Annotated in this window: 84 protein-coding genes, 3 tRNA genes, 3 rRNA genes and 1 pseudogene (2 of these 91 cut by a window edge); 53 read left to right on the top strand and 38 right to left on the bottom strand. The window is 42.6% G+C overall.

What is annotated here, in order from left to right:
* The 3 genes from HUX74_RS20100 to HUX74_RS20090 all read left to right on the top strand — a co-directional run.
* Positions 1–712, top strand: partial view of a DUF5040 domain-containing protein gene (locus HUX74_RS20100; protein WP_005824118.1) — the 3' portion only. 95 nt of this gene lie to the left of the window's left edge; the window shows 712 of its 807 coding nt (coding positions 96–807); its start codon lies off the left edge, out of view; it ends in the stop codon at positions 710–712.
* 4 nt (positions 713–716) lie between these two features.
* Positions 717–2,972: a GH92 family glycosyl hydrolase gene (locus HUX74_RS20095; RefSeq protein WP_005824115.1), complete on the top strand. Its 2,256-nt coding sequence runs from the start codon at positions 717–719 to the stop codon at positions 2,970–2,972.
* 1,685 nt (positions 2,973–4,657) lie between these two features.
* A complete protein-coding gene (locus HUX74_RS20090; protein WP_174647299.1) occupies positions 4,658–4,936 on the top strand; it encodes a hypothetical protein in 279 nt (92 codons plus the stop codon).
* A 373-nt stretch (positions 4,937–5,309) separates the two neighbouring features.
* Here the strand turns inward: HUX74_RS20090 and HUX74_RS20085 are convergent, their stop codons facing one another.
* The 3 genes from HUX74_RS20085 to HUX74_RS20075 all read right to left on the bottom strand — a co-directional run bounded on the left by HUX74_RS20085 (position 5,310) and on the right by HUX74_RS20075 (position 9,767).
* Entirely contained in the window at positions 5,310–5,513 is a 204-nt protein-coding gene (locus HUX74_RS20085; protein WP_174647298.1) for a hypothetical protein, read from the bottom strand.
* A gap of 184 nt (positions 5,514–5,697) precedes the next feature.
* Positions 5,698–6,720, bottom strand: coding sequence for a BT4734/BF3469 family protein (locus HUX74_RS20080; protein ID WP_174647297.1), 1,023 nt, complete (start codon positions 6,718–6,720; stop codon positions 5,698–5,700).
* A 2,291-nt stretch (positions 6,721–9,011) separates the two neighbouring features.
* Positions 9,012–9,767, bottom strand: coding sequence for a response regulator transcription factor (locus HUX74_RS20075; RefSeq protein WP_117879189.1), 756 nt, complete (start codon positions 9,765–9,767; stop codon positions 9,012–9,014).
* A 125-nt stretch (positions 9,768–9,892) separates the two neighbouring features.
* On the opposite strand from HUX74_RS20075, the gene HUX74_RS21125 reads away from it, so the two are divergent.
* From HUX74_RS21125 to HUX74_RS20060, 3 genes and pseudogenes are all read left to right on the top strand, one after another.
* Complete coding sequence (locus HUX74_RS21125) at positions 9,893–10,144, top strand: maltose acetyltransferase domain-containing protein (RefSeq protein ID WP_174647362.1); 252 nt, start codon at positions 9,893–9,895, stop codon at positions 10,142–10,144.
* 135 nt (positions 10,145–10,279) lie between these two features.
* A pseudogene (locus tag HUX74_RS21120) lies at positions 10,280–10,411 on the top strand (sugar O-acetyltransferase); the annotation flags it as partial.
* A 19-nt stretch (positions 10,412–10,430) separates the two neighbouring features.
* Positions 10,431–11,090: a DUF1349 domain-containing protein gene (locus tag HUX74_RS20060; RefSeq protein ID WP_117879191.1), complete on the top strand. Its 660-nt coding sequence runs from the start codon at positions 10,431–10,433 to the stop codon at positions 11,088–11,090.
* Positions 11,091–11,501: 411 nt separating this feature from the next.
* On the opposite strand, the gene HUX74_RS20055 is transcribed toward HUX74_RS20060, so the two are convergent.
* On the bottom strand, positions 11,502–12,746 hold the full coding sequence (locus HUX74_RS20055) for a BT4734/BF3469 family protein (protein ID WP_254592905.1): 1,245 nt from the start codon (positions 12,744–12,746) through the stop codon (positions 11,502–11,504).
* Between the two features lie 758 nt (positions 12,747–13,504).
* Complete coding sequence (locus HUX74_RS20050; RefSeq protein WP_174647296.1) at positions 13,505–14,737, bottom strand: AAA family ATPase; 1,233 nt, start codon at positions 14,735–14,737, stop codon at positions 13,505–13,507.
* Between the two features lie 464 nt (positions 14,738–15,201).
* On the opposite strand from HUX74_RS20050, the gene HUX74_RS20045 reads away from it, so the two are divergent.
* The 7 genes from HUX74_RS20045 to HUX74_RS20015 all read left to right on the top strand — a co-directional run bounded on the left by HUX74_RS20045 (position 15,202) and on the right by HUX74_RS20015 (position 21,050).
* Positions 15,202–15,540 carry a hypothetical protein gene (locus HUX74_RS20045; RefSeq protein ID WP_120387451.1) on the top strand — a complete coding sequence of 113 codons (339 nt, stop codon included), beginning with the start codon at positions 15,202–15,204 and terminating at the stop codon, positions 15,538–15,540.
* Positions 15,537–15,971, top strand: a complete 435-nt coding sequence (locus tag HUX74_RS20040) for a hypothetical protein (protein WP_174647295.1) — start codon at positions 15,537–15,539, stop codon at positions 15,969–15,971. Before HUX74_RS20045 ends, HUX74_RS20040 begins: the two co-directional genes overlap by 4 nt.
* A 5-nt stretch (positions 15,972–15,976) precedes the next feature.
* Positions 15,977–16,690, top strand: coding sequence for a hypothetical protein (locus HUX74_RS20035; RefSeq protein WP_174647294.1), 714 nt, complete (start codon positions 15,977–15,979; stop codon positions 16,688–16,690).
* A 42-nt stretch (positions 16,691–16,732) separates the two neighbouring features.
* A complete protein-coding gene (locus tag HUX74_RS21115) occupies positions 16,733–19,306 on the top strand; it encodes a BACON domain-containing protein (RefSeq protein WP_174647293.1) in 2,574 nt (857 codons plus the stop codon).
* Between the two features lie 125 nt (positions 19,307–19,431).
* Entirely contained in the window at positions 19,432–19,848 is a 417-nt protein-coding gene (locus tag HUX74_RS20025; RefSeq protein ID WP_254592903.1) for a hypothetical protein, read from the top strand.
* A gap of 279 nt (positions 19,849–20,127) precedes the next feature.
* Positions 20,128–20,604, top strand: a complete 477-nt coding sequence (locus HUX74_RS20020) for a hypothetical protein (RefSeq protein WP_174647292.1) — start codon at positions 20,128–20,130, stop codon at positions 20,602–20,604.
* Between the two features lie 266 nt (positions 20,605–20,870).
* Positions 20,871–21,050: a hypothetical protein gene (locus HUX74_RS20015; RefSeq protein ID WP_174647291.1), complete on the top strand. Its 180-nt coding sequence runs from the start codon at positions 20,871–20,873 to the stop codon at positions 21,048–21,050.
* Positions 21,051–21,727: 677 nt separating this feature from the next.
* Here the strand turns inward: HUX74_RS20015 and HUX74_RS20010 are convergent.
* From HUX74_RS20010 to HUX74_RS19990, 5 genes are all read right to left on the bottom strand, one after another.
* Positions 21,728–22,129, bottom strand: coding sequence for a reverse transcriptase N-terminal domain-containing protein (locus tag HUX74_RS20010; RefSeq protein WP_217451035.1), 402 nt, complete (start codon positions 22,127–22,129; stop codon positions 21,728–21,730).
* 675 nt (positions 22,130–22,804) lie between these two features.
* On the bottom strand, positions 22,805–26,278 hold the full coding sequence (locus tag HUX74_RS20005; protein WP_174647290.1) for a glycosyl hydrolase: 3,474 nt from the start codon (positions 26,276–26,278) through the stop codon (positions 22,805–22,807).
* A 21-nt stretch (positions 26,279–26,299) separates the two neighbouring features.
* The gene (locus tag HUX74_RS20000) at positions 26,300–28,990 is read right to left on the bottom strand and encodes a family 78 glycoside hydrolase catalytic domain (RefSeq protein WP_174647289.1); all 2,691 of its coding nucleotides are present in this window, start codon (positions 28,988–28,990) and stop codon (positions 26,300–26,302) included.
* A 253-nt stretch (positions 28,991–29,243) separates the two neighbouring features.
* The gene (locus tag HUX74_RS19995; protein ID WP_174647288.1) at positions 29,244–30,764 is read right to left on the bottom strand and encodes a RagB/SusD family nutrient uptake outer membrane protein; all 1,521 of its coding nucleotides are present in this window, start codon (positions 30,762–30,764) and stop codon (positions 29,244–29,246) included.
* Positions 30,765–30,783: 19 nt separating this feature from the next.
* Entirely contained in the window at positions 30,784–34,113 is a 3,330-nt protein-coding gene (locus tag HUX74_RS19990; protein ID WP_174647287.1) for a TonB-dependent receptor, read from the bottom strand.
* 243 nt (positions 34,114–34,356) lie between these two features.
* On the opposite strand from HUX74_RS19990, the gene HUX74_RS19985 reads away from it, so the two are divergent.
* Complete coding sequence (locus HUX74_RS19985) at positions 34,357–35,418, top strand: IS5-like element IS1169 family transposase (RefSeq protein ID WP_008657074.1); 1,062 nt, start codon at positions 34,357–34,359, stop codon at positions 35,416–35,418.
* Positions 35,419–35,587: 169 nt separating this feature from the next.
* Here HUX74_RS19985 and HUX74_RS19980 read toward each other — a convergent pair whose 3' ends face one another.
* From HUX74_RS19980 to HUX74_RS19945, 8 genes are all read right to left on the bottom strand, one after another.
* The gene (locus HUX74_RS19980; protein WP_174647286.1) at positions 35,588–36,523 is read right to left on the bottom strand and encodes a FecR family protein; all 936 of its coding nucleotides are present in this window, start codon (positions 36,521–36,523) and stop codon (positions 35,588–35,590) included.
* Positions 36,524–36,664: 141 nt separating this feature from the next.
* A complete protein-coding gene (locus HUX74_RS19975) occupies positions 36,665–37,213 on the bottom strand; it encodes an RNA polymerase sigma factor (RefSeq protein ID WP_174647285.1) in 549 nt (182 codons plus the stop codon).
* Positions 37,214–38,029: 816 nt separating this feature from the next.
* On the bottom strand, positions 38,030–38,218 hold the full coding sequence (locus tag HUX74_RS19970) for a hypothetical protein (RefSeq protein WP_174647284.1): 189 nt from the start codon (positions 38,216–38,218) through the stop codon (positions 38,030–38,032).
* A gap of 341 nt (positions 38,219–38,559) precedes the next feature.
* Complete coding sequence (locus tag HUX74_RS19965; protein ID WP_174647283.1) at positions 38,560–41,187, bottom strand: alpha-L-rhamnosidase; 2,628 nt, start codon at positions 41,185–41,187, stop codon at positions 38,560–38,562.
* Between the two features lie 176 nt (positions 41,188–41,363).
* Entirely contained in the window at positions 41,364–42,827 is a 1,464-nt protein-coding gene (locus HUX74_RS19960) for a glycoside hydrolase family 125 protein (RefSeq protein WP_174647282.1), read from the bottom strand.
* A 19-nt stretch (positions 42,828–42,846) separates the two neighbouring features.
* Complete coding sequence (locus tag HUX74_RS19955) at positions 42,847–44,076, bottom strand: glycoside hydrolase family 76 protein (RefSeq protein WP_174647281.1); 1,230 nt, start codon at positions 44,074–44,076, stop codon at positions 42,847–42,849.
* Between the two features lie 1,350 nt (positions 44,077–45,426).
* On the bottom strand, positions 45,427–46,032 hold the full coding sequence (locus HUX74_RS19950) for a hypothetical protein (RefSeq protein ID WP_254592902.1): 606 nt from the start codon (positions 46,030–46,032) through the stop codon (positions 45,427–45,429).
* A complete protein-coding gene (locus tag HUX74_RS19945) occupies positions 45,989–46,333 on the bottom strand; it encodes a hypothetical protein (protein ID WP_174647280.1) in 345 nt (114 codons plus the stop codon). The genes HUX74_RS19950 and HUX74_RS19945 overlap by 44 nt, the downstream gene beginning before the upstream one ends.
* Positions 46,334–48,530: 2,197 nt before the next feature.
* Between HUX74_RS19945 and HUX74_RS20885 the strand changes: the two genes are divergently transcribed.
* The 6 genes from HUX74_RS20885 (at position 48,531) to HUX74_RS19910 (ending at position 54,250) form a co-directional block, all read left to right on the top strand.
* The gene (locus tag HUX74_RS20885; protein WP_254592901.1) at positions 48,531–50,006 is read left to right on the top strand and encodes an energy transducer TonB; all 1,476 of its coding nucleotides are present in this window, start codon (positions 48,531–48,533) and stop codon (positions 50,004–50,006) included.
* A 23-nt stretch (positions 50,007–50,029) separates the two neighbouring features.
* Positions 50,030–50,479, top strand: coding sequence for an immunoglobulin-like domain-containing protein (locus HUX74_RS19930; protein ID WP_174647279.1), 450 nt, complete (start codon positions 50,030–50,032; stop codon positions 50,477–50,479).
* Positions 50,480–50,676: 197 nt separating this feature from the next.
* Positions 50,677–51,633: a hypothetical protein gene (locus HUX74_RS19925; protein WP_174647278.1), complete on the top strand. Its 957-nt coding sequence runs from the start codon at positions 50,677–50,679 to the stop codon at positions 51,631–51,633.
* A gap of 165 nt (positions 51,634–51,798) precedes the next feature.
* Positions 51,799–52,233, top strand: a complete 435-nt coding sequence (locus HUX74_RS19920; RefSeq protein WP_174647277.1) for an IS66 family insertion sequence element accessory protein TnpB — start codon at positions 51,799–51,801, stop codon at positions 52,231–52,233.
* A 4-nt stretch (positions 52,234–52,237) separates the two neighbouring features.
* Entirely contained in the window at positions 52,238–52,582 is a 345-nt protein-coding gene (gene tnpB / locus HUX74_RS19915; RefSeq protein WP_254592900.1) for an IS66 family insertion sequence element accessory protein TnpB, read from the top strand.
* A gap of 81 nt (positions 52,583–52,663) precedes the next feature.
* The gene (locus tag HUX74_RS19910; RefSeq protein WP_174647275.1) at positions 52,664–54,250 is read left to right on the top strand and encodes an IS66 family transposase; all 1,587 of its coding nucleotides are present in this window, start codon (positions 52,664–52,666) and stop codon (positions 54,248–54,250) included.
* Positions 54,251–54,848: 598 nt separating this feature from the next.
* Here HUX74_RS19910 and HUX74_RS19905 read toward each other — a convergent pair.
* The 8 genes from HUX74_RS19905 to HUX74_RS19870 form a co-directional block, all read right to left on the bottom strand.
* Positions 54,849–55,082, bottom strand: coding sequence for a hypothetical protein (locus HUX74_RS19905; protein WP_174647274.1), 234 nt, complete (start codon positions 55,080–55,082; stop codon positions 54,849–54,851).
* Positions 55,083–55,086: 4 nt separating this feature from the next.
* Positions 55,087–55,770 (bottom strand): recombinase family protein, encoded by a 684-nt coding sequence (locus tag HUX74_RS19900; protein ID WP_174647273.1) that lies wholly within the window; start codon positions 55,768–55,770, stop codon positions 55,087–55,089.
* 160 nt (positions 55,771–55,930) lie between these two features.
* Positions 55,931–56,284, bottom strand: coding sequence for a hypothetical protein (locus HUX74_RS19895; RefSeq protein WP_174647272.1), 354 nt, complete (start codon positions 56,282–56,284; stop codon positions 55,931–55,933).
* Positions 56,269–57,261: a hypothetical protein gene (locus tag HUX74_RS19890; RefSeq protein ID WP_174647271.1), complete on the bottom strand. Its 993-nt coding sequence runs from the start codon at positions 57,259–57,261 to the stop codon at positions 56,269–56,271. Before HUX74_RS19890 ends, HUX74_RS19895 begins: the two co-directional genes overlap by 16 nt.
* A complete protein-coding gene (locus HUX74_RS19885) occupies positions 57,230–58,837 on the bottom strand; it encodes a hypothetical protein (RefSeq protein WP_174647270.1) in 1,608 nt (535 codons plus the stop codon). The genes HUX74_RS19890 and HUX74_RS19885 overlap by 32 nt, the downstream gene beginning before the upstream one ends.
* A gap of 104 nt (positions 58,838–58,941) precedes the next feature.
* A complete protein-coding gene (locus HUX74_RS19880; RefSeq protein ID WP_136011463.1) occupies positions 58,942–59,223 on the bottom strand; it encodes a hypothetical protein in 282 nt (93 codons plus the stop codon).
* Positions 59,224–59,501: 278 nt separating this feature from the next.
* Positions 59,502–60,539: a DUF3871 family protein gene (locus HUX74_RS19875; RefSeq protein ID WP_174647269.1), complete on the bottom strand. Its 1,038-nt coding sequence runs from the start codon at positions 60,537–60,539 to the stop codon at positions 59,502–59,504.
* Between the two features lie 187 nt (positions 60,540–60,726).
* Entirely contained in the window at positions 60,727–60,891 is a 165-nt protein-coding gene (locus HUX74_RS19870) for a hypothetical protein (RefSeq protein WP_004292428.1), read from the bottom strand.
* Positions 60,892–61,420: 529 nt separating this feature from the next.
* Between HUX74_RS19870 and HUX74_RS19865 the strand changes: the two genes are divergently transcribed.
* From HUX74_RS19865 to HUX74_RS19855, 3 genes are all read left to right on the top strand, one after another.
* Complete coding sequence (locus tag HUX74_RS19865; protein WP_025074900.1) at positions 61,421–61,765, top strand: type II toxin-antitoxin system RelE/ParE family toxin; 345 nt, start codon at positions 61,421–61,423, stop codon at positions 61,763–61,765.
* A gap of 4 nt (positions 61,766–61,769) precedes the next feature.
* Positions 61,770–62,087, top strand: coding sequence for a helix-turn-helix domain-containing protein (locus tag HUX74_RS19860; RefSeq protein WP_025074899.1), 318 nt, complete (start codon positions 61,770–61,772; stop codon positions 62,085–62,087).
* An 81-nt stretch (positions 62,088–62,168) separates the two neighbouring features.
* The gene (locus HUX74_RS19855; protein ID WP_025074898.1) at positions 62,169–63,047 is read left to right on the top strand and encodes an Rpn family recombination-promoting nuclease/putative transposase; all 879 of its coding nucleotides are present in this window, start codon (positions 62,169–62,171) and stop codon (positions 63,045–63,047) included.
* A 387-nt stretch (positions 63,048–63,434) separates the two neighbouring features.
* On the opposite strand, the gene HUX74_RS19850 is transcribed toward HUX74_RS19855, so the two are convergent.
* Positions 63,435–63,508 (bottom strand) — tRNA-Met (locus tag HUX74_RS19850).
* Positions 63,509–63,764: 256 nt separating this feature from the next.
* On the opposite strand from HUX74_RS19850, the gene HUX74_RS19845 reads away from it, so the two are divergent.
* The 4 genes from HUX74_RS19845 (at position 63,765) to HUX74_RS19830 (ending at position 68,633) form a co-directional block, all read left to right on the top strand.
* Positions 63,765–64,151: an START-like domain-containing protein gene (locus tag HUX74_RS19845; protein WP_005824726.1), complete on the top strand. Its 387-nt coding sequence runs from the start codon at positions 63,765–63,767 to the stop codon at positions 64,149–64,151.
* Between the two features lie 76 nt (positions 64,152–64,227).
* The gene (locus HUX74_RS19840) at positions 64,228–66,129 is read left to right on the top strand and encodes an LptF/LptG family permease (protein ID WP_117967013.1); all 1,902 of its coding nucleotides are present in this window, start codon (positions 64,228–64,230) and stop codon (positions 66,127–66,129) included.
* A gap of 14 nt (positions 66,130–66,143) precedes the next feature.
* Complete coding sequence (locus tag HUX74_RS19835; protein WP_117967010.1) at positions 66,144–67,358, top strand: bifunctional 3,4-dihydroxy-2-butanone-4-phosphate synthase/GTP cyclohydrolase II; 1,215 nt, start codon at positions 66,144–66,146, stop codon at positions 67,356–67,358.
* An 81-nt stretch (positions 67,359–67,439) separates the two neighbouring features.
* Positions 67,440–68,633: a pyridoxal phosphate-dependent aminotransferase gene (locus HUX74_RS19830; protein WP_119962287.1), complete on the top strand. Its 1,194-nt coding sequence runs from the start codon at positions 67,440–67,442 to the stop codon at positions 68,631–68,633.
* Between the two features lie 383 nt (positions 68,634–69,016).
* Here HUX74_RS19830 and HUX74_RS19825 read toward each other — a convergent pair whose 3' ends face one another.
* The 4 genes from HUX74_RS19825 to HUX74_RS19810 all read right to left on the bottom strand — a co-directional run bounded on the left by HUX74_RS19825 (position 69,017) and on the right by HUX74_RS19810 (position 75,210).
* The gene (locus HUX74_RS19825) at positions 69,017–69,187 is read right to left on the bottom strand and encodes a DUF362 domain-containing protein (protein ID WP_005834872.1); all 171 of its coding nucleotides are present in this window, start codon (positions 69,185–69,187) and stop codon (positions 69,017–69,019) included.
* 236 nt (positions 69,188–69,423) lie between these two features.
* Positions 69,424–71,385, bottom strand: a complete 1,962-nt coding sequence (locus HUX74_RS19820) for a HAMP domain-containing sensor histidine kinase (protein ID WP_138346504.1) — start codon at positions 71,383–71,385, stop codon at positions 69,424–69,426.
* Positions 71,382–73,253 (bottom strand): sensor histidine kinase, encoded by a 1,872-nt coding sequence (locus tag HUX74_RS19815; RefSeq protein ID WP_138346501.1) that lies wholly within the window; start codon positions 73,251–73,253, stop codon positions 71,382–71,384. The genes HUX74_RS19820 and HUX74_RS19815 overlap by 4 nt, the downstream gene beginning before the upstream one ends.
* A gap of 142 nt (positions 73,254–73,395) precedes the next feature.
* Entirely contained in the window at positions 73,396–75,210 is a 1,815-nt protein-coding gene (locus HUX74_RS19810) for a DNA polymerase III subunit gamma/tau (protein WP_138346498.1), read from the bottom strand.
* A 142-nt stretch (positions 75,211–75,352) separates the two neighbouring features.
* Between HUX74_RS19810 and HUX74_RS19805 the strand changes: the two genes are divergently transcribed.
* Complete coding sequence (locus tag HUX74_RS19805) at positions 75,353–75,661, top strand: septum formation initiator family protein (protein ID WP_005824736.1); 309 nt, start codon at positions 75,353–75,355, stop codon at positions 75,659–75,661.
* On the top strand, positions 75,658–76,002 hold the full coding sequence (locus HUX74_RS19800) for a hypothetical protein (protein ID WP_117601294.1): 345 nt from the start codon (positions 75,658–75,660) through the stop codon (positions 76,000–76,002). Before HUX74_RS19805 ends, HUX74_RS19800 begins: the two co-directional genes overlap by 4 nt.
* A gap of 93 nt (positions 76,003–76,095) precedes the next feature.
* Here HUX74_RS19800 and HUX74_RS19795 read toward each other — a convergent pair whose 3' ends face one another.
* The 4 genes from HUX74_RS19795 to HUX74_RS19780 are packed head-to-tail and all read right to left on the bottom strand — an operon-like array spanning position 76,096 to position 83,447.
* Positions 76,096–77,427, bottom strand: a complete 1,332-nt coding sequence (locus tag HUX74_RS19795) for a DUF5125 domain-containing protein (RefSeq protein ID WP_138346495.1) — start codon at positions 77,425–77,427, stop codon at positions 76,096–76,098.
* 27 nt (positions 77,428–77,454) lie between these two features.
* On the bottom strand, positions 77,455–78,954 hold the full coding sequence (locus HUX74_RS19790) for a glycoside hydrolase family 30 beta sandwich domain-containing protein (protein ID WP_117601292.1): 1,500 nt from the start codon (positions 78,952–78,954) through the stop codon (positions 77,455–77,457).
* A gap of 31 nt (positions 78,955–78,985) precedes the next feature.
* A complete protein-coding gene (locus HUX74_RS19785; RefSeq protein ID WP_117601291.1) occupies positions 78,986–80,512 on the bottom strand; it encodes a RagB/SusD family nutrient uptake outer membrane protein in 1,527 nt (508 codons plus the stop codon).
* Positions 80,513–80,531: 19 nt separating this feature from the next.
* Positions 80,532–83,447: a SusC/RagA family TonB-linked outer membrane protein gene (locus HUX74_RS19780; RefSeq protein WP_370293446.1), complete on the bottom strand. Its 2,916-nt coding sequence runs from the start codon at positions 83,445–83,447 to the stop codon at positions 80,532–80,534.
* Positions 83,448–83,886: 439 nt separating this feature from the next.
* On the opposite strand from HUX74_RS19780, the gene HUX74_RS19775 reads away from it, so the two are divergent.
* From HUX74_RS19775 to der, 11 genes are all read left to right on the top strand, one after another.
* Complete coding sequence (locus HUX74_RS19775) at positions 83,887–85,602, top strand: DUF6377 domain-containing protein (protein WP_117601289.1); 1,716 nt, start codon at positions 83,887–83,889, stop codon at positions 85,600–85,602.
* Positions 85,603–86,720: 1,118 nt separating this feature from the next.
* Positions 86,721–88,247, top strand: a 16S ribosomal RNA gene (locus tag HUX74_RS19770).
* 135 nt (positions 88,248–88,382) lie between these two features.
* Positions 88,383–88,456: transfer RNA gene (locus HUX74_RS19765), tRNA-Ile, on the top strand.
* 56 nt (positions 88,457–88,512) lie between these two features.
* Positions 88,513–88,586 (top strand) — tRNA-Ala (locus HUX74_RS19760).
* Between the two features lie 122 nt (positions 88,587–88,708).
* Positions 88,709–91,586, top strand: a 23S ribosomal RNA gene (locus tag HUX74_RS19755).
* Between the two features lie 73 nt (positions 91,587–91,659).
* Positions 91,660–91,770: ribosomal RNA gene (rrf, locus tag HUX74_RS19750) — 5S ribosomal RNA — on the top strand.
* The 16S, 23S and 5S rRNA genes sit together here with 2 tRNA genes alongside, the layout of an rRNA operon.
* Positions 91,771–92,134: 364 nt before the next feature.
* Positions 92,135–92,713, top strand: a complete 579-nt coding sequence (locus HUX74_RS19745) for a DUF177 domain-containing protein (RefSeq protein ID WP_005829530.1) — start codon at positions 92,135–92,137, stop codon at positions 92,711–92,713.
* A 12-nt stretch (positions 92,714–92,725) separates the two neighbouring features.
* A complete protein-coding gene (gene rpmF, locus HUX74_RS19740) occupies positions 92,726–92,911 on the top strand; it encodes a 50S ribosomal protein L32 (RefSeq protein ID WP_072546213.1) in 186 nt (61 codons plus the stop codon).
* Positions 92,912–93,034: 123 nt separating this feature from the next.
* Entirely contained in the window at positions 93,035–94,039 is a 1,005-nt protein-coding gene (locus tag HUX74_RS19735) for a beta-ketoacyl-ACP synthase III (protein WP_005829534.1), read from the top strand.
* Between the two features lie 85 nt (positions 94,040–94,124).
* Entirely contained in the window at positions 94,125–95,006 is an 882-nt protein-coding gene (gene era / locus HUX74_RS19730) for a GTPase Era (protein ID WP_117600764.1), read from the top strand.
* A gap of 49 nt (positions 95,007–95,055) precedes the next feature.
* Positions 95,056–96,369, top strand: coding sequence for a ribosome biogenesis GTPase Der (der, locus tag HUX74_RS19725; protein WP_117600765.1), 1,314 nt, complete (start codon positions 95,056–95,058; stop codon positions 96,367–96,369).
* Positions 96,370–96,484: 115 nt separating this feature from the next.
* On the opposite strand, the gene HUX74_RS19720 is transcribed toward der, so the two are convergent.
* Positions 96,485–97,255, bottom strand: coding sequence for an ABC transporter ATP-binding protein (locus HUX74_RS19720; RefSeq protein WP_005829539.1), 771 nt, complete (start codon positions 97,253–97,255; stop codon positions 96,485–96,487).
* A complete protein-coding gene (locus tag HUX74_RS19715; protein ID WP_117600766.1) occupies positions 97,252–97,995 on the bottom strand; it encodes an ABC transporter permease in 744 nt (247 codons plus the stop codon). Before HUX74_RS19715 ends, HUX74_RS19720 begins: the two co-directional genes overlap by 4 nt.
* 182 nt (positions 97,996–98,177) lie before the next feature.
* On the opposite strand from HUX74_RS19715, the gene lptB reads away from it, so the two are divergent.
* On the top strand, positions 98,178–98,918 hold the full coding sequence (lptB, locus tag HUX74_RS19710; protein WP_034523256.1) for an LPS export ABC transporter ATP-binding protein: 741 nt from the start codon (positions 98,178–98,180) through the stop codon (positions 98,916–98,918).
* A gap of 79 nt (positions 98,919–98,997) precedes the next feature.
* Here the strand turns inward: lptB and HUX74_RS19705 are convergent, their stop codons facing one another.
* The gene (locus tag HUX74_RS19705) at positions 98,998–99,246 is read right to left on the bottom strand and encodes an RNA-binding protein (RefSeq protein WP_117600767.1); all 249 of its coding nucleotides are present in this window, start codon (positions 99,244–99,246) and stop codon (positions 98,998–99,000) included.
* 474 nt (positions 99,247–99,720) lie between these two features.
* Here HUX74_RS19705 and tig point away from each other — a divergent pair, with 474 nt between their 5' ends.
* From tig to HUX74_RS19645, 12 genes are all read left to right on the top strand, one after another.
* Positions 99,721–101,076 (top strand): trigger factor, encoded by a 1,356-nt coding sequence (gene tig, locus HUX74_RS19700; protein WP_117600768.1) that lies wholly within the window; start codon positions 99,721–99,723, stop codon positions 101,074–101,076.
* Positions 101,077–101,208: 132 nt separating this feature from the next.
* Positions 101,209–101,871, top strand: coding sequence for an ATP-dependent Clp endopeptidase proteolytic subunit ClpP (gene clpP, locus HUX74_RS19695; protein WP_117600769.1), 663 nt, complete (start codon positions 101,209–101,211; stop codon positions 101,869–101,871).
* 1 nt (position 101,872) lies between these two features.
* Positions 101,873–103,117, top strand: coding sequence for an ATP-dependent Clp protease ATP-binding subunit ClpX (gene clpX / locus HUX74_RS19690; RefSeq protein ID WP_117600770.1), 1,245 nt, complete (start codon positions 101,873–101,875; stop codon positions 103,115–103,117).
* 174 nt (positions 103,118–103,291) lie between these two features.
* A complete protein-coding gene (gene recQ / locus HUX74_RS19685; RefSeq protein ID WP_117600771.1) occupies positions 103,292–105,475 on the top strand; it encodes a DNA helicase RecQ in 2,184 nt (727 codons plus the stop codon).
* 102 nt (positions 105,476–105,577) lie between these two features.
* Positions 105,578–107,053 (top strand): IMP dehydrogenase, encoded by a 1,476-nt coding sequence (gene guaB, locus HUX74_RS19680; RefSeq protein WP_117600772.1) that lies wholly within the window; start codon positions 105,578–105,580, stop codon positions 107,051–107,053.
* Positions 107,054–107,142: 89 nt separating this feature from the next.
* Positions 107,143–108,705 (top strand): peptidylprolyl isomerase, encoded by a 1,563-nt coding sequence (locus tag HUX74_RS19675; protein WP_174647268.1) that lies wholly within the window; start codon positions 107,143–107,145, stop codon positions 108,703–108,705.
* A gap of 57 nt (positions 108,706–108,762) precedes the next feature.
* Entirely contained in the window at positions 108,763–109,611 is an 849-nt protein-coding gene (locus HUX74_RS19670) for a peptidylprolyl isomerase (RefSeq protein ID WP_117600774.1), read from the top strand.
* A 10-nt stretch (positions 109,612–109,621) separates the two neighbouring features.
* A complete protein-coding gene (locus HUX74_RS19665) occupies positions 109,622–110,989 on the top strand; it encodes a peptidylprolyl isomerase (protein ID WP_117600775.1) in 1,368 nt (455 codons plus the stop codon).
* 25 nt (positions 110,990–111,014) lie between these two features.
* Complete coding sequence (locus HUX74_RS19660; RefSeq protein ID WP_117600776.1) at positions 111,015–112,736, top strand: OstA-like protein; 1,722 nt, start codon at positions 111,015–111,017, stop codon at positions 112,734–112,736.
* Positions 112,737–112,740: 4 nt separating this feature from the next.
* The gene (locus HUX74_RS19655; RefSeq protein ID WP_005829571.1) at positions 112,741–113,031 is read left to right on the top strand and encodes a hypothetical protein; all 291 of its coding nucleotides are present in this window, start codon (positions 112,741–112,743) and stop codon (positions 113,029–113,031) included.
* A 39-nt stretch (positions 113,032–113,070) separates the two neighbouring features.
* Positions 113,071–114,987 carry a DNA mismatch repair endonuclease MutL gene (gene mutL / locus HUX74_RS19650; protein ID WP_174647267.1) on the top strand — a complete coding sequence of 639 codons (1,917 nt, stop codon included), beginning with the start codon at positions 113,071–113,073 and terminating at the stop codon, positions 114,985–114,987.
* A gap of 129 nt (positions 114,988–115,116) precedes the next feature.
* Positions 115,117–115,343 carry the 5' portion of an OmpA family protein gene (locus tag HUX74_RS19645; RefSeq protein ID WP_035458168.1) on the top strand. Its footprint extends 967 nt past the window's final position, so only the first 227 of its 1,194 coding nucleotides appear in the window; its start codon is at positions 115,117–115,119; its stop codon lies off the right edge, out of view.

Raw genomic sequence — 115,343 nt, 5'->3', positions numbered from 1 at the left:
TTTATCAATGTCTGATGAGAAGAAGAAGCTGACCGTTCTCTTGTCAGGCGCTTCTTTTGCATCCGTGGATAACGGTTGGTTTGAGTTGGGGTGTGAGGCGTTGCGTGCGAAGGGAATCAACCGGGCCATCGGAGGAGAAGCCATTGCGGATGTGGCGAACCGAATGTCACGTGGCGATTTGTATTCCCGTGAGGAATTGGACGAGGTGGATGTCTTCGTGATTATGCAGGTACACAACCGGGATGTGTATGCCCCGAATGAGCTGAAAAAGGACTATCACGAATATGCCTTGCCTTTTACCCGTGGCAACTATGCGGCCGCTTTTGATTATGTAATCAAGAAATACATATCCGATTGTTATCAACTTCAATTTGACAAAGGTTCGAAGTATTACGGTGTGAAAGGGGGGAAGCCGGCTGTGATTCTGCTTTGTACCCATTGGCACGATGCACGCGTGGTGTATAATGAATCTATCAGGAAACTCTCCGACAAATGGGGCTTTCCACTGGTAAAATTTGATGAACAGATTGGCTTTTCAAAGACCGTTGAGCATCCAGAAACACACCGACAAACGAGCACTCTCTTTGCCGATGACACAGAGTGTATTGATGGGGTTGAGTATGGATGGCATCCCAACCGGGGTAAAGACTGTTATATTCAAAACCGTATGGCTGCTGTTTTTGTAGCCCAAATACAATCCTTAGTTCTGTAAGAAAATGAAACATTTATACTTTTTGTGTGTTGTGTTTGTTTTTTTATTCGCAGGGTACGCCCTCTCTCAGGGATCAAATAAAGAACATAACTTGACTCCCGTTGACTATGTCAACCCTTATATGGGCAACATCAGCCATTTACTAGTACCCACTTATCCTACGATTCATTTGCCCAACAGCATGTTGCGTGTATATCCCGAACGGAGTGATTATACAGGTAGTCAATTACATGGATTGCCGCTCATCATTACCAGCCATCGGGGCACTTCGGCCTTTAACCTTAGTCCTTGCCAAGGAGAGCCGTTACAGCCGGTCGTAAACTATAGCTATGACCATGAGAACGTCAAGCCCTACTATTACGAAGTGTTTTTGGATGAAGAACAAATTGAGGTCAAGTATGCGCCTTCACGTCAATCGGCTTTATACCAACTCCGCTTTACCCAAACGGACAAACCGGCTTATCTCATTGTGAATTCCCGGCACGGAAAAGTTCAGGTAGCGGAAAACCATATCAGTGGTTACCAGCATTTGGATAACAACACTCGAGTCTATCTGTATTTGGAAACTGAGCAGATGCCAGTACAATCAGACATGCTGGTGGATGGGAAATTGAGCCGTACGACGACTGCAGAAGGTCACAATGCGTGTGCGGTGTTGGCCTTTGCAAAACAAACTGAGTATGTGCGTGTAAGATACGGTATTTCATTTATCAGTGAAGAACAAGCTCGCAAAAACATGGAACGTGAATTGTCCGGTTATGATGTGGTGGCACTGGCTGATAAAGGGCGGAATATCTGGAATGCTTCCTTGGGCAAGATAGACGTTAAGGGAGGAGATACTGACAGTAAGCGGGTATTTTATACTTCTTTGTACAGGGTATTTGAACGCCCAGTCTGTATCAGCGAAGACGGGCGCTATTTCAGCGCGTTCGATCATCGGGTACATAATGATTATGGTTTGCCTTTCTATACAGATGATTGGATATGGGACACATATCGTGCAGCCCATCCATTACGTGTACTTATCGATCAAAATACGGAGTTGGACATCATTCGGTCCTATTTGCGTATGGCAGAACAGATGGGAACGATGTGGATGCCTACTTTCCCGGAAATTACAGGAGATTCTCGACGAATGAATTCTAATCATGGAGTGGCTACGATTGCAGATGCGGCTGCCAAAGGAATCAAGTTTGATTTAACCAAAGCATACAATGTGTGCAAACGTGCTATTGAAGAGAAGACATTGGCTCCTTGGTCAGCAGCAACCTGTGGCTGGATTGATCTGTTTTATAAAGAAAAGGGGTATATCCCTGCTTTGCAGCCTGATGAAAAGGAAACTGATCCGAATGTACATTCCTTCGAAAAACGTCAATCTGTAGCCGTGACACTCGGAACGGCGTATGACGAATGGTGTCTGTCACGCATCGCTGAAATGCTAAATAAGGATGAAGAAGCTGCCTACTATCGTTGTCGTTCGTTTAATTATCGCCATATTTACAACAAGGAAACGTGCTTTTTCCATCCAAAGGATAAAAATGGCAAGTGGATTAGCCCATTTGATTACCGCTTTTCTGGTGGTCAGGGTGCCCGTGAGTATTATGGAGAAAATAATGGTTGGGTGTATCGTTGGGATGTGCCGCATAATATTGCCGACCTTATTGAACTGATGAATGGCAAGGAACAGTTTGTTGCCAATTTGGATCAGATGTTCAATGAGTCTTTGGGAAAAAGTAAATTTGATTTCTATTCTCAATTACCCGATCATACTGGCAATGTGGGACAATTCTCCATGGCGAATGAGCCGTCTCTGCATATTCCTTATCTTTATTGTTATGCTGGTCAGCCTTGGAAAACTCAGAAGCGTATCCGCCAGTTGTTAAAGATGTGGTTTCGCAATGATTTGATGGGCATTCCTGGGGATGAAGATGGAGGGGGCATGTCAGCCTTTGTTGTCTTTTCTTCTCTCGGTTTTTATCCTGTCACTCCGGGACTGCCTATTTATACCATTGGCAGTCCGATGTTCAGTGAGGTCCGTATCAAGTTACATAACAACAAGTTTTTCACAATTATAGCAGAGGGGGTGTCAGATGAAAATAAATACATCCAGTCGGCCACTCTCAATGGCAAAGAATTGAATCATGCCTGGTTTGCACATGAGGATTTGATAAATGAAGGTGTATTGATCTTGAAAATGGGAAACAGACAAAATAAGATGTGGGGTATCGATTGTCCACCACCCTCTCATGGGCTGAAATAAAGAAGTTGTAAATTATATCAACGACTATCCCAGTTCTGATTTTAATTTTACTATTGGTCAAGGTTGGGTTTATGTTTATTTATGACTGATTCCAATCAAGATTTATACATAGTGGTATGAGTTTGGGTTAAGAATATATGGGTATAAGCCAATAAAATTTTGGTAGCCATGTCATAGTCTCTAATTTTCAATATCTTGCTGAATTAATTCCATAAAATTGGCTGTCCATCTGCTGGATTGAAATTTAAATCGAAGTTGACCTCAGACTTGACTGCAAAAGTATAATAAGCACTCATCGCAGGAATAGGCTCATCAGAAAGTTATGAATATTATGGTGGCTGGTCTGGACAAGTTATGCAACTATTTTCTGTATATTATTGAGAATTTCAATGGTACTTTGTTCCGCAATATCGGTTTATCATAAAGTAGAATCAAACGTTGCTTCATGTTTGAATAAAGGCTTGTAACAATATAAACTTCATCATTGAAAAGTTTTCCAAGAAGTAATTGTGAGCTATATTCTTACACTTTGGCAAAAATACAGATAATACACATGACTCTCAAGGACAAACCGATAAAAATATATATCCTGCCGCCGTTTCCTCTCCCCCCACACACAACTTGAATATCTTCACTCCGTTTTCTATTATGTAGCCAAAGGAGGTATTAGTGGGGAAAATGTACGGCGGCGGTGGATATATCCTGATTTAGTATTATCTTTGTGCCATCGAAATGCTCTCTCTTTATACAATAGAACTACTGTCGATATGCCTTGTCCGGTGATGGATGGGGCATATTGTTTCTTGTACCGTGCCATGATGGAAATTCAAACAATAATTATTAACTTTACGCTCAACATGTAACTACACATAACATAGTAAATTCATCTCCCGTCTGGTCAGTTATGATAGGACGGGAGCTTTTTGTATGATTTCATTTGTATATCTCATCTGAATATCCTAACTTTCAGACATAGATTTAGAAGTTGTATCCAAGGGCAGTCAGAGCCGGTATTTGTTTTTTCAAGAGGATAAATCATCATGATAAGCTGTTTCATTTTTGCTGACTGTCCTTATGTATTGTACGTATCCATTAGTTTTTCATCTCAATATATGGATACAATGTGTTTGAGTAGTATTTCATGCCCGTTCTGCCAGTGATGACAGGACGGGTACTTGCTTATCTCATCCGGCTGCCTTATCTTTGAGGAAATTTGATCAATAAACGTTTTGATTTTTAGCTAACGATGAAACACAGCCCGGAATATTATTGGTCCGTAAGGATATTCGCTAGTTTCAAATCGGACTGTCTTTCTCGCTCTATAAAAAACAAAAAGCCTTCCAGAATATGACGGCACTACCGGGAAGAGATGTAACCGTAACCATTATGCACCATTATCAGGAAGGCTTGAATGGATAGAACGGAAAACGAGGGGTGAATGTTCTTCTGATATCAAAGGGCAGTGAATTAAAAGTGTCTTGGGTTATCGGGAAGAGAGTCTGTAATATCATTCCCGTAGACTCAAGGCACATCCCTAAATTGCCCTAGAAAAAAGAAGAGAAGTTACTTTTTTTACTCTTATTGTAACGATGGCTCTTCCCGGCTTCCTCAGGTCTTTTTATTGTGGAGAGTTGTTCTGTAGAATAATTTGTTATCTTTGTAACTTTCATTTTCAATATTGTATCATGGATGACAGACAACATTTTATTGACTATACATCCTTTATTCCTGCTATAGGCGTTTTCGTATTGATAAGAATGGCCAACGACCAGCTTGTTACCATGGTGGCTTCCCATGTGCTTTGTGGAGTACTTTTTTGTACACTGGTCAGCCGGATACTGCGGGTGGACCATATTGATGTGGTTTTGCTTTGGCTGGGCGGGATTTTGCTCTGGCTATGGTATTGGTTCCGGTTGGAGTCAGGCCGGGCTGTGATGGAGGCTGTAGAAATGGTGGTCGGATAAGCCTTTTTACATCCTTGGGTAAATTATGCGGAAAGTCATACGGGAATCGTTTTATCCCGGGTTATGACTATATACGAAAATACATTGTCAAGAGAGACCCTATTATATGACCAGTGAAGGCAAATGCCACTTTTTAGCAAATGCCTCATGGTTTACAGACATACCGGAGCAGGACAAGGGGTATGCTACGGTCTCGAGAGTTTTTCCGCGCTCTTCATATTGGCTAACCGGATATCGGAAAACTCCCGAAAAAGATTGGGATATTAACTGTATTATACCATCTTTCCGGTTGTCATGCCTGCTTCTCTTCTTCTCTGGTTCGTGCAGGGACTATATGAAAGTCGGCTCAGTGATGACAGGATTTCCTTCCTTGCTACAGCAATAGTTCCCATAATTTCCTTTTCATTGTTTCCGCACTCTCAGATATGGTATAGTACAGCATTATCGAATTTTTACCACCTCCGACAAGCAGTACTCTTGAGGTGTCATCCGTCAGGCTTTCAATACTGACTATATGGTTGACATTGACAAGGACGTTCCCTTTCTCAATGGTCTTGAGCTCTACGAATTTCTTCATGTCTTTGTGTTTTGAAGTATAGATCCAATTTCAACAGTTATGGCAATAATACGTTACAAAAATACAAAATATCCTGGAAACATGTTGATTCTTATAGTATATTTCTTATACTCTCGAGAATAAAAAATAAGAGATAAGCCATCATAGACTTATCTCTTGTACACTACATACACTACCTTGCCTTTTACTGAAACGGCGTATTCTCCCTCAGTTTCTGATTCCTGTACACCACTCCCTGTTCCTTCCTTGAATACAGTTCCATCCTTGAGACACCAAAATTCTTCCGGTTCGCATTATAGTTGTTGATTACCATTCCCGTTATATCATCCTCAGAGATACCATGCCTGCCGAACGTACCGATAAGATAGTCAAGTGCTGCATCATACAAGACACCGTACCGACACAACCATCTTGCCCGTGAGAGGATGGATTTATGTCTGTTACCGTCCTCATAACTGTCCGGATACTCTCTTCTCCATTTCCTGTCCACGTAGTTAATAAGCGTACTATCCTTCCATAACCTCTGAAAGCAAGTGCTCTCCTCTATCTCTTCCGGCGTATGGATAAAACAACCGTCTGAACCACTATGATTATAACTCTTCGCAGCAGGTTCAGGAATGGATGGGTCATATTCAAAGTGGTAAGGAAGCAACGTATCTTTCCCCGGTTTTACATAGACATTAGGATCATAACTCAGGAAGAACGTGCGGCTTAGATTATGACAACTCTTATCGAATTCATCAGTCCTCGGATATAACCTTTGCTTCACCTGCCGGAAAAGATTGTAATGATGCTCCGGGTTGGTGTTGTCGTGAACCATAGCCGCCTTCACGCTTTTATTACCCGGGGAGAACCATACTGCGTAAAGATGGAGAGGATTGGCATATTGAATGAGTCTTTCCTTGAATTCTCCTGCCGCCTCATGTGACCCGAAATCGTCAAAGTCAAGCACAAGGATATTGGAATACTGGCGCAGGCTGGTCGGGTCATCGTTCCTATAGTCGAATATTCCGGAAGGTGCTATCATGGGGAGTCTGTGTTTCTCTTCCTTGTAAGCCTTCTCTGTCGTCTGCGCCCTCACCATATCCGTTTGTATAGAGAGTTTGGGATTGGATGCTATAAGTTCAAGGATGTGGTCGAAGTTATAATAAATTTTACTCCTTGAATCACCCGAATTAAAGTAGTAGCTTATGTTTTTGTTTATCATATTATTGGATTTTAGATTGTTATTTGCTTTATTGTATCGTGAACCTTCCAGAGAGACCGGACCCGGCTTTTCTTTGGGAGAAAGCCGGTCCTCTCAGTATCTTCGTCTCTCAGGAAGAACCACTATTTTTCAGTAAAGGAGCTATGGAAACGGTTGATGAAAGATTGAAGAAGAGAGGCTACTTCGTACCCTGCCAGAGTGGAGAGAGAAGAATTTATTTTATTTTTCTTCTTCTCACTTTTGTAGACTGCAAAGCCGGTCTACTCTTCTATATCCTCATTTAGTCATTATTTCACCTGTATTTTTCTACTTCTCTCTATATATTTAGTATGTACATCAAAAAAGTCCGGGTAACAATTTTTTCTTATTAGCCATCTTCCATAAATCAAAAAATAAAAAGAAGAGCTTCCCATCCTATTACAGACAGAAAGCCCTCCAACACAACAACTAAAATCTTGTTAATCAAAAGTACTGTGTCTAAAGAATCTCACAATTCCATGGCAAAAATAACGATAATGCACATGATTTTCAAAAATAAACTGATAATATATATCACTCCGCCGGTTTTATTCCCCCACAACTTGAATATCCATCACTCCGTTTTCTATTATGGAGCTAAAGGAGAGATATCAGTGGGGGAAAATGTACGGCGGCGGTGGATATGTCCGGATTTCATATTATCTTTGTGCCATCAAAATACTCTTTCTACATAACAATAGAACTACTGCCGATATGCCTTGTCCGTTGATGGATGGGGCATATTGTTTTTTGTACCGTAGCATAATGGAAATTCCGACAATAATCATTACTTTTGTCTGTATGATCCATATCCGTTTTTATAAAGGAGGTGGATAGTCATATTGTTTCACCATGAGCGTATGGAAATTATACACACAAATCTCTTTCTCTCGTCTGGTCAGTGATGATGGGATGATTTTGTATGATTTCACTTGCATATCTCATCTGAATGTTCTAATTTTATAGGCAACAGTCATTGATAGAATTTATATCCAAGGGTGGTCCGGGTTGGTGTTTTTCCGTGAGGATGAATGTTCAATGTGTATGTTTTATATTAACAGACTGCCCTTATGTATTGTATCCATTAGTTTTTCATCTCAATATATGGATACGACGTTTTGTTTTAGTAATGTCTCACGCCCGTTCTGCCAGTGATGGTCGGACGGGTATTTGTATGTTTTATCCGGTTGCCTTATCTTTGCGGATATTGTAAGGTAATTAGACTGAAGACAGCCTGAAGAATCTTATTGTCTGTGAAGATAGCGTCTATATTGGGGTTAGGCTGTCTTTCTCACTCTACAAAAAATAAGAGTCTTCCGGAAAACATGAACACTATTGATAAAAGATGTAACCATAGCCATTATACACCATTATCCGGAAGGCTTGGATGAATAGCACAGAAACCATGTGGTGAATGTTCCGAAAAGTTCTCCATTGCCGATATCAATCCACATTTGACGTACCATTCCATGAACCAGACTTGTCTTTTTTGTATGTTATAACCTTAAATAATTTTTGCAATAGCTCAGTCTATTTAATATATGGATTTGAATAATTATACTATTTTGCAAAAATAATAGATATAGATCGGATAAATGCGTGGGGTGTTGCCATTCGATTAGGAAACACTGCATCACTCATTTTGAAGACATGGCCGCTTCTCTTTTCTGTGAAGAACGGAGGAGTTTGTTTGTTTTGTTTGATTCCCATTTCCCAAGCCAAGAGAGGTAGGGAATGGGATTTTTAATTTGCATATTTCACCATAATCCCAGATTGAGCCCGTTTTTCTCACTCTACAAAAAATAAAAAGCCTTCCGGAATACAGCGAACACTACCGATAAGAGATATATAACCGGAACTAGACTCTACAGATTAACACCATTATCCGGAAGGCTTGGATGGATAGAACAGAAAACGAGAGTAAATGTTCCGGGCAATGAATCAAGTGCCTCTGATTATCGGGAAGTGAGTATAGATTTTATTCCCGGAAATTAAAGGCACATCTCTGAATTGCCTATAAAGATGTCGCAAATTGAACTGTGTCAGCGAAAGAAACGAATGAATTATCAACTTCGCCAACATATTTTAGACTTTCATCAGTTTGAATTAACCGATTGAAGAATAACTTTTAGCGAATTATTTGAGAAGTAGTGGTAACGAGTTAGCAACCGTGCGAATTTCAGCAATTTGCAGTACTATACCGTCCAATTACTCATTTTCGACACAAAAAATGATTTCTTTTAAAACACAAATTCTGTTCGTTGAATCTTTCCTTATATTAACTTTAAACCTTTTGCTACCCGGCAGGCTTCAATGGAGTTTTTCACTTGGAGTTTGCCTAAAATTTCCTGTCTATGCCGACTAACTGTATTTATGCTGATAGAAAGTGTCTCGGCTATTTTCTTACTTGCCATCCCTTTGTCTATGAGGTTCAATACCTGCTTTTCTCTGACAGACAGAATTCTTGTGCTGTCCTGTTTGCCAATTTCTGTCATTTGACCGTTGGTAGAATTGATTATCAGACATCTGGCTGGAATATCAAACAGTAAAGGAGTGTAAAGGCATAAAGCCAGCCACAGCGTATCGTTAGAAGGGGCAGAAACATAGAACATTCGATGCAATACTGGCATATAATTATTTGTGCCGTTCTTCATGCGAAGTTTGCTTATCAAATAATAATCGGTGCGTTTCCTCTTGGGCTGGCGTTTGACGAAATGGAAAAAACACAATTCTTGTAAGTGCTTCCCTGCCAAATCGTCGGGATGAATGAGCTTGAATATCTCTTTTTCCCAAATGGAAGACACCTTATCCTCGTCCCCACATTTGTCTATTTCCAGCATTCGGGAAAAACTACCATAATAAATGTAACTTATATTGGTACGCATATCACTCAATACGGCTACCGCACTTTCCATCCGTGCATAGTTGCGGGCTATACCCTTATACTTGTCCAGCAACTCGGAGTATGGTTGCTCTTCCGCAAAATTTTGTGTGAAAAACTCTTTGTTCAATATGTCAATAGTATCCATGACCAGAAATAAAAATGGTTATTTATAATCATTGTGCAATATATAACAATACCTTACCTTTGCAAAAGTAAATAAAACAAATGGTTATTTATGATAAGTGAGAGGAAAAGTGCCGGCAAGGAAAACTGTACGATGCCAATAATGATGCGGAATTAATAGCCGAAAGGCAGGCATGCAAGGCACTGTGCCATGAATATAATCATCTACTGCCATCGGAAAGGAAACGCAGGGAAAGGATTATCGTCAGTTTATTCGGAAAAACGGGGTATAGTTTCCTGATAGAACAGCCGTTCTTCTGTGATTATGGTTATAATATAGAGATTGGCGAAAATTTTTATGCCAATGTGATGTGTCATTCTGGACGGGGTAAAGGTTAAGTTTGGTGATAATGTGTTCATTGCTCCAGGTTGCGGGTTTTATGCCGCCGGACATCCTTTTGATGTGGAGCAAAGAAATCGTGGACTTGAATATGCACGACCGATTAGCATAGGTAATAATGTACAGATAGAAGCGTATGTCTCATCTTGCCGGGAGTTACGATAGGCGACAACTGTGTCATCGGTGCAGGAAGTGTGGTAAATAGAGATATTCCGACAGGAACATTGGCAGTCGGGAATCCTTGCCGTGTTATTCGAAATTTATAACATTAACAATATATTGAAAATGAAAAAATTACTATTGAGTGGAATGATGATTGCCATTTCATTTACTTGCATGGCGCAATCATTGGAGAAGATGCAGTGGTTCAATGAACCTGAGCAATGGAAAATTGAGGATAATTCGCTTTCGATGCATGTTACTTCCCAAACAGATTATTGGCGTATATCCCACTATGGATTTACCGTGGATGATGCCCCGTTCCTATACACACTGCGTGGAGGGGAATTTGAAGTAAAGGTAAAAATATCGGGTGATTACAAAACCCGTTTCGACCAGTCGGGACTGATGTTGCGTATTGACCATGAGAATTACATCAAAACCGGAATTGAGTTCGTGGATGGGAAATATAATCTCAGCACTGTCGTAACCCATCACACGAGCGACTGGAGTATTATACCGTTGGACAAGCCCGTGCCGTTTGTATGGATTAAGGCGGTACGTCGGTTGGACGCCGTGGAAATTTTTTATTCTTTCGATGATAGGGAATACACGATGATGCGCAATGCTTGGCTACAAGACAATCATCCCGTCATGGTAGGGGTAATGGGAGCTTGCCCTGACGGTAACGGCTTCAAAGCAAAATTTGAAAATTTCTCAATTAGGCATTTACCGGATTTGAGAAGAGTACAATGGTTGGAGAAAAATAAGTCTGAAAATAATTGATTTTTTCATATAAAGAACGGTTTGTAATATTTTTACGGGCCGTTCTTCTTTTGGAAAAACGATGAGATGTGATATTTCCAGCTTGTCCCCTTTGCTGGTGCATGGGTTGTCACATGTTCTGTATCTTGTCTTGCAGAACCTCGACAGCTTCCTCATGCATAGCTACTTCCCGATGCAGAGTGGCGTTCTTACCCTCCAATAGATTGATCCTATTACCGGCAGAAAGGGAACTGGTACTCTCGGCTATGTTAGTGGGGTGTCGTGGCTGCTGCCAATTTCCATATCTCTGATTATCGGGAAGTGGGTTTTGGTTTTATTCCCGAAACTTAAAGGCGCATCTCCGAATTGCTCATAAAAAAATAAAAAAGAAGAGACAAGCCTTAATCCGGCTCATCCCTTCCATTATTCTGTCTACCTTCCGCATATCACATCATACACGGAGTAGCCTTTCGCATAATCATCTATCCCAGGCTCGAACTCCTTCCACCATTCCCAGACATACAGACCATAACCTTTCCATTGCAGCGTCTCTATCTCTTCTTTCCACTGATAAGACCATTGATTCCTAAGACGCGGACAGACCAGGATACGTAAATACCCCGGAATACCTGTCATCAAATCTCCCGACAATACCTTTCCGCCCGTTGAGAACCATTGGAAACCCGGAAAAAGCCCCGTCATCCCTTCAGCCACGCCATCATCATCCACTATCACAATCCTCATGTCCGGGCGGTATTCCATTGTCGGATTTGGAAGATGATAAAATGAAGGGATATTTTTTACCTTGGAGAACAACGCCTTCAGTCTTTCATCCGCCCCTTCTCTTCTCAGCGTCTTACTCCCGAACCTTTTATTCCTGTATGCATTGCCGACCGTATACCTGATCTCACCGGGCGTAAAGTCGGAGGAGGCGTAAGGGAGAAGGATGTCAAGTGCCTCGTCTCTCCCGATACCGTATTCACAGAGATTGCAGGCCGTATCATAGACATACCCGTTACGGTTGCCTCTCCTGAATCCCCCTTCCGTCCATGAGAGTATGATCCTGAGCCTCTCGTCCATATCGGTTATCGGGGCTGTGTAGTTGGCTGTATCCGGATTTATGGCCATCTCCTCTTTTACCTCAACCGGTTTGTCCCATACAAGTGCTCCAGGGTTGAGATGGAGGTCAGGATCGTAGGTGACGTTCGTATATCTTGCCACATCCTGGGCTCTTCTATCCTCATCCACGCCAAAATCCTCCGCTATGGCCTTGTAATAGAGTTTATGGCTTTCAGCGTCAAGACTGTCCGGAACCTTGACCAGCACTTTGAGCCCTTTTCCAGATATTGAGAGGAAGACCGAGTATACATAAGGGTTCTTCGTCAGCCGTTCCTTCTCCGAAAATACGTCCCCGTCCAGATGGTCTATGTCGATGGCCATGATACCGCTATGCCTTATCAGCCTCTCTTTCCCGCGTCTCTCGAATATGCCTGAGAATGAAAATCCGGGAGCGTCGAATTTAGCCCGGTCCATTTCCTCCCCGGTCCTGGCGTTCCTGACCTTGTCCGCATATTCCCTGTATTTCCCTTCCTTAATCAGACGGAGGGCATAATCCACACTCATCCTTTTTGCCGGAAGTGTATTGCTCTTGCTTGTATAAAAATCTATATCGTTCATTGCTACTCGTTTTTAAGTTGTTGATGTGTGGAGGCGTTCGCTGTTTGGGAAGCGAACACCCCACCAAGATGTATATTAATTAACTGATTGATGTTTACCACTGATTACGGGTGTTTACCAGTGTTTAGGGGTGTTTACGGGTGTTCACGGTGTTTATGAGTGTTCACGGTGTTTACTGGTGATCACTAGTGTTTAGGGTGTTTACTAGTGTTTAGGGTGTAAATAAATGAACACCACTATATATTTTTTCTTCTTTTGGGTCATTCTCCAGTCTTACTTATGTGATATTATCCTTTATAATAGTAGTCAGCAATAGGGTATGAAAAGGAATAACCCAAAGAAAAGAGAGAGAATGATGTTTTTTCTTTCTTTTGGGTCATTTCCTATTGATATACCATATATATAGGCTATATATGGGATAATAATAATGAATAACCCAAAAAAAGAAGGAAAAATGAATATAAGTGTTCATTCATTTATATAGTGAACATAGGTAAACAGTGTAAACAGCAGTGAACACCTTAAACACTCCTAAACACCTTAAACAGTAGTAAACAGTGTAAACGGTAGTAAACACCTTAAACAGTAGTAAACAGTGTAAACAGTAGTGAACACCTTAAACACTCCTAAACACCTTAAACACTCCTAAACACCTTAAACAGTAGTAAACATCAGAAATCAACAGCAGATAATATACAATGTGAAGGATTGGCCCTCAAAAGCCAATCCCTTCACTTCACTTTTAACTATTCTTACATTCATTCCTTCCCGTCAACATCCATCCCTTTCAGCCTTTTTCCGATAGTGGCAGGTGAGAGGTTCAGTTTCTCAGCTATCTTCCTGTTCGACATACCCTGCTCATGTAATTTCCTGATCTGCTCAAGCTGCATATTGTCCGCATCCCTCAACAGGTCACACTCCCTGGCTGTCTGGATAGGGGTTGAGGTTTCCATTCCGGTCTGGTGAAGCTGTGCGGGCTGTATGAAACGGAGCATGGTAGGGTCGAGCGTCTTGTCAATCACATAAGGTATCACATGGTTCCCGTCCCATACTATCCTGCCGTTCCTGCTCTTGAGCTGCTTCACGTATCTGCCCGTCGAGGGATTGCTGCTGTCCGTTCCTATGGCGAAGACCGACTGAACGAAGTTGGTGAGCATGCTTGAGCCCAGGCAGTGGTTTATGTCAAGGGGTGTGGACGGCTGGATCTTCGGGGTATGGTTGACTACAAGGATAGAGTAACCCTCCTTCGCCCAGTTACAGAACTCCTGGCAGATCGGTTTCACATCCTCGGCCTTCATCCCCCCGTTGTTGACAAGAAAGGTGAGGTTGTCAAGGAGCAGCACCCTCGCGTTCACCTTTGCCATCATCCTCCTTATCAACGGCAGGAACCTGCCCGAATCATAGAGGCCGTCTCCGATCATGCTTAAATCCGGGCGGTGGAGATTATCGGGCCAAACATGCAGTTCACCGTCCCTTGAGGTATATCTCTCCTGGAACTGCTTCATGGAGAGTTCAAGGTCGAGATAGAGCACCGTTTTTCCCAGCTCCCCACTTATATGTTCCGCTATCTGGACCGCATAAAGGCTCTTGCCCGTATTTGTCCGCCCGAAAAGGATGCCAAACTCGTTCTCGAACCACAGGGCGTTACCATTCCCGTCACCTCCCCATAATATCTCCGGTACGGGTTTCCGTTGCTCTTCCATCATCATACTGTTTAAGGATTGTCCCATTATAAAGTCAAGTTCGTCCGCTCCGTCTGCCTGTTGTGTATCCCTGGGTGTGGATGCAGGTGTTGCAGGTGCCGTGTATCCATCCTCCCTCTCCGTATGCCATTCTTTTCCATTGCCGAAGGGGTTGAATTCCGGCACTTCTATGGGTGGCACGACAAGAGGTATGTACGGCAATGGATTTTCCGCATCATTCCAGCATTTCTCAAGACTGGCATTGACGGAAGCGATAGTTTTTTCATCAGGTTCTAATTTTTCAGTCATTATTTTATTACAGTTTTTAGTTGTACATTAATTTAACATTCACACGTATAAGAATCTCCAGCTTTCAGACCGCCATTCTGATACCAATGAAGAAAGGATGACAAAACCGGCCACTGTCCCGCCATCCCTCCATGACTGAAAACTGAAAATAACTTGTACACAGATTAGGGCATGACTGGAAATGGCGCGCGTTTTTCATATTTGGAGCGCTATTATATATATAAGGTATAATTGCCCAACGTCCAGCATCCTCCCAAAGCCTTATTACCGAAGAAACAAATACTCACAATGAAGGGCGCCGAAACAAATACCTGAATATAAATTGCCATAGCCGGGAAAAGGCAAAGGGAATTACCGGGGAAATAGACGGCGCTCTTCTTATTTTTTTTCTCTTCCAAATCGCTAAAACACCATTCACAGCCTGCCAGAACCTAATAACTGAATAATAAAATAGCATAAACCCTATGTTTAAAGAGTTCATAAATCAGCTATTGGGACTTGAGCGGGAGCCTATTCCCAATCGTCAGGATACTTTTACCGCACCTGATGTCACCGAAAAAGCGGTATCATCCGAACCTATCTCTGAAAAATACCAAAGAGACATAGAAGCGCTCCGACAGAAATATGGAGACGCTTTTAAAACCGGTCTCTGTATTAATCTTACACTTCAAGAGGCTTTATCAATCATGCATAGAGAAAGGAGACGTATTGACTCCTATTCCGGTCTTGTCTCTTATCTGAAAAAGGAATGGAATATCACACTAACAATCACATCACAAAAAACTAAATCTAAATCATTATGAAAAACTATTTTATAGCAAACGGAGAGGTGCTCAATACAAATATGGGCATTGAAGAAATGGAATCACGGGTACAGGAATCATTAGACGAGAACACTTCCGGAATGGCACAGTTCCGGGTCAAGAAGCTGAGTGAGAAGGAAGTCCGTTTCTTCTTTGTCAGGGATTTCCTCTGCGACCCCGATAAACGTATTATCTACGATGCGGATATGGCGCTCATCACAGGCCTGGGAATAGGCGCCTTCCAACTACAGGCTGTAGGAGGATACCCGATGATACATCCCTTGAATTTTGCTGGGAAGAATTTCTACACGGATATAACGGCGTTCATCAGGTTCTATAAATTCCAACTGTTTGAAGAGATGGGGCAGCTGGTGGAGCATATCGGCCTGAGAACTTATTCGGACAGGATTTTAATGCAGATAATCTTCTAATCCTTATGAATGTCTTGGTAGCATGTGAGGAAAGTCAGGCCGTATGTCTGGCTTTCAGAAGATTGGGTCATAATGCTTTTAGTTGTGACCTTCAAGAGTGTAGCGGTGGACATCCGGAGTATCATTTCAAGGGGGATATGTTTGATGTAATCGCCAATCGTGGCGGAACTTTGGAGAACGGTACCAAACACTTCCTTGACGGTAACTGGGATCTGGTCATAGCCCATCCTCCCTGTACTTTTCTTGCTGTCTCGGGTGCAAGATGGTATTATCACCCCGACGATAAGAACCTTCCAACAGAACAGAGAAGACCCCATCCGAAGTTCCCCGACAGAGCCAAAGACCGTGAAGATGCAGTCCAGTTCTTTATGGATGTTTCAATGGTTGGAGTGAGTAGACTGGCTATAGAAAATCCGGTGGGCATTATGAGCAGTCGGTGGAGAAAACCTGACCAGATTATAGAGCCTTGGATGTTCGGTCATGAAGCAAGCAAGAAGACCTGTCTATGGTTGAAAAACCTACCTCTCTTGGTACCGACAAATATAGTCGGGAAAGGTGAGATCTATACTGCAAAGAGTGGTAACAAATCTCCTAAATGGTTCACTGACATATTCTTCTCGGGCGTGTCGGCTGAGGAGAGGAGAAAACTGAGAAGCAAGACCTTTCCCGGAATAGCGGATGCGATGGCTCTCCAGTGGGGAGGAAAAATGGCGGTATAATTACACTATAATGTATGGATCAAAACAAGAACAAATAACAAGATGGCACAATATTTCAGAATAGCGACAAAGGACTTCTGCAACACACTCAAACCCGGCTCTTTCACGGGAGATACGATGATGTGTCCTACAAGAAGTCAGATTGAATCGGCCGGGTTGCATATAAAGAAGGGTTACACCTATGCGGCCGACCAGCTTGTTCCCGAAGACCATATCGAGCGTCTTGACTGGGAATATACTTTCTCCGTGACTCCTGCGGCAGCTACCATATCTGCGGCGGGAGGTTCACGGAAATTCACAGTGACCTCGTATAAGAGACAGTACAGTTACAGTAATGCGGGAAACCGTATCTATGTGGAAGGTTCACAGACAAATGTGGCCTACACTTCAACAAATACAGGCTCCGGAACATGGACTGCCGGGACTGATACGATTTCTTATAGTTCCAACCCTGGAGGGGCTACAAAAACAGGTACTATAACCTGGACACAATCAGAATCTTTCAATGGAGCTCCCAAGAAGACAGCGACAGCAACCCACAGACAAAATGCAGATACTATCAGTGGTTATGACAATCCGACTGTCAGCCTGTCTTATCCTGTTATTCCCGCTGCCGGTGGAACTGTCTCTCCAAGTTATAGTTACAGTCAAGTAGCCCATTGGGTATCTGGAAGAACTACAAATATTACATCGGGCGGATTTTTATCATTTAATAGAGTATCCGGAACAGCAACAATTAATGCTTCTAATGGACAGGCTAACGTAGGTTCTAAAGGTACAACATCCAGTAATCAGACAACGGTAGCGACAGCAGCATTGACAGTCAGTATAAATGGTAAATCCGGTACCTCCGGACAAGCTGACGTGTATCAAGCTGCGAATAGAATTGAAAATACGTCATGGAATTCCTGGAGTGTTACCGTTAGTGCCGATAAAACAAGTTTCCCCAAAGAAGGAGGATCAACTACTGTAAGAGGCAGTGCAGACAGGTCGGGAACACACTATTGGACTTCCGGCGCTACATCGGGGGCATCAGATACGGGAGTTCCCAGTTACACTCTTAGCAATACCTCAGGATTCTCAATATCACCGTCTTCAGGATATACAGCTACCTTGACTGTCAGCACTAATAATGGTTCAGCCAGGGAAACCAGAATAACAGCCTCTTATGGTGGAGCGTCCGATTATGTTGATGTATCTCAAGAAGTTGGCATACTTACAGATAGGGAATATGAATACAGGTATGATAATATATGCAGTATCAATATATCAAATACCGGTTGGTCCTGGAATGATACAGGTAAAAGGATTTTCTCCGTGGACTCCAGAAGAGGTACAGGCAGTAGATATCGCGATGGTACCAGTGATGATGGAGGTCAATCATGGACGTGGGGAAGTTGGAGCAGTTGGTCTGGCTATAGTTATACAAACATATCAGCTTCTACCAGTGTGACCGGTTCATTCTCAATCTCCGGATCAACCGTAGGACCTACTTCTAGTAATACTGGGGAATCTTCTAGAAGTGGTACCTTGAGTGCAAGTAATGCATATACCAGTGATTCTGTAACACTTACACAAGGTGCCAATGTAGATTATGACTATAGAATTTCAATATCTCCAGCTTCTTATAATTTCGGAGCTTCAGGAGGTTCCACGTCATTTACAGTAACTCCCCAGATAAGAGAGGGGTCTGGGAGTCCGATATCCTGGGGTGACTGGTATGATAGTTCTGAAGGAAGTTATTGTTTAAGTACAAGCCTACCATCAGGAATTACCGCGTCAAAGTCCGGTAATACAGTGTCTGTAAGTGCTACAGCCAATTCCAGTACAAGTAGCGGAAGGAAGGGTTCCTTCACTGTAACTCATAGTGGCGATGGTTCAAAATCTGCCGGTGCTACAGTGACTCAAGACAAAAAGGATGATATAACTACAAAAACTGAATATCAGTATGAATTTTCCGTAAGTCCTGCCTCATTAAGTTTTAGCGCAGACGGTGGAACGCAGTCTGTAACAGTTACTTCCAGGAGACGACCGGTTACATTGACTTATACCGATGGGAGTCTGACTGATGAAAGTGCAGGTTCCTGGTCTACCTGGTCAAGTTATTCCGGAAGAATAAGTAGTGGAGCAGGATTTTCTGTTTCAGGAACTTCTGTAACAGCAGGTGCAAATAGCAGTACGTCAAGTCGAGAGGGTAATTTGGAATTGACTCAAACACAGACATCTGATTATAATGGCTCTACTAGTAGTTATAAGTCAGATTCCTCCAGTTTAAACGTCCCCTTGGATCAGACGGGTGCAGATATCAAGTCCGTCAACTTCATACACCTGAGTTACAGCTGGCAAAGCAGGGATGGTGCCTATGACATTTACAGCGTATATGCCTCCGCCAGTTATAAAGTCACCTCCACTGTCATCGTGGAATGCAGGCTCACCTACGGTTCCTCCCTCGGGGCGGGTGCGGAGAACTACGCTTTCACGATATCCTCCGGAAGCACGACATCGTCAGCCCGGAAGTGCTATACCTTCACCGGGGATTATCCGGGAGTCATGCCGGGAACCGGCAGTGTCAGACCTTCAGAGGATGAAACCTACCGCTACTCCTTCCTGGAGTAGACTCTGTAGGAATCCGGCAGTAATACCGTCTCCTTATGTCGGTTAATAGCGGAGACGATGGCTGAACAATGGGGAGGTAAAATTATAGCAGCGTAGATAATAACAACAAACACAATGGGTTAACTATGAAAAGTACAATATATACCACTATCGGAGCGTCCAACCACTCTGATACAACAAGGGAAGAACATGATTTTTATGCTACATACCCCGAAGCCATAGACAGGTTATTCGAGGTTGAGAAGTTTCCTAATACCATATGGGAGCCGGCTTGTGGGATGGGGCACCTGTCTAAAAGGATGATAGAACTTGGCAAGGAGGTTTATTCCACTGACCTGATAAACCGGGGTTATGGTACCGGTGGCGTTGATTTCCTGAAAGCCACCGAAAACCCTTATGGAGCTGTCATTACCAACCCTCCTTATAAGATAGCCCTGGAATTTATAGAGAAAGCCCTGGATATATCGGATGAAGGAACCAAAGTAGCCATGTTCCTGAAGCTGACATTCCTGGAGGGAAAAAAACGTAAACCGTTCTTTTAGACCAATCCCCCGCTGAAAATCCACGTCTTTTCCTCCCGTGCCGTTGTAGCCAAAGGTGGAGATTTTACAGTAGCCCAGGCAAACGGGAATGCTATCGCCTATGCCTGGTTTGTCTGGGAAAAAGGTTATAAGGGAGATACTGTAGTGGATTGGATCAACTGAAATACGGCGTAGGGAAACGATACATTCCGGAACTGGCAAATATAACGGTTTTATGACGGAATGGTGTGTTCCCGCCGGATAATATAAATTTATTAATTCATTAAATAATAGAATTTTATGACAAAGAAAAGTGTAAATACCACTCAATATTTGGGTAAGAAAGTATTTATAGCAGGCAAGGTGTATGACCTGCAAGTAATGGACAAGGATGAGGTCGAGGCATCGGTGCAGGAGTATCTGGACAGTGCAATCGGTAAGGGCAGGGTCAGGTTCGAGCTGTGCACAATCGGAAATATGACCGCCATGTCCTTCCACCGGGGACTTGACTACAGTGCCTATAATGCTGACCCGGTGGAGGATATCATGGATGCCGATGCCTTCATGATGACTGCCCACGAATATGACGGTTTTATGATGCCCCATCCTTTCCCTGCACTTCCCGTTCCAGGATTCGGCTATCCCTATCATATAAGCCAGACCGATTTTCTGGACGCATACCGGAAGAGTGCCAGGATTTTAGGGGCAAGCAGAATAAAGAACGTTTCCCTGGATATAGATCCTCAGTCCATTGTACTGAGGGTGCAGGTTGGATAGGTAATGAAGGTATAAACGGATAATAAAACGAGGGTGAAATTGAGTGTTAGCCCCGATTAATATTAGAGTTTTTTCTTATAATTAAAGGAAGCCGCTGTACAGAAGTATGGCGACTCCTTTTATTTTTGTTTACAGAAGAGTTGGATAAATGTTTTTTGTCATCCATATGTCTGCCCTGCCACACTATGAAAAACAATGAAATCTTTTATTTGTTTGATAAACGCTTGAAAGGAATTATTCTTCTCGGGAAAAATAAAAGTAATACTATGGCTTCTACCGTTATTATAGAATATAGATTTGTTTATGGTTCTTCTGCCGAAACCGAGCACTATACATTCACCATATTCTCCGGAGGCATAGGCGCTCCGGCAAAAATGCTGTTACTTTTTTGGCAACTATCCGGAAACCATACCGGGCGTCAGCTGTGCCAGAACTTTAGGGAATGATGCCTACTGCTATTCCTTCTCAGCTGGGTTCTGTTATAATTTGGAGTTGATACAGCTGTTTTTTTGATGATAGGCAGGTTCGATGCTTAGGAGTGAAAATGAAAGACTGAATGACGTTTCCAGCCCTTTTTAATGAGCATAGAAGTCGTAGTACAAAGAATGTATTACGATTTCTTTTTTGCAGCATTCATGATCAGCCATACACTCACTACAATGCTATCGGAGTGGACTCAAAAAGTGGATATTCCATTTTCTCAACCGCATACATGAATATGACAATGAGCAACCTCACAACTTGAAAAAGCTGGGATTTCTTTAAAAATATAGAAGACATGCCAGAATATCATTGATAATGCCACCTTGAGGTGTTCCTTCAAGTGTCGGTTGTGGCAATCTGTTAAATACCACTCCGCTTTTTCAACCATTTCCTTAATACCAGCCTGCCAATTTGTACATTGTTGAGAAGCTATTCATGATTAATATGATCAAAACAGCCCTTAATGCCACTTTCCAGTATCCATTGTGGTGAACAGTCTCTACTCAACCATCTATGAAGTGCATCTATTGTGCATCCGCAGTACTTCTAAACTTTCTGACCCCATATGAGTTCGCATCCGCTTCACTTTCAGTTATAGGTTCTAAAGCCATAAAATATAGCACCTGCATGGCTTCGTCCTTCATGGTTGATATTTCCAAAGGTCTTGTCTTGCCGTTTCTTTGGTTATGTTGGCCCTTTTCAGCGAGAGGGCTTTGTATCCTCTCCTTTTCAATGAACATATAGCTTCTATTTTCTTGGCATCAGTGTTCCACTTTATATGCTCAGCCCCTGCCGTACGTTTACCTTTATTGAAAGTAAGTTTCTTTACCGCCAATGCTTTGGCTTCATAGGAAGTGACAAGTAGGTGCTGCAAAGCCTTTACCTTGTTGTATCTCTTTTCTTTGTGAGGCTTTGCTATTCGGACTTGCAGCTTTCTCACCCTACGCTCGTATTTGGGAAAGTAAATATCTTTCCATGTCGTGTTTCGCACGGTTGAAGATGCACACTCGGCTTTTGCCTTGCTCATTTGCAGTTTCTTCATTTCATTAAAGTTCTACAATCGTTTCACAAAGAATTACCCTGCGGAAGTCTGCCTGCTTTCGCATGAGGTGACGTTTAAGCCTCTATCCTCCGCATTACACGGAAGCTTTCGCTTTCTCCACACCCCTTTACCCGCAACACATTCGACTTTTCTTGCGATTGGCTCACCTGCCTGACATAGACAGGAGAAATACGAGCTTACCAAGTTCCGTACAAGCAACTAACGACCAATTTAGAGTCCCCCCTCCACCAACAGTATGATGTCCATGTAGCCTTACATTCCCCAAATACTATCCTGACTACTCACCTTTGGGCTATAGCTTATAAATATCCGTAAGCTATTTCTTTATTACGATGGTGTAGCTATTCACATATGTTACTCATATCAGTTAGCCTAACAGCCTATACATTGGATATGGCATGAATTAGTGGGCTAATTTTATATGATTTACTGAATGCACCTAAATAAATAAGAACGGAATCATTTTACCAAAGTTGAACTTTTAATCTAAAACTTGAGCCCCAAAAAGAAAAAAGAGAGCTGTATTATTACTCGAAACAGAGTTTAATACAGCTCTCTTAGGTTCAGCAGTTACAATACATAACTTTTCAGAGTAGTCATTTTAGTTTTGACTCCTCTTATTCTCATAGGTTTATTTTATCAGAGAGAGCAGGTCTATTCTATTTTAACACATTGGTAGGGACGTACCAATACAGGCCCTAAAAGTCCAGAGGGTAATAAAGGGGAGTTTTTATCCCAGATTTTACGAGTGGTAAACGTCTTCCGCTTGGAATTGCGTGATGAAGGTGTATCAAGCCACTCAGGCCATACTTGAATATTGCCATTCTGCCATTTTATGTCAGCAGCATATTGTTCATCTCCTATCAAGGCATTAGGCCATAGATTAGTGATACGAAGTTCTAATTCATTAACCCCGGGACGTACAGTGTCACCTAAGTCTATTCTAAAGGGAGCTTTCCACAATACACCCAACGGCTTGCCATTGATTATCACTTCGGCCATAACACGTACGTCACCTAAATCTAATTCCAAGAGATAATTGTTTTTAACCCATTTTGGGGGTATAGTGATTTTTTTTCTATAAGTCGCCGTACCAGAGAAATAGCGAATCTGCTCATCTGTGGAGTTGGTCCATGAGGTTAGCACATCAAATGTAGCATGCCTTTTCTCTTCCTTGGAAAGCAGTGGAAATGTTACATCCCATTTACCTGTCAATACAAGGGAAGAAGCAACAGCTTTGGCTGTTACGCTTTTCTTTTCACCCGCAGAAGTGATATAATGCAATTTTCCTGCATAAGGGGTAAGCCAAATGTACTTACCATGATTGACAACCACCCTTGTTTCGGGGGATACTTCACTAAAAAAGAGAGTTTCACCATCATAAGCAGTCGTAGTAAATTGTTCACCATCTACTGAGTAAGTAACTCGTAACGCACCTTTCAACGGCTTGCTGCTATTATTGGAAGCGAGTGTCTTGTCAACATGAATGGAAAAGGTACCTGCAGCAATTTGTGCCTGAATCTTCTCGGTTACATTCTCTGCCGAATAATAGGGAGGAATACCATGTAGTCCCTTATCGAACTTGCCATACACTGCGCTGATAATCTCTAATCCATCGTTACTACTAGCTTGCAGTGGTAGTAGTTCGTTTTCTGAAAGGTAAGCTTCAGTGTACTTGCCGTTCAGTTTATATGCTATACGCAGTTCCTTTATGTATCCGGGTGCCGCATCAGTAAAACTAGCACGAACATCCACTTTTCCATCGCGTATTTGTCTGGATAATTCTTGTGTCACATCGACCAAACCTGCAGGTAGGAAAGTCCCATATTCAGCTTTAATGATTTTCAGCCCTGGAAGTTGCTTGGCACTTCCCTTCTCCACTTCGACATGGGTGTCAATAGGTCTGTTTTCAGAAATGGCCGGCTTGCGAAAAAGGACAAAGAGTGCCTCGTCAGATTCGAACTGAAGAGGGATGGTTATTGTTCCGTTTCCATTCTCTTTCCAAATAGCGATATCGCGTATTTCACCAGTTTCAGGATTCCATAATTCAGGCCGTTTACCCGTAACACGAAAATTGCATCGCTCTTCTAAATAAGACTTGCGCATATTATCTACCAAGTAAATATCCGTATCCTTGTCACGTCGATGTGTATAACCGATGTCAGCCGTAAGCATACGTTCGGTCGTAAAGTCGGGAATAAAAGAGTCTTCTTTCAATACTTCCTCTACTGAAGAATCTTGAATGAGACCTTTCCCCCATAATTTTTCAGCTATTTGCTCTACAATATCGTCACAAGCAGGATAGTTATTCAGACTTGGGGATTTTTTGGGACGGGGACCAATGACACGTACACCGTTCCGTACCAATTCTTCAATTTTTGCTAGGATTTCCGGAGTCATCCAGTCTGTCTGAGGCAATACAAGAAGACGATACGTACCACCAGTTTGTGTATGAATCACACCGGCTTTGGCTGTAAGAGTCATCATTTTAGAAGGTCCAATCAAGTCATAATCGAATCCAGATGAGGTTATTTCAGGCATTGTCGTGGCATCGTTGGGTGAAGACTCTCCTATAAAAACCAAGACATCAGCTATGGTACGTCCCTGTTGGAGCAAGAATTGGGAACGAGCAATGTAATCCAAGAATGCCTTTCCTGGCTTCCACCATGTATTTAGTCGATTGAACTCTAAGCCACATCCTCCCATTGGTAATCCCGGTCCCATATTCCATGGTTGGTGAGCATAAGTATGGAAGATCAAACGAGTGATACCATTAGTCCATGCCCTATCTCCCAAGCCTTTGATGGTAGCAGGATGTTCTAGCCAATTCACATTGCCTGTAAAAGATTCAGATCCGACTATTGATTTACCATTCAAGTGAGCAGCAGACGAAGCGATGCGAGGCGAGTCGTTAAAAAAGAGATTTCCTGACCAAAATTCACACATCACTATATCCCCAGTATCACCTACTTCAAGACTATTGAAAGGCCCCCAATAAGGCTCTAACGAAAACATCATCCCATATTTATGACAGAGGTCACGGAAACGACCGTAGTAGTTCTTGGTTATCAAATCGCCAATAGTCCGGCGTAAATCCCATAAAAAGCGTTCAGATACTTCACCACTATCTACATAATAGCCGGCTAAGACAGGAAGATATTTTCTGAAATTGTAACCGCGAAGACGATAAAATTCTTTATCAAAACCTTCCGTATAGTTGGTACAGCCCACTTCATAACTATCTATTATACAGTTTTTCACAGTTTTTCCCACCAAATGACCTAACCTATTCAAGATGGGAACGATACCTTTTTGCCAATATTGATCCACTGCAGTCTGATTCATTTTGTCAATTTCCAATCCGCATCCCCCTTTAGGTGCCGGACGGTTCATTGCTCCGGTTGGTGTATGCCCCATACGCAAGATTACCCACTCTCCAGCAGGAGCTTTCCATTGTAAGATGCCTTCTGGTGACATCTGCGTTGTCAAGTCAACAATATCCACTTGTTTGATAATGGCAGTTTGCGGTACAAGTCTACTGGTAGGTTCAAGTTTATTGCGCAATCTGCCCGCTAAACTCTTGCTATCCAAATCACTGATGCGCATATCATTTTGAGGTTTCGGGAAAGCTACCACCGCAATGTCCCGATAATAATTAAATCGTGTGGTCGGTTGATGCAAATGCAGATTCAGTTTTTTACCTCCAATACAAACTGTATCGCTATAAACGATAGTTTGCATAGATAATTCAGGAGTTACCCATGGGCCTCCACTTGAAGACCACCCAGCACTGTTATGAAATCCTAGTTCAATACCTAACCTATCAGCCTCATTGGCAGCAAAGTAGAACATATCCAACCATTCATTTGTCATATAGGTTGCATTACCATCAGGAATGCCTCCCTCTACATTAAACAGTTGCGCCTCTTGTATTCCAGCTTCCTTCATTGCTTCCAAATCAGCCGTAATGCCTTCTTTTGAAACATTTCCATTGACCCAATGCCACCAAGTTCGCGCCTTGGCGGGAGCAGGTGGATTTTTAAATCCCTTCTCTAACGAAATTTGTCCAAATACATTCATACTCAGCAAAAGTGTAACTACAATCACTGAAATTATTTGTCTTTTCATGGTTTGTTACATTTGTTTTTGTTAAAAAATTGCATCAAAATAGTAGTTCCCGTGCGAAAGTTTTATTTCAACACCCTCATCGGTATGCTTTATGTCCTTGATACTTGAAATTTCACTAAGAGACTGTCCGTTCTCTGTTATTTGGCTCACAGGTAGGCAAAGTTTAGCATGACTACCAACTGGAATCTGTACAGCAATAGTCAATGCACTGTCCTTCTTTTCCCATTCTACAGCCAACTCACCATAAGGGGTATCCTTTTTAGCCTTTACCCATGAGATTCCCTCTACAAATTGAGGACGAATCGTACATACCTCATAAGCGGGATGTTCTTCATTGAGTTGAATGCCAGCCAATGCTTGATAGAACCAGGAACCGATGGCATTATAACAGTTGTGAATATGACTGCGTTCACCATTCCAATGTTCCCATGTTGTAGTAGCACCGTTGTCAATCATATAAAGATAACTAGGATAGTCCCGTTTTTTCAACATACTATAAATGAACTCAGCTTGATTATTTTTCACAGCCCACTCAGTGATGACAGGAATACCCACTAATCCCGTAGCCAAGTGTCCTTTAAAACGTTCATTGGTCACTCTTTTCAGCGTTTCTTCTACTATTGGACATATATCGGCCGGAGTAGCACCCACCAACATCGGATAAATCATATCAATCTGAGTTTGGGTAGAATAACCATCTTGTTTCTTATCATAAAAGGTCTTATGAATCAAATCATTCAAGCATTTGGCTTGCGATGTATAACTCTCACTTTCGTTCTCCTTACCTAATACATTAGCGATTTTGGCCATGGTTTGTAAGCAATAGGATAAATAACAGTTATCCACCAAGTCTATCGAAAGCGGATCTGTCTGATTAATACCTGAAGGAGTAGCCCAATCGCCCAAATACCAACCGCGATAATCTGTATCAGGCCAAGGCCTTATCAGTCCATCACAGGTATATTTAGCTACGTAACCCAACCATTTTTGCATATAGGGATAGTACTGCTCCAAAAAACGTATGTCACCATAGTTCATATAAGTCATCCATGAGGCGGTAATGATAAATCCGCACCAATAGGGACCTCCACCAGCCGTATAAGGATTGGGAGCTGTATGAGGCATACCTCCATCCTCTCGCATACAATCTGCCCAGGATTTCATCCAGTTTACATAGGTTGGAGCCATATTGAAAATCGTTTGCACTGTTTGAGTCGAAGCATTGCCATCACCGCCATAGCCCAAACGTTCCACTTGGGGACAATCTACCATATACCCCCCCAAAGTCAGACAACGTAATGTGTAATGTACCATTTCATAGATGGCATTCATATCCTTATCAGAACAAGAGAAAGAGGCATTTCCGTCATAATCTGTATGAATCAAATAAGCCGTAATATCAGACAAATTAGGAGCAGTTTCCAAGTCACTCACTTTCAAATATCGATATGCCTTATAGTTGAATTTATTGATGAAAAATTCATCAGGTTTACCCGAAGCGATGTAATAATCTTCGTAAAGGCTATCACGAAAACTGCCGTCCGAATTTAAAAAGTCACAATAACTAATGCGAACTTTTTGATTAGGACGTAACTGCGGAAATGCAATATGTGTCCAACCTGTAAAGTTTGTACCCATATCGAAAATCCAACTATTTTTTTGGGATGCCCGAACTGCTATAGGATGAAATTTTTCTTTTATACGATTCAATTCGACCATTTGTGGAGTAGCTACGCCTTTCTCTCCTTTAACTGTTTTTACTGCAGACCATTGTAACTTGTCAAGAGTTTCTTTAGTATAATCAGATGGCATTTTAGAAGCTGTGACAATTTCGCCTCCAAAGCGATGAGGGCGCCAATCTCCAAAAGATTCATAACCACTTTCGCAAACAGACCACGAGGAGTCCGTTACAAGCAGTGTTTCCCAAGTATTATTCTCGAGCTTTTCCAACTGTGCACGTACGTAAGGGCCATTGGGCATCACGCCCGGCAATCCCTCCTGATACCATCCTTTGCCTGCTAAAATCACAATATTATTTTTACCTTTGCGTATCAGTTTAGTAACATCATAGGTCACTATCTGAGAACGTTTGTCAAATTGTGAGACTGCAGGATTCAATACCGCGTCCGTTACGGGTTCTCCATTGATATAAGCCTCGTGATAACCCAGCGAGTTGACGTGAAACATTACCCTTTCTCCCACATCATCAAGCTCCCATTCTTTATGGAAAAGTGGTGATAGCGATTTCCCTTCAGGCTGCTCCATTCTTATATATTCTGCCTTCCAGTCAGCAGGGTGTAAAAGCCCAATACCGAACGAGGCTACCTTACTCCAAGCGGAGCACCTTCCCATCTGATCCCACACACGGACTTTCCAATAAACAAACGATTTTGATTTTAGAGTTTTACCTTTGTAATTTATGTTATATGATTGGAATGAGTTTACTTTTTTTGAGTTCCAAATATCAGCGTTTTCTTCGGTCAGCTTTTGAGGAGTGGTAGCAACCAATATTTGATAGGCTATCTGCGTAGTTCCTCGCTGGTCAGAACAAAGTTTCCAACTTAGACAAGGTGTTGTATTGTCAATAGCCAAAGGATTGGTCAAGTGTTCACATCTTAAATCTTTGATTTTGAGTGAAGAAGTCGAGTTGCACGACATGGTAAGCAAACAGAATGCAATAATAAAATAATGATAAATACATTTATTCTTCATCTTTTTGATTTATGTGATTATTGAATGGTACAAAGTTGTAAGTAAAAATAGCAAATAAATTTTCTATACATGACTAGACGATGAAACGAAGGCAAGGTAGTCCCATGTAATACCAATATATAAAATAAGAATTCTATAAAAAATCTATTGCATAAACATCTTAAGCCCAAAATTAAATTACCAGTTATTTGCAATGCAGAATAATTCCTTCCCCTCTTTAACACAACCCAAGGAGAGGAAGGAAAAATTTTAACTAATATCCCTTATTTTGAGTTATTAAAGGATTTACTGCAATTTCTCTATATGGGATCGGGAACAACAATTTGTCTTGCGATAAATTATATGCATTTGACGGAATCATAATATCAATACTTTTTATGTATTTTGCATATTCAGCCATTACTTCAAGTGCTTTTCCAGTTCTCAATAAATCTTGCCATCTATGATTTTCGAATGCCAATTCATGCTTTCGCTCATTAGCCACAACTTCTGCTGTTATATTGAATACCTCAGGCAGACCAGCACGTCTTCTTACTTGGTTTACATATTGTGCAGCTTCTTCTGTTTTGCCTTGTTCTACCAGATTTTCTGCTAATAATAATAATGCATCGGCATAACGATAAACTGGCCAATTATCATTGGTGTTATTTATTTTGACATGAGGCCAACGATATTTGTTGATGAATGGGCGAGCATAAGCATGTTGTTCTATCTTTGGATCGCCAACTTTCAATATGTCTTCATAAACTAATACTTCGCCATCACTTGAACTGCCAACAGCTACGGCAATGGAAGGATTTAGCCGTAGGTCTCCTGGTTCATAAGAGTCTATCATTTGTTGGGTAGGAATATTCCACCCTCCAGTACCAACATTATTGGAAGTCTTTACTCCAGTTGCTAATTCTGTATCTGTTGTTCGAGGTAAGAATTCGTATAGAAACATACTTTCCAGACCGTAATCCCCCATCATATATTGAATTGAGAAAATGTGCTCTTTCGAATTTTTCTTAGATGTATCAAATACATCTCTATAATTATCTAAAAGGCCATAACCCATATTTAAAATATCTTTCAATTGCTTTTCAGCTTCAAGATAGTCCCTTGTAGGTTTTGTCATCAAGACATAGGCATACAACATTTTGGCAGCTCCTTTTGTTGCTCTACCATCTGTTGGAAATTTGGAAACTGTGGGGAGATTATCAATAGCATATTTTACATCTTCAATGATTTGATTATATACTTCTTCAACAGTATTTCGTGGAATAAAAGCTTGTTCCGGTGATTTAACCTCATGTATATTAATAGGAACTCCTCCAAAATATTGGACTAGTCCAAAATACACATATGCTCTCAAAAATTTGGCTTCTCCCAAAATGCTAGCCTTGAAATCTTCTGTAAAATCTTTTTCTTCAATTCTATCTATAACTGTATTTGCTCTAGCTATAGCATTATAAGAGATTCTCCAATAATCACTGATATGGTCGTTATTAGAATCTTCAAGAAAGTTGCCAATTTCTTCCCAAGTTGCTAATCTGTTTGGAGTATAATAGTTATAATGAGTATTATCCGATCTCATTTCTCCCATAAGCCAACAACTTCTAGCATAAAAGTGATCGCGCAAAGGCTGATAAATGCCTGTTGTTGCTTGCTTAAAATGTTCTTCTGTTACAAAAAACACTTCATCAGTCAATTCTGTTTCCGGTGTAGTGATTAAAAAATCATTATTACAAGAAAAAAATAATACAGTAAAACAGAACAATATAACATTCTTCATATATTTCGCATTTTATTTGTTAAAAATTAATACTACATCCAACACTAAATGTACGAGGGATTGGATAAGTAGTTCTATCAACTCCCATTCCATTCCATCCCAACTCATTATTATCCGAAACTTGTGGATTAGGCCCAGGATAACTACAGATAGTAAAAAGTTGTTGAGCTGAGAAATATATTCTAGCATTAGATATATACTTATTAGATTTAAATGGAATAGTATAGCCTAATGTTAGATTTTTTAAACTTAAATGTGTTGCATCATAAACCCATCCGCTATGATTGGAACGATAAAGCTCTGTTGTACCTGCCATTGTACTAGGAATAAGCCCGTTCCCAGGATTTTCCTCTGAACGCCAACGATTTTTTACTGTTTTCAATACATTAAATACGCCATCTAGATTCAGTGTATTCTCATAACATCCGGCAAAAATATCTCCTCCAAGCTGACCAGTAAGTAAAAGACTTAAATCAAAATTCTTCCATTTGAACTCGTTTGTGATACCAAATATCATATCCGGATTAGGATCGCCAATTTTTGTTCTATCATTCATATCAATTATTCCGTCTGGGACTCCAGTAGGTCCACTGATATCTTTCATCCTTACAGAGCCTATTTGTGAAGTGGAGTGTTTAGGCTGTGAGTCAAATTCCGACTTATTCATATATACACCATCAAATACATATCCCATAAAAATTCCAACAGGTTGACCCACTTCCAATCTGTTCCAATTATAGAATTCTGAATCTCCACCAATATGATCACTCATGGCGCTAAGTTGTAGTACCTTATTACGATTAAATGTTAAATTTAAGTTTGTTTTCCATTGAAATTCTCCAACCAAATTTCTTGATTCAATTGAAATTTCATGTCCCCAACTTTTAATTTTTCCCATGTTTGACATCACGCTACTAAAACCTGAAGTCCATGGTATTTCTAGATTATTAAGCAATGACTTTGTCTTTTTGGTATAAAAATCATACATTAAAAAAATCCTATCATTAAGAAAACCAAAATCTACTCCAATATCAAACTGTGAGTTCTCTTCCCAAGATAGTTTTTGATTACCTATTTGTGTCAGAGTTTTCCCAGGAGAAACTTCTCCTCCAAAAGGATAATTTGCAGAAGCAACTGTCGCAAGATGCGTATAGTTTCCTATGTTATAATTACCTGTTATACCATAGCTGACTCGCAGTTTCAAGTAATTCATCAATTCTCTTGATGATTCCATAAAAGGTTCTTCTGAAATTATCCACCCAGCAGATGCAGAAGGGAAATTGGCCCATTTGTGACCAGAGCCAAAACGGGAACTACCATCGCGTCTAATATTTGCTTGCAATAAATATTTGTCTTTGAATTTATAAGAAATTCTAGCTAATAAAGATGCAATAGTCCAGTCTTCCATGCCGGTATTGCCTTGTCGCGTAGTCAAAGCAGAAGTAATCCACTCTATTTCGTCATCAGGAAATTCGCTTCCGGAAATGTTTGCAAATTCCCGTCTATATTTCTGAGCTGAATATCCAATCAATGCACCTACAGTATGATTACCGAAAGTTTTGTCAAATGTGAGCATATTTTCAACATTCCATGTATAGTAATTGGCATTATTGTAATTAGCAGAAGCCTTTCCCGGAGGTGCAGAAATCCAATCTCCTGCAGCTGTACTTGGAGTCCATGTCCTTTGCTTTCTCCATTCTGTATCTATTCCTGTTTGCATTTTATATTTAATTCCTCCCCAAATATCAATATCAATAAATGCATTTGCTAAAAGCGTCAATATATTATAATTATCTTTTCTTTCCGTTATAGCACGCACCCAGTTAACTTGAGAAAACATTCCTGTTCCCGAAGAAGATGGACTCAGAGAAATTTTTAAATTTCCATTTTCGTCATAAGGACTTTCTGTAGGATCAGCTAGCATCGAAGCACTAAGGATAGCTCGATTTCCGTCTGTCCCTTGGTTATGGAATAATTGAAGAATAGGCGATACACTTAAGCCTATTTTCACTCTATCATTTAATTGAAAATCATTATTACTTCGAAATGAAATGCGTTCGAATCCAGAGTTTTTAACAACCCCATCTTGCTTGAAATAACCAATAGTATTTGACGTTGTAGCAGCTTTGTTACCTCCGGCAAAATTTATAGAATAATTCTGTATGAGAGCATTTTGTGTCATTAGCTTATACCAGTCAGTTCCCTCTCCATACTGATTAGGATTTTGGTATTGAGTTGGAACTCCTAGACTTTCTTCTCTTTTTCCCCATTTTATGGCATCTTCAAAAGATTCTTTTTTAAATTGTGCAAACTCTCTAGCGTTCATTACATCCATGTCGTTCAGTCCATTTAATGTTTGAACCCCTAAATTTGCCTGAACTTGTACATTCAATTTACCTTGTTTACCTCTTTTTGTAGTTATAAGAATGACCCCATTACCAGCTCTAGAGCCATATAAGGCGGTTGCTGCTGCATCTTTTAATACAGAGAAAGATTCTATTTCATCTGGATTAATATTATTCAACCCAGTAGAAATAGGGAAACCATCTACTACAATTAATGGTTGGCTGCTATTATTGATAGAAACAGCTCCGCGGATACGAAAAGCCATTCCTTGTCCAGGAATACCAGTAGATTGATTAATTTGTACACCTGCGACTTGTCCTTGTAACTTCTGTCCAATTTGTCCTACAGGCAAGTCACTTAATGCATCTGCTTTCACACTTGAAATAGATCCCGTCATATCTCTCTTTTTCTGAGTACCATAGCTTACCACTACTACTTCCTCCAACATTTTAAGATCTTCCTTCAGTACGATATTTATGGATTTTTTGTTTTTCAAAGCCAACTCTTGTGCTATATAGCCAATATAAGAAACTTGTAATACCGCATTTTTTGCAACCGAAATACTAAATTGTCCATTATAGTCGGTTATAGTTCCATTCGTGGTTCCCTTCTCTACAAGATTAGCTCCTATTATTGGTTCTCCCCGTTCATCAGTAACAGTACCGACAATTACCGTCTTATTATTTTCAGACAAACCTTTTGCTTTTTTCAGAATAATACGCTTGCCAGAAACTTCATATTCAATATTCAATGGAGACAAAACATGTTCTAAAACTGTTGATAACTCAATTTGTTTTGCCGTGATTGTTACTGGAGTCGTAAGTTCTAGATTATTATACATGAATGTATAATCCGTTTTACTTTCTATCGCAGTAAAAAAACTTTTAATCGTTCCTTTTTCTAATCGTATATCGATTTTTTGAGACAACTGTGCAAATAAACCGTTACATATAAAAAAGAAAAAGAATATGATTAGCAATATCTGCTTTTTCCTAAATTGCATAAATATTAGATTTAAATTTAAAAACTATAATTTTGCCAATTGTATACTACCTTCTTTGCTTTAACTAAGCGGTACTTAGATAAAAGTAAACTATAATATATTGTATACCTCGAGCATGAAGAATGGCTGTTCCCCATACTTACTTTAAAATCGCTTTAGAGGAGTTCTATAAATTAAAATATTGTAGTACAGTTGTTTATATGGTTCCAAGAGCGTAAATTTGCAGAAAATAAGAATTTTATAATGAACAAGTTATCCCGATACCGTAAGCTTCGTTATAATCAACTATTTGAGTCAGAGAATCGTGAATTGCGTTTGAATGAAATGGGCAATCCTCTTGAAGTGTTGTCTCAGTATGTTGATTTTGAGATCTTTCGTCCTACTCTTGAATCAGCCCTTTTTACCGGAGAGCGCAAAAGTAATGCCGGTCGTCCGCCGATAGACTGTGTGCTGATGTTCAAGGTCTTGTTTCTTCAGCGTTATTATGGTTTGAGTGACCATCAGATAGAGTATCAGATAGTTGACCGTACGAGTTTCCGCAAGTTTCTTGGTATTGAATGTGTTGACGATGTTCCTGACGAGAAGACGGTGTGGAAGTATCGCGAACTCCTGACAAATACAGGCGTTTATGACAAGCTTTTTTCGGAATTTCATAGTTTCATGGAAAGTAAGGGTCTGCAATTCAATGAGGGTCGCATCATTGATGCCAGTTTTGTTATTGCCCCTCGCCAACGTAACACCCGTGATGAAAATGAGCAGATAAAACAGGGAGCGGGTAATAAGTTGTGGAATGACAATCCCCACAAGAAGTGCCACAAGGATGTAGATGCCCGCTGGACAAAGAAGCGTGATGAGACTTTTTACGGCTACAAGCAGCATACTAAAGTTGAGAAACGCAATAAGATCATACTTTCTTATGATACCACGTCGGCAGAAGTGCATGATTCCAAAGGCTTTGAAGGACTGCTGGATGAAAAAGACGAAGGCAAGGACTTGTATTTGGACGCCGGTTATGTCGGACAAGAGGAGATTGTAAAACAGCATAAGATGAATCCGATAATTTGCGAAAAGGGCTACCGTAACCGTCCGCTTACCAAGGAGCAGAAATCAGACAATAGGAAAAAATCCAAGACACGTTGCCTTGTCGAGCATGTATTCGGGTTTGAGGAACAAACCATGCGTGGACTTGTGGTGCGTACAGTAGGGCTTATTCGTGCTAAAGCCAATGTAGCACTCACCAGTCTTGTGTATAACATCAGTCGTTACACGCAAATAATCAGGCTGAAACCTGAGTTGTTGGGGTGAATTATGCCTGCACATCCAATTTTTACAACAAACACAAGTTAATTATTGTAAAAATTGGGGGGGGTAGAAAATATTCGCTAAATTTGAAAGACTAAAGCTCACAAATTGGGCAGTTAAAGAGTTCTGCTGTCTGATACAAGAGGATAAATTGAATTGATAGAACTCACCTTTACTTATATTTGATATTCACCTCCTCTCCATTTATTTTATAATCAATAGGTGTAATTTTATTTATCTCATTCAATATTTCCCTGAGGGGGTCGCTCTTAAGGGTAAAACTGTAGCAGAATTCTTTATTCAGATTTTCAATGTGTATGTTTATTCCATACCAGTGCTCAAGCTTGTAAAACACCTCTGCGGCTGATGCGTTTTCGAATTTAAGTTTATTTTGTGTCCATAAACTTTCTATCTGAGCGTCGCAATTCCGAATGCTCCATTGCATATTTTTTTTTGAAATAGAAATTAATTGATTCGGCGATAACTCTGCTAAAAGATAGTTATCAATTATGTTTTCTACACCAACTTTACCTCTTACGAGGGAGATATCTATTGTTTCTTCATTAGGATAAGCCATGACATTAAAAGCGGTTCCATATACAATAGCATTTACAGATGTTGCTTCTACAACAAAACGTTGATCTGTACTTTTAGTCACATCAAAAAAGGCTTCTCCTTTCAGTTTTACTTTTCGGTTGTTCCGATTAAAATCAGAGGAGTAAGTTAATTCCGAATCGGAATTGAGCCATACCTCTGTACCATCGGGTAATAGCACTTTTGTTTTTTGTCCTTTTTCTGTCATAATGACAAATTCTTGGGGGACAGAAATATATTTATTATGGAAATAGTAATAAGGGGCTAATGAAGTCACCAGAAGAAGCAATATCACTACAGCTGTCCTTGCCCAATTGAAGATAGAACGTTTAGAGATAGCTGTCATTTGACGATGGATATCACTTAGAACTACCTCTTTAATATTCTGATTCATGTGAGTTGTTTTAAATTCGTCCCACAAAGCTTGTATTTCCTGAACAAGTTCGTCATCAGAAGAATCTGAAACATTCTCCTTTAATAACTGAAAATCCGTTGGAGTTAGTTTCTCGTACATAAATCTATTTAAAAGGTTTCTTATAATAGAATTTCTCATACACTTTTTCGCATCATTTAAAGAGATACGTTTAACGAAAAAAAAGTCCCGATATTTTTTGTATGTTATAAAACATGTTATAAAAGCAAAAGAAGAGAACGGTTAATAGTATGACAATTCGATTCGTAGTGCTTGCTTAATCAAAATTAGTTGGTTCCTTACGGTTTTTTCTGTTATCCCTAGTTGTTTAGCAATGACAGAGACAGATAATCCCTTTCCCCAATTTAATTCAAATATTTGGTACTGTCGATTGCTAAACCTTTTCTTTACTTGTTCTAATCTATTTTTAAATTCATCGAAAATAATGTCTTTTTCCACTGTATTTTCTGAATAATTAAGGTAAGCATCACTAACTATGTATTCCTCGAAAACAACACTTCGCATCTGGTAGCGAAAAGCGTCAATGACTAGGTTGTGGGCAATGGTATATAGATAGGATTTAAAAGACATTTCGGCTGAAAGCTCCCCTCTAGTCTGCCATATACGTAAAAAAGTGTCTTGCAAAATATCTTCAGCCATAGTTGATGATTTGGTCAGATTCAATACAAAACCGTATAGCAAATCAGCATAAATAGCATATAATTTATCGAAATCTTTATAGGAGCCAGATTTCAGACCTTCGATCAGTTGTTTATGGATATTCTTATTCATTGTGACTGTTATAGTCCCGTAATTTTACATCTAAGCAAAAATTTAAGCTATGAAACTACGGGGATATAGGATTTTAATGGTACAAAAATAATTTAAACAACCGCTACACATCTAATAAAAATGATACTTATCATTCTAATTTTGCCACAATTGATTATTTTGAATAAGTTTTCTCGTATAGACATGAACTTGCAGCACTTACATTCCTTCAGTTTTTTAGACCTTTCTTGAATTCTGTTTTTCGGTCTTTTGCTCCCTTCATTAAAACAACTTTCTATAGTTATTTTGCAAACGACAACTTACTTCTTCAAACGAACAATAAACTAAAAAATACAGTCAAAGGCTTATCAAGGAATAGAAAGGAGACATCCTGTATGAATGTCTAAAGAGTTTCTATGCCATTAACATCTGTTGCCATACTCATATTTTTTTCTGATCTTCAGTACCTAAACATGCTATTTGATAATTGGCATGTAATACATACACATAATGGTCTCCTACTAGATGGTAATCCATACTCGTTGGACGAATTAAAATTCTAAGAATGTATAAGTAAAAAGTTTTATGAATTATGGATTATCAGTAAATTGCTGGTAACCATACCCTTAATAAGCATCGCTATGCTTGTGCGTAATTTCATAGCAAATGAAGTTTGAATCTTCGGAATCTACGAGGTTTTCGCAGAAAATCGTGTGAATAAACTTGGAAATACCTCTCATTGTAGTGTTGTACCCAAGTTTACTGACTTTGAGAGCATTGTACTCAGCATAACAGCGAGACTTTTTTTGATAGCGAAAACTATCTTTTTCATCGTCTTCACAATAAATACATGGACTGTCTCCCCGTCTTATCAGCCGCCATCAATTCAATATCCGCTGTCAACAGACGACCGGATTTGCCGAGGAAATCCGCAAGAATATCACGGTTTCTATTGATGACACCGAGGATGGTTTCTGTATTGATTTCAAGTCGGTCAAGATCTGTTAGAACGCAAGAGCCCAACATTATGTCATGGGACGCGACAACATAAACGTAGTTCTTGATTGAGATTATTGCACATTGCAGAAATTGAACTAATATGAATATAAAGAGGCCATCTCAAGTTTATTTTGAGACAGCCTCATCTACCTGATTTCCGGTATGGAACACATTAGCTGTATCCTCCCATGAAGTAAACAATTTCACTGCTTTCACAGTTTCGCTTCATCTATACAAAAGCCTCGGCTTATTATTAGAACACCATGTTACCCAAAAGAACAAAGTACAATCTTGGTAGATATTGTACCAGAAGACATTAGCATACTTTTGTTTTTCATGTTTTCTTTGTCTTAGTTGTTTAATTATTATTACTCTACAACAAATTCATATTTACCAGCTTTCAACTCCACTATTTTTTCACCTTTGAACTTATCCGGTAAGATAAGTGTAGCTGTACTGTTAGCGGGTACTGTAACTTCGTAATACACACTTTTCCCCTTCCACTTCCAGCGAGAAACAATTTCACCGTAAGGCGACCGATGACGAGCTTCAAACCGTTTCAATTCCTTTATGAAATGGGGACGGAGCAGAATGTTTTGAAAACCAGGTTGCGCGGGATCAGGGAAAATACCTCCCAGCCCCTTGTAGAACCAGGCACCTATTTCACCGAACATCATATGATTGTCCGAGATGTCACGAGTAGCCTGCAAATCCCAGTTCTCGAGCAGCGTAGTGGCACCGTTCACCATCCACCAACCCCATGAAGGATAAGTGTCCTGTACAGCCACCTTATAAGCTGTTTCAGCATAACCATTTTCGCTGAGTGCATTCAGAATAGCTTTAGCTCCTAATACACCCACATCCAAGTGAAAATCGTCCTCTTCCACCTTATGTGCCAAGTTAGCTGCCACTTTTCCTATCAACTCTTCGGGCACAATCTTCCATTGCAAGGGAACACTCAATTCGGTTTGTGAACCTTCGGCATAGATGCCTGTTTCTCGATTCAGGAACTTATCATTGACAGCTTGCTTTATTTCCTCCGACAAGGCATTATAATATTCGTAATCGGCCTGTTTGCCGAAGAGTTTGGCAGCAGCGGCCAAAATCTTGGTATCTACATAAAAGTAGACTGAGGAAGTCAACTCTTTATTGGATTTTGACTTCACCGGCACCCAGTCTCCGCGCCCCCACGTAGTGAGATGATTGTTAGAGATACGCTCCACATAATCCACATAACGTTTGATGCTCTCGTAACAATCGCTCAAGGGCTTGCTATCACCGTAGAAGAGGTAGATATTCCAAGGGATGATGGCAATAGTACTAGTCCAGTCCAGCCCGTTGTCTGTACCATATCCCCATCCACCAGTTGGAATAATATCGGGCAGCACTCCATTGGGCTGCTGTTCGTCACGATGGTCGGCCAACCATTTTTCGTAAACGGTAATTCCATCAAAGTTATAAAATGCTGCCTCAATGGCAAAATGACCGTCACCAGTCCAACCGTTCTTCTCTCGCTGAGGGCAATCGGTGGGGTAGCCCATCAGATTGGAAAGGTAAGAGTGATTGGCAGCATGGAGCAGCTTGCCTATCAGTGGGCTCGAAGATTCCAAGCTACCTACTGCCGGCACATCACTGTGCATGAAGTAAGCAATCAAGCTGTTTTGGTCAAGCTCAATAGGCTTATCTGCCACTACCTCCACATAACGAAATCCCTTGTAATTAAATCGGGGCATGAACTCATCCTCTTCTCCACTCAGAATGAGAATGTCCGTCTGAAAAGGGTCTTTCTCCTTATCGCCTCGAAAGTAGACATCAATGTTCGAGAGATCGAGGCGACCATTTGGATGTAAGCGTTCGCCATGTTTGATTCTGACCTCCGTTCCCCGTTCACCCGAAACATGAATACAAGTCACACCGGACATATTTTGCCCGAAATCATAGATGTATGTTTTCTCGTCCACTTTGCGGAAAGAGACGGCGGGGAAAATCTTTACATTACGGATGGGATGTACTTGCTGGGCAGTGACATTGGAAGAAGGTACACTCCGATAGGCTACTCCGCGCCACTTGGAATCATCGAATTCCGGAGTGCTCCATCCTTTCTGCCCCAGACGTGCATCGTAGTGCTCGCCAGTATAGATACTATTGAAAGTGATTGCACCCGACGCTGTCCGCCAACTGAGATCGGTGGGAATAGTCTCCACGCTTCCATCGGTGTAGGTAATGCGTAAGTCCAGACAGAAAGCGGGACGGTTGCGCCAAGGGGCACGGTCGAAGTCCCACACTGCTTTGGATTGATGGTTATACCAGCCGTTACCCAAAAGTACGCCAATAGCGTTGTCGCCATTCTGTAATTGTGAAGTCACATCATAAGCCACATACAAGTTGCGGCGATCAAAGCGGGTATAGAGAGGAGCAAGGCAGTGGTCTCCTATCTTCTTGCCATTGATGTAAAGCTCATATAGTCCAGCAGCGGCAATATAAGCACGCGCTGACTTTACCTTTTTGCCGGTCTTGAACTCTTTTCGGAAGTAAGGGGCAGGCCCATAATGAATATCCTTGCCATCGCCAATCCAAGCACCTTGCCAATGTTGCATCCCCATCATGCCCGTTTCAAAGTAAGAGACAAGAGAAGCAGTTTCCTTATATTCCATGTCACCGCAGATTACTTTCCAATAATATTTAGTGAAAGGTTGCAGTTTTTTGCCCGCATAGCTCACAAGCTGATTACGGGAACTGTTCTTCCCACTATCCCACATCCTACCGCAACCATTGGCTACATTCAACGAGTCTTCGTCTACCACGATCCGCCAGGAAGTCTGCACAGCATTCTGCCTGCTGTCATCTAGTCGCCAAGAAAGACGAGGAACCGGGTTGTCTATGCCAATAGGATTTTCCAAATAATCACTCTGTAGATCTACTGGACAGGCAGACATCTGCTCGTAGACAACAATGTAAATAAAGAAAACAAATACAACCAAATTATTTCTTTTCATTAATTAGCTGTTTAATGGATTAAATTTATTAGGGTTTGCAAATCAAATCAGTTGTTTACAAGAACAAAAGGGACCAAAAATAAAAAATGTAAGTTTTTCAAGCAAAACAGACAAACAATCCACGTAACTTATATTTACTTTTACCTCAAGATTCCCTTCTGTTAAATTTTTTCTTCTTATAAACTGTTCAACAAGTCCACCTTACCCTCATTCACCAATTTCAGAATCAATTCTCCAAACAACGTGTTCTGCCAAGCAAACCATGCACGGGTAAAGTTAGTAGGGTCATCCTTGTGGAAAGACTCGTGCATGAATCCCGTACCGGCATCCGTATCCATCAGCATTTTGATACAAATCTTTATCTCCTCATCATTCTGGCTGGTGAATGCCCTCATCATGATACTCATAGGCCATACCATATCATAACCAATGTGCGGACCTCCGATACCTTCACCGGCTTTACCTTTAAAAAAGTAAGGGTTGCTGCCACTCCACACAAAGCGGCGTGTATTCTGATAGATAGGGTCGTTTACGTCCACATCACCCAAATAAGGCATAGCAAGAAGGCTGGGTACATTGGCATCGTCCATTAACAGATGATTGCCGAATCCATCTACTTCAAATGCATAGATTGTCCCAAACTCAGGATGATTGTAAGTGGCATATTTCTTCAAGGCTGCCTCCACTTCGGCTGCCAAATCGGTGCATTCTTTGGCCAAGGATGTTTCCTTGTTCACTTCCGTCAGAATTTCAGCAGCCTTTCTCAAAGAAGAGACAGCGAAAAAGTTGGAAGGGACCAGGTACTGAAGCGTAGTGGCATCGTCCGATGGGCGGAAAGCGGAAACAATCAGTCCCACCGGTTTGACCGGAGCACCCAAGCCGTCGTTATTCAGCGTAGCCAGAGCACGGTCCGTCTTACGGTGAAAACGGTAGGGGCCTACACCGTCCTTACGCTGCTGTTCCTTGAAAGTCTTCAGGATAGCAGTAATTGCCTTCATCCATTCACCGTCGAAGATACTGCTGTCACCAGTTACTTTCCAATACTGGTAAGCCAGACGAAGCGGGTAACAAAGAGAGTCTATCTCCCATTTGCGCTCGTGCAGTTCGGGCTTCATATCTGTCAAGTCAGTCATCCAGTTGCCACCCGTAGGTCCGTCGTTGAAAGCATTGGCGTACGGATCAATGTTGATGCAAAGGAACTGAAGGCGAATGACACCTTCGAGCATCTCTTTCAATTGCGCATCATTGTTGGCTAACTGCACATATGGCCACACCTGCGCACCGGAGTCACGCAGCCACATAGCATGGATGTCACCGGTATAAACAAAAGTATCGGGTTTACCGTCCAGCATGCGAAAGTGTACAGTAGTGTCAAGCGTATTAGGAAAGCAATTCTCAAACATCCACGCCAACTTAGGATTGGTAAGCAGTTTCTTCACGCGAACAATCTCAGCTTCCACCGCTTTTGAGGTGAAAAGGCGTTTCTTCATTTTTGGACGATTGCTCTTGTAAGCAGCAGTCATCTGAGCATAGTTCTCCACACAAGTGTTGTCACCTTTCAGGGTAAAAGTGTCTGCCTTAGCATAGCCTTGCATACAGAGCATGGCAACAGCGCACAAGGTAATGTTTCTCTTTTTCATTTGGTCTGATTCGTTTTAATTATAAAGACTGATTAGCGAACACGGCCAAACGCGCGTACATTTCTACCATGGCGGCTTGTGTCAGCAGCCATTTACGATTGTCGCAGCTCTTGCCGGTGAAATCAGTATTGAAAAGGCCGTTATCTTCACGGGCATGCGTCCAAGCATAGTCCAGACTGCGGGCAAAGGAATCAAGATAAACCTTGTTACCGTCCACCTGATAGAGCTCTATAAAACCACGCAACATAACGGCGGTGAACCACACATCGCCCTTCTTCAGCATACGGAACGGTTCTCCCTGTCCGGGGGGGAATTCCATGAAGAAATAATTGTGGCAAGCGGCAGCAATCGCTTGCGCATCCTTCAGATACTGCCCATTACCGGTAAGCTGATAGAGCAAAGCAGCCGACTGCATCATCTGACCGCTGTTATAGGCAAATTTGGCACGTCCTATCTCACCGTCCAAACGCATGTTGTCGAAGTAAAGGCAGTCTGTTGTGTCCTGCAATGTTGCTTTAGTCCACTCGTACAAACTCTTCCCTTTCTCAAAATAGGAGCTGTCTTGCGTAGCCTTGAAAAGTTTCAGGGCAAAGACGGAACCAGGGGCGTTGGAACAAGTGTTCTTTGATTCCTTCTTCTGTTCGCACCAATAGATACCTCCTCCCAAACAATCGTCCATACCGCTTTCTATAAACTTCCAGATAAGCTTGGCGCTCTGCAGATAGTTCTCTTGGCTAGTCATCAGATAGACGTCTGTGAAGTCAATGCCGAGCCACACGTTGTCATCGTAAAAGCGGTCGGACAACGGAGCGTCCTTGATGTAAGAAGCATACGCTTCGGGCATACGACGAGTATCGAAATATTCAGCAAGTCCCGGAAGCACTTTCTCATCAAGCAACTTCTGATAGTTCCCGAAATCTTTCTTGTTATCTTTAGTGGCCTCCATCAGCGCATTCACTGCGGAGAAGGTACCGGAATAAGGCCACAAATAAGAGTAGAGATTGGGACGGTTCTTCTGTTCCTCGGAAGCCAGATAAGTGGCGGTATAGCCCTCCACGTCCGAAGGGTAATTCTCACGCAACAGACAAGTGCCCGGTGCGGAATAGTGAGCATATAAGGAATCAAGTGTTTGTGTAGATCTGACCAGCATTGCGTTGTCCGCTACAGCCGGTTCTTTCTGTGTCTTGCATCCGGTTACTGCCAAGGCGCATGCCAATAGGCAGAGAAGTGTTTTTGGGTAATTCTTCATCTTTTTAACGGTATTAAATGTTTCACTTTGCTTTCGAGAATTTTTTCTTTTTTATATAAATCCTATTGTTGTTCACAAAAACGCGTATGGTCAAAATTGAATACACTAGGAACACTAAAAACGCATTGTTTTTTGTCATTATTGAAATTAGTTTTGTTAAAGAATTCTCTAAGTATGGTTTTATTAAGTAACGATATGCTTAAGGCCTAAGAATTTCATAAACATTTCCTCAAGTTCCATACCATATTGAATAATTACTATAGGGCGATAAACAATGAACACAAAGTAAATTTGTCTTCTCATAATATTCCTTGTGTTGAAACCATATAACCTTAATATTCATCGTTATTTGGAAGTCTTAAAAACTCAATTTGCTGTTTTTATAAAATTCCACAATTTGTTGTGTAAATCCGTAGTATTAAAAACATATACTTACGTTTTCGCTATTCATCCCAAAACAAACTTTTTGTATATAAGAAGAATAATTTTTAGAACTTTTATAAATAGTGAGTTCGCCAATAGCATCTGAGAGTGTATTCCTAAGTAAACGGCGTTTCTAATTTATAGCTTTATAATACAAATCTACAATTTCGAATCCGTTCTTTCTAAAATCATCTGTAACTAACTATATTTCAAACTTTTCAAAGAGCTATTGTGTTTTTTAGTGGGTACTAATATACTTCAAGGGCTATTTATTAATAGCTTGACGAATAATAAAAGCGTTATTCCTCTTTCACATCTTTTGTGATTCCAGTTTAATGAAAATGATTACAAGCATTTTCAGAAAGCATTCTGTTCGCCATTGGGTCTTAGAATTATGAACAAAATGTCGATTTTGATAATATAACCTAATAATTTTACTTTTCAGACTGTAAACCAACAAGCATGACATTAAAAGCAAGCATTAATTTTACAGTAATCAATACACAAATCTATTTTGCTCAGCCAAAGCCAATGAGTTATGCAAAATTACGTTGGAATTACAATTTCTAACTTATAAAAAATGACTTTTATCATTACTGTTTTGACATAAATTGAAAACTCGAGGTTTTTCTTTCCGAGCTTTTCCGTTGGTGAGAGTACAAAGCTCTCTGACAAAGTGCCAGATTAGTAAGTTTATGGTATTGTTTATACCGCGAACTATTACTATGATTGAACATTATCTTAAACTTATACCTACGTGCCAAGACAATGGTAGCAGGCAAAAGAAATAACCTTTTGAAAACAGATGTTTATGTTTGTTGTCGTGTAAACTCTGAAACTCTTTCTTCACTTTGGCTTTGTCAGACTTCGAAGAAAAATAAGAGAAACCGGGTATTAAACCCAATTTCTCTTGTTGTCTTATCGATTCTACGTCACTATCCTAATTTCATGGAAGGAATATGACATGTCCTGATTCTCCGGCAATCTCATATATCCCTTCAGGGCATTGTGTATAGCCTTCATCTTAGAAGGCACCCTTTTCCTCACTATTCCGGAGACATATCGGGCAGCTTCTTCGATAGTCATGAAAAACTCCGGTTGGTTGTCAAAGGAGGCCAAGCAGTAAGGTTCCGGAAAATACATGCCGGTCGTATCATTGGTAGAACAGACACAGTTTGCGGGCTCACATTCACGGTAATACACCTTGACAGACGGGAATGCCCGTTCAATGTTTTCTCTGAGTCCGGACTGCTCGCACCATGCCGTATAATGGTTGATTGTGAGCACGTTGCCGTCCAGCCCGTAACCGGTTATCTCCCCACGGCAGTTGAACGTCGTCCAGTCCCCGCCAAGCCTGTCAACCAGATTCCCCAGCCACCATTTTCCAAAATCGTTCTCTATGATTGAAGTCTTACGGTCGTCCATATACTTCAACACCTTATGCAGCGACCTTACTTCCTTCGGGTCACCGACACACTTGTATTCCACATCAGCCCAATTCGGCATGGCGTACCTCCTTTCTCTTTTGACCATATAGAACTCCGGTATCTTTGCTGACATCATTTGTCAGCTCTGTAAAATTTGGGTGCAGTGGAATAATCTTCCCGGCACCTCTCTGATTTTTAGTATTCTCTTTCATTTTCAAATTATTAATTAAGTTATTGTTCCCAAGAAAGCACACCTTCAGGAAGTGGTGAAATTCTTCATGTCCAGCACAGTATCCAGTAGGGTGTGTCTCTCCTATTATAAGAATATGAAGCTTTGCAACCTCCCTTTTTATTGTCCGGATTGTTATCTGTTTATATCCGATATGGTATTCAAGGTACAATTCCATTATTTCAGCAATACTATCTGAACATAGTATATTCTATTATGAAAAATGTTGCATGGCAGTGGTTGGACAGTTGACCGGAGGCAGATTGTATGATAGGATTCACTATTGTTTATATCTTAATAATACCCACTCAGGCGGCGTGAGCCTACAACTGACGAAAGAAGAAAATATATTATATTCCAAAATCAACTTTTTTTGCTAGAATTGAGATTTTTACTTAAAAGAAATAGATTGCATAAGGAAAAAAATTGATTGATGCGTTCCGTTAACCCCCAAAGCATGAGAAGGAGATATAAAAATATTGCAGGCTTGACTTGTTATATCCAATTAAACGGTAAACAGACAAAACGACCTCCTCATCTTCTCCACTGTAAAAGGGGACGAAGTACCCTAAAACCTTTATCTCTCCAATTGATATTTACTCCTACCCTCAATAGTTTCTGTCTAAAAGTAATGTTCCATGCCTTCTTGTCCTCAGCCGGTAGAATGCAATGATATTCTGCTGTCCTATCCGATATTTGCAGCAGGTTAAAGTTTGTGGTTTCTACGGCTGGTCATAAAAAAGGCTATGAAAATATGAACTATAGTACACTTCCTGATTATGGACTTTTAACCGGACTCTCTATTGTAACTGTTCATCGTGGAGCGGAACGGATACATAGTGAATTGTTGAATATTTTATTAGCCTTTCCATGCCGTATGTATCCGATGGATTATGAAAGAACCGGCTTCTCTATGTCATATATGGTGTGTATGCGTTTTACACACTCTAAGGATAGACAGTTTTTATTACGTAAATCATTGACGTATAATCTAATAATCGTATTGTACTGAATTCTGAGCCAATCGATACTTTGAACGTTTTACACCCCTGAAAGCTATATCTCCCCCCTTGGAGTTGGCATTTACACACCCAAAACAGAATATCCCTGGTCTTATCTGTAAACATTGGCAGCTTCTTCGTGTAAGAGTAAACTGAAAGCCAATTGTATAATAACTATACTATAACTACTCACTCAGGCGGCGTGAGCCTACATCTGACGAAAGAGAAAAATATCAACTTTTTTTCTTAAAATTGGGTTTATCACTTAAAAAGAATATGTTTTAAAGGAAAAAAAATGATTGCGTTCCGTTTACTCTCCATTGGCTAGATTGAATACCCGGAAATGTTGCATGGAAAAAAACAATAATAGACTAATGAACCAGCATGACACAATTCATTTACTTCAGAACTTAATAAAATAATTCATATCCGATTATAACCAACATCACCCAGCCGGAAACAGGTTTAATAGTTCACTTCCAATATACCTCATTTGCTTAAGGTGGCAATTACAAAACAACGAATTATAATCACGATCTCCATTCGACTTTCTGTTTATGATTCGGTACTTATTTGATTCTTCCTACCCTCAAGAAGCAAGAAGCGGGGAAAGCAGGGCGGGAAACTATAAAACCTGTTTTTTGACAAGGTAAAATTGAAAAGGTTATACAAGCATCATTTCCGCCCACATTCTTCCGCTTCTCTATTTTCTTGAGGCAGGGAAAGGCAAGAAGAACCAACCCTTGACAACTATTACCAACCGAAAACAACAATAAATCGCCAATAAAAAATGATTGGATGATACCTTACCCTATACCATTCCACCAACAACATCATAAATATCAGTTAACGGCCGGAATGATAAAAGTTCTCCAGTCATTTTTGTCTTATATTCCAAACCCAATGTATATCATATTTTCCCGGTATAGAAAATGATATGATACGGCCGGGATTTTGTGGTGACTGATAACTGAACTCTACCGTAACTCTTTCACATTGTCTTACTCTCCATTCTTTTTTGATCAGGGGTAAGTCAGAGACAGAAGCCTATATGAAGTATGAATATAGTGCATAACCCGAAGGGATGTTATAAAAAAACTACAAAAACGTTATTCTTTAAGCATTTGTACCTTATTTGCAGACTTTTTTATAACACTTTGTCTTACAGTTATGTCATACATTCCACTTCGTTCCATACTTCCGGCTCTGCCACCCCCCTGATTATATCTTATACCTATACCTGCCTCCAAAAGAACTGTTTTAAAGCAGGGTATCGAAAAATAGGAATCAAATGCTATTCAAAATCCGGATAATATCTCTATCTTTAAGGAAGTTTCATGAATCAATGGGAGCTACCATTAGTACTATAGACATATGAAAACAGAGATGCTATATATTCTAGTATGTTGTCTTTTTCTGACCGGTTGTAATGGAAAAAGTAATAAAGAGAACCACGCTGATGTTACTGACACGGTTTTTGAGGAAATATCTCCTGTAGATAATGAAACGGACAGTCTGATAAAACTTGAGAGAGAGAATTTATGGAAAGAGGCGAACAGGTATAAGGTTTCTATAACCGATACCACTTTCCTTAGAGCAAGAGGGACAATGTCCTATGCTGCAATAGATATGTATACAGGAGAAGGTTTCAACAAGAACTACGCCTTTAACCAGATTGTTTACCTGAAAGCGTTGGATAGAGCCAGGAAGTTTCTTTCTGTGGAGAATGACAGATTGAAATTCAATATCAAATCCGGTAAAGAAATCCATATTTCAGAAGATTTGTACCTGTTCATATCCGATTTGTTCAATGAATGGAATAAATGGTTGGAATCGGGCAGTCATAAAATATTAAAAGATGAACAGGGACTCTATACTGTATTGCCTAAAGAATACAATCGGACTCAACCCATAATAGTTGAAGAGGGTCCCAAACAAGATCCGAAAGACACAGGAGCCATCGAAATTGAATATATTCCTCCTGTGGATGCCGCTCCTCCTGCAAAGAATACGAGGCTCGTAAAATGGGGACATTTGATAGATGATACAGAAGGAGTGGTCAAAGCTTCTTTCGATAGGCATAACAACCGGATAAACCGTGAAAAAAGTGAGGATATCATAGTAAATGGTACAAGCATTTCCGGAGGCAAGGTTTATATTTCCATTGTCAGTCCTAAATATAATCTGATATATAAAGGTGAAGCTGATTTCTATCTGGAGGACAAACAGAAGAATTTACATAAGATTCCCGATAAGGACATGGATAAGGAGTCTGTCGCCCTTTGTCTTGAAAAAGGGGAAACAGCCGAGATAGGTGTTGATTTCCCTGATAACTGTCAACCGGGTGATTATCTTTTGAAAATCAGGGCCTATAATGAGAACGAGGAATGTTATTATACAATCCATCAATGGTTTGAAGCCTATACCTCTCATCGGGTTTCATCCAGGGACAAACCTATTCCAGTAGGCCCCGCACGGTCTTCGGATTATAAGGCACTTTCAGGCGAGGATGATATATTTGATGTTGTTCAGAATATGCCTGAGTTTCCTGGTGGTATGCCTGGACTGATGGAGTTTATAAGACAGAATATCCGGTATCCACAAGCTGCAAGACAAAGCAGACTGGAAGGCAGGGTTATTGTACAGGTTGTTATAGATAAGGATGGAAGTGTGATACAGCCTATAATTCTCCGTAGCGTCAATCCTGTACTGAGTGCTGATGCCGCTTTATGTGAAGAGGCATTACGTATCGTTTCAATAATGCCAAAATGGAAACCCGGTAATCAGCATGGAGTGAATCTGAAAGTAAGGTTCACGTTCCCGATAAGATTTGAATATCTTGATAATTGATTACAGCATAAGGAGGACAAGCCATGAATATAACAACAGTTTCATATCTTTTCATGCTCTGTATTCTCATAACAAGATGTACGGGTAAGGCGGCAAGGGAAAATAAAAACATTGCTGTCCATGATGCTACAGAATTGTATAGCGCCACCACAGGATTCATCGGTTCTTATAAAATGGGAACTGCAATCGAGGTGAAAGTGCTACAGGGAGATTATACACTGAAAAGCAAAGAGGCGTTTGTTGTTATTTTGAATTCTCAACATCTTTTTTTTAGTTTCGGTTACGATTGGACTTTGGATAAATGGGAAAACAATCAATGGATCAGCCCCCAAATGAATAAATGGATGTTTATGTTGGATGATGAAATCCTGCTTTTTGAATCTGACTTTCTTTGTTTTCATTTCCCTATTGAATATCATAAGATTACTTCCGGCAGATATCGTATATCCAAATCATTATGGAATGATAGCTAAGAGATAAAACTGAGTGCTGAATTTGAAATACGATGAACTGTTCGGGACTCATAAAAAACAATGGTTGTAACGGTTGCTGTAGTTGCTACTCTTATCATTATTTGGATTTTAATTAGGTATATATATGCCAGAACTTCGTTGGAATTGTATCTGAAGAAGAACGGTAATCGACATTGGAATTTAGTAAACATTAAGTTATGTATAAAAAAATATTTGTAATATTGGTATTGTTTTCTTTCCTGCCACATTTTTTATTTTGTCAAAATAAATCCCGGAAAAATGGCTGGTATCATATTTTATCCGGACAAACGGATAGTATTTCTCAAGAACCTATCGTAACGATAAAAGATTTTATTTCACTTAGACTGGAAACGGACTATTTTGGAAAAAACGTAATTAGCGGACAAATCAGTAAATATAAATCAAACAAATGGGCTAAAGAAACGGAAAAGGCAATAGGCAGGCAGATTGCTTTTGTATTCAACGACTCTATCATAACCGATCCACGGGTTAATTGTAGAATAGAGAGTGGGGCATTCCAAATAACTTCCATTCTTGATAAAGAATTGCCGGGCATATACGAACAACTGAAACAAGAGAAGATTGATTCTATTGAAGCCCTTTTTAAAGGTTGGGAAAAAGACTCCTTGTTTTACGCGATGTCTCCGGAACAAAGAGATTCCATAAGAATGGCAACCGATTATTGGGAAGCCAGTGCATGGGTGGATCTAATAACTAAATCCGATGAACATTATTGGTACAGTATAACGGACTCTACTAAGTATAAAAAACTGGAAGAGGCATTAAAAGAAGAGCTTGGTAAACCCAATTTCAGCAGCAGGGCTTCAGACTATATGAAGTCTAAAGCATATCAGGCATATAAAACGTATATATGCAACGATCCTGAATATATCAACCTTATGTTCAAAAGTTTTCTTTTCAATCAATTCAAGGGACTGAACGGTTATCTGATAGATGATATTATCCAGACCAGATATCCTTTCGCTCCTAGTATAAGAGCATATGTGGAAAAGACGGACAATTCTGATGATGAAAGATTTGCTGTATATAAATGGCAACGAAAAATTTGGTTTTTGATGAATAAGGAAAAAAAGAATCAACAATATGAAGAAAAAACAGCTGGAGTAGATTAACTGCTTAACTGTTTTTTACAAAGTGGAAGAAAATTCTTGTTTTTAAATATAATCCTATTGCTGCTGTTTTTCTTATGTTTTATAATAAATAGTAAGCGCCTGAATAAGTACATCTTCTACTCTTCAATTTCCCTCCTTACTTTTGCTGCAAAAAAATAATATCCTATGATGCAGCGACGTAAACACATGATGAGCAGAGAAAAATTTATCTCCGTTCTTTTCTGTCAGCAGCAGAGTGGTTTGTCCATTGCTGATTTTTGTGAGAATGAAGGTTATAGCCGTAGTAGATTCTATCTTTGGAAACAAAAATACGGTATTACGGAGCGGGAGTTATTGGCAGAAGCCTCCCGCTTAGGTGTTAAAGGCAACTTTGTCCCCATAGTAATCAATGGCGACACGCCATCCCCCGGTATATCTCACGAGGCTCCCCTGCCATCTCCCCAGCTTACCTTTCCTTTTCCCTTGAAAGGAAAGGACAGTTCTGAAATATCCTTGGAATTACCCAACGGATTGAAGTTGAAGTTTAAAGGGTCTTCCGGCTGTGAAGCTGCCCTGAATCTGATCTCTAAAATATATAATGCCAATGTTCTGCCTAAATGACAGCATGAGATATTTCCTGTGCCCCGGTTATACGGACATGAGAAAAGGGATGTTCACTCTTTGCGGCCTTGTGCATGAGAGGATGGGAGGCGACATCAGAAGTGGAGACGTATTTATTTTTTACAACCGTTTCCGGACCAAGATAAAATTGCTCCATGCCGAACCGGGCGGTCTGGTCCTTTATGAGAAACTGCTTGAAGAAGGCACCTTCAAGATACCCGCCTATGATCCTACCACCCGTTCTTACCCCATGACCTGGAGTGACCTGGTCGTTATGGTGGAAGGCATCAATGAAGATGTCAGCAAAGGCAGGCAAAGACGGCTTTCCAATTTGAAAAAGCATTGGTAAACAGTTGTAAACAAACAGCTTGAAGGTTTGTTTTTCTTGTAGCTTTTCGCTATCTTTATATCATCAAAAAAAAGATATTGAATGGCAAAAGAAGATGCAACCGGACAAGCTGTGGAATCCTCAATGGAACAGCTGCTGGATATCAACTGTAAACAGAGTGAGATCATCTCAGCCCAGGCAAGGACCATAGAAGAACTCCGGGGTACGATCGTTGAGTTGAACGCCTCCCTGGCATGGCTGAAGAGGAAGGTGTTCGGAAAGATGAGTGAGAAATGCAAACCTGTCGATAACGGAGACCCGAAGCTCCCTTTTGACTATGGCGACCTGGAACAGATAGAGGCGGAAATCGAAGAGGCCCGGAGCAGGGCGGCAGAACAGATTACCGTTCCCAAGTCCCAGGCCGCCCATAAAACGCCACGCCGTAACCGGGTCGTCATGGATAACCTTCCGGTTGTAACGGTCGTCATCGAACCGGAGAATGTCGATTTAAGTAGATACGTCAAGATAGGCGAGGAACATACCAGGACCCTTGAGATGAAACCCGGCTATCTCTATGTGAAAGACACAGTACGTCCCACATACGCCCTGAAAAATGAAATGGAAGCCGTTGATAACGGAGAAAAGGCGGTAATAACCGCTCCCATGCCACTGATGCCCATATATAAAGGTATGCCCGGGGCTTCCATGCTCGCTGAGGTCCTTTTACAGAAATACGAATATCATATCCCGTTCTACCGACAAGTGAAACAGCTGGAACATCTGGGTGTTAAACTGCCCAGAAACACATTGGACGGCTGGTTCAAACCGGTCTGCGAACTTCTCAAACCACTTTATCTGGAACTCAGGAAGAAAGTACTGGCCGCAGATTACCTCCAGGTTGACGAGACCACGCTTCCGGTTATAAACCACGACAGGCATAAAGCCGCAAAAGAATACATTTGGATAGTCCGAGCGGCTGTGCCGCGTCTGCTCTTCTTCCATTACGACAACGGATCGCGTTCACAAAAAGTTGCGGTCAGGCTTTTGAAAAACTTCAAAGGATATCTCCAAAGTGACGGCCATCCCATTTATGACGCCTTTGAGGATAGGGAGGACGTGTGCCTGTGTGGGTGTCTCGCACATATCCGCAGACATATAGAACTGTGTAAGGAAGAAAATCCCAAATATGCCATGCAGGGGCTCAAACTTATCCAGGATATGTATTATGTGGAACACATGGCGGATGAGCAGGAACTCCCGTATGAAGAACGTGCTGAATTACGCCGGCGTTTGTCCAAACCGATACTTGACAGTTTTGAGCTCTGGCTTAAAAACACATACCCTAAAGTTCTAAAACGCAGTCTTATGGGGAAAGCCATAGCCTATGCATACTCCCTGCTGCCAAGAATGAAACCGTATCTCCATGACGGAAGAATCTTCATTGACAACAACCGCTGTGAGAATGCCTTGAGGCCACTGGTCATATCAAGAAAGAACATGCTGTTCTGTGGAAATCACGAAGCGGCTGAGAATACGGCTATAATCTGCTCCTTACTTGGCTCATGTAAGGAACGTGGTGTCAACCCCAGAGAGTGGCTGAATGATGTGATCGGCAGGCTCCCTTATTATCTGGCTCCCAAATCAGACAGAGACTTGAAGGAACTGCTGCCGGATGTATGGAGAAAATAATCGGGACAGTTCCGGGAAAATGCAGGAATAAACGGGAAAAAGCGAGACTGCCACTCAAAAACAATCCTGAGACAAGTTGGTATATGAAAATTGAGATGCACTTACAATGGAGTGCATCTTACTGATAAATCGAATGCACAAGATGTAGTTGAGCAGTCGCTTACAATAAATAATATATCGAATAAGGTTTTAGAATCCAATCACAGAACCAATCATCCAAATTATAATCTCTTTGACTTTTAGGGATAAGAAAGATACGAACTACCCCCTGACAACTATTTCCTATTATAATCAACCGGAAACAACAGTCAACCGTCAGCAAAATATCCTTAATCCCACTACCAAAATTCCGACAGCACCATAAAAAGTTCTCCATTCATTTTGTCTTATCCCACCATTTGCAGATCGGATGAGATGATTGTCGGCAAAAAAATATAAAACTATGCCGATATTATTCATCCGGTTAAGAATATGGTGAATGACAGATAAAAAAAACACTTAACCTGATTATATTCTCTTCTACTACCATCATCTCCGACCAACCCGAAGAAAGAAAAAAAGAAACCAAGTATTACCTCAGTTTCTCTTCTTGGTTTGACTATAACAGATTGAGTTCTGTCTCTTCTCCATTCTGATAGCAATAGATGTCTAAATTTTCAGTAGTCATCCACTGGCAACTATTAAGTCTGAATCCATACTTCTCCTCGATGGTTGAGAGAAAATCTTCAAAATTCTCATAGTTCTCCGATTCTCTCAGTTCTTCGTCCGTCAGCCTTATGATATTCAGACAGCCGACAAAAAAGTCTAGAATCAATACATACTTGGGTTCCATAGTTTCAATCCTCTTTTAAGTTATACCTTTTCAATAATATACTCACCTGCGAAGCTCTGAATTGACATCCCTTGGAAGTTAAAAATCCTTCACTGTTCAGAATTCTCGCCATTTCAGATAAGCTCCGCTCTTCTTTTACCAAGTTTTTCAGTAATGCTATGGCTCTTTTGTTGTTTGGGTTGTCAAGAGCTTTCTGATGATTGGTCCTATTGCTGTTCTCTACCGCTTGATTCAGTCTGTTTAATAAGTTTTCAGATTTACCAAGCTTATATCCTCTTGATTTCTTGGCTTTCAGGGATTGTTTCGTTCTTTGGCTGATCAATCCCGCCTCATATTCCGCTATACTGCTGATGATATGTAGTACAAGTTTATTGGCCTCCGGAAAATCACAGAATACAATCTCGACATCACTCTCCAACAGTTTGCTGGTGAAGGCCACATTTCTGCTCAGCCTATCCAGTTTTGCAACAATCAGGACAGAATTTGTTTTCCTGCATAACTCCAAAGCTTCAGCAAGTTTAGGTCTGTCAGATTTACGGCCGCTCTCTGTTTCAATATATTCAGCAACCGTTTTTCTATCCTTCAGGTAATTCCGTATTATTTCTCTCTGTGCCTCTACGCCTAATCCTGATACTTCCTGTTTCACTGTGGATTGTCGCAGGTAGGCAACATAATTTTTCTGTTTCATAATTAACACTTATTTAACGCTCTTCCCGGTTACTAAACGACCGTTCAATAACCTTTAAGCAGGTTCATAAAAAGGGCTTTCCATGAGATTTCGAGTTCCTATAAAATCTACTCCCTCACAGAAAGCCGGTTATCACATTTCCCGATTTCTCAGAGAACCGCTAATACCTTATAATATTATATGTTTCAGCAATCCTCTTCTCATAATCGTCGGTTTTCTCTACAAGTTCATCCACCTCGGAAACAAGCATGTCAAAGTAGATATCTTCCCTCTTATCCCTGATTTCTCCATCCTCACCAATCAGACAGACTTCAAACAGGTCCGCACCTTCATTCAAGACTATCTGAACTTTTCCGGTGTGCTTGAATCCGTTGACCTTGAATTCAATGCCACACGTTATTACTCTTACAGTCTCAATCTCAACTCCCCAGGACATAAGGACCGGGAGATCGGATTTCAGGATTGACCAGATATACCTGGCCAGTTCCAAATCGTAATTCATGTCTCTTTCCATACTTCCAAAGTTTTTAGGTCCGTACTTTTTTCTTCATATATATCTTCTTCATCATCACACCAGAACATCCGGTAATCCTCACATATCTTTCTATAATCCTCCAATCCGAAGTGTGGAAAATTGGTGGAATACATGTCATAAAGGTCTTCAGGGGTTAATGTCGGGTCATGGTTCAGCATATCGTAAACCTCGTCCTCAAACTCATAGGGGCTGAAATATGAATCGTCCTGAACATGGGGATAGACACCGGTACAATCCTCTATGACATGTTCTATAAACATCAGGCATTTCAGCAGGTCTTTCTTCATTGTTATCTCCTCGTCAGAATGGGCATTGTAGTAACCGCATGAGACATTGATGCAGGAGACCCCAAGTCCGTTTTCTTTCAATGCCAGAACATCGGTCATCAAGCCGCTTTCTTCCTTATAGTTCCATTTTTCAGGTTCTATCGCTTCAATGAACTCGTCTGAACACAACCCGGAATAACCTATGTTTGTAATCAGATCCGAATCACCCTTTCTGTCAGGCTGGATAACGAACCTCACGTCATCAAAGAAGGACATCGCCGCTTCAGAACTTCCCCTGCATCCGGTCTCCTCCTCTCTAAAAAACACTACTTTAATAGAATCATACTTCTTCAGGCATTCAAGGCAGATGAACACTCCGTTCTTGTCATCGGCTCCCAGATTCTCAAACCTCTTGTTCTTTGGCGAATAACCGAATATAATATCTCTGGTTTCCAACGCCTTGAAATCCTTTGAATGCTTGCAGTATGAAACCTGGTCGATATGGCTCACTAAGCAAGCGTAAGTTTCAGCTTTACCCTTGACTACATACAGGTTCCCGAATTTATCCTTTGACACGGATATGTTTCCGGGAAGCTGTCTTATATAGGAACAGAGGAACTTCACCATCTTCTGTTCCTTTCCACTGGGACTGTAGATACTATACAGCCTCTTCAACAATTGCGTATTCATGATTCGTCTCTTTTTTAAGTTTATAACCGTATGGGAGGTTGGAACTCGGATTTACTGTATCAAATACATCCTCACCGAACTCCCATACATCTTCATTCTCAATCAAGTTATCCAATGTATCTGTACAAATGGACTTTTCTTCATAGATACCTTCCGTTTCATTCCAGATATTAATCCGGGTTATATCATCAAGGCTTTCATACCATTCATCATCATACTCGGAATAGTGCCAGTTCTTCCGCTTGAACTCATTCTCCGCTTTCTCCATACATTCCTTACAGCAATAGTATTCCTCCGTCACTTCTGAATATATAGCATCATCCAACAGAACATGTGTCCGGCAATCGTCACAGCAGATACAATCTTCCTCATGGTGATATTCGTTCTTTGATTCAATCCATACAAAATCATCCAGGTTGTCTGAATCCACCCAGATCTCCCTTCCGTTCCGGTAACAGAGTCTTGTATCATCACAATAGTATTGGTGGTAAGCATCCCATTCCCCATCATCTTCATCATCATCCCCGTAAAGATTAAGGTCTGTTGTATCAAGGTTGTATGAGGTCCCGGAGTTCTCGTAGTTATAGGCCTTGTTCCGGCTGTAACTGTACCATTTGAAGGAATCCTGATAGGAAAGCGTGTCTTCCAATTCGAGATTACAGTCTATCTCAAACTTTTTATCGGATAATGAACTGCCGTCAATGTCCACGAATGCGTTCGCCTCATGACAGGACGCGCCCACAATCTTATAACCGTCTATATAATCCTCCTGAATGAGCTTGTCAATCAGTAACCGTTTCAATACATCATCACCTTCCGAGGAATACTGTCTTTCAAGCAGCCTCCATTTCTTGCCGTCCTGGTCTGTAACATCGGTAAAAAGAATGGCTCTGGCTACAATCAGCCCCGTCTTGTCTATTATGTATGCAGCCTTGGCTTTTACCGAATCATGATAGAACGAAGTCCTGTTCTCATCCACCATGCATGAACCGAAACTCCCTTTACAATAGTTACTGTCATAGATTTTCCCAAAATCATTGTTGACATGAAGTTCCATATCAGGTGATTTCCCATGAGTATAAGTACACCATTGCTGGGTGAAAACATCCCCTGCAATCCAGTTCACGACACAAGGCGAGAGCAGTTTCCCTATCCCTGTTTCAAGTATAAGCTCCCTCATGAACTTTCCGGCCCTCATCTTGAAAACCCGGTTACGTTCAATGTTGACATAGCGGACTGAACTTTTATCCAGATCCTCACACAGGCCTTTGGCTTCGTCAGTCTGATATTTGGCGGAATGGTATGTCCTGCCTATCAGTTCCACTTCATAAGGCAGCTTTTCATCATCCTCTCCTGATTTGATAATGGCTTCAAATACCTTCTTTTGTAGATCAGCCATATCATATATATGTAGCAGGGTATAGTCGTCATGTTCCCTGCAATACTTCAGTAGTACAGGATTTTTCAGGTGGGCCAGCAATATCCTGTTCTTTCTTACCGCCACACCATTCTCTCTCTTTTCAAGTCCGAAACGGGCCTTGAATTCTTCATAACCATAAAAATTATAGTATAACATAGTCGTTTGATTTTTTAATTGTCGGTAAATAAAAAAGGAGGGATACTTCCTTTTTATCGGAAATATCCCTCCCCGGAATATTAGTTCGGTATCTCTCAACCGTTTCAGATGAATGGTATCGTCTCGTCCTCCAGAACTCCCGATTCCACTATCTTCTTACATATCTCATGGGAAGCCCTGTTCCTCAGGTCATATCCGTAACCTTCACTTCCCATAATCTTAATCACTTCAACCATACTTCTGAATAAGGTCTGTTGCAGGGTCCTGTGGAATGTGGTAACTGCAATGGCGAACCTTTTCTCATTCCACCCATAGTCGTTCAGGGCATGTTCAAGTTCTTTTGCAGCCTTGAATTCCCTGCTGTTTTCCAATTCGTATCTTTCCATAATATTCATTATTGTTTATATATTATTCCTATTGCAATGATTTGGAATAAGCACCTTTCCTACATTCATCTATACGTGACTGACATTCCTCCGTTACTTCCTTTAGAATCTCGGCACATCTTTTATCAGAACAGCCTTGCAGCAATCTGTCTATGTATGTCATAATATCATTCACTTCCATATCATATATCTGTCAAAGGGTTCAACAAAAAAGGGAGAAAGAACCGGTTTGTTATATTTTAGTTCTTTCTCCCTTGTGAGTTAATTTATTTTCAGGTCTAACTCAAAAACCATCCGTAATTCTCAGTATCTTCACCGTTTAAAGCTCTCTGGATACCTACAGAAAAATCAGTACAGTTCTGATTGCGCTCCAGGAACTTGTCTATGTAGGATTGTTTGGCGGCGTCATTAAGAAGCTGCATCAAATCCCAACAAGTGATATTCTCTCTGCCACACAATCCGAAATTTGGATTCTCTATATAGCCTTTCGTAGCTGCATTGACATTGGAGTCACCTAAAATCACCTTTGGCAATTCTTTAAGTTGTGAAGCGGGTAAAGCTTGATATAATCTCAATCTTCCTATTATCTGACAGAACTGTTCCTGTGAAATCTTTGTTCTTCCCAGGTTTTCAAGAAGTCTTAAATTTTGCTCCGGTTTAAAATCCTGAAACAGTCTGAGTGCTGAACTGTATATATCAGTGTCACTCATCACTTCCAGTCTTCTGGTCAAGCCATCATTGGTCAGCATCAGATTTGAACACACACGAACCCTCCACCCGATAAAGATCTTGAATTTCTCGGGTGATTTTCGGGCGTATAAGTTTTCCTCATTCAGACTTCTTACACCTCCGATACATAAATTGACTTCTTCTCCGTTCATCATTCTGCTCATGGAACGGATATGAAAACAGAAGGCCATTCTCTGGTAGTAGATGGTCTCGTCCTCCGGTTTAAGTTCCTCCTTCCTTTTGGTCAATGCTCCCGGAACCCTGCCTAAAATCTTATGTGAAACTCTGATTTCCGTGTTTCCAAAGTTCTCTCCGGTAAAATACATTCTTGCGGCATCTTCTACCTGGTGGATAAATTTCTGGTGGCTGATTGTTAGCTGGTTGTCTCCGAAGCTGGGTACAATACAGTTCCTTTCAAGTTCTTCAAGTGTTATTCCCGAAGTGTTGCTCTCAATAAAATTAGGATGCTCTTTTTGTTCTTCTTCAGATACGATTACAGCATCTTCGACACCAATTGCATCCATCATTCTTGTTACCATTCCGATTGTTCTTGGAATGATAGTAAGTTCATTAGTCATTGTTTCCATACTCTTGTTATTTTTTAGTCGGTTAATAAAATGCGGTGAAAAAACAAAAAGCCAAGAGGTGTCATTTCTTTGCTTTTATGAATATACCTCTTAGCTTCTTTATCCCTTTGAGTATTGAAGTTGCTACCTCCAATACCGTTATTATCACGTCTGCTTTCTTGTCATAATCCATTCATCAGACGTTCTATCAGTTTTCAGTCGCAGCATCAACGGCCTTGACTTCACCCGTGGCAATCTTCTTTTTTCCGAATTTGCCACTATACTTCTCCGCAAGCTCGATTACTACTGAACCTGCCACGATAATCTCGGCCACATAAGCTGCGACCTTCAATCCTTTAATTAAATTTCCCATGTCTCTTAAATTTTAAGTTATTAATATTGTTATTTCTATTCTCAATTTCTCTTATATACTTTTCTCATATATAAGGCTTTGAGGGGAAATCAAGGAAGGGGGAGAAGAAAAAAATAGACCGGTCTTTCGACTGGTTGTGATAGTTGAACCGTTGTAAATAGCTCCTCGCATTTACTTGGCCTATCATGCGGCATACATTCTTTCGTGGGGAACTTTATGTCTTGTCCACATACTGAAATTGCTACGCATCATCGAATCTCCAACTTATCCATCTTCTGAAAATAAGTGTGACCCGGTAATTGTTTTTATCATTAATGCTTGAAGCTGACGCACTCTTCATTGCAGTGCTGAATAATGCTCCAAGTTTTTTATCATATATAAGGGTTTAAGGGCTTTGGAAATGGAGAGAACATGAGAAAGAATTATCATGAATAAGTTAAAAATCAGTTTGCTTTTGATATTCTCATTGTTTTTTTTGTTTCCTAAATTGGAACTATTCATTATTTTTGCAGTAGGTTAATCAACAGGCATGGAAGCAAAAGCAAAATTCAAAATAATATATTCGGAAGAGACTATCCGGTTTTTAAACAGTCTTGACGAAAAAGCGAAGGCTAAAATCATGTACAATATAAATAAAAGCAAGTATGTGATTGACAAGGAGCTTTTCAAGAAACTGGATGATGCGGATGATATATGGGAATTCAGAACTTTATACAATGGAATTTCATATAGGTTATTCGCTTTCTGGGACACTGACAAGGAAACTCTGGTCATAACGACTCATGGTATAATCAAAAAGCCCCAGAAAACCCCATCCAAAGAAATAGCAAAAGCCAAAGAGATAAGAAAGATATATTTCAATTCTAAAAAGTGAAGATATGGAAGAAATGAAATTTTATACGGAAGAAGAAGCGTTGGATAAAGTGATAGGTGAAAAAGGTACTCCGGTACGTAACAAATATGAAGATGACATCAATAATTTTCTAATTGGTGAAGCAATCAAGCAAACCAGAGAAGCCAGGAATCTGACACAGGAACAGCTTGGTGAGTTGATGGGAGTAAAAAGAGCGCAGATCTCAAAAATAGAAAGTGGAAAGAGCGTCACTTTTTCAACCATAATCAGAGCATTCAAAGCTATGGGAGTAAATTCAGCCAATTTGGATTTAGGATCATTGGGAAAGGTCGCTCTCTGGTGATATGTGAAAAGGGAATAGTGTCACTTTTGGTATTCTGAATCTTTTTGTTTACCTTTGTAGTAACCAATATATTAGACAATTATGAATAGCAACAATAAAAATCAGATAATCCGTTTTGACTGGGCTATGAAACGTCTGCTCAGGAACAAGGCCAATTTCAGTGTCCTTGAAGGTCTGCTCACTACGTTATTGGGTGAGAAAATCATTATTCAGCGACTCCTGGAAAGTGAAAGCAATCAGGAGGATGAGTATGACAAGTATAACCGTGTCGATATGCTTGCCGAGAATTCCAAGGGTGAACTGGTGTTGATAGAGGTACAGAACAATAATGAATACGCCTACTTCCAGCGTATGTTGTTCGGCACTTCCAAGCTGGTGACCGAGTATATCAATAGGGGAGAAAGCTATGACAAGGTTCGTAAGGTATATAGCGTCAATATTGTCTATTTCTCTCTGGGACATGGAACTGATTTTGTTTATCATGGGAAGACAGAATTCAGAGGCATCCACACCAACGATCTTCTTGAACTCACTCCATTCCAGAAGCAGACATTCAAGGTGGATACGGTAAGTCAGCTATATCCTGAATATTATATCCTGAAAGTAAACGGTTTCAATCAGGTAGCCAAAAGTCCCCTGGAAGAATGGATCTACTACCTGAATACCGGAGAGATACCTTCCAGTGCTACAGCTCCCGGTCTTGAGGAGGCCCGTGAAAGGTTGAAACTGGATAGCATGACTAAGGATGAGCTTGCTGCCTATTATCGTCATCTGGATAATATTGTAATCCTTCGTGATAATATCAATACTGAACGTGAAGAAGGAAGGGCAGAAGGATTACTTAAAGGTCGTGAAGAAGAAAAAAGAGAAAGTGCTCGTAATTTAAAGAAGTTAGGAGTTGCTATTGATATTATCTCAAAAGCTACTGGATTGTCTCAAGATGAAATTGAGTGTTTGTAGTATTTGCTATATTTATCTATTGAAGGGGCAATGTCATGGTATTAAATGCATTGCCCTTTTTCGATGTATTAGTGATTTTTTTAGTGTTCATGTTTTAGTATTTTTGCTTTGGGTTATTAGACTTGTGTTCCCGTTTGTGTTCCCTGCCTTAAAATTTTATATATTCTCTAGTTTTTATCTAAGAATGATAATTGTATAGTGGCTATATATACATACTTTTTTATTAGTATTACTAAATTGAAACAAGATGGATTGTGATTATCAGCAAATAAAATGGGGCTTAAAGGTGATTTTTTGTGTTCCCGCCGTGTTCCCATGAATTCGAAATAAAAAAGACCGCCAAGAGTGGAAGCCTCTCAACAGTCTCAATTTCAATGATTTATTTCGTAGCGGGACCCGGGATTGAACCGGGGACCTCATGATTATGAATCATGCGCTCTAACCAGCTGAGCTATCCCGCCATCATTTCTCGATTGCGGGTGCAAAGATATAGCTTTTATTTAAATTGCCAAAACTTTTATGGATATTTTCTGCTTTTTCTTTTGCTGATAGGGTGCTGAAGTGGTTTGCAGTACTTTTTATTAAACGTATTTGTATAACATTATCAATGAATTAGGGGTGTATGGAAAGGGAGATATAAATAAATTTGATGATTTATTTTCTGTAATTAGAAAAAAGTATTTATCTTGGCTGGCGCAATAAAAAGCAGAATAGACTATGGAAAGAAAGAAAATACATTTGGAATATCTCTTGAATGCGACTTCTAAAAGTATTCTTTGGGCAGCGATAAGTACCCCTACTGGTTTGGAGGGCTGGTTTGCTGATAGGGTTCAGTCAGACGATAAAACAGTAACCTTTTTTTGGGGAAAAACAGAAAAACGTGATGCCGAGATTATTGCCGTGCGAGCGTATTCATTCATCCGCTTCCGCTGGCTGGACGATGAGAACGAGCGAGAATACTTTGAACTGAAGATGACAAACAATGAGTTGACCAATGATTTCGTATTGGAGATAACAGACTTTGCCGATATAGACGAGGTGGGTGATTCGCGTGAATTATGGGAATCGCAAGTGGATACTTTGCGAAGAACTTGTGGTTTTTAGTTAACTTTAGATTAAAAATTTCCCGTACTCCCTTTTTTGTACTACTTTTGTGCTCTCATTGCATGAAACGAGTAAAATGCTGCGCATAAAAAAGTTAGATATATTTGTTTTGAAGAGCTTTTGCATGCTCTTTATGGGTACTTTCTTCATCTGCCTCTTCATCTTTATGATGCAGTTTTTATGGAGGTATGTGGACGAAATGGTAGGAAAAGGATTGGAGATGACTGTCCTTGCACAGTTTTTCTTTTATTCTGCGCTTTCGTTGGTACCTGCGTCGTTGCCGCTGGCTATTCTGCTGGCTGCCCTTATCACCTTTGGAAATTTCGGAGAACGTTTTGAATTACTTGCCATGAAGGCAGCCGGTATTTCTTTATTGAAAATCATGCGGCCCCTGATTATCTTTATTTGTTTCATCTGTTGTGTCTCTTTCTATTTCCAAAATGTCATAGGACCAAAAGCCCAAACAAAATTATGGACTTTGCTTATTTCCATGAAGCAGAAATCTCCCGAAGTGGATATTCCTGAAGGTGTGTTCTACGATGAAATAGATGGTTATAATCTGTATGTGAAGCATAAGAACCGCAAAACTGGTATGCTGTATGACGTACTGATATATAATTTTGAGAAAGGTTTTGAGAATGCTCAAATTATCAAGTCTGATTCGGGACGTCTGGAGATGACGGCTGACAAACAGCATTTATATTTGCATTTATACAGTGGTGAGCAGTTTGAGAATTTGAAATCGCAGAACATGAACCAAAGGAATGTGCCTTACCGGCGTGAGACATTCCGCGAAAAGCATGCAATCATTGAGTTCAATTCGGATTTCAATATGGTGGATGCAGGTATCATGAGTAATCAGTCCAACAGTAAGGATATGAAAATGCTGCAGGCGGACATTGACTCCATGAAATTGCAGAATGACAGTGTGGGGCGTGGTTATTATAAAGAAGCTATGGCAGGAACTTATAAGGTGACAGCCAGCTTGTCTAAAGAGGATACATTGAAGATTGAAAAGGCTTATTTAGGTGAGTACAATGTAGACAGCCTCTACAATGTGGCTACACTGATGCAGAAACAGAAGGTTATATCCACGGCCGTCAGCCGTGCAGAGAGTGCGGGGAGTGACTGGAGTTTTAAGAGCTTTAATATATCGCAGACTGAAAGCAGCCTTCGGCGGCACATGACTTCCTGGCATGAGAAACTGACTCTTTCTCTGGCATGTCTCATCTTCTTCTTTATTGGCGCGCCACTCGGAGGAATTATCCGTAAAGGAGGCTTGGGAATGCCGGTGGTGGTTTCTGTATTGATTTTTATTATCTATTACATCATCAACAATACAGGGTATAAGATGGCTCGTGACGGACAGTGGGTTGTCTGGATGGGTATGTGGACCAGTACCGCTGTCTTGGCCCCATTGGGTGCATTCCTGACATATAAATCCAACAATGATTCAGTGGTATTGAATGCTGATGCCTATATAAATTGGTTCAAGAAGGTTGTGGGCATTCGCAGTGTACGCCATCTGTTCCGTAAGGAAGTAATCATCCACGATCCTGATTATACACGTATTCCGGAAGAGCTGAAGGCTTTGTCCGTAGACTGTCGTGAATATGCTGATAGAAAGGGGTTGAAACGTGCTCCCAATTACTTTAAATTGTGGATGACTGATAGCCAGGATGAGGCGGTGGAAGATATTAACGAACGTTTGGAGAGTCTGATAGATGAGATGTCGAATACAAGATCCGTTACTTTGTTGACAGCGCTGAACACCTATCCGGTCATCCCCGTCCATGCGCATGTCCGTCCGTTCCGCAATTATTGGTTAAACTTGCTCTGCGGTATTGTTTTCCCGATAGGCTTGTTCTTTTATTTCCGTATCTGGGCATTCCGTATCCGTCTGAATAAGGATATGGAGCGGATTATCAAGACAAATGAAGATGTGATTGGAATTATAGAAAGAGATCAGAATAAATAAAAACAAAATAGATTATGGAAAATGTAAAGTTGAATACGATAGAAGAGGCCATTGAAGACTTCAAAGCCGGTAACTTTGTGATTGTTGTGGATGATGAGGACCGTGAGAATGAGGGTGATTTGATAATTGCAGCTGAAAAGATTACACCGGAGAAAGTAAACTTTATGTTGAAGCATGCCCGCGGTGTGCTTTGTGCTCCAATTACAGTTTCGCGTTGCAAGGAACTGGATTTGCCGCATCAGGTATCGGATAATACTTCTGTATTGGGTACTCCCTTCACAGTTACTGTTGATAAATTGGAAGGCTGTAGTACTGGCGTTTCTGCGGCAGACCGCGCTGCTACTATCCAGGCGTTGGCCGATCCGGCTTCTACTCCGGCCACTTTCGGGCGTCCTGGCCACATTAATCCGTTGTATGCCCAGGAGAAAGGTGTGTTGCGCCGTGCTGGACATACGGAGGCGGCTATTGATATGGCACGTTTAGCTGGACTTTATCCGGCGGGAGCCCTTATGGAAATAATGAATGAGGATGGTACAATGGCTCGTTTGCCCGAATTGCGTAGAATGGCAGATGAATTTGGCTTGAAATTGATTTCCATCCGTGACTTGATTGCCTACCGTTTGAAGCAGGAGTCTATTGTAGAAAAAGGAGTGGAAGTGGATATGCCTACAGACCACGGTCATTTCCGTTTGATTCCTTTCCGCCAGAAGTCGAACGGTTTGGAGCATGTAGCTTTGTTCAAGGGTACTTGGGAATTGGATGAACCGATTCTGGTGCGTGTACATTCTTCTTGTGCCACTGGTGATATATTCAATTCCAAACGCTGTGATTGTGGCGAGCAGCTGCATAAGGCAATGGAGATGATAGAGAAAGCCGGTAAGGGGGTAGTTGTATATCTGAATCAGGAAGGTCGCGGCATTGGTCTGATGGAAAAAATGAAAGCATATAAATTGCAGGAAGAAGGCATGGATACTGTAGAAGCTAATATTTGCCTGGGACATCTGGCAGACGAGCGTGATTATGGTGTAGGTGCCCAGATTCTTCGTGAGATAGGAGTGCACAAAATGCGGCTGATGACCAATAATCCCGTGAAGCGTGTAGGCTTGGAGGCTTACGGTTTGGAAATAACGGAGAACGTAGCTATTGAGACTACTCCGAATCCATACAACGAGCGTTATCTCCGTACCAAGAAAGAACGTATGGGACATACACTTCATTTCAATAAGTAACTGTCTTTTTGTTTTCTTATATCAAAGAAAATCGCTTATTTTGCAACCGGATTTGCGTAACAATCATTAAATAGTAACAAAATGAACCAATTATCAGATCGTTTAAACAGTTTGTCGCCTTCTGCGACACTGGCTATGTCTCAAAAGAGCGCAGAGCTGAAGGCTCAAGGCGTAGACGTAATTAACCTGAGTGTGGGAGAACCGGACTTCAATACTCCCGACCACATTAAAGAGGCTGCGAAAAAGGCGATAGACGATAACTTTTCTCGCTATTCTCCAGTGCCGGGTTATCCTGCCTTGCGTAATGCAATTGTAGAGAAGTTGAAGAAGGAAAACGGTCTGGAATATACCGCCGCACAAATTTCTTGCGCCAATGGTGCCAAGCAGTCGGTTTGCAATGCAATCCTGGTATTGGTAAATCCGGGTGACGAAGTAATTGTGCCTGCTCCCTATTGGGTCAGTTATCCGGAAATGGTAAAGTTGGCTGAGGGTACGCCGGTTATCGTACCTGCCGGTATCGACCAGGACTTTAAGATAACACCTGCACAGCTGGAGGCTGTCATCACCCCGAAGACAAAGGCGCTGATTCTTTGCTCTCCCTCTAACCCTACGGGTTCGGTGTACAGCAAGGAGGAGTTGGCAGGCCTGGCCGCAGTATTGGCAAAGCATCCGCAGGTTGTTGTGATTGCCGATGAGATTTACGAACATATCAACTATATCGGCAAGCATCAGAGCATAGCGCAATTTCCCGAAATGAAAGAGCGTACGGTCATTGTGAATGGTGTTTCCAAAGCATATGCAATGACTGGTTGGCGTATCGGTTTCATTGCAGGTCCGGAATGGCTTGTGAAGGCTTGCAATAAATTGCAGGGACAGTATACTTCCGGTCCTTGTTCTGTATCTCAGAAGGCTGCTGAGGCTGCTTATACGGGTACACAAGCTCCGGTGGAGGAAATGCGCAAGGCTTTCGAGCGTCGTCGTGATTTGATTGTAAAGTTGGCCAAGGAAGTTCCGGGTTTCGAGGTGAATGTACCGGAAGGTGCTTTCTATCTGTTCCCTAAATGCGATTCATTCTTCGGTAAATCTGCCGGCGAACGTAAAATCAATGATTCAGATGATTTGGCCATGTATCTGTTGGAAGTGGCTCATGTGGCTTGCGTAGGCGGTGCTTCTTTCGGAGCTCCTGAATGCATTCGTATGAGTTATGCAACCAGCGATGAAAATATAGTTGAAGCTATCCGTCGTATAAAAGAAGCACTGGCTAATCTGAAGTGATTCTAACTTCTTCTACAAACTTATTTTAGCAAGACATCTGTCATGCTGTCACGAGCAGTTCGTTTCATCAAAGCGGACTGCTCGTTTTGTTATGGCAAACACTCTGCTTCATTATGGCAAATACTTTGTTTCATTATAGCGAACACTCTGTTCCATACAGTATAAACACTTTGTTTTATACTGTACGAACATTTTGTTTTCTACAGTATGAACACTTTGTTTTCTACTTATGGAACAAAGTGTTCATGTCTGTGAACTAATGTGTTATCCGTATATAGAAAATAACAATGAAGGGTTTGAAGGTACTGAATCTTACGTGGGGGATATAAAAAAGCGCAGGCAGTTTATCTGCCCACGCTTTTGTTTTTGATACTGGGATTGTATTATTCTCCCGGATGAATTGCTTCAGAAGGACAAACATCTGCACAAGTACCACACTCTGTGCAAGTCTCAGGGTCGATATGATAGATATCACCTTCAGAGATAGCGCCAACCGGACACTCGTCGATACAAGTTCCGCAAGCAATACAATCGTCACTAATTACGTAAGCCATTTTCTTTTAGATTTAAATTATTATTAGTACTAATTCGTTCGGCAAAAATAGTGGTTTTCTTTATTACTTGCTATCAATCTTGATTAAAAACGTATAATTTGTATGTCGTCTAAATAAGGAGTCGAGAAAGCGGCATAGCATACCGCAGAGACTGAAAAATGTTCATTTTTGAACTTCGTAAACGAATTGCTCTGATACTATTGGCTTTAGCTGGAACTTAAGCAGGTTTTCAGCTTTTAAGAAAGAGTCGGATAGGTAAAAGTAATCACTGCGATTTCTCCTTCTTCGACATTCTCGGTTTGATAGGTACCTTTGAAATGTTCAAAGAACAACTGGTTGATTTTCTGTTGCACTGATACTTTTTGAGAGGCAAACCTGGGATCGGCTATCGGGCTGTTCTCTATCCGGCATGCTATGATGTGTTTGTCCGGATGGTTGACCAAGAACATGCTGACTTTGCGCGTTTCTTTACAGTCGTTTGGATAAAGCAGCATACTTGTCACTATTTGTGTAAGGCGGTTGACGTCGGTATGGATACGCGCATCTCCTACCTCCACTTGTAGTTTCAGGAGGATATGGCCTTCACTGCGCATTTGTATTAGAAAACCTAGTTCGTTGCACCATTCTTTTACATAACAATCCTGCAATTGAAATTTCATCATATTCGCTTCCAGGCGTGAGAGGTCCAATACGTCGTTTACCAGTTGGATAAGCTCACCCGAATTGGCCTGGATAATACCGGAATACTCTTTTCGCTCTTCTTCATCCAGCTCGTTGTCGGTGGAAAGCAGTTGGGAGAAACCGACTACATTGTTCAGTGGAATACGGATATTATAACTCATATTGGCAAGGAAACGGCTTTTTACTTCGTTGGCTTCTTCGGCAATAATTGCCAATTTACGCATTTCCTTCTCATCTTGTTGCAGCCGCTTCCTGCTTCTATACATATGTAGGTTGAAAAGTAACAAGGCTATAATGATGATAATGGAGGTGACCAGACAGATACGGTGAAAACTGGCTTGCCGCTGTTCTTTTTGGAGAAGCAGTTGGTCCATATTATATAGGCTTTGTATCTGTTCTATCTGTGAGGTGGAGAATACTGTATATAACGAATCTCTTGCCTTGGTTATTTGTTTATAGATAGGAAGTGCGTCGTCCGGAAACCCCATCTTTACTAGTATATCCGCTTTCTGAAGTCCATAAATCATGGCATCATCCAGTGAAATAGGGGTTACAAGTTCAATGGCGTCTTCTAAATAAGCCAACGCTTTGTCGTATTCTTTTGTCAGTTGGTAATATTCGGCATATGCTGCCAAACGTATCAACCGATAAGGAAGAAATGAAGATGTACTGAGATGCCGTTCTGATTGCTGCAAATATTCCCATGCTTCCGCAGGCCGTTGAAGGCGGGTATAGTAAAGGGCGTATTGTAAATCTATGAGCAGATACAAATTGGTATAGCCGTTTGTCAGTACGGTGGTGCCTTCTTCCTGCAATCTATTTTTGGCATTGTTGAGTTCCTCCAGATACCGGAACATGTTGCCATTGTCATGCAGATATGAGTAAGCCAGTACCGCTTTTGTCAATAAATCAATCTGAGTGGCAAGGGAGGAGTCCGGATTTGTCAGTTCAAAAGCCTTGTTCAGGTAGGTGATTCCTTCTTTGTAACGTAAGGTATTGAAATATCCGGTCATCAGGCATAGGCATGCTTCGCGCATACCGTCATGGTTGCCGAGACTTTGAGCTTTGTCGTACATGTCTTGTGCTTGTTTGAGGGCTAATTCAATCTTCTGGCTGATGATATAGCATTCTATCATCATCTTTTTGCCTCTGAAGTAATGGCGGTAGTAGTTGTGCTCTTCAGACAACTGTTCGAGCCTCCTCAGCCATTGTTCTGCACGTTTTTGGTCCAGTAGATTGTAGTAATAAATAATGTGCGCATATATGGCGGCACTCTGGTAATGTACATTTTTCTGAGCGATGGCCTCTTCCAGTAATTTGTTCTCGTAATAGATGAATGTCGGTGACAGTTGGTCAAGCAGTGCTATCTGATATAGAGTTCTCAATCTGGTGGTATCGGCTGGAGAGGCTAGATATATACGTAGCAGGCTATCCTTGACTTCTGCCCGTCGCACATCTGCGTGTGCGGACGGTAATAGCCAGCATAAGGCAATGAGCAATGTAAATATCTGTTTCATTTCTTATGCTCCTTTCTGCCTGTCTGGCTTATGGGGTGGGTGAAACAGAAACGTGAGCCTTCGGTATACTCTGAATCAATCCATATTTGTCCGCCGATATGCTCTATGATAAGTTGGCATATGGAGAGTCCCAACCCACTGCCTTGAGCATTCTCATTCAGCTTTTCAAAACGTTGGAAAATGTTGGCTTGCTTGTCTTTGGGAATGCCGCAACCGGTATCTGTTACGGTGAATAGTACGGTATCGTCCGTTTCTTTTTCCAGCTTTAGGACAATGCTGCCTTGTGGGGTAAATTTGGTAGCATTTATCAGTAGGTTAATCAGGACTTGCTGCAGGCGTGAGTCGTCAGTCTCGATGGGCATTTCTTCCAGCTCGGTGGTGAATGTAAGTTCAGCTTGTGTCTGTTTCACTTTATTCACAGTGTCTATCACATTTCTGCATATGCTTACGGCATCATGTTGTACAATACAGAATTGCAGTTTGCCGAATTCAAGACTCGATAGATCTATCACGTCGTTAATAAGCTTCAGCAATAGTTCTGAGTTCTGTTGGATAACTTCATTGCATTGACGGCGTGTCTCATCGTCCAGTCCCTCTTCCGTCAATAGGGATGAAAAGCCCGATAACGCATTGAGCGGGGTACGGATTTCGTGGCTCATGTTCGAGAGGAACACGCTTTTTGCACGCATGGCATTTTCGGCATTTATCCGTGATGTTGCTAGTTTTTGGGTGGAGAGCTTCACCTTTTCCCGCTGCCTTTTGAGTAGGATGGCAAGTAGAACAAATAACGTTACTAATGCCATCGTTCCTACCAATATGCTGGTTATGATTTTATTGTATTCGTTATTGCTGGCTGTCTCTGCCTTATCTACCTGGTATTTTGCCTTTATCGTATTGATTTGCCGGATATAGCTTTGTGAAGCGAGTGTATCTATAGGAGGATACAATTCCTGGTAGATTCGGCAGGCTTCCATGGCCATGCCTTGTATTTTACAGAGATAGATTTTTTCCAGCGAAGTCCAGCGGTAATACGTGGAGCGCTTATTACCGGAGTATTCTGCTTGCAATTTGGAGTAGATGTCCAGAGCTTGTTTCCAGTATTGTTTGTCCAAATTTCCCATGGCTCTATAGTAGGCAGCAGTGGTATAATCCAAGTGAAACCGGTAGAACTTTTCTGGGTGCAGTTGGTAAATGGAGTCTATTTTGTGGAGCCAGATGTTTGCTTCATCAAGATAGTCTTGTGAGAGGTGCCCATGGGAAATGGCAAAATTCGTCTTTTCGATGCAGAAAAAGAAGTCTGTCGGGTAGTCAGGCTCTTGATATAATATTTTTTCCAGCTCTTCCAGGATTTTCTCTGCTTCTTCCAGACGTCCTTTCCGTTGCAGAACGTTGGACATTTTTAAAAGAAGCTGTGCCCTATATGGATGCTGGTCTGAAATGTTGGATAGTTCAGTCAAAGCATCCTGGTATGATTCCAGGGCTTTATCCCCCATGTTGGCTATTGTGTTATAGGCGTCTCCAATGGCCTGGTTGGCCACTACCATACCAAATTGGTAGTCTGTAGCTTTGGCTTCTTCGTACATAAGTTGTGCCCGGTTCGTTGCTAAGCTGATATCGCCGCGCAATGTGTAGGCATTGGCCAATTGAAGTTGTAATAGAAAATACGTCGTTCTATCTTCATTTGATTGTAGGGTGGAAAGAAGTTGCTCACTCCACGTAATGACGCTGTCTATGGATATGGAGTCATCATAGAGAACTTGTCTTTTGACCAATGATTGCAGAATACTCTGCTTTTCTTGATTGGCTATTGTATGTGCTGATAAGACAGAAGTATACAATAGCTGCCCCAATAGCATCCATATAATCATTTTTGTTCTCAAATGTTTGTTTGCCTCTTTTGTTTATTATTGGCAAAAATAAATATAAATGAGTAAATAAAAAATTAAATAGATGCTTTTTTCTCCTTTATACTCAATTTGTTAGCAACTTTATGCAGTCGATTGGAAGGAATTAATACAGTTCCAAACCAAACTCTTCTTTTAGTTGTAGTAGGGCACTGTTCTTTTGTGCCATCATCTGGAATTTTTCAACGCGTCCGTAGGCACGTACCTTTTCAGTAGGAGCACTAATCCGGACAGTCATGGTGACTTTGCGGTTCTTTAGCCGGGTACGTAGGTAATTTTGCAGAGTGGGTATCATGCCGGTAAATTCCTTGGCAACGATTTCATTGTCTACTACAGCCTCAAAAGTTGTGTCATTTATTAAAGTGATGCGCATGTTCTGCATGCGCTTGGCTATGGCTACTTGCTCCTTGGGCATACGTCCGGCATACTCCTGCCAGTAATAGTTCAAATCCCTTTCATTGAAGATGTAGTCCTCTTCTGGTTGTGCTGCTTGGTGGGCGGCAGTAGAGTTGGATGAAGGGTTTCTTTGTTCCTCTTCTATATGGGGGCGTTTGATGGATACCCCTAATCCGGACATTTTCATGACCGGAATTTTTTTCTCTTCTCTCCCTTGTGCCATTAATATGGCAGCAGGTGTAGCATGTGGAGTTGTAGTATTGCCATGCTGCGTAGCAGCAGGTTGAGGAGTTCTGTTTGGCTGTACTGCCGGCTGTACAGTTTGTTGGGGCATGGCAGCAGTGGCTTGTGGCTGCTGAACGGCGGCAGGCTGCGTGAATATGGGTTTTATAGCTTGTTTAGGGCTGCGCCCATTGGTGCCGTCGTCCTCCTCGGCGGTCAGTTGTGCCACTTGTATCAGAGTAAGCTCTACCAATAGCCGTTTGTTTTTACTGGCACGGTAATTCAGGTCACAATCATTGCAGAGCTTCATGGCACGGTAAAGAAAGGAGAGGGGGCATTGCTGTGCTTGTGCCTGATAACGTTCGCGGATGCTTGCACCCACTTCAAGCAACGGCAGTGTTGCCGGGTCTTTGCTGACAAGCAAGTCACGCAGGTGGGATGAAAGTCCGGTGATGAAGTGGCTACCGTCGAAGCCTTTGTTGAGCACATCATTCAGTAATAGCAACGCGTCACTGATTTTGTTTTCAAGAAAGAATCCGGTTAGTTTGAAGTAGTATTCATAGTCCAGCACATTGAGGTTTTCAATCACGCTCTTATAGGTGATATGTCCTCCGCTGAAGCTTACCACCTGGTCGAAGATAGACAAGGCGTCGCGCATACCGCCGTCTGCTTTGAGGGCAATGACATTCAGTGCTTCCGGTTCAGCAGTGATGCCTTCTTTGGAAGCGACATATGCGAGGTGTGCTACGGTATCTTCCACACCAATCCGGCTGAAATCATATATTTGGCAGCGTGAAAGGATGGTGGGCAATATCTTATGCTTCTCGGTAGTGGCAAGGATGAATATGGCATGGCGTGGAGGCTCTTCCAGTGTTTTCAGGAAAGCATTGAAAGCCGAGGCAGACAGCATATGTACCTCATCAATGATATATACTTTGTATTTACCTATCTGAGGTGGAATGCGTACCTGCTCCACCAATTGGCGGATGTCATCTACAGAGTTGTTTGAGGCGGCATCCAGTTCATGGATATTGTAGGAGCGTTGCTCATTGAAGGCAGTGCAGGATTCACACTGGTTGCATGCTTCACCGTCTGCTGTGGGACTCATGCAGTTGATTGTTTTAGCAAAGATACGGGCACAGGTCGTTTTTCCCACGCCTCTCGGACCGCAAAAAAGATAGGCATGCGCCAATTTTCCGGTGGCAATGGCGTTCTTCAAGGTAGTGGTCAGTGCACGTTGGCCTACCACAGACTCAAAGGTCGAGGGACGATATTTCCGTGCAGATACGATATAGTTTTCCATATTCGGGATATTCTTTGCTTTTTGTGCAAATGTACACAAAAAAAAGAAATCTTTCGGTTATTCCTCTTATCTTTGTGACGTGAAGTTATATGATGGGCAAGTTCCATCATGAATGATAAATTGCTAAATAGTAGATAACGAGATGGATAAACTTGCTTCTCTCTGGTCTTTTGTCCGCAAGCATAAATATTTGATTACGCTTGCGTTGTTTGCTGTAATTATCGGGTTCCTGGATGAGAACAGTGTTGTACGCCGTTTGGGTTACGCCCGGGAAGAAAGTCGTCTGCGCGATGAAATAGAAAAGTACCGCAAGGAATACGAGGAGAATACCGAACGGCTCAATGAACTTGCCGTCGACTCCGGTGCCATCGAACGGATTGCCCGTGAGAAGTATCTGATGAAAAAGCCCAATGAGGATATTTATGTATTTGAAGAAGATATAGAAGAATGAAACAACTGATACCCGCCCTTTTTGCAGTAGGGGCCGTGATGCTCCTGGCTGGAGCTGCCGTTTATATTACGGGCTGGCCTCTTTCACCTTATATATATACTGTCGGTGCTACGATGGTTGCTTTGGCACAAATCAATTCTCCGTCCAAGTGTAAAAGTCCCACCGTCAAACGCCTGCGTCGGCAGCAAATATTCGGTGCACTTTTGCTGGTGCTTACGGGGGCATTCATGCTCTTTACAAGGGGCAATGAATGGATTGTGTCTCTGACGATAGCCGCCATTCTTGAGCTTTACACTTCGGTACGTATTCCACAAGAGGAGGCGAAAGAAGGTTTAAGCTAAATCCGGAACATATATTCTGCATAAACAAGAGGGGCTGAACTCTTTTATAGAGCCAGCCCCTTTCTCATTTAGTTAATCTTCTGCGTTATCCGTCTATCTTTTTACCTTTTCTACTGTCAGAACTGCCGAAGAGATACCTGCCGTTACGTCAACAGTGAACCGGTAAGCAACACCGTTTTCCAAACTTTTGCCTTTTACGAGTCCCAAGTTGCCGGCATCACGTCCATTGGTACCGTCACCTATAAATACTAGGTCACTGGTGGTAGACAAGGCATCGTTTTTATATTCACCTCCCCAACCTTGCTGGTGGAAGAACTTGAAGTTGATGTCATCTGATTTGATTTGCTCTCCCGCTACTACCGTCACCTGATATTTCTTTGCTTCAATCTGTGACATGCAGAGCCCTTTCTCTGTGGTCCAACCTACGGCATTGGTTGCTACTGAGGGCTTACCGATGCCATCACCGATAATCCAAAGGGCACCGGTTCCGTCATCGTTCAGTGTATCGGTACTTGTTCCGTTCATTTTCAATACTTCCAAATAATTTAGGTCCAGATTGGCAATGATACGGTAAGTTCCGTCGATGGGTAAAAATTTCAGTGAACCGTCTTCATTCTTTTTGAAGAAGTCGGGATCTATCCAGTACTGGTTGAAGTTGGGAATATCTGCGGTGATGTTGTCCCCTTGTTTCAGGTTGAGGTCGATGCTGTAATGGTTATCATCCACCATTTCCATTTCAGAGCCGTTCAGTAACAATTTCACGAAAGGGGCGGCCGCATAAGTCAGCGTGTTGAAGGAGATGGAATACTTCCCGGCTGACAGACTGGAGAAAGTAATCTCACTGGAAGTACCTTGTGTGATGGCACCGTTACTCCATCCGAAATTGATTTCATTGCCGTTGGCGCCTACTTTAGGAGCTTTGATGTAACCTTTCACTTTTTGTGCAAATTCACTGGTCACACTATACTGATTGGCTGCGACTTTTTCCATGCGGTATTCTTGGTCTCCGGAAATCAGAGTCAGGTAGGGGAAGTCCGGACGACTCAGCGCCACGTCGTAGCTTTTTTCTGTAATCGTAAAGTTGATGTTCTGCAGGATAAACTTCAGTGTAGCTGTTCCGTTGGGAATGTTTGCCAGATAGGGAACATATATTTTCCCGTTATACTCTTGTCCGCTAACTTTGGTACGGATTACAGTTTCGGAAACCATTTCGTCACTGAAGTATAACTGTGCTTTCAGTGTAGAAAGAGGTACATCTGCGTCCGAAGCTTTGATTGTAAAAGGCAGACTGTCGCCGAACAAGGCTGAAGAAGGTTCTGCCTGAAAGTCCATTGTCGGGTTGCCGGGAACCGGATCGTCATCGCTGCAGGCATTCAGCATGGCTATGCTTGCCAATGCCATCAGATAGTATTTAAAGTTTTTCATTATAATCTTCTGTTTAATTTGTTAGTCTTATTTTTTCCAACGATAAGAAACGACTGCTTTAGCCGGTACTTCGTAGGAGAAGTAGTGAGTGCCGTCACTTACAGTAATTCGTTTGGCATCTGCATTGTTGTTTGCCAATACGAAGGCATAGGTGCCGTCAGTGTTTTCAAAGGCCGAGTAGGTGACCCCATTGGCAGTGTAACCAGTCGTTCCGATACGTACAGCACCTGGTTTCACGACTGAAGACATGTGGCCGATAAGGTAATAATGGGAATTGCGGACAATTTTAGAATAGTTTGTATTGTCGATATCTACTGCACCGTAGCAGGTCTTGCAAGAACCGTCTGAAGGGCTTACCGGTCCCAGGTCACTGTCTAACATCAGGTTCCACACAATAGCACCGCGGCACCAGTTGTTGGCTGTCCCCAATGCTATTTCTTCCATATCGTTAAGCAGACGTGCTTCTAAATCGCGGCCGGAGTTCCAGGTGCCGATGGATGTTTCTGTGAAAAGCAATTCCTTGTTGGGGTAAAGCTTATGGATGTTCAGCAGTTCGGAACGGTTACCGCCATAATTGTGGTAGGCAGCACCTGCAATGTACTGTGAGGCTTCCGCATCATCATAAATCTTGGTGGGGTAACTTTTTTGATCGGCCAGATTGTCGTAGTTATAGTTATGGTCGAAAACATAAATCTTTGTGGCAACTCCGGCTTCTTTGAAAGCGGGACCCAGGCCGGTCTTGATGAAGTCACGGGCTTCTTCCCATCCCATAAACAAGGATGCTGAGTTACCGTGGTTCAGCGGTTCGTTCTGCGGAGTCACAGCGTGGATTTTGATACCTTCCTTTTCGAAAGCTTGTATCCATTTTACGAAATATTCGCCATACGTTCTGTAATATTCGGGGTTCAAGTGTCCGCTGGTCCATGAGTCAAAGGGTACACGTTCTTCCAGGCTTTTCACTTTCATCCACTTCGGACATGTCCATGGAGCAGCAATCACTTTGACAGTAGGATTGATTGCTAGAATTTCCTTCAATATAGGAATTACATACTTGGTGTCTTCCATCGGAAGGGCAAAGTGCTCAAGTCCCTTTTCGTCACAGCAAGTAAATTCACTGAATGAGAAGTCGGAACAACCGATGGCAATACGTACATAGCTGAAGCCGTAGCCTTCTTTATCCGAGAATGTCTCAGTCAGAAACTTCGTGCGGTTCTCTTGTGTCATTTGCATCAGGTTGTAACTGGTAGAGCCAGTAATGGCTGCGCCAAAACCGTCCATTTCCTGATAACGGGTGGTGGGGTCGAGTGTCACGGTAGAAGGTGACATGTTGCTTCCGGTGCCGAAGGCCAGTCCAGACTTTTTCAAGTCGTAAGTACGGCTGGTGTTCGTCACATAGATAGTAACATCTTTTGCCTCTTCTGTAGGTTGGTCTGGTGTAGGAGTGACGTCACTGTCATTATCATTGCCGCAGGCTGCCAATACAGCGAAGCAGCCTAATGCGGTAGTGAATATATTTTTCAAATTCATATTCTATTGATTTTTATATTACTTTTTATTGTTAATAGCCTGGATTCTGTACCAAATTCTCATTCTGGTCAATGGCTCCCTGAGGGATTGCGAGTAGATAAGAGTTTTCATTAAACAAATTCTCTTGTGCAAGGCGGCCACTGTCTTTGGCATAAACGGCGTTCATCACTTCTTCTACCTTATTGAGGCGGCAAAGGTCGTACCAGCGTTGTCCCTCAAAAGCAAGTTCCATACGGCGTTCGTCCATATAAGCTTGGAGCAATGCTTCTTTACTGCTACGGGTGCTTTGTGGAAGTTTACCCAGTCCGGCACGGTTACGGATGCGGTCAATAATGTCGGCTGCACCGTTCAAGTCGGGAGTTTCTCCCATAATTTTGGCTTCAGCCTTAAGAAGTAGGATGTCGGCATATCTCAGATAAATGATACTGTTGAAAGCAGAGCGGCATTTGTACATGAAAGCATAATGGTCTGCCGGATAATAGTTGCTCCATCCGCACTCATACCATACAACAGACTCATTGTAGCGTTTCGTGTCTCCTTGCTCCTCATAGAGGCGGATAAGGTCGCGGGAAGGAGTAATCCATTTGGCCCAGGTAAAGCTTTCATCCCAGTTGCTTAAGTTGCGGCCAAACATCCACGTACACCAGTTCCCTGAACCAGGAGGAAAATGAGCTTCGAGAATAGCTTCTTTAGTATTGCGTACCCGGCAGTCTTTTTTTTCTGTATCATAAGCCCAAAGGTCGCTGAAGTCTTCTACAAGGTCGAAGCCGTCGGCAGCCAATTCGTCGGCATATTTGATAACTTTTGCATAATCGCGCAGAGGCTTTTCTGCATAGACTTTGGCAAGCATGGCACGTGCCACCGATTTGGTAAGTATGCTCTTGTCGGATGCATCGTTTGTCGGTGTGTTGGGGTTTTCCACAGCTTCAGTCAAGTCTTTTTCTATTTGGGCATAAGCCTCTTCAGCTGTATTCTGTGGAGGAAAGTAGGTCGGGTACATCTCTTCTACGTTGTCTTCGGTGATGTCACCACCCACGGTAGTGATGACAGGGAAATTCCCCCATAAACGTACCATATCGAACATTACCATGGCACGGAATATCTTGGCTTGTGATTGATATTTGCCACGTTCACTGTCGCTGAGGGCCTTGAGTTGCTCACAGCCTACGATGATACGGTTGGCTTCGGCAATATCACCCAGAAAACGGTCCCAGTCACGTTTTAGTACGGAATTAGATCCTTCAATGGAATTGGTTTCATAAGGTACTACTTCTGCACCCGTTGTTCCGGCGTATGCATTGTCGGAGTGGGCGTCACCGATAAGCAGTTTGTCGACATACCAGTGCTCCTGCTGGTCGCGGAATTTTTTATGAAGGGTTACCATTGAGGTTTCCACATCTTGCACACTGTTGAAAATAGGTTTTTCATCTGTTTTGTCCACTCCTTCCGTTACATCCGAGTAGCTGTCTACCGGATTATAGTCCAGATCACATGAGGTTGCGGTTAGTGCCAACAGTACACCGCAAGCTATACTTTTATATATATGCTTTGATTTCATAAGTTATTTCTTCTTTTTTTTAGAATTCAACATTGATACCGAAAACGAATGCTTTACTCTGTGGATAGGTTCCATAGTCGATACCTTGTACGGAACCGCTGTTGCCATATTGGTTTACTTCAGGGTCCATACCGGAATAACTGGTCCAGGTTAGCAAATTGCTTGCAGTGAAGTAGGGTTGTACGCGGCTGATACCCCATTTCTTAAACTGGCGGCAACGGATGTTGTAAGAGAGTGAGATGTCTTTGACACGCAGATAACTGCCATCTTCTACAAAGTAAGTGGAGTTCTTGATGTTGAAGTTGGCTCTCGGAACACTGGTAATCTGTCCGGGAATCCTCCATCGTTTCAAAACTTCTGTTGATTGGTTTTTACCGTCATACATACCTTCGGTTTCCATGCGGGACACATTGAAGATGTCGTTTCCGTAGCTTCCTTGAATGAAGATGCTCAGACTAAGGTCTTTCCAAGTAAAAGTGTTCGTCAATCCGTAGATGAAGTCGGGATTCGGATCGCCGATATAGGTACGGTCAGAAGTGGAAATTTTGCCGTCTTCGTTGAGGTCGCGATAAATCAGGTTACCGGTTTCGGGATCTACACCGTCACTGATGTAGCCGTAGAAGCCACCCAAAGGACGTCCCGGTTCATTGCGTACGATGTTTTCCTTTACTACCTCGGCACTGCTTGCTGCTGTATAGACTTTTTGTAATGATAGCTTAGTCAGCTTGTTCTTGTTGAAAGATATGTTGAAGTCTGTGTCCCAAGAGAATTCGCCGGTCAGGTTGTGAGAATTGAGTGAGAATTCAAATCCTTTATTGGTCATCTCGCCTTCATTACGGGTGATGCTGGTAGTTGCTGCTGCACCTGCAGGCAGACTTACATTCATCAACATGTCTGTTGTCTTCTTGTAATAGTAATCCATGCTGAAGGTCAGTCTATTGTTCAGCACAGTTAAGTCAAGACCGATGTTGGTTTGGCTGGTGGTTTCCCATTTCAGGTCACTTGTTCTAAGGTTGGCTTGGCTGATACCGGGAACTGCATGGTCGTTGCCTTCTTCAAACCACGGTATGCGGTTGATGTTGTAGCGTTGCAGATATGAGTAATCACCTATGCCGCTTTGGTTACCGGTCTGTCCCCAGCCGCCGCGAAGCTTCAAGTCATCAATCCAAGTAATGTCTTTCATGAATTTCTCTGACGAAATACGCCAGGCAGCCGAGAAGGAGGGGAAAATGCCCCAGCGATGGTCGGGATGCAGCTTGGATGAACCGTCGGCACGCATGTTCATGGTAAGCATGTACTTGCTGTCATAATTGTAGGACACACGGGCAAAATAGGAAGAGATAGCCCACTGTGAGGCTCCTGATCCGGTACCGTCCCATGAAATTTTATTGGCGGCATTCAGAGTGTGTATTTTATCGTCCCGGAAGTGTGAACCATTAATATAGCTGTTGGTATAGTCTGATTTGGTGTAGGAAGAACCTGCCATGACGTCGATGCCATGTTTCTTGATGTTGGTGTTGTAAGTCAATACATTATCGAAAACCAATACGGTATTCATGTTTCGGTTGTCAGAGGCTGTTCCGAAACTGTTGCGTCCGTCGGTAGTTGATATTGGATCGAGAAATGTAGTGCTTACACCGTTGCGGCGGTCCAGTGCTACAGATGATTTCAACTTCAGGTTGGGCAGGAAGCTGATGGTAGCGGCTCCGGATGCGATGAGGCGGTTTTCCTTGTTTTTGTTGTTTTTCTGGCGGGCTAGGTTTTCCATCGGGTTCATGATATTTACCCCATAGAAGTTCTTATTGTATTGATTCGGCTTTTCAGGGTCCCAAATAGGAGCATAGGTCGGTGTATTGATAACTGAAAGGACTACACCTCCACGGTTGGCACCTGTTCCGGAAATGATGCCGGTGTTTCCGATGTTATCGGAGTAGGAGATATTGGCACTTACATTCAGCCAACTGCGTATTTGGTTGTCGATATTGGCACGGAAGCTGTATCGTTTGAAGTACGTACCTTCCAAAATTCCTTTTTCATCCAGATAACCGGCAGAGAGGAAGTATTTCATCTTTTCGTTTCCGTTAGACACGGACACTTGATAGTTCTGAGTTTGTCCGGTTTTGTAAACCTCGTCAAACCAGTCTGTTTGGTCTGTTAAACCTTCAAGGTCAGCGGGATTGACGGCGCCAATCTCTTTCTGTAATTCACGGTATTGCTCTGTATTCAAAGCCTCCATGCTTTTGGCCACTTTCGTCATACCATATTGTACGTTCAGTGCTACTTTGGCATTGCCTTCTGCTCCGGCTTTGGTCGTAATTAGTACTACACCGTTGGCTGCACGTGAACCATAGATGGCTGCCGATGAAGCGTCCTTTAAGATAGAGAGGCTTTCGATATCATTGGGTGATAAGAAGTTGATATTGTCTACAGGTACACCATCCACTACGTAGAGCGGGTCGTTGCTACCATTGAATGAGGTGGTACCACGTACACGGATACTCATACCACCGCCCGGTTCGCCGCTGGGCTGCATAACCGACACACCGGCTGCTTTGCCTTGTAGGGCTTGGGCGGCCGATACAATGGGGCGCTGATCCAAATCCTTTGTAGAAACCGTAGATACGGCAGTGGTTACGTCTTTGCGTTTTACACTTCCATAGCCGATGACTACCACTTCGTCCAGCAGTTCGTTGTCTTCCTGCAATGTGACATTCATGTTGGTGGTTGCTTTTACCTCCATCGTTTTATAGCCGATGAAAGATATTACCAGTGTGGCATTTTGTTCTACACTTAGGGAAAACTCTCCGTCTAGATTGGTGACAACACCGTTTGTTGTTCCCTTTTCCAATACAGATGCGCCGATGACCTCCAGGCCTGCGGTATCTACTACTTTACCCGTAGCTGTCAATCGTTGGGCAAATGCATTTGTTGACATTAGCAGTACGAGTAATGTCAGAAGGAGCTTGTAACTCCGCGTAAGAAGATTTCTTGTAATCATTCTCATAGTACTTTTATTAAAAGATTTGATTTATTTAGAAAAGTATGTTCTAATAGGGATTAGTTGTTTTTCCATAGTACACTTTCCTTTCTGTTTGCAAAGATAGTGGACAACCCTATTTGTCTGATAGGTGGGTAATGTGTGGAAGTAAGTCTGTATAAAATTTAAATATCATAAAATCAGTGTATTATAATGTTTGTGGTTAGTGGGTAAAGTAAAGGTTTGCTACTATGGAAGTAGGTTTGGACATACTGTGTTATTACTTCAAACGATCGAAATAGCTCTTAATTTTAGTGTACTTTTTTAGGGTAGAAGTAGCTTATCTTTAGATAGATTAATTTATCTTTGTGCTCTCTGCTTTATGTAAATAATAGAAATGAAAAGAAAAATCATAGCTTTGCTGTTTTTGCTGGTGGGGTGTACTTTCCTGAATGCGGCACCTTACAGTGAAAAGATAAAAGAACTACTGGTACGCCTTGACTCTCTGATTGCGCAGAAAAACACGTTTGTTATGCTTAAAGAGGCGAAGATTGCTCAGTTGCACAAGCTTCAAAAGGATGTGCGTACTTTGGAGGAGAGATATTGGCTGAATAAAAATCTTTATGATGAGTATTGTGTCTATAATGCCGATTCTGCAATGAATTATGTGGTAGATAATTTGGATATAGTTTATAGGCAGAATGATAAATACCGGCAGATGGAGTGGAAGATAAAAAAGTCTTTTCTGTTGGCTGCCACCGGTTTGTTGAAAGAAGCCCAGGATGAATTGCGCGGAGTTTCAGGCGGTTCGCTCCCCAAAGAATTGTTAGTGGACTATTATGGACAAATGCTGTATCTGTATTCGCATTTCAATCAGTATACCGGTAGTGAAATGGCCACTTTGCATGAACATTATGCACAGTTGGAACGTGTTTACAAAGACTCCTTGAATATGGTTCTTACCCCTGAACATCCCTTGTTCTTGTGGTATAAGGGGCAGGTAGTGCAAGGTACGGACAGTATGTATGTTTTTAAGGAGCGTTTGCAGAAGGGAATCTTTAATTCTGCATTCGATACTCGGCGTGATGCCATGAATGCTTACGTGCTGGCTTGCTTTTATCGCGAGTCCGATGAGCAAGAAAATTATCTGACTTACCTGATATATTCTGCTATGGCCGATGTACGTATCTCCAATAAAGATATTGCTTCGCTGGAAGAGCTGGCGGGGGTGCTTTTTAGTTTGGGTGATATTGACCATGCCTATGTCTACATGAGTTACTGCTTGCAGAATGCCTTGGCATATCGGAACCGGGTGAGAGTAGTAGGCATCTCTGCGGTGCAGGACACCATTCATCAGATTTATCAGGAACGTAATCAGAAGCAAGAAGCGCGGTTACGTATGTATTTGGTATTGGTCAGTGTCTTGTCCTTGATATCCTTGTTTGCTTTTCTGTATATATATAAGCAGATGAAGCGGTTGAAGCAGTCGCGCCAACAGCTGAATGAGGCAAACAACCGCTTGAATAAGCATGTGGAAGAACTTTCGAAAATGCACGGACAAGTGGCAGAAACGAATGTACAGCTTACTTCTTTGAATGAACAGCTGAGAGATACCAATAATCAGCTTCGTGAATCCAACTATGTGAAGGAGGAATACATAGGTTATGTTTTTTCCATTTGTTCCAATTATATCAGCAAGCTGGATGAGTATCGGAAAAATATCAATCGTAAGCTTAAGGCAAATCAGTTGGAGGATGTGAAAGCATTAACCGATACTCATTCTATGGCACAGAATGAGCTGAAAGAGTTCTATCATAACTTTGATGCTATCTTCTTGCACATTTATCCGGATTTTGTAAGTGACTTCAATGCCTTGCTCCATCCTGACGAGCAGATTGTGCTAAAAGATGGTGAGTTGCTGAATACGGAATTGCGCATTTATGCTTTGGTGCGTTTAGGTATCACTGATAGTGTGAAGATTGCCGAATTCTTGCATTATTCACCTCAGACCGTTTATAATAATCGTTTGAAGACACGTAATAAGGCTATCATTCCTCGGGAAGAGTTTGCTGCCGCTGTGCGTTCTTTGGGTAGGGCACAGAAGTGGACTTGATAAAGGCTTCTACTGATTGTCGCTGTATGGCGTATAGATGGTAGCTAAGAATTAGGATACAAACAGCGATGTACCACCTTATTTTTCCCTAAGAACTAATCTTTCCACACCCGTATTTCTTTCTTACCACAGCTGTGGTAAGAAAGAAATACGGGTGTGGAAAGAAAGCAACATATCTGTGGTGAGAAAAGTTGTTCATTAGTTCCCGTTTAGTTTCCGTGCTTTCCGGATGTAGCCTTTCGCAGGTTTATTGTCAGTTCTCTTTGTGATTCGCAAGCGCGGTGCCGGCCGTTCAGTGGTCTATGTCAAGGTATGAATTGGAGCTTGTATTGCGCGCGCGTATATATATAATGTGTCCCTTCCTTTCCTTATTCCAGTTTCCTTTAAAAAACATGCTTTAAAACATATCTATCAATCAGTGAGTTATGAAAAAGTTCATGGAATCTCTCAAAAAAACCGTGTATAAATTTTGCAGATGTCCATAAAAGGCCTACTTTTGCATCCGCTTTCGGGAACGAAGGCGGCGATGTTTTTGACATTCTGACAGTAAAACGGAGCGGTAAGCTTCCATTTTTCTCTTCTTTGCCATCGGTTTCTTCCGGAACTTCGGTCTTAGAAAAGAAAAATGAAAAAAAACTTCCGAAAATATTTGGAAGTTATGCTTTAAAGTTCTTACCTTTGCACCCGCTTTTGAAAATGAAAGCAGCGCGAGTTGACATTCTTTTAAAAGAAACGGTGCCTGGTTCTTCTTCCTTTTTCTTTTTGCCTCCCTTTCGACAAGAGAGACGACGAGGAAAGAGAAAAGAGAGAAGAAAAAAGAAAAAAAACTTCCGAAAATATTTGGAGGATATACTTAAAAGTTCTTACCTTTGCATCCGCTTTCTGAAAAGAACAGCAATCGTGAAACGAGCGATCTTTGAACAGATTTACATAAACAATACAAGTAGTACAAGAGCAAGGCTTTTCCTTATCAATGGGGAATTGCCTTGGGTAAAACAAGAGAACCGTCAATACTTATTTTATATAGGTAAAGATAAACTTTTGAATTCGAGCGTCCTGAACAGATAATAAGCTGTCGCACATTAATTTTTTTTAATTTGCGCAGTCACGATACTTTTACAATGAAGAGTTTGATCCTGGCTCAGGATGAACGCTAGCTACAGGCTTAACACATGCAAGTCGAGGGGCATCAGGAAGAAAGCTTGCTTTCTTTGCTGGCGACCGGCGCACGGGTGAGTAACACGTATCCAACCTGCCGATGACTCGGGGATAGCCTTTCGAAAGAAAGATTAATACCCGATGGTATATCTGAAAGGCATCTTTCAGCTATTAAAGAATTTCGGTCATTGATGGGGATGCGTTCCATTAGGTTGTTGGCGGGGTAACGGCCCACCAAGCCATCGATGGATAGGGGTTCTGAGAGGAAGGTCCCCCACATTGGAACTGAGACACGGTCCAAACTCCTACGGGAGGCAGCAGTGAGGAATATTGGTCAATGGACGAGAGTCTGAACCAGCCAAGTAGCGTGAAGGATGACTGCCCTATGGGTTGTAAACTTCTTTTATACGGGAATAAAGTTGGGCACGTGTGCCTTTTTGTATGTACCGTATGAATAAGGATCGGCTAACTCCGTGCCAGCAGCCGCGGTAATACGGAGGATCCGAGCGTTATCCGGATTTATTGGGTTTAAAGGGAGCGTAGGCGGATGCTTAAGTCAGTTGTGAAAGTTTGCGGCTCAACCGTAAAATTGCAGTTGATACTGGGTGTCTTGAGTACAGTAGAGGCAGGCGGAATTCGTGGTGTAGCGGTGAAATGCTTAGATATCACGAAGAACTCCGATTGCGAAGGCAGCTTGCTGGACTGTAACTGACGCTGATGCTCGAAAGTGTGGGTATCAAACAGGATTAGATACCCTGGTAGTCCACACAGTAAACGATGAATACTCGCTGTTTGCGATATACAGTAAGCGGCCAAGCGAAAGCGTTAAGTATTCCACCTGGGGAGTACGCCGGCAACGGTGAAACTCAAAGGAATTGACGGGGGCCCGCACAAGCGGAGGAACATGTGGTTTAATTCGATGATACGCGAGGAACCTTACCCGGGCTTAAATTGCAAATGAATGTTCTGGAAACAGATCAGCCGCAAGGCATTTGTGAAGGTGCTGCATGGTTGTCGTCAGCTCGTGCCGTGAGGTGTCGGCTTAAGTGCCATAACGAGCGCAACCCTTATCGATAGTTACCATCAGGTTATGCTGGGGACTCTGTCGAGACTGCCGTCGTAAGATGTGAGGAAGGTGGGGATGACGTCAAATCAGCACGGCCCTTACGTCCGGGGCTACACACGTGTTACAATGGGGGGTACAGAAGGCAGCTACACGGTGACGTGATGCTAATCCCTAAAACCTCTCTCAGTTCGGATTGGAGTCTGCAACCCGACTCCATGAAGCTGGATTCGCTAGTAATCGCGCATCAGCCACGGCGCGGTGAATACGTTCCCGGGCCTTGTACACACCGCCCGTCAAGCCATGAAAGCCGGGGGTACCTGAAGTGCGTAACCGCGAGGAGCGCCCTAGGGTAAAACTGGTGATTGGGGCTAAGTCGTAACAAGGTAGCCGTACCGGAAGGTGCGGCTGGAACACCTCCTTTCTGGAGTGACGTCTCGACTCGATCGTTGGTTCTTGAAGTTATGCTTCCATAGGAACCTCTTGTACTGCGCGTACTTGTTTATTAAAATATACGAGAAAAGTAGAAGCCGAGCCGTAAGGCGAGGGTTTGACTGACAGTCCTATAGCTCAGTTGGTTAGAGCGCTACACTGATAATGTAGAGGTCGGCAGTTCAACTCTGCCTGGGACTACTTCTCAGTTGGTGACCGACCGGTTACGATTTAGCGGGTCTTTCATCAATGGTGAAGGGGGATTAGCTCAGCTGGCTAGAGCACCTGCTTTGCACGCAGGGGGTCAACGGTTCGAATCCGTTATTCTCCACTTCTCAAGATTAGGAATTATCTTTAATCCTTAATCCTTGACAACGATCTTTGACATGATGTGACCAAAAAAAGTAAAGTTGAAAGCTGAAAGTATATATCGACCATACGTGATCGGTAAGACAAAAAGTAAGTAAGGGCACATGGCGGATGCCTTGGCTCTCGGAGGCGATGAAGGACGTGATAAGCTGCGATAAGCCGCGGGTAGGTGCAAATGACCTTTGATCCGCGGATTTCCGAATGGGACAACCCGATATCCTGAAGGGATATCATCCCGCAATGCGGGAGGCTAACGCAGGGAACTGAAACATCTTAGTACCTGCAGGAAAAGAAAATAAATAATGATTCCCCCAGTAGTGGCGAGCGAACGGGGAACAGCCCAAACCATCCATGTTACGGCATGTGTGGGGTTGTAGGACCACGTTGTGGCAAGAAAGTTGGTGAGCAGAATGTTCTGGAAAGTACAGCCATAGAGCATGATAGCTGCGTATGCGAAGCCAACCGAAGCCTAGTGGTATCCTGAGTAGCGCGGAGCACGAGGAATTCTGCGTGAATCTGCCGGGACCATCCGGTAAGGCTAAATACTCCCGAGAGACCGATAGTGAACCAGTACTGTGAAGGAAAGGTGAAAAGCACTTCGAACAGAAGAGTGAAATAGTTCCTGAAACCATGTGCCTACAAGCGGTCGGAGCACTTTTAGTGTGACGGCGTGCCTTTTGCATAATGAACCTACGAGTTACTTTTTCCGGCGAGGTTAAGGATCTCAGATCCGCAGCCGAAGCGAAAGCGAGTCTGAACAGGGCGTATAGTCGGAAGGAGTAGACGCGAAACCAAGTGATCTACCCTTGGGCAGGTTGAAGGATGGGTAACACCATCTGGAGGACCGAACCAATAAGCGTTGAAAAGCTTCTGGATGACCTGAGGGTGGGGGTGAAAGGCTAATCAAACTTGGAGATAGCTCGTACTCCCCGAAATGCATTTAGGTGCAGCCTTGACTTATACTGACATGAGGTAGAGCGACTGATAAGATGCGAGGGCTTCACCGCCTATCAAGTCTTGACAAACTCCGAATGCGTGTCAGTTCTATGTCAGGAGTGAGGGCATGGGTGCTAAGGTCCATGTCCTAAAGGAGAACAATCCGGACCAACAGCTAAGGTCCCGAAATGAATACTAAGTTGAACTAACGAAGTCAGATTGCTAAGACAGCTAGGATGTTGGCTTGGAAGCAGCCATTCATTTAAAGAGTGCGTAACAGCTCACTAGTCGAGGAGTTTGGCGTGGATAATAATCGGGCATAAGTATTCTACCGAAGCTTTGGGATGAGAAATCATCGGTAGGGGAGCATTCCACTCTGCGTCGAAGGTAAGGCGTGAGCCTTGCTGGAGCGTGTGGAAAAGCAAATGTAGGTATAAGTAACGATAAAGGGGGTGAGAAACCCCCTCGCCGAAAGACTAAGGTTTCCTGATCAACGCTAATCGGATCAGGGTAAGTCGGGTCCTAAGGCTCAGCCGAACGGCGAGGCCGATGGCAGAACCGGTTAATATTCCGGTACTACCTTAAGGAGTGACGTGGAGACGGAGTCGTGACAGCGCCGCGGACTGACGGAATAGTCCGTTGAAGGGTGTAGATGTTGATTGTTCCAGGCAAATCCGGAACGAGAGTCGAACCTGACAGTATGGAGCGTCCTTCTGGACAATCCAATAGTGCGTGTAATCATACTTCCAAGAAAATCCGCTAAACTTAATCCTTACGGTACCCGTACCGCAAACGGACACACGTAGTCGGGTTGAATATACTAAGGCGCTTGAGTGATTCACGGTTAAGGAACTAGGCAAACTGACCCTGTAACTTCGGGATAAAGGGTCCTCAAGCAATTGAGGCGCAGAGAATAGGTCCAGGCAACTGTTTAACAAAAACACAGGGCTGTGCAAAATTGAAAGATGAAGTATACAGCCTGACACCTGCCCGGTGCTGGAAGGTTAAGAGGAGACGTCATCGCAAGAGAAGCGTTGAATTGAAGCCCCAGTAAACGGCGGCCGTAACTATAACGGTCCTAAGGTAGCGAAATTCCTTGTCGGGTAAGTTCCGACCTGCACGAATGGTGTAATGATCTGGACGCTGTCTCAACCGTGAGCTCAGTGAAATTGTAGTATCGGTGAAGATGCCGATTACCCGCGATGGGACGAAAAGACCCCGTGAACCTTTACTATAGCTTAACATTGAATTTGGGTAATTGATGTGTAGGATAGGCCGGAGGCTTTGAAGCGGGCACGCCAGTGTTCGTGGAGCCGCTGTTGAAATACGGCCCTTTGATTATTTGAGTTCTAACCCGCTGTTGCGGGGACACTGTTTGGTGGGTAGTTTGACTGGGGTGGTCGCCTCCAAAAGCGTAACGGAGGCTTCTAAAGGTGCCCTCACGACGATTGGTAACCGTCGGCAGAGTGTAATGGCATAAGGGCGCTTGACTGGGAGACTCACAAGTCGATCAGGTAGGAAACTAGAGCATAGTGATCCGGTGTTTCTGTATGGAAAGGACATCGCTCAAAGGATAAAAGGTACTCCGGGGATAACAGGCTGATCCCTCCCAAGAGCTCATATCGACGGAGGGGTTTGGCACCTCGATGTCGGCTCGTCACATCCTGGGGCTGGAGAAGGTCCCAAGGGTTGGGCTGTTCGCCCATTAAAGTGGCACGCGAGCTGGGTTCAGAACGTCGTGAGACAGTTCGGTCTCTATCTATCGTGGGCGCATGAAATTTGCGTGGCTCTGACACTAGTACGAGAGGACCGTGTTGGACTGACCTCTGGTTTACCGGTTGTGCCGCCAGGTGCATTGCCGGGTATCTAAGTCGGGATTGGATAAGTGCTGAAAGCATCTAAGTACGAAGCCAGCCACAAGATTAGATTTCTCAGGGTCGTTGTAGACTACAACGTTGATAGGACGCAGGTGTACAGGCAGCGATGTCATAGCCGAGCGTTACTAATTGCCCGTTCACTTTTTGCCTTGCCTTGTATGGAGGTATATACGTTCAGCCATAAATGAATGCTTTGCTTTTTTCGCATCATGTCTACCTTATTCAGGTGACTACAGCACCGGGGTTCCACCTCTTCCCATTCCGAACAGAGAAGTTAAGCCCGGTCACGCCGATGGTACTGCGTAACAGTGGGAGAGTAGGTAGTCGCCGTTTTTCAGAAGAAGCCTCCGTGTCTGATAAGGATACGGAGGCTTCGTTCGTTTACATATATCTCCTCTAACATTCGTTTCTACCGCTAATCACTATACCTTATTATATATAATTATTCATCGCATGTTCATCAGATTAATTCCCGAATTAAGGTGCTAAATGAATGATTAAAAACGCTTAGTTCGTTTTCTTTACATATACTTGGATGCTGGTATGGATTGTTCTTGTGTTTTAGTTCATGAGTTTTCTGCTGATTTGTAGTGATATCTGAGTGAAATGAACATAAAAAAACGAATATTTTACTCTAAATACTACATAATGAGGATAATTATTCGTATCTTTGTCGCCCGAATAAACAAAAGAAGCTTTGGGAAAGTTTGATAAATACAAAATAGACCTGAAAGGTATGCAAGCAGATTCATGCAAATATGAGTTTGTGCTAGACAACCTTTTCTTTGCCAATATTGATGGACCGGAAGTGCAGAAGGGTAAAGTCAATGTGGTGTTAGTTGTAAAGAAAACATCTCGTGCTTTCGAATTGAACTTCCAGACAGACGGAATGGTGTGGGTGCCATGTGACCGTTGTTTGGACGATATGGAACAGCTTGTCAGCTCGACAGATAAGCTGCTGGTTAAGTTCGGTCATGAATATGCCGAAGAAGGTGACAATCTCATAGTAATTCCCGAAGAGGAAGGTGAGATTAATGTAGCATGGTTTATGTACGAGTTTGTAGCTTTGGCCATCCCCATGAAGCATGTGCATGCTCCGGGTAAGTGTAACAAGGCAATGACCAGCAAATTGAGTAAGCATATGCGCACCACTCCGGATGATGATATGGCTGAGGATACATTTGCTCCGGAAGAAGAGGTGGAGCTGATGAATGAAGAAGAAACGCAGGTAGACCCGCGTTGGGACGAATTAAAGAAAATATTAGATAACAATTAAAGATTAAAGAAAATGGCACATCCTAAGAGAAGACAGTCAAAAACAAGAACTGCGAAGAGAAGAACTCATGATAAAGCAGTAGCTCCTACACTGGCTATTTGCCCGAATTGTGGTGAGTGGCATGTATATCATACTGTATGTAGTGCATGCGGTTACTATAGAGGTAAGCTTGCAGTTGAAAAGGAAGCTGCCGTATAATTACGGTCAGTTTGACTAAAACTTATACTTGAATATCGGGCGTCTAAAAAGATTTGTAATTTAATAAGCAAACCTTTTTAGACTACCGTTGTTTCAGTAGTTCTATAAGTAAACAAGATTTTAATGGAAAAAATAAATGCAGTAATTACAGGAGTCGGCGGTTATGTACCTGATTACGTCTTGACAAACGACGAAATCTCAAGAATGGTGGATACCAATGACGAATGGATTATGACTCGTATCGGAGTAAAGGAAAGACGTATCCTGAATGAAGAGGGGCTAGGTAGTTCCTATATGGCGCGTAAAGCTGCCAAACAGCTGATGCAACGTACTGGCGCAGACCCGGATGATATAGATCTGGTGATTGTAGCTACTTCTACTCCGGATTACCACTTCCCTTCTACAGCTTCTATTTTGTGTGATAAGCTAAGGCTGAAAAATGCATATGCTTTTGACTTGCAGGCAGCCTGCAGCGGATTTCTCTATCTGATGGAGACTGCGGCCAATTTTATCCGTTCTGGTAGATATAAGAAGGTTATCATTGTGGGAGCCGACAAGATGTCGTCAATGGTTGATTATACAGATCGTGCTACTTGTCCTATCTTTGGAGACGGCGCTGCAGCTTTCATGCTCGAGCCGACAACAGAAGATGTAGGTATTATGGATGCTATTCTGAGAACCGACGGCAAAGGTTTGCCTTTCCTGCATATGAAAGCGGGTGGTTCGGTTTGTCCTCCCTCTTATTTTACTGTAGACAATCACATGCATTACATTTATCAGGAAGGACGTACTGTGTTTAAGTATGCCGTATCCAATATGTCGGATGTTAGCGCGGCCATTGCCGAGAAAAACGGTCTGACAAAGGATAGCATTGACTGGGTGATTCCGCACCAGGCCAATCTTCGTATCATCGATGCTGTGGCACATCGTCTGGAAGTTCCTCGTGAGAAAGTGCTGATTAATATCGAACGTTATGGCAATACTAGTGCTGCTACGTTACCTCTTTGCATCTGGGACTTTGAAGATAAGCTGAAGAAAGGCGACAACCTTATTTTCACTGCATTCGGCGCAGGATTTACCTGGGGAGCTGTGTATGTGAAGTGGGGATACGACGGAAAGAAGCAGTAACATGCTATTGCTGAATATAATATGATAAAAACGCATCCTATCTCGATTCGATGCGTTTTTTTGTCTCAATTCAAATACTGAAGTCATGCACAAAGCAGGTTTTGTAAATATCGTAGGAAATCCGAATGTAGGCAAGTCCACATTGATGAATGTTTTGGTAGGTGAGCGTATTTCTATCGCCACTTTCAAGGCGCAGACCACCCGTCATCGGATTATGGGCATCTATAATACGGATGACATGCAAATTGTGTTTTCGGACACTCCGGGTGTATTGAAGCCAAACTATAAGTTGCAGGAGTCCATGCTGAATTTCTCCACTTCGGCATTGGCGGATGCGGATGTGTTGCTGTATGTGACGGATGTGGTTGAGACTCCCGACAAGCATAATGATTTTGTGGAGAAAGTAGGACAGTTGGACGTTCCGGTATTGCTGCTTATCAATAAGATTGATTTAACCAACCAGGAAAAGCTGGTGGAACTGGTGGAAGCGTGGAAGGAATTGCTGCCGAAGGCAGAAATTATTCCTATCTCTGCTACTTCGAAATTTAATGTGGATTATGTCATGAAGCGGGTGAAGGAGCTGTTACCCGACTCTCCTCCCTATTTCGACAAGGACCAGTGGACGGACAAGCCGGCGCGTTTCTTCGTGACCGAAATAATCCGTGAGAAAATTCTGTTGTACTATGATAAGGAAATCCCTTATTCGGTGGAGGTGATGGTAGAACAGTTTAAGGAGGAGGCAAAGAAAATTCATATCAGTGCCGTAATCTATGTGGAGCGTGATTCGCAAAAAGGTATTATCATAGGCAAGCAAGGAAAGGCTTTGAAGAAAGTGGCTACTGAAGCGCGCCGTGATTTGGAGAGGTTTTTCGGGAAAACGATATTCCTGGAGACGTTTGTGAAAGTTGATAAGGATTGGCGGAGTTCGGACAAAGAACTGCGTAATTTTGGTTATCAGTTGGATTAAGAGTTATTCATACGACTGTGACAGTCGCAAAAAACAAAGAGAGTGAGCTATGGGAAATTTAGTTGCAATCGTAGGACGTCCCAATGTGGGAAAGTCTACATTATTTAACCGCCTGACCAAGACACGTCAGGCAATTGTGAATGAGGAAGCGGGAACCACCCGTGACCGCCAATATGGAAAGACCGAATGGTTGGGACGTGAGTTCTCAGTGGTAGATACTGGCGGTTGGGTAGTGAACTCTGATGATATTTTCGAAGAAGAGATTCGTAAGCAGGTATTGATGGCGGTGGACGAAGCCGACGTGATTCTGTTTGTGGTGGATGTGATGAACGGAGTTACGGACCTCGACGAGCAGGTGGCTGCCATCTTGCGTCGTGCCAAGAAGCCTGTGCTGCTGGTTGCCAATAAGACCGATAATCATGAATTACAATATAATGCCCCTGAGTTTTATAGCCTGGGTTTGGGTGATCCTTACTGTATTTCTGCTGTAACGGGTAGCGGTACGGGCGATATGATGGACCTTATCGTCAGCAAGTTCAAAAAGGAATCTGATGAAATTCTGGACGAGGATATTCCCCGCTTTGCAGTAGTGGGACGCCCGAATGCCGGAAAGTCTTCCATAGTCAATGCCTTTATTGGAGAAGACCGCAACATCGTGACGGAGATTGCCGGTACCACGCGCGATTCTATCTATACCCGCTACAATAAATTCGGTTTTGATTTCTACCTGGTAGATACGGCGGGTATCCGTAAGAAGAACAAGGTGAATGAGGATTTGGAGTACTACTCTGTAATCCGTTCCATTCGTTCCATTGAGAATGCAGATGTATGTATTTTGATGGTAGACGCTACGCGTGGCATCGAAAGCCAGGATTTGAATATCTTCTCTTTGATTCAGAAGAATGCCAAGGGGCTAGTGGTTGTGGTAAACAAGTGGGACTTGGTGCAGGACAAGACTGTGAAGGTGATGAAGACTTTCGAAGATGCTATCCGCAACCGTTTCGCTCCGTTTGTGGATTTCCCTATCATCTTTGCTTCGGCACTGACCAAACAGCGTATTCTGAAGGTATTGGAGGAGGCGCGTGATGTGTACGAAAATCGTATGACGCGTATTCCGACAGCTCGTTTGAACGAGGAAATGCTGCCGCTTATTGAGGCGTATCCACCCCCTTCAATTAAGGGTAAGTATATCAAGATAAAATATATTACGCAGTTGCCCAATACCCAGGTGCCGTCATTTGTTTATTTTGCAAATCTTCCACAATATGTGAAAGAGCCTTACAGACGATTCTTGGAAAATAAGATGCGTGAGAAATGGAAGTTGACCGGAACTCCGATAAATATCTATATCCGGCAGAAGTAAAATATATCGTGATGATATAAGTCGATTCTATTAACTGGTTTTATGAAGAGAAAGCGTTCGGAATATAGTTTCCGGACGCTTTCTTATGTAATAGGTTAGAAAATGAGGTGCAGTTTTATCCTTCAAGGTTCTGTATCTCCACTTCTTTGACTTTCCGGAATAGGTCGGATGCAAATATGAAACTGTTCAACCGCTCGTTGGTGGAAGTGAAGATGTCGTCTTTATTGCCTTCCCATTCTTTGTGTCCTTCGTAAATATAGATAATTTTTTCTCCGATGCCCATTACAGAGTTCATGTCATGAGTGTTGATGAGAGTAGTCATATTGTATTCCCGGGTTATATCTTGTATCAGTTCGTCGATGACAAGCGAGGTCTTGGGGTCAAGTCCTGAATTAGGTTCGTCACAGAACAAGTATTGCGGATTTAGGGCAATGGCACGGGCAATGGCTACGCGCTTCTGCATACCGCCGCTGATTTCTCCGGGAAATTTGTCTTTGGCTTCAATCAGGTTTACACGTTCCAGGCAGAACATGGCACGACGAGTCCGGTCGCGCAGGGTATCGTTGCTGAACATGTTCAGTGGAAACATTACATTGTCCAGTACCGTCATGGAATCAAACAGCGCGGCACTTTGGAAAATCATTCCCATTTCCCGGCGGAGCGCTTTCTTTTCCTTCTTTCCCATGGCGAGGAAGTTGCGGTGGTCATACAACAGTTCTCCTTTGTCTGGTGTCAGCAGACCCACGATACATTTCATGAGTACGGTTTTTCCCGAACCGCTCTGCCCTATAATCAGGTTGGTCTTTCCATTCTCGAAAGTGGCATTGATATCTTTCAGTACCTCTTTTTCTTCAAATGATTTGCAAAGTCCTTTCAGTTCAATCATCCCATTAAAAGTTGAGTTAATATTAGGTCGGCGAATAAGATAAGTACGCTGCTGCATACTACGGAGTCGGTGGACGCCTTACCCACTTCGATGGAACCGCCTTCGACGGTGTAACCGAAGAATGCCGATACACTGGCAATGATAAAGGCAAAGAACAGCGACTTGATGATGCCGCACCAAATAAACCATTCGACAAACATGTACTGCAAGCCGTATTCTAAATCTACTGCCGACATGATGCCGCCGAACCAGCAAGTACAGAAGGCACCTATGATACCAGCGAATATACTGAACGTCACCATCAGTGGAATGGTTGTCACCATAGCAGCAATTTTCGGTAGGATAAGGTAGTTTGCAGAATTGACACCCATAATTTCAAGGGCGTCTATCTGCTGGGTGACCCGCATGGTGCCCAGCTCCGAGGCGATGTTTGATCCGACCTTTCCTGCCAGAATCAGACACATGATGGAGGAAGAGAATTCCAGCAGCATGATTTCACGGGTTACATATCCCACTGTCCAACGGGGCATGAAGGGACTCTCAATGTTCAACTTTATCTGTATGGTGATTACAGCTCCGATGAAGAAGGATATCAGCAATACGATGCCGATAGAGTTCACGCCGAGCTGTTCCAACTCGTTGACATATTGGCGGAAAAACATACGCATACGTTCGGGACGGGCAAATACGCGCCCCATTAGTATGATATATTGTCCCACTGTCTTAAGTGCTTTAAACATAACATATAAGTATTTGAATGCAAATGTACACTATTTCGGCTTATTTTTGCTACATTTGCGGCGAAAACCTTTAGAGTATGGAAGAAGAAAAAGGCATAAAGGACAATGTAGAGGAAGTTAAGGAAAATCTGCAGGTCGGACTAGGCTTGACTGCCGGGGCAGAGCCACGGGAGGAAGGTAGCATGGTGCTGCGTACAGAGGATTTGGTGAAAAAGTACGGAAAGCGTACGGTAGTGAGCCATGTGTCTATTGATGTGAAGCAAGGGGAGATTGTTGGTTTGTTGGGACCGAATGGCGCCGGTAAGACAACTTCGTTTTATATGACCGTAGGGCTGATAACTCCCAATGAGGGACGTATCTTCTTGAATGATTTGGATATAACGAAATATCCGGTATACAAGCGTGCACAGACGGGTATCGGTTATCTGGCGCAGGAGGCTTCCGTATTTCGTCAAATGAGTGTGGAAGACAATATTGCATCTGTACTGGAAATGACCGACAAGCCTTTGGAGTATCAGAAAGACAAGCTGGAGAGCCTGATTGCAGAGTTCCGCTTGCAGAAGGTGAGGAAGAACAAGGGTAACCAGTTGTCAGGTGGTGAGCGGCGTCGTACGGAAATTGCCCGTTGTTTGGCCATTGACCCCAAATTTATTATGTTGGACGAGCCTTTTGCCGGTGTAGACCCGATTGCAGTGGAGGATATTCAGCAGATTGTGTGGAAGTTGAAGGATAGGAATATCGGCATTTTGATTACTGACCACAATGTGCAGGAGACGCTGAGTATTACCGATCGTGCTTATCTGTTGTTTGAAGGAAAGATTCTGTTCCAGGGTACGCCCGAAGAGCTGGCCGAGAATAAGATTGTGCGTGAAAAGTATCTGAGTAACAGTTTCGTGCTTCGTCGCAAGGATTTTATGAAGTGATCCGAATACTGCCATTGATAGAAATAAAAAAAGACCACTCATTCAGTGGTCTTTTTCATTTCTCCTTAAATCTCTATGATTAATATTTTGGAGGTCTTGCTTCTTTCACTACCATCTGGCGGCCGAAGAATTCAGCACCGTCTAGTTCGGCAATAGCTTTAGCTGCAGCAGCGTCATCTTCCATTTCTACAAAAGCGATGCCTCTGAAACGTCCGGTGGTGCGGTCATTGATAAATTTTACAGAAGATACTGTGCCGTAATCTTCCATTGCCTTCTGCAGGTCATTCTCCTTAACGCGGTAGTTAAGGTTTCCAACATAAATGTTCATAATGAAAATGATAAAATAAATATAATGAATAAAACTCTCTTGGAAGGAAGGCTGAATAATAAATGGATTACAACGACAGAGAGTTTACAAAAGCGTTCTTGAAAACGGAAGTAAAAACCATGTAATGGAAATCGAAAAACTAATGCGCCATCATTCCGCGACAAAGAAACGCATAAAATTCGGATAAACAATGTTTTTCTTTAATTATTTTTGTGGATTGTCGTGTCTTCGGGCAACTCTCGTTTCTCCTCATAGAAACCGGACGATTCGGTTTATCATCGTCTTTTCCTCGAGTATCTTTCCAGTAAACTTCCTCTGTTGTCAGCCCGATTGTTGGGCTCTTCTACCGCTCTATCCAAGAATTAAACTGAAATAAATCGGCAATGTTCTTTTGATAATTGAAAGAATAACGCTAATTTTGCACGCTCATTTGAGATATGGAACAAAGTATAAATCAAATAAATAATTGTCAGAATGAACGTTTCATTACAAAACATTGACAAAGTAAGCGCACTGCTTACTGTAAAGCTTGAGAAAGCAGATTATCAGGAAAAAGTAGACAAATCGTTGAAGAGCTTCCGTCAGAAGGCACAGATTCCCGGTTTCCGTAAGGGAATGGTTCCTATGAGCCTGGTTAAGAAAATGTATGGTAAGTCTGCATTGGCCGAAGAGGTGAACAAACTGCTTTCAGAAACAGTATATAAGTATATCCAGGACAATAAGGTAAATATATTGGGCGAGCCTTTGCCCAACGAAGACAAGCAGCAGGAAATAGATTTCGATACTATGGAAGAGTTCGAATTCCTGTTTGATATTGCTTTGGCTCCGGAATTTAAAGCAGAAGTCAGTGCAAAAGATAAGGTAGATTACTATACTATTGAGGTTACAGACGAGATGGTGGATAACCAGGTCAAGGCTTATACTCAACGTAACGGCAAGTATGACAAGGTAGACGTTTACGAGGACAATGACATGCTGAAAGGTTTGCTTGCTGAACTGGATGAAGAAGGTAATACCAAAGAGGGTGGCATTCAGGTGGAAGGCGCTGTAATGATGCCTTCGTACATGAAGAATGATGAACAGAAAGCTATTTTTGCTGGTGCAAAAGTGAATGATGTGCTTGTATTCAACCCGAATACTGCTTGGGACGGAAATGTTGCCGAATTGTCTTCTTTATTGAAGATTGACAAGGAAGCTGCTCCCGAAGTGAAATCCAATTTCAGCTTCCAGGTAGAAGAAATCACACGCTTCGTTCCGGGTGACTTGACTCAGGAAATTTTCGATCAGGTATTTGGCGAAGGCAATGTGAAAACGGAAGAGGAATTCCGTGCCAAAGTGAAGGAAGTTATTGCTAACCAGTTCGTGGCAGACAGTGACTATAAGTTCTTGATTGACGCACGTAAGATGCTGACTGAGAAAGTAGGCAAGTTGGAATTCCCGGATGCATTACTGAAGCGCATTATGCGTCTGAACAATCCTGACAAGGAAGAAAGCTTTGTAGAGGACAACTATGACAAGAGCATCGAAGAGCTGACTTGGCACCTGATTAAAGAACAGCTGGTGAAAGCCAATGATATCAAGGTTGAGCAGGAAGATATCACAAACATGGCTAAGGAAGCTACTCGCGCACAGTTTGCACAATATGGTATGATGAGTGTACCTGAAGAAATCCTGGAGAATTACTCAAAGGAAATGCTTAAGAAGAAAGAGAGTGTAGAAGGCTTGGTTAATCGTGTGGTTGAATCTAAATTGGCTACAGCATTGAAGTCTCAGGTGGAACTGGAGCACAAGAATGTTTCTGCTGAAGAGTTCAATAAGATGTTTGCGTAAGAGCAATGTGAGCCTACGGCTAAAATTTATAAAGAAACACAGAGTTTGACAAACTATAACTCTGTGTTTTTTTGTGTCTCTGTGTTCTTTTTTGTTTCTTTGTATCCTTATAAATTAAAAAAATAGAAAGAAATGGATGATTTTAGAAAATACGCTACCAAGCATCTTGGTATGAACAGTTTGGTACTGGACGATGTGATTAAATCACAAGCCAGCTATTTAAATCCCTATATCCTCGAGGAACGCCAGCTCAATGTAACACAGTTGGACGTGTTTTCCCGTCTGATGATGGACCGCATCATCTTCCTCGGTACGCAGGTTGATGACTATACGGCCAATACTTTGCAGGCTCAGTTGCTTTATCTGGATTCGGTGGATCCGGGCAAGGATATTTCCATCTATATCAATTCGCCGGGCGGTTCAGTATATGCCGGTCTGGGTATTTATGATACCATGCAGTTCATCAGCAGTGATGTGGCTACTATCTGTACAGGTATGGCTGCAAGTATGGCAGCCGTACTGCTGGTTGCCGGTGCTGAAGGCAAACGCTCCGCATTGACCCACTCCCGGGTGATGATACACCAGCCGATGGGAGGTGCCCAGGGGCAGGCTTCGGATATTGAAATCACGGCACGTGAGATCCAAAAGCTGAAGAAAGAACTTTATACTATTATCGCTGACCACTCCCACACTCCCTTTGACAAGGTATGGGCGGATTCTGACCGTGACTACTGGATGACAGCCCAGGAAGCCAAAGAATATGGTATGGTAGATGAGGTTTTGATTAAAAAATAATATGGCAGATTCAAGAAAAAATAAAAATAGATGTAGCTTTTGCGGCCGCACAGAAGATGAAGTCGGATTTCTCATAACGGGGATGAATGGCTATATCTGCGACAGTTGCGCCACCCAGGCTTATGAAATTACTCAAGAGGCTTTGGGGGCTGGCAAGAAGGCAAGTGCCACGAAGCTGAATCTGAAAGAACTTCCTAAACCCGTAGAAATAAAGAAGTTCCTCGACCAATATGTCATTGGTCAGGACGATGCCAAGCGTTTCTTGTCTGTGTCGGTGTATAACCATTACAAACGCCTGCTCCAGAAGGACGGCGGTGATGATGTGGAGATTGAAAAATCGAACATCATCATGGTAGGCAGTACTGGTACGGGAAAGACGTTATTGGCGCGTACTATCGCCAAGTTGCTGCGTGTTCCTTTTACTATTGTAGATGCAACAGTTCTGACAGAGGCAGGTTATGTAGGCGAGGACATTGAAAGCATTTTGACGCGTCTGCTCCAGGTGGCGGATTATAACGTACCCGAGGCAGAGCAAGGCATTGTGTTTATTGATGAGATAGACAAAATAGCACGCAAGGGTGATAATCCTTCCATAACGCGTGATGTGAGTGGTGAAGGCGTGCAGCAGGGATTGCTGAAATTGCTGGAAGGTTCTGTGGTGAATGTTCCTCCCCAGGGTGGGCGCAAACATCCCGACCAGAAAATGATTCCGGTCAATACCAAGAATATTCTGTTCATTTGCGGTGGGGCTTTTGATGGCATTGAAAAGAAGATTGCCCAGCGGCTGAATACACATGTTGTCGGGTATAGTGCTGTACGCAATACGGCAACCATTGATAAGAGCAACATGATGCAGTACATTGCTCCGCAGGATTTGAAGTCGTTCGGACTGATTCCCGAGATTATCGGCCGCCTTCCGGTGCTGACTTATCTGAATCCGTTAGACCGTGCGGCATTGCGCTCCATTCTTACGGAACCGAAGAATTCCATCATCAAGCAATACATCAAACTGTTTGAGATGGACAATGTGAAGCTGACTTTTGAAGATGCTGTATTTGAATATATCGTGGATAAAGCAGTAGAATATAAGTTGGGGGCCCGCGGCTTGCGTTCCATTGTGGAGACAATTATGATGGATGCCATGTTCGAAATTCCGTCAGAACAGAAGGGGCATTTTGTTGTGACGTTGGACTACGCCAAGCGCCAGCTTGAAAAGGCAAATATGGCACGACTGCAAAGTGCTTAAGAATCAGATGGTAATACGGGGTAAAACCGACTATTTTGCTTTTTATTGAAAAATATTCGATGGATTATGCTTGAAATTTAAGAAGTTGTTTATAACTTTGTTAGGGTGCTTTGTGAAAACATGGCGGAGTACCACTATTAAAAGTTAACTCAATAAACAACAACCTAATGAATCATGGCAGGGAAGAAGATTAATTTGACAGACCAGCTGAAGAAATACTTCGGGTTCGATACATTTAAAGGAAATCAGGAAGCAATCATAGAGAATCTGTTGGCGGGTAATGATACATTCGTGTTGATGCCTACCGGTGGTGGAAAATCTTTGTGCTACCAACTGCCGTCCTTGTTGATGGAGGGCACGGGTATCGTGATTTCTCCTCTGATTGCCTTGATGAAGAATCAGGTCGATGCGATGCGTAACTTCAGCGAAGAGGATGGGATAGCCCACTTCATCAATTCTTCCCTAAACAAGAGTGCGATAGACCAGGTTCGGTCTGACATACTCAGTGGTAAGACAAAGCTGTTGTATGTGGCTCCGGAATCACTGACGAAGGAAGAGAATGTGGAGTTTCTGAAAACGGTGAAGATTTCGTTCTATGCCGTGGACGAAGCCCATTGTATCTCTGAATGGGGCCATGACTTCCGTCCTGAGTATCGCCGTATCCGTCCCATTATCAATGAAATAGGAAAAGCCCCTCTGATAGCGTTGACTGCGACGGCCACACCGAAAGTGCAACATGACATCCAGAAGAATCTGGGTATGGTGGATGCGCAGGTGTTCAAGTCATCGTTCAACCGCCCGAATCTTTATTATGAGGTACGTCCCAAGACTGCAAATGTAGACCGGGACATCATCAAGTTCATTAAGAACAATCCCGAAAAGTCAGGCATTATCTATTGCCTGAGTCGGAAGAAAGTGGAGGAACTTGCTGAAATCCTGCAGGCAAACGGAATCAATGCCCGTGCCTATCATGCTGGAATGGATTCGGCTACACGAACACAGAACCAGGATGATTTCCTGATGGAAAAAATTGATGTGATTGTAGCTACCATTGCTTTTGGTATGGGGATTGACAAACCGGATGTGCGCTATGTCATCCATTATGATATACCCAAAAGTCTGGAAGGATATTATCAGGAGACCGGACGTGCCGGAAGAGATGGAGGAGAAGGGCAGTGTATTACTTTCTATACCAATAAAGACTTGCAGAAGCTCGAGAAGTTTATGCAAGGCAAACCTGTAGCAGAGCAGGAAATTGGCAAGCAGCTTCTGCTGGAGACTGCTGCGTATGCCGAATCTTCCGTATGCCGCCGAAAGGCGTTGCTTCATTACTTCGGCGAAGAATATATGGAAGAAAATTGTGGTAATTGTGACAACTGTTTAAATCCGAAAAAACAAGTGGAAGCTCAAGAATTATTGTGTACCGTGATTGAAGCTGTTCTCGCGGTGAAAGAAAATTTTAAAGCGGACTATATTATAGACATAATACAAGGTAAGGAAACTTCAGAAGTGCAGGCGCATCTGCACGAAGATCTCGAAGTATTCGGCTCTGGCATGGGCGAAGAAGACAAAACGTGGAATGCTGTGATCCGTCAGGCGCTTATTGCCGGCTATCTGAGTAAGGATGTCGAAAACTATGGCTTGCTGAAAGTGACGGATGACGGTAGGAAGTTCCTTAAACATCCTAAATCATTCAAGATAGTGGAAGACAATGACTTTGAGGATGTGGAAGAAGAAGCACCTGCACGTGGAGGCGGTGCGTGTGCGGTAGACCCGGCATTGTACTCCATGTTGAAGGACTTACGAAAGAAGTTGTCCAAGAAGTTGGAAGTGCCTCCTTATGTTATTTTCCAGGATCCGTCTTTGGAAGCAATGGCGACCATATATCCGGTGACTTTGGACGAGTTGCAGAACATACCGGGTGTAGGAGCCGGAAAGGCAAAACGCTACGGCGAGGAATTCTGCAAACTCATTAAGCGTCACTGTGAAGAGAATGAGATTGAACGTCCTGAGGACTTGCGTGTGCGTACTGTAGCTAATAAGTCAAAAATGAAGGTGGCCATCATTCAGGCTATTGACCGTAAGGTGGCGTTGGATGACATTGCCATGTCAAAGGGTATTGAGTTTGAAGAGTTACTGGATGAGATAGAAGCTATCGTTTACTCCGGAACGAAATTGAATATTGACTATTTCTTGGAGGATATTATGGATGAAGACCACTTGCTGGATATCTATGATTATTTCAAGGAATCTACCACTGATAAGATTGACGATGCTCTGGATGAATTGGGTGATGACTTTACGGAAGAAGAGGTACGTTTGGTACGCATCAAGTTTATTTCAGAGATGGCAAATTGATTGGCTTTAGTTGATAAAAAAGAAAAAAATGTTGCGTGCAAGTATACGGAATGGAATAAAAACCGTATATTTGCACGCAATAAATTTTAAACGCATAGCCCTATGTCATTTATTGCTGATAAGATTGTAATGGATGGATTAACTTATGACGACGTACTGTTAATCCCCGCTTATTCTGAAGTCTTGCCCAAAACTGTCGAACTCTCGACTAAGTTTTCACGAAACATTGAGTTAAAAATCCCGTTTGTAACTGCTGCCATGGATACGGTTACCGAAGCGAAGATGGCTATTGCCATTGCCCGTGAAGGTGGTATCGGAGTTATTCATAAGAATATGTCCATTGAGGAGCAGGCACGTCAGGTAGCTATTGTGAAGCGTGCCGAAAACGGTATGATTTATGACCCGGTAACTATCAAGAGAGGTTCTACGGTGGCTGATGCGCTGGCTTTGATGGCTGAATACAAGATTGGTGGTATTCCGGTGGTAGATGATGAAAGATATTTGGTAGGTATTGTTACCAATCGTGACCTTCGTTTTGAGAAAGATATGAATAAGCGTATCGACGAGGTGATGACCAAGGAGAACATCATTACTACCAATCCTACGACGGATATGGAGGCTGTTTCTCAAATTCTGCAAGAACATAGAATCGAGAAGTTGCCGGTAGTGGATAAAGACAACAAATTGGTAGGTCTGATTACCTATAAGGATATTACCAAGGCAAAGGATAAACCTATGGCGTGCAAGGATAGCAAAGGTCGTCTGCGCGTTGCTGCCGGAGTGGGAGTGACGAATGATACTTTGGAGCGCATGCGGGCTTTGGTGGATGCAGGGGCGGATGCCATTGTCATTGATACGGCTCACGGACATTCTAAAGGGGTTATTGAAAAATTGAAAGAGGCCAAAGAACATTTCCCTCATATTGACATTGTTGTTGGTAATATTGCTACCGGTGAAGCTGCGAAGGCATTGGTCGAGGCTGGTGCTGATGGAGTAAAGGTGGGCATCGGTCCGGGTTCCATCTGTACTACCCGTGTAGTTGCCGGTGTGGGTGTTCCCCAGTTGTCTGCCGTTTATGATGTGGCAAAGGCACTGAAGGGCACGGGTATTCCTTTGATTGCTGATGGCGGTTTGCGTTATTCGGGCGACGTAGTGAAGGCGTTGGCTGCCGGTGGTTACAGCGTGATGATCGGTTCGCTGGTTGCCGGAACGGAAGAGTCTCCGGGCGATACGATTATTTTCAACGGTCGTAAGTTCAAGTCTTATCGGGGTATGGGATCGCTGGAAGCTATGGAAAATGGTTCCAAGGACCGCTACTTCCAAAGCGGTACCAGTGATGTGAAGAAATTGGTTCCGGAGGGCATTGCCGCCCGCGTTCCTTATAAAGGCACTTTGTATGAGGTGATTTATCAGTTGGTTGGCGGTCTGCGTGCCGGTATGGGATATTGCGGTGCAGCCAATATAGAGAAACTGCACGATGCCAAGTTTACCCGCATTACTAATGCAGGTGTACTCGAAAGTCATCCGCACGATGTATCTATAACCAGTGAGGCTCCGAACTATAGCCGTCCTGAGTAAGATAATAACAAAATAATAGTGAATGCCCGGAGAGAGATTGCCGCTTTCCGGGCATTTTGTTTATATTTGCAGCCGTATAAAAAGAACGGATGGTGCTTATGGTTAGATTGCTTTGGGTGTTTGTCTTCCTTGGGTTCGGATTGGCTGTTTCGGCTCAGGACGATCCGGTATTGATGCGTATCAATGGAAAGGAGGTCCTCCGTTCTGAATTCGAACGTAGCTATAATAAGGACGGTACCTCTGTCGGTGCAGGCCGGAAGGCATTGGATGTATATGTGAATAAGTTTATAGACTTCAGGCTGAAAATAGAGGCTGCCGAAGTTGCGGGATTGGATACTTCCTGTGTCTTTCAGAAGGAGCAGGATGAATATCGCCGTTGTCTGATTAAATCATACCTGACAGATGAGAAGACGGCAGAGCAGGCGGCACGGCAGTACTATGACAAGATGAAATCCGACCGGCGTGCAGGTCGGGTATATGTGAAGCATATTTTTAAATATCTCCCCCAGAATATTTCCGGTCATACCTTGCGTGAGGTGGAGTTTAGGATGGATTCTATCTATAGGGCTCTTGCAAAGGAAGGGGAAAGTACGCCGTCTTTCGATGCTTGCGTCGAGCAATTTTCCGATGAGAAGAAAGCGTTTTGGGTGGGTTGGCTGCAGATGCCGGCGGAGTTTGAGGATATTGTATTCGGGTTGAATGCCGGAGAGATTTCTCGTCCGTTCCTCACTCCTCAGGGCATTCATATCGTGAAAGTACTCGAACAGCAGGAAATCCTTCCTTTTGAGAGGATGAAGAACAAAATCATCCGTTGTCAAACCCGTCGTCATGGAATGGATAAAGGAACGCGGGCTTTTGTGGAGAAACTGAAGAAAGAGTATCACTATATGCCGGATAAAGCCGGTATCGACGAACTGCTGGCTAAAGGAAGCACTTCCCGTACATTGTTTACATTGGATGGCAAGGCATACGGTGGAAAAGAATTTGTCGGATTTGCCGCTGCTTATCCGGCAGGGATGCGCAGACAGTTGGAGGCTTTTACAGTAAAAACGATTCTGGACTATGAAAACTCCCGTCTGGAATGGAAGCATCCCGAATTTTGTGCGTTGGTGCAGGGGCATCGTGACAGCATGTTGCTTGCCGAAATCACTGACCGTGAAGTGGGAAAGAGGAGTGTGGTGGATGAAGCGGGATTGAAAGCATATTTTGAGGCGCACCGTTCGGACTTCCATTGGGACGAACCGCGTTATAGGGGTATTGTGCTGCATTGTACTACCAAGCGAGTGGCGAAGCAAGTACGGAAATTTCTGAAACAGATTCCGGAAGAGGAGTGGATGGATGCCATCCGTCTCACTTTCAATGCCGGCGATACTCCCAAGGTGCAGGCAGAGCAAGGATTATTTGCCCCCGGTGATAATGCATATGTGGATGATTTGGTGTTTAAAAGGAAGGATGCGACTCCGGTTTTGTCATTTCCCTTTACTGCTGTACAAGGTCGTAAGCAGAAGGGACCGGACAGTTGGCAAGAGGTGCGAGAGCCGCTCGTAACCGCTTATCGGAACTATTTGGAAACGCATTGGGTGGCAAAGTTGCGTGCTGCCGGTAAGGTTGAAATTGACCAAGAGGTTTTAAAAACCGTTAATAATCACTGATGCAACCGATTAAAACACTATCTTCGTACCTCAAAACGAAGTAAATATCAGTTGGTGATGCGAACAACCTGCTTTGGGCTTTTAATTTTCCTTCTCTGTGCGGCGTGCAGCGAGCGGCACGACCATAAAGGGCGGACACCGTTAGTGGAGTTGGACGGCAATTTCCTTTACCGGGAAGATTTGCAATCGGTACTTCCGACCGGTTTGTCCAAAGACGACAGTCTGTTGTTTGCAGAACATTATATCCGTAATTGGGTGGAAGATATTTTGTTGTACGATAAAGCGCAGAGCAATATTCCCAATAACGGTGAGATTGATAAACTTGTGGAGAATTATCGCAAAGCATTGATAATGCATACCTATCAGCAGGCTTTAATACATCAGCGACTATCAGAGGAGATTTCAGAACAAGACTTGACGGAGTATTACGAGAAGAATCAGGCGCTCTTCAAAGTGGAACGTCCGTTGATGAAAGGCTTGTTCATCAAAGTTCCTTTGACAGCCCCACAGCTGGGCAATGTTCGTCGCTGGTACAAGATGGAAACCCGTGAGGCGGTGGAACATCTGGAAAAGTACAGTCTGCAGAATGCTGTGAAGTATGAGTATTTTTATGATAAATGGGTGCAGGTATCGGAAGTACTGGATATGCTGCCCTTGAAGGTTTCTGATGTGGACGAGTATCTGGACAAGAATCGCCATGTAGAGCTGAAGGATACGGCTTTCCATTATTTCCTGAATGTGAGCGATTATCGCCCGGTGGGAGAGCAGGAACCCTATGAGTTTGCCCGTAGCCAAGTGAAGGATATGCTGCTGAACGTGAAGCAGGTGGAATTCATGAAGCAAGTGAAGGATGATTTGTATCAACGGGCGGTGAAAAGAGACAAGATTAAATATTATTTAGAATAAGACACCAAGAATGAAACAGTGTATGAACTTTAAGTTTGTAATTTTATTTGCCTTGACGCTATTAGTCGGTTCTACCGTTTATGGACAAGACAACGTGATTGACGAGGTAGTGTGGGTAGTAGGTGATGAGGCTATACTGAAGTCCGAAGTGGAAGAGGCACGCATGAGTGCATTGTATGAAGGACGCAAATTTGACCGTGACCCTTATTGCGTGATACCTGAGGAGATAGCCGTGCAGAAACTGTATCTTCACCAGGCTGCCCTCGACAGTATCGAAGTATCCGAGAGTGAGGTTATCCAGCGTGTGGACTATATGACGAATATGTATATCGCCAATATCGGTTCGCGTGAGAAAATGGAGGAATACTTCAACAAGACTTCCAGCCAGATTCGTGAAACGCTGCGCGAGAATGCCCGTGAAGGATTGAAGGTTCAGAAGATGCAGCAGAAACTGGTGGGCGAGATTAAGATAACTCCGGCCGAGGTGCGCCGTTACTTCAAGGATTTGCCGCAGGACAGCATTCCTTATATCCCTACCCAGGTGGAGGTGCAGATTATCACTCAGCAGCCTAAGGTCCCTTTGGAGGAAATAGAAGATGTAAAGAGACGTTTGCGTGAGTATACCGACCGTGTCAATAAGGGTGAAAGCTTTTCCATGTTGGCTCGTCTGTACTCTGAGGACCGTGGTTCGGCCATGCGTGGCGGTGAGATTGAATTCTCAGGACGCGGTATGCTGGACCCCGCTTATGCCAATGTGGCTTTCAACTTGCAAGACCCCAGCAAGGTTTCCAAGATTGTAGAGTCTGAATATGGTTTCCATATCATTCAGTTGATAGAGAAGCGCGGTGACCGTATTAAAACACGCCACATTCTGTTGAAACCGCATATTCCGGAAGAAGCTCTGGCTGCCGGTTGTGCCCGTTTGGACTCTATTGCCGATGATATCCGCAATAACAAATTCTCTTTTGAAGAGGCTGCCTCCGTGCTTTCGCAGGATAAGGATACGCGCAACAATCATGGTTTGTTGCCGAATCCTAATACGAACACTTCCCGTTTTGAGATGCAGGAACTTCCCCCTGAAATAGCCAAGGTGGTGGATAAGATGAAAGTGGGCGAAATCTCCGAAGCCTTCACCATGATTCCGCAAAAGACCGGAAAGGAAGAGTGCGTGATTGTGAAGCTGAAGAGCCGTACGATGGGACACAAGGCTACCATTGCCGATGACTATCAGAACTTGAAAGAGATTGTGTTGGAAAAACGCCGCGACGAAGTGCTGGACAAGTGGATTCGTGAGAAGCAGAAGCACACGTATGTCCGTATCAAGGATAATTGGAAGAATAACTGTACGTTCAAGTATCCGGGCTGGATTAAAGAATAATCCGGAAGGATTTACATAGATTTGTATGCAAAAGAAGAATACAAAAAATCATTTCCTGAACAAGCATAGATACCTCCTGGTAGGTATTCTATGCTTGTTTGGCATCTGTCTGCTGAGTGCGCAGGACAAGAAGAAGAGTACTGGTGCACCGGAGAAGAAGAAAGTGGACTCAATTGAACAGAAAAAGACGGAGACGCCGGAAAAGAAGAAGACGCGCGTCGATTTGTTGTACGCAGATGAGGCGCAGGCGGACAAACAGTTGCGTCCTGATGTGCAGGTACTCATCGGCTCGGTGAGGATGAAGCATGACAGTATGTACATGTTCTGTGACAGTGCGCTGATATTCGAAAAGATAAATTCTGTGGAGGCATTCGGCAATGTGCGTATGGAGCAGGGCGACACCTTGTTTATCTATGGAGACTATCTGTATTATGACGGCATGTCGCAGTTGGCCATGCTGCGTGAGAATGTACGTATGATAAATCGTAATACGGTGCTGACAACTGACAGTTTGAACTATGACCGTCTGTACGATTTGGGCTATTACTTCGAAGGCGGTACGCTGACCGACGAGGATAATGTGCTGACTTCCGAGTGGGGAGAATATAGCCCTGCCACTAAGTTGGCTGTCTTCAACCACGACGTGAAGCTGGTCAACCCGAAGTTTGTTTTGACTTCGGATACCTTGAAGTATAGTACAGCTACCAAGATTGCCACAATTTTAGGACCCTCCGACATTGTGAGTGACCAAAATCATATTTATTCCGAACGTGGCGTGTACAATACGACTACTGAGCAGGCAGAACTGCTCGACCGTTCCGTACTGACTAACGAAGGCAAGAAACTGACCGGTGACAGCCTTTTCTACGACCGCATCTTGGGATACGGCGAGGCTTTTGACAATGTACAGATGAATGATACGGTCAACCGGAACATGTTGACTGGCGACTACTGTTTCTACAACGAACTGACCGGAAGCGCCGTTGCCACCAAACGTGCCGTAGCTATCGACTATTCGCAGGGCGACAGTCTGTTCATGCACGGTGATACTTTGAGGCTGATTACCTACCATATGAATACCGATTCCATGTACCGGGAGATGCGTGCCTATCATAAGGTGCGTGCTTATCGCACGGATGTGCAGGCCGTATGCGATTCGTTGGTGTATAATTCCAAGGACTCTTGCATGACGATGTATACCGACCCTATTTTGTGGCACGGGGAACAGCAGTTGTTGGGCGAGGAAATTAAAATTTACATGAACGATAGTACCATCGACTGGGCGCATATCATCAACCAGGCCCTGACGGTAGAGAAAAAGGACAGTATTCACTATAACCAAGTTTCCGGTAAGGAGATGAAGGCTTTCTTCATAGATGGAGACATGCGTCTGGTGGAGGTAAACGGCAATGTACTGGTGGTGTATTATCCGGTAGAGGAGAAGGACAGTTCGCTGATTATGATGAACTATTCGGAAGGCGGACTTTTGAAAATGTACTTGAAGGAGAGAAGGATGGAGCGCGGAGTCTTTGTTGGAAAGACTACCGGTACAGCCTATCCTCTGGACCAGATTCCACCAGATAAGAGCAAGCTGCCTTCTTTTGTCTGGTTCGACTACATCCGTCCGCTCAACAAGGAGGATATCTTCGAGTGGAGGGCTAAAAAAGCAGGTGAAGTATTGAAGAAAAGTGACCGGAAACCTGTAACTTCGCCAAGGAATATGCATATTAAACGAAATAATAAGTAGCGTCATGGGAATGTTTGCAATGCGGAAGCCTCGTGGCTTCAATCATAGCTATATCTATGTGGATGAGCGGAAAGAGAAGTTGGCGAAGATGGAAGAAAACGCCAAGCGTGACCTGGGTATGCTGCCGGAAAAGGAATTCTCGCCCGAGGATATACGGGGCAAATTCATAGAAGGAACAACTCACTTGAAGCGGCGCAAGGAGAGCGGACGTAAGCCGATGCATTTGGGCATAATCCTTGTTGTCATAGCTGTGCTGATTTATCTGTGGTATGCCATCAGTAACGGAATCATTTAATAATGATTAATCATTAATCCCTAATCATTAAACATTATCATGAGCGATATCATTCATTTGCTGCCCGATTCGGTTGCCAATCAGATTGCTGCCGGAGAGGTGATTCAGCGTCCGGCATCTGTTGTGAAGGAATTGGTGGAAAATGCAATTGATGCCGAAGCAGAGGAAATACATGTGCTGATTACCGATGCGGGCAAGACCTGCATTCAGGTGATTGATGACGGAAAGGGGATGTCCGAAACGGATGCGCGTCTTTCTTTTGAACGCCATGCAACTTCAAAGATACGCGAAGCTGCCGATTTGTTTGCCCTACGCACCATGGGCTTCCGTGGAGAAGCGTTGGCTTCCATTGCTGCGGTAGCTGAAGTGGAGTTGAAAACACGCCCAGCCAGCGAGGAGCTGGGGACGCGACTGTTGATTGCCGGCTCTAAAGTCGAGAGCCAGGAAGCCGTTTCCTGCCCTAAGGGAAGCAATTTTTCCATCAAGAACCTATTCTTCAATATTCCTGCCCGGCGTAAATTCCTGAAAGCCAACTCTACGGAGTTGAGCAATATCCTTACGGAATTCGAGCGTATAGCGCTGGTGCATCCTGAGGTAGCCTTCTATCTGTATAGTAATGATACGGAATTGTTCAATCTTCCGGTAATGCCTTTGCGGCAACGCATCATGGCAGTTTTCGGAAAGAAGCTGAATCAGCAGTTGCTGTCCGTAGACGTTAATACGACGTTGATAAAGATTTCCGGTTTTGTTGCCAGGCCGGAAACCTCGCGCAAGAAAGGAGCGCACCAATACTTTTTTGTGAACGGGCGTTATATGCGTCACCCCTATTTCCACAAAGCAGTGATGGACGCTTATGAGCATCTGATTCCTGCCGGTGAGCAAATCTCCTACTTTATTTATTTCGAGGTAGACCCTGCCAATATCGATGTGAACATCCATCCGACGAAGACGGAGATTAAGTTCGAGAATGAGCAGGCTATCTGGCAGATTATATCGGCTGCGGTCAAGGAATCCTTAGGCAAGTTTAGCGCTATACCTACTATCGATTTTGATACCGAGGACATGCCGGATATTCCTGCATTCGAGCAGGCTCGTCCGATAGAGCCTCCGAAGGTACACTATAACACGGATTTCAATCCCTTCAAGACGTCTTCCACTTCTTCCTATGGAGGCGGTGGCAATTATTCGCGCCCCAAGGTGGAGTGGGAGGGGCTTTATTCCGGTTTGGAAAAGGCTAGCAGGATGAACGAGCCGATGGCGGAAGAGCCTTTTGTAGAGGATACGGTTACCGGTACGGCTCCAAGAGAGGAGGAGAGGGTTTCTTATTTTCAGGAAACGGTTCCTTCCGAGGCAAGCGCCTCTTTCTACGGCAATGAGGCAACGGTAGAGAAAGGAGCGCAACACTTCCAGTTCAAGGGGCGTTTTATTCTGACTTCCGTTAAATCGGGTCTGATGCTGATAGACCAGCATCGGGCGCATGTCCGGGTATTGTTCGACCGCTATATGAGTCAGATTCGACAGAAACAAGGGGTATCGCAGGGGGTATTGTTTCCGGAGATTATCCAGTTGCCGGCTTCGGAAGCTGCCGTGCTGGACGGTATATTGGAAGATTTGTCGGCAGTAGGCTTCGATTTGAGTCCGCTGGGTGGCGGCAGCTATGCCATCAACGGCATACCTTCGGGCATAGAGGGGTTGAACCCGGTAGAATTGGTCCGGAATATGGTACATACTGCTATGGAAAAAGGGAATGACGTTAAGGAAGAGGTACAGACAATTCTTGCATCGACCTTGGCACGTGCTGCGGCCATCGTCTATGGACAAGTGCTGAGCAACGAGGAAATGTCCAATCTCGTGGACAATCTGTTTGCATGCCCATCCCCGAATTATACTCCGGACGGAAAGACGGTGCTGGCGACCATTAAAGAAGACGACATAGAAAAGCTTTTCTCCAAATAAGGAAGAGTGCTTTCTTTTGCATCAAGGCAAAAAAAGTACAAATATTCAGAACCTTTTAGTTCTGTTGGCGTTAATTAGACAGTTTGAATGATAAAGAGTTTAATTAACCACTTAACTATTTTAAGGTATATGAAAAAGATTCTAATGTTACTGGCTTTGGCCGGTGTGTCTTCTGTTGCCATGGCGCAGCAAAAGACTGAAGTTGTGGAAGAGTTTGGTGTTATCCAGGTTCAGGATAAATATCAGGTAATCACTAATCCGTTCTGGAGTAATTGGTTTTTCTCTATAGGCGGTGGTGCCGAAGCAACTTTTGGAGATAATGATAAGGCAGGAAGTTTTGGCAAGCGTATCAGTCC

It is taken from the genome of Bacteroides sp. Marseille-P8574, assembly GCF_902825465.1.
GTDB lineage: Bacteria > Bacteroidota > Bacteroidia > Bacteroidales > Bacteroidaceae > Bacteroides > Bacteroides uniformis.
Note: the sequence above shows the minus strand (reverse complement) of the source record. Positions and strands in the feature narration are given on the sequence as shown.

Bases quoted from the DNA above. Each gene is read 5' to 3' on its own strand.
- era (WP_117600764.1), top strand. From the start codon at position 94,125: ATGCACAAAGCAGGTTTTGTAAATATCGTAGGAAATCCGAATGTAGGC.
- HUX74_RS19780 (WP_370293446.1), bottom strand. From the start codon at position 83,447: ATGTCAACAAATGCATTTGCCCAACGATTGACAGCTACGGGTAAAGTA.
- HUX74_RS19995 (WP_174647288.1), bottom strand. From the start codon at position 30,764: ATGAAGAATGTTATATTGTTCTGTTTTACTGTATTATTTTTTTCTTGT.
- HUX74_RS20005 (WP_174647290.1), bottom strand. From the start codon at position 26,278: ATGAAAAGACAAATAATTTCAGTGATTGTAGTTACACTTTTGCTGAGT.
- HUX74_RS20885 (WP_254592901.1), top strand. From the start codon at position 48,531: ATGAAAACAGAGATGCTATATATTCTAGTATGTTGTCTTTTTCTGACC.
- HUX74_RS20000 (WP_174647289.1), bottom strand. From the start codon at position 28,990: ATGAAGAATAAATGTATTTATCATTATTTTATTATTGCATTCTGTTTG.
- HUX74_RS19800 (WP_117601294.1), top strand. From the start codon at position 75,658: ATGAAACAACTGATACCCGCCCTTTTTGCAGTAGGGGCCGTGATGCTC.
- HUX74_RS19665 (WP_117600775.1), top strand. From the start codon at position 109,622: ATGAAACAGTGTATGAACTTTAAGTTTGTAATTTTATTTGCCTTGACG.
- HUX74_RS19980 (WP_174647286.1), bottom strand. From the start codon at position 36,523: ATGTACGAGAAACTAACTCCAACGGATTTTCAGTTATTAAAGGAGAAT.
- HUX74_RS19880 (WP_136011463.1), bottom strand. From the start codon at position 59,223: ATGGAAAGATACGAATTGGAAAACAGCAGGGAATTCAAGGCTGCAAAA.
- HUX74_RS19950 (WP_254592902.1), bottom strand. From the start codon at position 46,032: ATGGTCAAAAGAGAAAGGAGGTACGCCATGCCGAATTGGGCTGATGTG.
- HUX74_RS20020 (WP_174647292.1), top strand. From the start codon at position 20,128: ATGACAAAGAAAAGTGTAAATACCACTCAATATTTGGGTAAGAAAGTA.
- HUX74_RS19885 (WP_174647270.1), bottom strand. From the start codon at position 58,837: ATGTTATACTATAATTTTTATGGTTATGAAGAATTCAAGGCCCGTTTC.
- HUX74_RS19965 (WP_174647283.1), bottom strand. From the start codon at position 41,187: ATGAAAAGAAATAATTTGGTTGTATTTGTTTTCTTTATTTACATTGTT.
- HUX74_RS20015 (WP_174647291.1), top strand. From the start codon at position 20,871: ATGGCTTCTACCGTTATTATAGAATATAGATTTGTTTATGGTTCTTCT.
- lptB (WP_034523256.1), top strand. From the start codon at position 98,178: ATGGTGCTGCGTACAGAGGATTTGGTGAAAAAGTACGGAAAGCGTACG.
- HUX74_RS20050 (WP_174647296.1), bottom strand. From the start codon at position 14,737: ATGACTGAAAAATTAGAACCTGATGAAAAAACTATCGCTTCCGTCAAT.
- HUX74_RS19790 (WP_117601292.1), bottom strand. From the start codon at position 78,954: ATGAATTTGAAAAATATATTCACTACCGCATTAGGCTGCTTCGCTGTA.
- tig (WP_117600768.1), top strand. From the start codon at position 99,721: ATGAACGTTTCATTACAAAACATTGACAAAGTAAGCGCACTGCTTACT.
- HUX74_RS20060 (WP_117879191.1), top strand. From the start codon at position 10,431: ATGAAAAAATTACTATTGAGTGGAATGATGATTGCCATTTCATTTACT.
- HUX74_RS19895 (WP_174647272.1), bottom strand. From the start codon at position 56,284: ATGGAAAGAGACATGAATTACGATTTGGAACTGGCCAGGTATATCTGG.
- HUX74_RS19785 (WP_117601291.1), bottom strand. From the start codon at position 80,512: ATGAAATCAAAGCATATATATAAAAGTATAGCTTGCGGTGTACTGTTG.
- HUX74_RS19715 (WP_117600766.1), bottom strand. From the start codon at position 97,995: ATGTTTAAAGCACTTAAGACAGTGGGACAATATATCATACTAATGGGG.
- HUX74_RS19890 (WP_174647271.1), bottom strand. From the start codon at position 57,261: ATGAATACGCAATTGTTGAAGAGGCTGTATAGTATCTACAGTCCCAGT.
- HUX74_RS19670 (WP_117600774.1), top strand. From the start codon at position 108,763: ATGCGAACAACCTGCTTTGGGCTTTTAATTTTCCTTCTCTGTGCGGCG.
- clpP (WP_117600769.1), top strand. From the start codon at position 101,209: ATGGATGATTTTAGAAAATACGCTACCAAGCATCTTGGTATGAACAGT.
- HUX74_RS19945 (WP_174647280.1), bottom strand. From the start codon at position 46,333: ATGGAATTGTACCTTGAATACCATATCGGATATAAACAGATAACAATC.
- tnpB (WP_254592900.1), top strand. From the start codon at position 52,238: ATGAGATATTTCCTGTGCCCCGGTTATACGGACATGAGAAAAGGGATG.
- HUX74_RS19925 (WP_174647278.1), top strand. From the start codon at position 50,677: ATGTATAAAAAAATATTTGTAATATTGGTATTGTTTTCTTTCCTGCCA.
- HUX74_RS19820 (WP_138346504.1), bottom strand. From the start codon at position 71,385: ATGAAACAGATATTTACATTGCTCATTGCCTTATGCTGGCTATTACCG.
- HUX74_RS19660 (WP_117600776.1), top strand. From the start codon at position 111,015: ATGCAAAAGAAGAATACAAAAAATCATTTCCTGAACAAGCATAGATAC.
- HUX74_RS20040 (WP_174647295.1), top strand. From the start codon at position 15,537: ATGAAAAACTATTTTATAGCAAACGGAGAGGTGCTCAATACAAATATG.
- HUX74_RS19720 (WP_005829539.1), bottom strand. From the start codon at position 97,255: ATGATTGAACTGAAAGGACTTTGCAAATCATTTGAAGAAAAAGAGGTA.
- HUX74_RS20010 (WP_217451035.1), bottom strand. From the start codon at position 22,129: ATGAAGAAACTGCAAATGAGCAAGGCAAAAGCCGAGTGTGCATCTTCA.
- HUX74_RS19875 (WP_174647269.1), bottom strand. From the start codon at position 60,539: ATGGAAACAATGACTAATGAACTTACTATCATTCCAAGAACAATCGGA.
- HUX74_RS19900 (WP_174647273.1), bottom strand. From the start codon at position 55,770: ATGAAACAGAAAAATTATGTTGCCTACCTGCGACAATCCACAGTGAAA.
- HUX74_RS19870 (WP_004292428.1), bottom strand. From the start codon at position 60,891: ATGGGAAATTTAATTAAAGGATTGAAGGTCGCAGCTTATGTGGCCGAG.
- HUX74_RS20085 (WP_174647298.1), bottom strand. From the start codon at position 5,513: ATGAAGAAATTCGTAGAGCTCAAGACCATTGAGAAAGGGAACGTCCTT.
- HUX74_RS19835 (WP_117967010.1), top strand. From the start codon at position 66,144: ATGGAAAATGTAAAGTTGAATACGATAGAAGAGGCCATTGAAGACTTC.
- clpX (WP_117600770.1), top strand. From the start codon at position 101,873: ATGGCAGATTCAAGAAAAAATAAAAATAGATGTAGCTTTTGCGGCCGC.
- HUX74_RS19815 (WP_138346501.1), bottom strand. From the start codon at position 73,253: ATGATTATATGGATGCTATTGGGGCAGCTATTGTATACTTCTGTCTTA.
- HUX74_RS19825 (WP_005834872.1), bottom strand. From the start codon at position 69,187: ATGGCTTACGTAATTAGTGACGATTGTATTGCTTGCGGAACTTGTATC.
- HUX74_RS20035 (WP_174647294.1), top strand. From the start codon at position 15,977: ATGAATGTCTTGGTAGCATGTGAGGAAAGTCAGGCCGTATGTCTGGCT.
- HUX74_RS19920 (WP_174647277.1), top strand. From the start codon at position 51,799: ATGATGCAGCGACGTAAACACATGATGAGCAGAGAAAAATTTATCTCC.
- HUX74_RS19655 (WP_005829571.1), top strand. From the start codon at position 112,741: ATGGGAATGTTTGCAATGCGGAAGCCTCGTGGCTTCAATCATAGCTAT.
- HUX74_RS19865 (WP_025074900.1), top strand. From the start codon at position 61,421: ATGGAAGCAAAAGCAAAATTCAAAATAATATATTCGGAAGAGACTATC.
- HUX74_RS19810 (WP_138346498.1), bottom strand. From the start codon at position 75,210: ATGGAAAACTATATCGTATCTGCACGGAAATATCGTCCCTCGACCTTT.
- HUX74_RS19775 (WP_117601289.1), top strand. From the start codon at position 83,887: ATGAAAAGAAAAATCATAGCTTTGCTGTTTTTGCTGGTGGGGTGTACT.
- guaB (WP_117600772.1), top strand. From the start codon at position 105,578: ATGTCATTTATTGCTGATAAGATTGTAATGGATGGATTAACTTATGAC.
- HUX74_RS19830 (WP_119962287.1), top strand. From the start codon at position 67,440: ATGAACCAATTATCAGATCGTTTAAACAGTTTGTCGCCTTCTGCGACA.
- HUX74_RS20025 (WP_254592903.1), top strand. From the start codon at position 19,432: ATGAAAAGTACAATATATACCACTATCGGAGCGTCCAACCACTCTGAT.
- HUX74_RS19930 (WP_174647279.1), top strand. From the start codon at position 50,030: ATGAATATAACAACAGTTTCATATCTTTTCATGCTCTGTATTCTCATA.
- HUX74_RS19985 (WP_008657074.1), top strand. From the start codon at position 34,357: ATGAACAAGTTATCCCGATACCGTAAGCTTCGTTATAATCAACTATTT.
- HUX74_RS19960 (WP_174647282.1), bottom strand. From the start codon at position 42,827: ATGAAAAAGAGAAACATTACCTTGTGCGCTGTTGCCATGCTCTGTATG.
- rpmF (WP_072546213.1), top strand. From the start codon at position 92,726: ATGGCACATCCTAAGAGAAGACAGTCAAAAACAAGAACTGCGAAGAGA.
- recQ (WP_117600771.1), top strand. From the start codon at position 103,292: ATGGCAGGGAAGAAGATTAATTTGACAGACCAGCTGAAGAAATACTTC.
- HUX74_RS20080 (WP_174647297.1), bottom strand. From the start codon at position 6,720: ATGATAAACAAAAACATAAGCTACTACTTTAATTCGGGTGATTCAAGG.
- HUX74_RS19975 (WP_174647285.1), bottom strand. From the start codon at position 37,213: ATGAATAAGAATATCCATAAACAACTGATCGAAGGTCTGAAATCTGGC.
- HUX74_RS19675 (WP_174647268.1), top strand. From the start codon at position 107,143: ATGGTGCTTATGGTTAGATTGCTTTGGGTGTTTGTCTTCCTTGGGTTC.
- HUX74_RS19955 (WP_174647281.1), bottom strand. From the start codon at position 44,076: ATGAAGAATTACCCAAAAACACTTCTCTGCCTATTGGCATGCGCCTTG.
- HUX74_RS19845 (WP_005824726.1), top strand. From the start codon at position 63,765: ATGGAAAGAAAGAAAATACATTTGGAATATCTCTTGAATGCGACTTCT.
- der (WP_117600765.1), top strand. From the start codon at position 95,056: ATGGGAAATTTAGTTGCAATCGTAGGACGTCCCAATGTGGGAAAGTCT.
- mutL (WP_174647267.1), top strand. From the start codon at position 113,071: ATGAGCGATATCATTCATTTGCTGCCCGATTCGGTTGCCAATCAGATT.
- HUX74_RS19970 (WP_174647284.1), bottom strand. From the start codon at position 38,218: ATGTTGGGCTCTTGCGTTCTAACAGATCTTGACCGACTTGAAATCAAT.
- HUX74_RS19860 (WP_025074899.1), top strand. From the start codon at position 61,770: ATGGAAGAAATGAAATTTTATACGGAAGAAGAAGCGTTGGATAAAGTG.
- HUX74_RS20055 (WP_254592905.1), bottom strand. From the start codon at position 12,746: ATGAACGATATAGATTTTTATACAAGCAAGAGCAATACACTTCCGGCA.
- HUX74_RS21115 (WP_174647293.1), top strand. From the start codon at position 16,733: ATGGCACAATATTTCAGAATAGCGACAAAGGACTTCTGCAACACACTC.
- HUX74_RS19805 (WP_005824736.1), top strand. From the start codon at position 75,353: ATGGATAAACTTGCTTCTCTCTGGTCTTTTGTCCGCAAGCATAAATAT.
- HUX74_RS20095 (WP_005824115.1), top strand. From the start codon at position 717: ATGAAACATTTATACTTTTTGTGTGTTGTGTTTGTTTTTTTATTCGCA.
- HUX74_RS19840 (WP_117967013.1), top strand. From the start codon at position 64,228: ATGCTGCGCATAAAAAAGTTAGATATATTTGTTTTGAAGAGCTTTTGC.
- HUX74_RS20075 (WP_117879189.1), bottom strand. From the start codon at position 9,767: ATGGATACTATTGACATATTGAACAAAGAGTTTTTCACACAAAATTTT.
- HUX74_RS19905 (WP_174647274.1), bottom strand. From the start codon at position 55,082: ATGGAACCCAAGTATGTATTGATTCTAGACTTTTTTGTCGGCTGTCTG.
- HUX74_RS19990 (WP_174647287.1), bottom strand. From the start codon at position 34,113: ATGCAATTTAGGAAAAAGCAGATATTGCTAATCATATTCTTTTTCTTT.
- HUX74_RS19855 (WP_025074898.1), top strand. From the start codon at position 62,169: ATGAATAGCAACAATAAAAATCAGATAATCCGTTTTGACTGGGCTATG.
- HUX74_RS20090 (WP_174647299.1), top strand. From the start codon at position 4,658: ATGGATGACAGACAACATTTTATTGACTATACATCCTTTATTCCTGCT.
- HUX74_RS19735 (WP_005829534.1), top strand. From the start codon at position 93,035: ATGGAAAAAATAAATGCAGTAATTACAGGAGTCGGCGGTTATGTACCT.
- HUX74_RS20045 (WP_120387451.1), top strand. From the start codon at position 15,202: ATGTTTAAAGAGTTCATAAATCAGCTATTGGGACTTGAGCGGGAGCCT.
- HUX74_RS19910 (WP_174647275.1), top strand. From the start codon at position 52,664: ATGGCAAAAGAAGATGCAACCGGACAAGCTGTGGAATCCTCAATGGAA.
- HUX74_RS19705 (WP_117600767.1), bottom strand. From the start codon at position 99,246: ATGAACATTTATGTTGGAAACCTTAACTACCGCGTTAAGGAGAATGAC.
- HUX74_RS19795 (WP_138346495.1), bottom strand. From the start codon at position 77,427: ATGAAAAACTTTAAATACTATCTGATGGCATTGGCAAGCATAGCCATG.